Here is a 115,343-nt window from a genome sequence, read left to right as displayed (position 1 = left end):
GAGTAGTGAGTTTCGAGACGACATCTCCCTGGTATAATGGTCGTACGAAGTTTGAGGGTGTTCCAATGAACAAACTCATGGAGTATGTGGGTGCGAAGGGAACTAACGTTAATGTTATTGCGCTCAATGATTACTCTACCGTGATCCCTCTCAGTGACTTTAAAAAATACAACGCCATACTTGCCTTAAAGGTCAATGGCGAATATATGCGCATCCGCGATAAAGGCCCATCGTTCATTGTATACCCCTATGACAGTCTTCCTGAGTTGAATAATCAGATTTATTACTCACGATCAGCATGGCAGGTTAGCAAAATGAAGATTGAGTAGTCGTTCAGGAGAACATAATGAACAGGATACTGGTTGGTATCATTTTTTCTCTTTTTATCACGACAGGATATATTGCATTTCTTGTTTACGATCGACAGCAGGAATTGCAAAAACTGACTCAATACACTGAGTCCTGGTCCGTGGCACAACTGGTATCAGAGTATTACCGTTTTGAATCATGGCTTGGTCTATACGCAACCGATACCGATGACGTTACGATAGACCAGGTCCGCATGCGTCTTGAAATTATGCTAAGCCAGAGCGATTTAATGAAAGGGGGTGATTTAGGTCGCTATATTGACAGTGATAAAGCTCATCAGGAGCTCGCTTTTCGCTTAGAGAAAATACTGGCCTATCTGGATAGCCATCTTGAAAAAATGAGCCACCCAGAGCTACAGGCATACCTGACAAATATGCATGACCTTGATGCGCCGCTGAGCCAGCTTTCAGCAACGGCATTGACGAAAGATATTAACACGGTTAATGAATCCAACCATAAAATACAGATTCTTTATTATATTTATTCGGTACTTTCATTATTACTGGTGATATTAAGCTTTATTCTGGGTTTCTTAATGATCTACCAGAATAAAAACATTCTCAAAGCGCACATGCAGGTTAAAAGCCTTGCTGACGAGCTTCAGATATCAAAAGAAACGCTGCAAATTCAGAACTCGAAGCTGGAATATGATGTTTATCATGACTCCCTCACCGGCATGAAAAACCGCCTTTTCTTCTGGGACGATCTCAACAAAATTAATCTTCAGGCAGATAAAAACCACATCCCCGTCACGGTGATGTTATTTGATTTAGACCGCTTCAAAGAGGTCAACGATACCTATGGCCATGATGCAGGAGATTTGCTGTTGAATCAGGTATCCAGACGCCTCACCTCAATGAGCAGCGCCACTGATACCTTTTACCGTTTGGGCGGAGACGAGTTTGCCCTGCTTTCCAGTGGCCTCACTGAAGCAGCCGCCGTTTCGCGCGCCAAAGAAATCAGCGAACATATCAGCCAGCCCTATACGATTAATAACCAGCTGATAAAAATTGCTACCTGTGTGGGGATCGTTTTATCTGATAATGAACGGCGTTCTGACTACCTTTATAAATTTGCCGATCTGGCGCTCTACGAAGCCAAAAAAGAGGGTTCACAGCAGATAAAAGTTTTCCGTCAGTGGATGCTGCAAAAGTTACAGGAAAGCCGAACCCTCGAACATGATATGGCACTGGCGATCGATAACCATGAATTCGTTGTTTATTACCAGCCTATTGTCGATTCATTCAGCAATGAAATTTACGGCTATGAAGCGCTTATTCGCTGGATACACCCCGTGAAGGGGATACTGTCACCCGATTACTTTATTTCCGTCGCTGAGAAAACGGGGATGATCAACCAAATCGGCAAAACCGTGCTGGAGCTTGCCTGCCGGGAAGCGGTTTCCTGGGCGGTTCCGGCAAGGATCTCTGTGAACGTCTCACCCGTTCAGCTGGGCACGAAATCCTTTACGGCAATGGTACAGTCCATCCTGAAGGAGACAGGACTTCCGGCGAACCGTCTTGAATTAGAGGTTACGGAGTCATCGCTCTTCAGCGACAGCAACACGCCGATCACTATTCTCAAAAAGCTGAGAACGCTGGGTGTAAGAATTTCAATCGATGATTTCGGGACGGGTTATTCGTCGCTCTCACGGCTGAGTGAACTAAATTTTGATAAAATTAAAATCGACAAATCCTTTGTGAACCCGATATCCACGCAGGATGATGCCCTTAATATCGTTAAATTGATAACCGGCATGGCGAAGAGCCTCAATATGAGGGTCATTGCAGAAGGTGTTGAAACCGAAGCGCAGCTTGAACGTCTTCAGGCGCTTGGCTGCGATCTCGTGCAGGGATATCTGTTCGGAAAACCACAGGCTGAGATTGACAGGAAGATTAGATACGGTTGAAATGGTTGCGCGGCTTTTTCTGGCCTAAAACCCTTTAGTCGATTGATAATCAAAGGTTAAACAATGAAAAAAACAGCCCCGGAATATACGCCTGTTGATTTATCTCGTTGGGCCAGGAAGGAGCATTTTGAAGTATTCCAGTCATTTGCTGAGTGTACAATTAACCAAACGGTTCTGATCGACATCACCGCGCTGCGAAAACATATCAAAAAGGTCGGCTGGAAGTTTTACCCGACGATTATTTTCCTCCTCTCTAAAATCATGAACCGGCATCCGGAATTCCGTATGGCCATGAAGGATAATGAGCTTGTCATATGGAATGAAATTCATCCGAGCTATACCATTTTCCACCCTGAAACAGAGACCTTTTCATCATTGTGGAGCCACTTCGACGGCAATATTCAGCACTTCCAGAATACGTATGCGGAAGACGTTGCCCGCTATGGCAATAACCTTTCTTACTGGCCGAAGGAAGAGTCCCGGGAAAATGTCTTTTTCGTATCGTCTATTCCCTGGGTAACGTTTACGAACTTTACGATGAACATTGCGCACATGAAGAACTTCTTTTCTCCTATGTTCACGTTTGGAAAATACTACGAGCAGGATGGGAAAGTGCTGTTGCCGCTCGCGGTGCAGGTCCATCATTCGGTGTGCGATGGTTTCCATGTGGCAAGGATGTTTAATGAGTTGCAGGAGATGTGTGATGGTTTGCCGGAGTTGTCGGAGGGACTAAATAGCTGATACGCCGAAGGCGGTTTTAAAAGATGGTGCGATAATAGGAACAACACAAACCCTCAAGATATTGATATTAAAGAATTTATTTTCAACAACAGATTAACATGCCCCCAAAAATGCCCCCACATCAAAAAAATGATGAATGCGTAGTGCCAAGGTAGGTGGATATTATGAAGAAGGTCAATCTACTCATTAAATCTTGAATGATATGGCTGTGAAACATTTGATCACAGCCGACTATAGAACCTAACTTAAAAGAAACTGTTTAATGGTCAAATAATCTCTTACCCTACCATCCCAGTGAGATTTAGAATTTTTCATCGATTCAATGAGGTCCTCGAATAAATAATCTCTAGTTTTAACAATTATTTCTCTATCTGGAATGCCTTCAGGATAAATTTTGTGAATATGCATCATCACATTGAATTTTTGAGTACTACTTGAGGAGTCATCTTTACTGCACGCATCAATTATAGAGGTTATATTTATTTTTTTTAAACGACAAACCTCTACCATGAATTCGAATTCATCTATTGTCATATAATAAATCCTTTCTTTATTAATTGGTAATTCACCATTCTTTTCCTCAATCATCTTAAAAAATGAATTATCAAGCATATCCTCAATCGTTTTGCCTGTAGATATATAATGATCCATATGAGTGATTATGATTAAAGAATCTCTTTTGGATTTTTTATTACCATTGATTTTATTTATGGTTCGAGCGCAATCCAATCCCTGCAAAACTCCTTTGATAAAACTATTACCTAATCGCTGTTTAATTACAACAGCAGTGTTTGAATATTTAACCGTTTTATCGGGCTCAATTGCCTTTGAGTCTATATAAACATTCCCTTCATCTTCTTCGAGGATGAAATCGACGACCTTAGTTTTTTCAGAAACTTGATGTTTTCGATATAACTCTTTAATTTGCCTTTCTGTTTTAACTTTTGGAAAGACTTCAGTTAGGAGGGTTTCTATGTAATTCTCCATAGCCTTTCCGAACTTATCCTTGTAAGCCGACCCCAAATCTTTCTTAAGTAATGAAGGAACTAGGCCAGAGAGTGATGCTCTTAAAATATGTTTGCTCAACACTACCAAACCTTCGTCAATTTGTATGAAGGGTTTGGACAGCATTGGAGTATCAAGAAAATATTCTATGTCTTTTTGCTGTTCATCTCTGAACTGAACCATGAATGCTCTAAGCTCAGACCATTTCACCGAAACAAGATTTAGATAATTCTTAAGTGTCTCTGGGCTAAAATAAGGTATTAGGTGTATTATATAGACATTTGAAGCGATATATACAGATTCCTTATTATCTTCTACACAAGATAATAATGCAAAGTAAGCGCTTATTTTATAATATTCTTCAAGAGTTAGACCATACAACTTTTCGAAGTTGCGCTGAAAATAACCGCCACCATAATTAGCATACCAGTAGTATTGCCGTGCAAGTGTGTTAAGTTCCAATTTCATGGGAACTTGATACAATTTCTGATTTACGATCATTCGTCTTATGCTGAGTAAAATTTTATTATTGTCATAAAGTCCTTCAACTTCACTTTGCAAATTATAAATCCTATTGATAATATCAATAAAATCCTTCATTTCCATTTCAATGCATTTATGACGAATTGGCTCAGATAGCTTCCATTTCAAAGCAAGAAAGCAACACCAAGGGAAATTAGATACAATTCCTGTCTTTGGTTGTCGAATAGTTTGAAAGTGCATATACATATTTTTGAAAAAAGAGTCATCAGTAAAAGTATTTAATTTCTTTTTAATGGATGTGACTTTACCGCTGTAATTCTTTGCTGTTTGAATCTGTAGTGGAAATGTTACTTTCATTGTAGCCACCAATTTTCTTCTTATGAAATCTAGTAGTGACTCATCTTAAACCATTATTAACAAACGAAACAATCTATGCAAAAAATCTTTTAAAGACCAAAATCGCACTACACCGCACCCGCCTGCGGTTTTCAGATCGCAAAAATTTTTCAGTTGGTATTTTTTACAAATGATAGCGCCAGACCGCGCCACACCTGGGGATTTACAGCGAGCAGAGAACTGAAAAGAGTGAAAAGAATTTCAGCTTTTTTCAGTTTAGCTTTACTCCAAAATCGTAAGCACTTGAATTAAGCTATTGATAGTAAAGGGATATAAATTTTTAGGTGAGATTTTTCATGATAACTGACGGCACACTTAAAAGTTAAGCAGCTGATTCTTATAAACATTTTTGCTTAAGCAACTGAAATTTAACGAACCGAAGCCGGGAAAATTTTAGTTACTCCCGGCGAGCCGTTCACTGGCTCTCTTTGGCTGCCAACAGGAGTTCTAATGCTTTTTGTCGCTCGTCGGGTGGCAGGGCATCCATTAGCTCTTTAATCCGTCCCTGGCCGCTCAAAGCGCTGGGACTAATCGTGTGTGAGAAGGAAACGTTCATCACAAACGTATGCCCACACTCTACATTTGAGCAATAACAGTACACATCTGATAATTTGGGGTGCTTTCGGTTTGTTTTCCTCACCGTTGCCGCAGACATACACTCTGGGCAGTTAATTTTCATTACTCGCATAGCTAAACCTCTTTTGCCAGCCAGAATAAGGGATTTGAATCCCTACCTCTTGTTCTGAACGTGTAACACTGGTAACACGTGTAACATCGTTGATTTAATTGAATTTAATCTGTTACCAGTGAGCTAAATAAAGAGGTAACGCGTGGTAACACACTGATTTTTGTTACCACTGTTACCAGTGGATATTTCTGACTGGTAACAGTGGCAAGCCTCGTCATTACTGCCTGTTACCTCTGTTACCAGTGTTACCTCATAAAAATAAGACTCACGCGATAACTATTCGGGATCGGCGCTACCCAGTACTTGCGTATTAAACTGGTACACACGCTTAAGCCCTATTTCTGGCAGGCGAACGCTGTTTTGCGTTCTCCCGTCTTCCCCGGCTTTCAGCCAGCCCGCCTCAACACACAATCTGGCTACCTTTCGCGAATCGAACCCTTTACAAATTTCTTTCCAGCCAGATGGCAATACGTAGAAGGTCACAGTGGATTCTGTCACGTTGTCGCCCTTGTCCACTTTCCTGAACCCCATCATCGACAGTGGACGGTTCTTGTCGTCGTGCCAGTCAGCAAAGCGGCTGAACTGGTTACGTGTCATATAATCCCTGACCTGCTCCAGTGCGGTTTTATCCTCCTGGTTTGCGGTATGCCCTCGATCAGCCATCCATGAGGCCAGGCAACACTCAGCAGCCCTGAACGCCTCACCTTCAGGCCATCCGGTTATCCCGGCTTGTGTGGCAAGTTCTCCAGCCATAGCAACCAGCGCAAAACGGGTAACGGCACGCCCAACTTGGTTTCCTGCATCCGCTGGGGTCAGCCTGCGGGTGTAGTCCTTCAGCAGCGCTTTCGCCTGGCTGGTCAGTTCCTGGAGATCGGCTGTCAGACAATGCAGCCAGTCGCGGAAGGGTGAGCCATGATAATGAATAACGGCGTGTTCCAGATGCTCCGCCAGCGCTTTACCACCACTAAAGCCGTGCAGCTCCTCAAATACCCCATGCTTGCCCGAATCACTCGGGATCTGGATCATGCGTACTTCAACCCCGGCGTAAGTTCGCTCTCCGGCATTGGCGGCATGCTCGACCAGTGACAGCTCCCCCGTGGAAAGAAACAACAAATTCCAGCGGTTTGTTTCCCGTACCGAACCATCAGTTCGGGCGCGGGCTTTGCCCTGCCCGTTCGCCAGCATGTAGGCAATATTCCCCGCCTCTCTGCCATCCACCTCTCGGATTTCATCAAGCATCAGTGTGGCATCATTGCGGCGGCTGGCCGTTCCTTCCAGCGCGTTCCCGGTAGCACGCCATGTATGCCAGAAATCCGTACCACCACACACCGAAGCAGCCACTTTCATGGTCGTGGTTTTACCGTCTGTAGATTCACCTTTCAGGTGATAACCGCCGCCACCTATACCAACCAGCTTCAGAAGCGGCGCGGCGAATGCCAGGCTTACGGCAAAGGCCAGCCGGGCATTATTGACGCAATAGCGGCCTATATTTTCCCGCCATTCTTCCGTGGTGCCCGTAACACGAAAATCACGCCCCTGAACGCTGGAAGTCTGGAGAATGACAGACTGTGACTCTCTGCCGATCACTTCATCCTGAAGAACATAAACGCCGCCATGCCAGCCTGTTTTATTCACGCAGGTCACTTTTCTGTCGGGCTTGCACAGGGAGATGTATTCCATCAGGTGCGCTCTGGCCATCCCGTTGATATTGATATAAGAAAGCCCATTGACCAGCAGCACGCGCCGCAGTTCCTCTCCGCTACCACCCAGCATTTCCATCGGCATTGCCCATTTTCGGCTAATGCCGTTGGTGTCCTCCCATTCCAGCAGACGGCCATAATTACTGCCGTCAGCATCGCTGGTGATAGCAGTCACACGCAGCGGACTGCAAATCTTGATATTACGGATCTCAGTATCACCATCTGATTTATTCACCAGCTTGTCATACCACAAATATTCTTTCGTGAGCCTGAACCCCTGCGGTAATCTGGTTTGCCCTTTTCCGTGCAACGTCATTTCCTCCCGGAAGGCTTCACGCGCCCTTTCCTTCCCGGTTTCCTGACGATAATCATCCCAGTCGGCTTTATGACGTACCGGAGGAAGCGTTACCCAACCATCTACGGCTTTCGCGGCTTTTTCAGCCCATACCCGGCCAGTGTTCTCTTTCCCGTCAACAAGATCGTTATCTCCAGCCAGGATAATCCGGGTGTCCGGCCATCGAATGCGGATTTGCTCCGCAACCTTCACCAAATTTGTGGCCGCAATGGCAGCAACGATCCAGCCGTCAGCCAGGAGGCTGACCGTCAACGCAGTGGCATATCCTTCAGTGATAATGACCTGTTCCGGAGCATCAGACGGAACATCAGCCACGGCAATAAACGCGCCTGACAGCTGACTGCCGGGTAAAAGACTTTTATCACCATCAGAGTTAATAAGCTGACCGCCTGTAACATTCCCGGTGATGTCAGTTAAAGGCAGCAGCAGCGACCCGGCTGGAAAAGTCATCCCCGCCAGATTGATGGCAGCAGTAAGAAGCGGTAAAGAGTAACCCTGCAATCCCTTTCCGGTCAGATAGGCTGATTCACCGTTTTGAGACAACTTTTTAAGTTTCTGATAGCGGTCTGCTCCGGTCTCTTTTCCCGCCACCTTTTTCCTGGCTGGCATAGCGAGTTTATCCTGTACTTCAGGTAATGCCAGAACCTCAGAGACCATTCCCGCGACCTCCTTCACTGAGCGCCCTGTCACCAGACGGACTAAATCAAGGCCATCGCCATTGCCGCACTGATTACAGAACCATGTTCCGCGCCCCTCTTTGTCATCAAGACGGAAGCGATCTTTTCCGCCGCAGGCCGGACAGGCACCGTGGCGTCGGGCGGAAGGAACATTAATCCCTAACGCGGAAAGGATGTGTGGCCATCGCCCGTTTGCTGCCCCCGAAACCGCAGATACAGACTGAACTTTCATAACAGTACCTCCCCGACTCCCGCAGTGGTAATGCTGAAACCAGGAGGTACTTCTCCATCGGGCGCACCGAAAACGATGTCCCGGTACACTTCGCGTAGCTCAGAAACACCAAATGCGGAAAGGCGAATATTTTCAGCCATGTAACCGGGTGACAGCATTCGCTCCAGAACGTCACACGCCAGGCGATGCCCCTCTTCCTGGCCGAATTCGTTAATCCAGGGTGCTTCAATGTGATAAAGAATATTCATGGCCACACGATCAGGTGTCAGCTCGATACGCTCGCCATCCTCGATATACACAGCTTCTCCATTAATCCGCTGCATCAGGGAAATATAGGCATCAGCAATGCAGGAACGCAGAAATGCCGCCCGAAACTCAGGTGAATGGACTACGAGATTAGCGTTCATGCTTTTCTCCTTTAATGGTACTGGTTTCTCTCACCACACCCTCCAGCTGTTCTGCAATACAGGCCATGATTGCTGCGGCTCCCTCAGCAGAAACTGTTCTCTGCCCACTCATCGCAGGAAATGACAGAACTTCGGCCAGGAACTCGCTCGCCAGCGCAGCCCGTAAAAGACGGTTCTCGCCTGCTTCAGTCAAGGTGCAACCGTGGTTAGGGATGGGTAAATGACTCATGCGCTCACCTCCCCGAGATTGTTCATCGGAATACGTGCGGCGAAGCTCAGTACAAAATCGGCAACGAGTTTCATGCGGGCAGCACGCTCGCAGGTTGCAACAGTACGCACAGCGAATGGACGCGCGGCATAATCAGTACGGCGCACTGCGAGAAAAACAAAGGTAAATTCTGGATGTGACAATGTAGGGATCGAAGCCATGGCGGCAATCTCCTTCAGATAGCGGTTAACGCTACCACCGGAGTTTCCACGCCCACTGGTGGTAGCCCAGACGGGGGTGGAAATACCGGCTCTGAAGGATACCGGCCTGACCGAAGTCAGCCCCGCCTGAGCCACCATTACTCGATAGCTACAACGGCAAAGAAACCGCTGTAAAAGCAATAGGTGTGCAAAGACACGGACACAAAAAAAGACGCGTGGCGCGTCTGGTGTCGCCTTCAGATTACACGGGTTTCCACGCCCGGTTGCCGATTTTGCGGCAACGGTGCGAATATAGCCCGAGCAATTGGCAAGGCGCAAGAAATTTATAACCGAATTTAGTTTATTGAACATCCATCTAAATCCTGACATGCTTAAGCCTCAGTTTGAAGTTGAGTTTTTCATTTTTCCTACGCTGTGAAACAGACCCGCTTATTAGCGGGTCTTTTTATTTCTTCAGCATCAGTCGGAGAAAGTTACAGCGCTCTCATCCACAGCGGCATAAAGCTCAGGCTCCCCCAGCGCATAGCCTTCATTGCGAAGATAAGAATTAACGTATTCACTTTTCTCATCATCAAACTCAGCCCGGAATGATCGGGTTCGGGACTGGGTATAAATGTGCAGATTATCCAGCGTAGTGACCGCAAGACGTTTTCCCGGCATGAACGGCGGGATAAAAGCAAACCGTCCGGCAACCGAACTGACTGCCATTTGCGCAGCATCCACATCAGCCGGGCGATCAGCCGCGTTGAAGAGCTTAAGTCGCTGTTTAGCAGCAAGCTCGGCACCCACGAGAACCACCAAGCGTGGATCTTCACGATAAGGTTCGGCAATCAGCTCTGTAATGAGGTGATTAGCAAGCAGGTCGAGATTCTTCCATTCCCCGGTTTCACCGAGGGTTACAGGAGTAGTTAAGACTTGTTGACCACCCTGATAGTTTTTTGCCAGCGCATGCCACCCGATATTTACGTCCTCACCTTTTTTATTGATCTCAGGATCAGTCGTATCGGCAATTGACTCTCCATTAAAACCAACCCGCAACATATCAAGTGCATAAGCCTGACTAAAAAACGCACTGACCGATTTATCAAATTCGCCCTGGGCACCTGTATGATAAATATGTGACATATCTAAATAGCTGATTCGTGCACACGTGTCAGTTTCGGACAGAAAAAATTCAGTGCCATTTATCGCTAACATCTTACGGAATCTTCCACCGTGAACTCGTCCTGTATGTAACTCGCTGGCTCCAATATTAATGGCATTACCTGAAACAGCATTAACGTCACGCAAAGTGATATTATTGATTAACCAACCAGACTCAAGAATTGAGCTTCGCAAAATATTTTCTGTTGGTTTACTTAATGAAAATCTTCTGTTTGAAGACTCTTGGTAATTTGTGCCAGATACGAATTTACTGTGATAACGGCGTGCAGCGTCCGGCCTTTCGGCTTTGAATGCGTACATGATTTATCCTTTTATTATTTACGAAATATTTTTTTCTTGTATTGAGAGATCTGATTATATTTTACAGCATGCTCTACATACTCACGATCGCTTACTACGGAGCGAAGAATGGCATTTTCAGCACGGTAGTACTCCCGATAGGCCATAGTTCGAATTATCCCACCTCTTTCCAGTTCGTAACGGTCATTTGGATATGCACAACATTTAAGAATGTGCTCAACTGCATTATCCAGTGCACATAGAGCATCCAAGATAAATCTCACATCCCGAACTAAAGTCGCATCGTTTAAAACGTTAATAAACTCAGCGGGAGAAATTAACGGTCTGGAAAACGAGTTAAGATTTTTTTTACTAACGTTCTTTCCGATATGTTCAGCCTCTTCAAGTAACAAACTTCCGAATCCTCTGAAGAGACTTACCCGGGTTTGCTGCTCTTTCTGTCGTAAAAATGCAGAATGGTACTGTCTTTCATAGGCATCACGCGCCCCTTTCACGGCATTTTTGTTTTTTACTTCAGAAACTGTTCTGGCGTTAACATTCAACCCTGCATTTTTTAATGCGTACTCGGCAGAGCTAACATCCTTTTGTCGGAAGGATAACTCTTCTTCTTCACGCTGACATAGCACCTCAAGTCGACTCATTAAGAGATTGATTTCATCGGCAGTCGCTTCCGTATCGGGGATTGTTAGCCCTGTTAAAGAACGTAATTCCTCTCCTTTATGACGCAGTTTATTTAACATAAAGATCTCGATGATTCTTATTATACATGCAGAATCACCATATCCTTCATTGAAGATACTGACCTTATAAGTATCTAATACCGTTACTTGTTCGCATTTAAGAGAAGGATAAAAGGATTTACCCTCCATTGGGAGTTTAATAGATGTCATATTAGTCATATTGGTCCTATTCTTAACAATTTTAATTAGATGTGTGACTATCTCTCCAGGCATAATAATCACCAGCACGCCACCTTGACATACGTCCTAACTTAATCGGCTTCGGGAATTTACCAAGAGAGATCAGCTTATAAATCCACTTATCAGTAAACAAGCAATCAGAGGTGATATACTTCATATCAATTAGTGAGTCTGCACTAGGGCGAGTATCAGTGAGCGCCATGATTCGTTCCTCTCAATTCATCAATTCGTGTCAACGGAGAGGATTAAAGCACTTGGTTTGGATGTAAAAAAGGCGAGTAAGTAAAAAAAACTTACTCGCCAATAATGTTAATTATTTGTGAAAACAGGTTTTTTGAAAATACTTGAAATCAACTTACTAATTACTGCGAAAGACAACGGAGGTTCTTTCTTATCAGGCCAAAATTCATCGGCTCGGGTGAAGATAAGCTCTGTTAACGCTGTAGCGTTGTCTTTTTTAACATTCGAATTTTCTTTATAAAGATAAATGGCCACACTCAAAACTTGATTTCTTTTTGCTGCATGTCGCTCTTGTTGAGCAATTGATAGCGTTTTATATACATCAGCAGGCGATGACTCATTATTAATGATGTTATGAAGCTTTCGAACGTCCTCGCTTTCAAGATACCCATCATGCTCCAAAAAAAAGCCATCCGAATTTTTCCAGTCCATCTGGATAAATTTAACATCATTTGAAAACACTTTCCCAGCTGGAACGAGAAGTGAAGGGTAATCTGGAAATTGACCACTAAAAAAGATAAAGTCTTTTTGGACTTTTGGCGGATATTTAAAATAACCTTTAATACGTGCAATAACTAAATTTTTATCATTTTTTACTTCATATATTTTTATGAGGCTATATTGACTAATATAACTATAACCCTCATCATCCTTATCCAATGAATCAATATGATTAATAAATTCACTTATATTTCTTACTCGATGCTTTGAGAAGTTACCCTCCCTGCCTACATAGGCTGAGAACAAAAAATCGTTCTCCCCGGCCAGATACAAAATATCTTCTTCTTCACAACTTAGTATCTTAGCAACTTCAGCCACTTTATAATGTGTGCGAAATAATTTTAAAGGAGTAGATTTATTTGCCATTAAGATTAATTCCCTCAATAAAATCCGCATACCATTGCATCATATTCCTGCGCCCTTCTAAATATTGAGCATGGTTGTAAATCCCACGAATAGAATTTTTATCCAAATGTGCAAGCTGGGTTTCAATCCAAGCACTGTTAAAACCTTTCTCGTGTAGAATCGTACTCATCGTATGCCTGAAACCATGCCCCGTCACACGACCAGCATATCCAATACGTTTAAAAACTTGGTTGATGCTGGCTTCACTCATGCACTTACTGGGATCGTTGCGTCCAGGAAACATGAGCGGATAGTTGCCTGTCAGTTCTTTCAATCGCCCGAGATGAGCTAATGCTTGTCTTGATAGCGGTACAATATGAGCCCTACGCATTTTCATGCGTTCTTTAGGGATTTCCCACAGTGCGTTCTCAAAATCCACCTCACGCCATTCCGCTGCTCGTAACTCTCCAGTTCTGAGACCTGTTAAGATGAGCAAATATGCACCCAGTAATACAATCGGACTTCCTGAATAAGCGTTAAGAGCAGTAAAGAACTCCGGCAGCTCGTTAGCTTTCAGGAATGGATAGTGAACTGCTTCGTGCCCTTGCATTGCACTGGCAAGATCCGGTGCCGGGTTGTAGATCGCTCGACCTGTTACGATGGCATAGCGGAATACTTCACCGCATCGTTGACGGACTTTCTTCGCTTTTTCCATTGCTCCTCTGGCTTCTATTAATCTCAGAACTTCAAGCAGCTCTAGGGGCTTAATATCAGCAATGGGTCGATGGCCAATCTGCGGGAAGATGTCTTTCTCAAATGCCTCAATGATGTCTGAAGCGTAGCCTTCAGACCATTTAGGTGACTTCATTTTGTGCCACTCTAACGCCACTTCTTTGAATGGATTGAGTATCTCTGTAGCAGCGGTTAAAGCATGTTTTTTGGCTTTCTTCACTTCACCAGGGTCTTCACCGGCTGCGAGCAATTTCTTTGCGTCTTCACGCTTTTGCCTGGCATCAGCCAAAGAAACCGTTGGATAGACACCAAAAGATAAACGCTTCTCTTTGCCAGCAAAACGGTACTTCATACGCCAGTAACGTGAGCCATTGGGTTCTACTTGAAGATACAGACCACCTCCATCAGACAGCTTGTAGCTCTTCTCTTTTCCTTTCGCGGCTTCAACCTTTCGGGCATTCAGCATCATTGGGGGCACATTTCCTAGACCGAACAGAACATGCCCCTGATTGTGCCCCCAAAGGCATGTTGATTTCAATAGATAGAGGTTGACGTCAAATGACTGAAAACAACGTAAAACCTATGTTTTAAAAGGATTTTATTGATGTGAGTTGACTTGAGAAAACTAGGGGATGGTGCCGATAATAGGAGTCGAACCTACGACCTTCGATTCCAATGACGTGTTTCACAAGTCATTGATTCTTCGAACCGAATGCGCTGCTCCTGAAAGGCAAAACTGACACAACTGATCACAGTTGCCCCTGAATATTAGATCGGGGGAAAGATGAAATACAAGCCTAATGCGTACCTTGTTAAAGAAAACTCTTCGGTGTACTCAGTAAAAGTCACCATCCCGCCTTATATGCGTTCCCTGTTTGGGAATCGAACAGCATTCATGCGTACAACTGGCACGGCAGATATCAGGGAAGCCCGAATCATTCGTGACAAAGTCATGCACGAATTTTTTGCTATCAGAGACCGGCTCAAGCCAAAACCCCAACGTAACAGTGTTGATCGCGTCCTGGTGGAACTGCGCTCTATCAACCAGTATGTAAATCAGAATGCGGGGATCGACTTCGCAACGGCTCGTGTTTGCCCTTCCCTTGTCCAGTTACGTGATGAATTTATCGTTCAGCACAATGACAGGCGCAAGCTGTCCACGCTCAGCAAGTACATTAAAGCGGTTGAAGTCTTTACTGCTTACTTCAAATGCAAGGATTTCCGCTTGCACGATATCAACAGGACGATGGTTACTGATTGGCTCGACAAGGCAAAACAGGAGAAAGCTAGCCAGACGCTGGCTAATTATCTTGGTTGCCTGTCCCAGCTTGTGGCACTGGCTCAGAACCGCTATCACGACGCGCCGAAAGAGAATGTTTTTACAGGTCATAAGCTGGATGTACGCCATGATCGAGAAAGCTACGAACCCTTTAGCAGTGATGAACTGGAGAAGGTGTATGCGGTGCTTGATGAAGAGATGAAAGCCGTTGCGATGGTGGGAATGTATAGCGGTATGCGCCTTAACGAAATCTGCTCTCTGCAAATCAGCAATATCAAAACCGTTGAGGGGGTATGGTGTTTCGAGGTGACGGAGGGTAAGACACGCAATGCGGCGCGGTTGGTTCCCATTCATAGTAAGCTGGTCGCTCTCGTCAAACAGCTTATCCAGGATAACCACAATGGCTTCTTATTCTACCATGCCAGCATCACAGAACGTGCAGACGGTAAGCGCTCAACGTGGCATACACAGCGATTCACACGAGCTAAACGTAAGGTGTTGGGAGAGAAAGGCACGGAGCGGAAGGTTTTTCACAGCCTGCGGGGGATGTTCATAAGCCAGCTTGATCGGCATGGTGTACCAGAGGACAGGATCGCTTTAATAGTGGGCCATGAGCGCGGGAAAACGGAGAGTTTCAGAACCTACAGCAAAGGCGCGGGGATGAAGGAACTATCGGAGTATGTCGAGTTGATCCCCACTCTTTTTTAATAGATTGTTTTTAAAGAAAAAATAGGGTAAAAAAAATACTTTCACATAGGAGATAAATATGTCTAGCAGTGTCTTTGTCTTAGGTGCATTCCGTGAACTACACGATATCAACGTCTCAACAAATCAAGGCAGGATGTTTATAATAAATATATTTAAAGAGAATAATGGATTCTCAGGTGATATAGCAATATTAGATAAATTATCTAACAATAGCTCATACTATGTGATATCTAATTTACTGCCTAGTGCTTCTGATATTTTCTCCTCGGGAATTGATGCAGTGCTAACTTACTTATCACAATATAATGACAAAATCAACGATATACACAACCCTTGCAATACCCCATTTATAAATTCCCAAGCCCAAAATACAATCATTCAGAATAAAGGCCTCAACCTGACAGTCAGGGTTAATTAAAATATAGCCGGGATTAACCCGGCTCTTAAGTTTTCAGTTTTCGTTGTCGCTGTAGGTTGAGGTAATGCTTGATAGCAGAATCGAACCCGTAGGCCTGAATGCGGTCAAGTAGGCTGGAGCGACTACACTCAAGCCGACGCGCTAACGCTGACATGTTGATGATCGCATCATCGCCTTTACCGTCCAGAATCCACTGCATCAGCGGCATGTTGCCAGTACCGATCAAAGCTAATTTCATATGTATCTCCTCTTCTTTGCCTCGCCAGCAGCGGGGGCAATGCGCCCCCAAAATCTGCTGTCTTACGCCGCGTCATCCATCGTAATTTTCAAAACGAAGTCCGGACGCATTGGGATCTGAATTTGTGATAGCTCGCTGACCACCTCATAATTCATGAACTTATCACGCAGAACGTAATGGTAAGACGGATAAACCGGACCATTAGCAACTTCTGCGTGGCGTGAGGCTGGCGTGCAGTAGGTCATATAAGGTGAAAGGTCGCCTTCAACAACATTGGAGAACGTCGCCAGCATGTAGCCTTCACCATCTGCAATGCCGTACAGAGGATCGTCAACCTGCACCACAGTTACACGCCCGATGTTATATCGATCATATGCACCCAAAGTGTCAGGGAAAATGATGTCACGGGACGTAGCACCAAACAGAGCCGCCTGATATGCGGTTGGGTTGCCTTGAATGGCGGTGAAAAGACTCGGACTCGCCAGCAGATAAACCTGCTTGATGCTGGAAGACCAGCCGCCTAGGTTTTTCTTCAGCAGAGTGACAGCGTTCTGCATCTCAGTAATGACGTTGGCACTGGTGCCAGTTTTCACCACAGCAGACGGCTGGTTAATACCCCAGAACTGGTCCCAGTGAATGGTTGGGCCTTCGCGTAGGTGTGTCGCCTCTACAGTATTGTGAAGCAGACTCTGCGCCATTGCATATTCAACATCACGGCGGGTTTGCAGGTAGTGCTTCAGGGTATGATTAGCAACTACATCTTCAGCGGTCATCTGGCGATTTGTTCCCGGCTGACGTTTCCCCTGCCAATCCTGGCTGGTGATGGTTGAACTATATACATGTAACGGCGCGGTGACAGTCACGTTGGCTGCACGGGGAAATGAAAGCCCCGACATTTCAGAACCATAACGGGCAACAGATTTGGTCACTTCACGCTGCACATCTTCCAGTGTGTCGAGCGCGATGATTTGCGTGTCACTTGGACGGCTGGTAAAGATCCCCAAGCTGGACAGAAGGAACCCCTCGCCGCTTGGCTTCACGAACTGACCGGAAAGGTTAGTAAAATCACTTAATTTCATATGGTTATCTCTCCTTGATTAGATTGCGGTGTTTGCGTCAGCAATGCGGTTGCCTTGCTTAACAAGGGCGGCGTAAGCAGCATCTTTTGCAGCACCCGCTACAACCAGACCTGATGGATTGAACACACAGCCACGGTCTGAAATGACCAGGCTACGGGCATCACCAGCGATTTGATTTTGCAGAGCTACAGCACAGTTATCAGCATCGGCTGCAACGTATGCCGCGCCAGTGGTCGGGTTAATCACATCACCACAAATCACGTCAGCAGCCAGATCAAGGATCACGGTGCGCTTATGAAAGATCGGTGAATCGGTATAAACCAATACATCCTGTGGGGTTTTGCTTTCGTATTCGAATGCCATATTTTGTATCTCCATCCATACAGTTTTTATAATCCGGCGAATATGCCGGGTAGAGTTGAAAAAATACCGTCCATCGGACGGCATTCTTTTATTCGTGTTCCAACAGAAAAAGACCAAGGCGAGAATATCCCGCCTGGTGTAGGTCAGTAGTTTTCTGATGGAGAGATTTGGAAAGCATGAGTGTGTTCACGCTTCAGGAATAAGGAGGCGGCAACGCTCCAAAGAATGGGTAAGGAGACCCAAAAACGTTGCCACCTGATGCCGTTAGTGTCCGGCTGACAGCCTTCCGAGGATGAAAGGGCTTTGGCAAATCTCCGATCCAAGGTCGGAGAAAATTCTTTTCTGATACAGCCAGCGGCTATGGCTTCACCTTCCCGTGAGAGAGTGCGGATTATTGGCTGTATGAGAAAAGGCCCGCACGGTATTCACACAGGCACTTTATATTTCGTAAGGAGAAGGAATGACAACGGCTGTTGTACGCACATACAATTTAAATCATCACCCTATGCAATTATTTTAACACGAATGATTATCATTTGCAACAACAAAAACAATAACATGGCGAATTTAACGGCCCTCTCTCGTGTGGGCCAATTTACTACGTCATTTTTGACGGAACGATGATTTTAGTCCGCAATCCCAAGGATGAGGTTATTCTGCGCCTGGTTGTTTTCCCTTATCTTGGTATCAACCAGCCCTGCGATCTTATCGTCATGGACAAACACATCCATCTGCTGATTAATGTTCGCTTGCCCGGTAACACTGACAGGAATCGGCTGTCGCTGCGTCATGCTATCAATTGTCGGAACCGTGAATGTTGGTTTCTGGGGTGTCAGAGAGTTCAGGCCAGGAACATTCAACGCTAGCGCTGGATCGTTATACGCCGTGCCTGAGCCGATATTGCTTGGTGCTGAACTATCCAGCCACGGATAAATCTGCTTAAGCGTTTGACCGATGCTACGAGGATCAAAGCCTGTCTTCTGCTTAATCCAATCGGCGGTGCTATTTGCAGAGTCATCCACAACGGTGTTGTAGACTGCATCCGGCAGTGTCGAGCCTTTCTTGAGTTCTTCACCAACTCGACCAGCGAAGGAGAGAATGTTGGTGGTTAGCTCACCAAGGGCAACGCCGAGGGCATCGGAAATTGGGATCAGTCCAGTCATATTCTGACGTAGAGTGTCAGTATTGGCAGCGTACTGCCCCAGGCCTTCAACAAACGAGGCTGAGAAATGATCTGCAAGGCTGGTTTGCACTCGGTTGTACTCAGCACCTAATGCCGCTAGCTTATCAAGGTTGGCCTGCTGTGCATCAGATAGGGTCCATCCTTCAGAAGCGAGCTGATGCATACGCTGGATAAGTCCCTGCCCCTCATCATTGAACACTTCGAGGAAGACCGAACCATCATTCACAGCCTCAGCCAGGTGCCGGGTCTGGTTGTCTGTCCATTTGAAAGTTTTCTGCAACTGTTTCAGGTAAGTGATGAAGGTCGGAAAATCCAGCTTTTGCAGTTCTCCGATCACCTTCTGTGCTACCTTCTGGTTGCCGTTGGTGGAGGTCAGCACATTGTTGATGATATCTGCGAACTCGCCACCGCCGCTGAAATTCACCTGTCCAGTTTTCTTGTTACGTTTGAAAGAGCCGGTGTTCAGCAATTCCCCGGCCTTTTCGGTTGTGTCCTTGTTGAGGTCAGCCAGCTTGTCAGCACTCAGTGAGTAACCAACACGGCTCATTGATAGATCCTGAAGTGCAGCGAACTCAAGGTTGCTGATCCCGTACTGCTGGAGTTTTTTCACATCGCGAGAACGCTCAAGGCTTCCCTGGAGGGTCTGACCGACACGAGAAACGCCCATACTACCTACTAACGCCGCACCACCAATAACTCCAGCGGCAGCAAGACTGGCATTCCCGCCCTCTGTGCGTACACGACCAGCACGAACACCTGCGGCTTTCTGCTCACGGGTAATACGTTGTTGCAAACGAGCCTGCTTGCGTAATTCTGTGGTGATACGAGCCATTTCGAAGCGGGTCTCTTCAACCGTATAGCGCTCTTCTTTCTGGGCTTTAAGTGCCTCTTTTGCTGCACTAATGGCTTTATAACGGGTTGCAACGTCAGCGCCGTTCACGTTTGCCAGAGTCAGAGCGCTACGGCGCAAACTGTTGTAATAAGTCACCTCGCGCTTAAGGCCTGCCTCTTTCTCACGCTGGCGCTTCTCTTCCAGGGCCATCGCCTTTTTGGTGGCTGCGATGTCAGCAGCAACAGCGCCGTGACCACGGTTCATTGCGTCAGTCTGACGTGCCACCAGAGATGGATCGGAGTGAACTCCAGGCATATTGGGATTGTAGGTCATAGCCCGGTGCTGGCTTGCTGCTCTCACTTTTGCTGATATCGCTGCTAAACGAGCATTCTGACGTGCGGCCTGTTCCTGTTGGGAGAACTGGCGAGCCTGTAATGAGGTCATTTTATTGGCGTGGGAGACTGCATCCCGTTCCATTTTGGCTTGAATCTGAGCTTGCTTCTGTTGCTGTTTTGATAATTGTTCAGCCTGTCGAAGCCTTGCAGTCTGGGCTTTCGCTGCGGCTAGTGCAGCCTTACCTTCTGAGGCTTGCACTTTCTTCTGTGCCTTCTCAAGCGCTTTAGCAGGCTTCTCGTGAGCAGCCTTAAGAGAAATTATCTTCTTTTTGGCTTTTTGATATGAGGCATCGTCTGTGATCCACGAGATTTCATTAACTGTGCTGGTAACAATCTTATTTGTGCCAGACATCACACCCCCTGATTGATAACGTAGCCCAAACGCTCAAGCGCAGCGCGTTGTTCAGGCGTTAGCTCATCAAGGCTTGCCTTCATCATGAGACTGACCGGACGCAGATTAGCGCTATAACCTTGACTCTCGTGGCAGAGCGCGATCCCCTTCTCTTTGATAGTCTTGCCACTTTTTGGGGCTGGCTCGCTGGCTGTTGCAGTCGAAGCGGTCAGATATCCCTCGATAGCATCAGCCAACACCTGATCGGCGCTTTTATTCAGATCTCCGCTCTCCGGTTCGGCAGCGGCCTGCATTGCGGCGAGAATATCGGCGCGGATGTCGTTTACGTTTTTCATTATTATGTTTCCTGTAGAGGTCCAGGCCGTCACGCAGCCATAGGAAAACGGCTACCGATAACGGCAGGTAAGATAAATATTCAAATAGGGTCATAATCCCTGGCAGGGGTTGGGTCAGTGCATCGCAAGGCGATTAACAGCAATTGCTGTTAACCCTTTCAGGGTGTTAGTAATGCAGGCGTGGTGCTCGGCGTTGGGGCGCTGCCTGCTTGCGTGAAATAGTCTTCCGGTACTCAATGAACAACGGATCGTCACTAACAGGCAATCGGGATGCCATTTCCTGATCGCTCACTCCGTCACGTTGAAGAAACGTGATCACAGAAAATAGAGGTAACTGGAGGTCAGCACAGATTTTTTCGAGCATTGCACCTGAGTCAAAATACTGGCGTACAGTTCGCTTAGTTGCGTACTGACTGGTGTATTTCACCTTTCGAAACTTGGGATTCCATGCCTTAGCCAGTTCAGCTACAAACTCAGGATCAAGACGTAATAACAAGGCAACTTTGCCGGGGGTCATGCCATGCACAAGGAGTGCCTTAGCGGTTTTAACAATATCCTCATCACGGCGGCGCTTTTTAAAAAGACGCTCTAAATCTGGTTTTTTCTGGTCAGCCAGAGAATGGCTGTTGCCAGTTACGTTCTCACACAATTATTCCTCCGATTGCTAAAACGGTTTTTCATCATCAAATTCAAGCTGCTCATCCTCTTGCTGCTGCGGGGCTTTAGTAGCCTGTTTCGCTTCGGTTGCTCTTCGCGCCTGCTGCTGTTTGTAATAAGCATCAGGACCGGATGAAGTATCGTTAGCGGCAGACCTCGATCCTTTGTATCCATCGCTCTGGATGATTCTGATATGGCTCTTTATCAGATCTGTTATCGCACCAGGTTTTTCTATCCCCCACGTCGCACCATAGGCCATAAATCCTTCATCGTCGTAGCCTTCTACCCAGTTGTTGAGGGTATCGATATCTGCCATCTGGGGCTGGTCTGGGCTTTTGACTGTTGGGAATTGGATTGCATTTCCACCATTCACCGCATCATCACCACCGGATAGATCAGCATCGACAGGAACACCCACAGGAGGTACGCCGTCTCGCTTTCCAGCACCGCCCTGATCAGATTCGCCATCACCTTTTTTCTCCTCGTTTTTTGGCTGTTGACTAGATTTTCCTAAGCGTTTCTCATGGTCATACATTGGTTCTCCGGCCCACTCTGGGTAGGAAAATTCAAGATTTCCAGCGACCTTATCAACATCGATCACTTTGTAAATATTGCAACGCCCGATCTTTCCAGTGATTTCAACCAGACCAAGAGCGATCAGCTTATCGATCTGAGGCTTTGTTTTCTTCTTGGCGTCACCGATTCGGGCAACGGTCCCTAGACGCTCCTGCGACTCAGCAAACGGCTGTTTCAAGCCTTTCCAATAACGGTACTGGTTAAGCATATAAGCGTATAATTTTTCTAGTGAATTGCTAATCTCAACCACTTCACCAGTGGATTTATTTGTAACCGTGTCTGCATGGAAAAGGCGATTCTCGCTCTTGTAAAAACGCTCATTGGTGTTTCCGTTCTGGCTCATGTTGTTCTCCCTGTGGGTTCGTCAGTGGTTGTTCATTGCGTTTCTGAATGTGTTTCGCCAGGTTCTGGCACATGTTCCGGATCATCCTAGGAACCGGCATCCCGAGGCGGTCAGATTCCTCGCGTAAAATTGCATATGTTTCATCGTCTAAAGATAGTTTCATCTCAAGTTTCCCCCGAATGCATAAAGGTTATCGCCCCTGCGATCGTGGCATTGATCAGGGGTAAGGAGCCGTTTTACGGCGGTTTAGTTTGATGGCTTGCGCCAGCGGGTAATGCTAAGGCGGGATTAAGCTGATGTTGTTAAGTCTGGAATAGTTTTTCCGGCAATGCCTTCAAGTTCACCGCCAGACTCAATCATCTTAAGCAGAAGGATCTGCTCATTCATCAGGCCGATGCCATGAGAAGCGTAATAGACACGCCAGGCAGACAGCACAGGTTCGATGATCTCCATTAGATCCCTTCCCTTTGCTAACTCTGCTGAGTAAGGCTTCAGGATATCCCGGATGATTTTTGCATTCTTAGCCTGCTGGCGCAGACTTTTGATGATATTCATGGCTTCACGAGTTGCCGGGTATAGTTTGTCTGCTTTCCTGGAGCCGCCAACGCGGGTTCTGAAACTGCGAAGATTTACTAAAGAAGTGATTTTGTTGTCGATTGCAGAAACAATCTCTGAGGCGGTGGCGTTCGAAAAGTCGAACAGGACTGGTTTTGTCATCTAATCTCCTATGTTGTTTTAATGTTTCCTTTTCTCAAGGTATGAATATATTATGTCATAAATCACACTTTTTGTCAAATTTTTTGTTGCATCATAGATAAAAGCGTGCTAGCACCCTTTTGGGTTGGGCCGCATAATTCCATAAAGCAACATACAATGTCATTAGCAATTCGTGCTGAATTTAATTATATGTGTTGCATTCTTATTTTAGGTGGGAAATAATTCAGGGTTACACAAATCGCCTATGACGCGTTCTAAGCGATTCCAAGCCGTAGGCAGTACCTATGGGTTACCTCTACCGTTTAAATGCCGTGTAGCGTGTCTGATGCGCTCTGTGAGCCTCCTGTTATCTAGTCTTGATTGTCCGTTGTCAATCAACGGTCACAACAATCAAGATGAATCGGGGATTCACCGCATAGCGGCTTTGTGAAGTCTGAGGGGGGGGAGCGCCGCCCCTCCAAGGGGGGGAGTTACGTCGCGTTTAAAGCTCCTGACTGCATCGCAGTCGTTCACATTGGACTGACGCGCTTGCGCTTGTCTTCCACACATATCTGAAGTGGCATAGCCATTCAGAGCGATAAGACATTACTCCTTAACACCAACAATTGAACGCATGTTCAACCAGTCTTTGACCTGTCTTTAGATCTTGATCTTGACCTTAAGTCTTACATGGTTTTAAAAGTCTTTATGGGTTTTCTCAGTCTTAAAAAAAGAGTCTTTTTAGTTGGGTGTTTTTACCCCCATTGCAGGCACTCTATAGGGGTATATTTACCCCCACACCAAAATTCAATAGGGGTGTATTTACCTACATTCAAATTCCTATAGGGGTATATTTACCCCCATATCAGTAACACTCTCTCCGACGACTCGCCATCGCAACGTTTGGAATTAATAGCCTGAAATACGCCTTTAAAGGACCATATGTCACTGTTAATACAATCTCGTTTCACTGGCTCGTCAGTGGGATTTGGTGATCGTTATATCGAGATGTACACAACGAACCCGCGCCAGTGCTGGATGCGTTAAATCTGTCACTCGTGGTGTGGATCAAGCAACGAACGTCATCCGCTCTTCAGACCTAAAATAATAATTTCTTCTGCAAAATCAACGAAAAATCGTCCACTCCTGGGCCTGTGAGAGCCTCTCAGCGAAGTGCTGCGCTATCGGTGAGTCAGTTCACGATTGTGTGGAGATAACGCCGCTACGGGCTTCTGGTGAAGCATACGGGACTATTGGTGGGACTGCTTGCGCTGGTGTGGGAAAAGACACGAAGCGGTGACGGCCTGGCTCGGTGAATATCACCCGTTGGTGGCTGACGTAGTGGCCTGCTGGCAGGTATAAGAACTCACCTCTAACTTACACAATGTACATGTGTAATTTAGCAAGCTATTGAATCTTATGAATTGTGTTGTGGATGAACACCGAAGGGGTTGTCTTATGCAGAATTTATGCAGAATCAGGCAAGGATTATTCACTGGCAGAGCCAGCATGTGTGGTGTGCAATGGACTACCCTTAGATATTTCAAAAAGATGTTTCATTTTTATTGAACCATCATGGAGAGACGGTCCAGCAAATCAGCCCATGCGCAGGGATATTTTCCGACTCTGGAACCTGAAGAGTAACTCTAATTTTTGTTTCACCACGGGCGGGAGTGGTGTCAATAACATATAAAAAACCCTTTACAATGATCATATTATGATCAATATTTGCTTTGTAACTTACTTAATGAGATAGCAATGGGGGAATTGTATGAAGAAGGTCGAACCAGTCAGAGACAAAGAGAAGATCGCAGAGGTTGAAAGACTGTTACGCCAGCATAACAGCAGCCCGATCTATGGCGACTTGTGGGTGTTCCTGAACCAGACGGCGGCGCGAGTTGGTGACGCTCTCAAGTTGCGTTATACCGACTTTGATCACATCGAAGGGAACGTGTTGAACCTGAAGGAACAGAAGACAGGGAAAACCCGCTCGATCATGCTTACTGCCAAAGCGCTTGAACTGGTAGCTCAACGCCGTGCTGATAATCCCGGTCATGTTTATCTGTTCGAAGTGGACAGCAATCGGGCCAAGGGTAAGCCGATCAGCCGAGTGACTGTTTCAGCCAAATTCAAAGAAGCCGGGGATATGCTCAATCTTCACATTGCGGCGCACAGCCCACGCAAGAACCTTGGTTATCACGCTATAAAACGTGGGGTAAGTCTGCCAACGCTCACAAAGCTGTACGGGCATTCATCGCAGGCGGTAACGCTGGCGTATTGTGGGATCATGGATAAGGATGTCGAAGACGTGTTCCAGACTATAGATTATTGAGTGAAAATAATGCTGAGTTGAATCATATCGTGGTTAATTAATGTAAAATGAAGGCAGGAATAAGTTCCCACCTTCACAATAAGTAGTTATATTATTCAAGTCGAGATTTATTTTTATTGACATATGGATGGAATTCGCCATGAGTCAGCCTTGCTTTTCCAAGAGATGACTTGAGCTCTGTCCCCATCGTTCTTAAGGTACTTCTATTGGAAGCAGTTTCTCTTTTATTTACTTTCTTAGCGTGATAGTTCATTTCATGATCTTCAGAAAAATTCACATACTCATGATCACTGATTGCCATTGTTTAGCTCCTCGCTAGTCCAATTAGACAGAAACAGAACCTCTATAAGAAACATCTTAAACATACTGTAACATTTTTTAGAAGTATGCAATTTGCATAGTTATGAATGCACACAATGAACTTATTTGATAACAAAATTGTGATCTTACGCAAAGTTTAATACGTCACATATCCTACTTTCATTCCTAGTTTTATAGATGATGCTCATCAGTAAAGCATTTGGTAGAACCATCTTTTCGACGAGCCTCATCGCGATACACTCGGCTTAATCAATAATACAAACAGCGGTAGCTGTGCCCTATCTGCATCCCAATATGGATACGGTTTATTGCTATTTATTAAAGATTTGATGTATCGTCTCTGACCTTATTGTTTGGAATATAGCGAACAACTGTCTGGGCCATGATTCCGGAAATAACCATTTTGCTTAGCTCAACAGTTGTGTCTTGTAACCTCCATGTTACTTTATCAGCATCCGTAAACTCAGGTTTACCGTACTTCTGAGTTAACAACTGGTTCAGCGTGCTAAACTGCATAGCCACGATACCTTCATTTTTCTTCTCATTGCTGGCTACGTTCGTTTGGACAAGACGATCAGAGCTGTCGAACAAGAATGTCACTGTATACAGACCGCTACCAATCGTTACATTATCAATCCGTACTTTCCCAAAGTTATCCTTATACTTTTCAGGTGAGATCAGATGTGCGCCATTGCCCTGAGCAGCAACAACTTCCGACGGATTCATGTTCCATGAAGTATTACCATAACCAATGCCCTTAGCGAATGAGAGCAGAGGTAAAGTTAGAATCATTAGAGCCATTATTAATTTTTTCATTTCATCCCCACGAATTGTGCTTATCTATTATGATCCAATCTGCAACGATCCCATTGCTCAGTGCTTCTTGCGATACGGTCACTGATTGCGAAGTTCATCAACGACGAATCATAAGCGTAAACTTTGCTTTTATCATCTGCCATCATTAACTTACCGTTAGATTTCAACTTTGGCGAGAGCAGGTATGTCCCGTTTAAACGGTTTGCTTTGAAACTATCAACATACAACGTTACCTCAGCATTACCCAGCACACGCAGTGCACCTATTCTTCCATTCTGTATCGCTGCAATAGCATACTGACAGAGATAAGTTTTAGCAGTTGAAGACGTATTTTTTCCGTCAACCTTAGCTGATGAGGAAGGGGAAGAGGATTTAGGGATTGAACTATGAAGAGAAGATGACGGGTAAGAGTATGAATAATTTTTATACGCAGAAGAGGCACCTGAACCAATCCGGCACGTTTTTCCAACCGCAATGCACGAATTACCGCATGGAATACCCTTCTTGCAGTTCTTAGCGTGTGCAGAGAACGACAACCCAGCGAATAGAAATATACAAATAATTAGCCTAACCAACGAAGACCAGCACATAAACCACCCTTCTTTTAAGATTTCCCCTAGATGATATCATACTCAAATCAAGGCAATAGCAGCCAATAAGCCCCGTTAGTGGTACAAGCAACAAGCGGAGCGTAGCAACTTCATCAGATTGTCAGAGGGATCACACCTTATCAGGGTGCTCGTGTACCTTTCGGAGCGTGAGCGAAGCGCTGGCAGAGCCTGCATGTCGTGTGCAGGTACGTTTACCACTATTCACCTGTTTACGTGGCTCATACGGCCACACATCGGGCTTAAATGCGTGTGATCAATCTGTTTCGGGAGGATTTAGAGACGTTGGCAGCGTCATCAGCTTCGAGTTGATAGCGGTTCGTGTGGACTGTTCACGCTTTGTACCTGTTCGAGCTTTACAACTACAGGCCGCTACGTGCTAACATCCCTCAATAGCCACTGTTAACCATAGCGGCAACTGTTGGTCATAGAATCCCTTAAAAAAAGATTGTATCTTGAGAACGATAAACGCCTTAAGATATTGTTTTTAAAGGATTTTGTTGTGTGAGTGCCGATAATAGGAGTCGAACCTACGACCTTCGCATTACGAATGCGCTGCTCTACCAACTGAGCTATATCGGCCCTGAGAGGCCGGTTACGAGCGTAACCACGGGGCAAAAGGTTAGATCTAACCGGGTGATGCGTCAATGCCCTTTTGAATCAAACGGCTATTTTTGCATCACCCGTGATTATTTACGCACGAATCGTATCGTCGCCGAAGCCGATCCACTTGTACGTGGTCAACGCTTCCAGCCCCATCGGGCCGCGCGCGTGCAGTTTCTGCGTGCTGACCGCCACCTCAGCGCCGAGGCCGAACTGGCCGCCGTCGGTGAAGCGGGTGGAGGCATTCACATATACTGCTGAAGAATCCACTTCGTTCACGAAGCGATCGGCATTGCGCAGGGTACGCGTCAGGATCGCGTCAGAATGCTGCGTGCCGTGTTCACGAATGTGCGCAATGGCGTCGTCGAGATCGGCAACGATTTTCACGTTCAGATCCAGTGACAGGAACTCGTCGTCGTACTGCTCCGCTTTTACGGGAACAACGTCAGCCGGGCCATCCTGAAGCAGTGCGAGCGCGCTGGCGTCAGCATGCAACGTCACGCCGCTCTCTGCCATCTGTTTGCTCAGGGCCGGCAGGAAGGTGTTCGCAATACCCTGATGCACCAGCAGCGTTTCTACGGTGTTACAGGTGCTTGGACGCTGGGTTTTCGCGTTAACGATTATCTTCAACGCCGGTTCAATCTCAGCGCTGTCGTCAACAACGATATGGCACACGCCGATACCGCCGGTGATAACCGGGATCGTCGACTGCTCGCGGCACAGCTTGTGCAGGCCCGCGCCGCCGCGTGGGATCAGCATGTCGATGTATTTGTCCATGCGCAGCATTTCGTTGACCAGCGCGCGGTCCGGGCTCTCGATCGCCTGTACGGCACCCGCCGGTAAGCCACACTCTTCCAGAGCCTGCTGAATGACTTTCACCGTGGCGGCGTTGGTGCGCCAGGTCTCTTTCCCACCGCGCAGAATAGCGGCGTTACCGGTTTTCAGGCACAGGGAGGCAACATCAACCGTCACGTTTGGACGAGCTTCATAAATAACGCCAATGACGCCGAGCGGCACGCGGCGGCGCTCCAGGCGTAAACCGCTGTCGAGCAGCCCGCCGTCGATCACCTGCCCTACCGGGTCGGCCAGATTGCAGACCTGACGCACATCGTCGGCGATGCCTTTCAGGCGTGCCGGATTCAGCGCCAGACGGTCGAGCATCGCTTCGCTCAAGCCGTTACGACGCGCTTCCAGTAAATCCTGCTCGTTGGCGAGCAAAATTTCCTGAGACTGGGATTCCAGATAATCAGCGATTTTTTCCAGCACGCGGTTTTTCTCGCGGCTGGAAAGGAGCGCCAGTTTGTAAGAGGCAGCCTTCGCGGCAGCGCCCATTTGTTCCAGCATGTTCTGGCTCCTTAACGAATAATCATGTCATCGCGATGCACGGCAACCGGGCCATATTCATAGCCCAGAATGGCGTCGATCTGCTGCGAGTGGTGACCCGCGATGCGGCGCAGCGCGTCGCTGTTGTAACGGCTTACGCCGTGGGCGATGTCGCGGCCTTCGAGGTTACGGATACGGATCACTTCACCACGGGAGAAGTTACCTGTCACGCTTTTAATTCCTTTAGGAAGTAATGAACTTCCTCGTTCCAGAATCGCGGCGGTTGCCCCTTCATCGACGACGAGTTCGCCAGCAGGAGGCGCGCCAAATATCCAGCGCTTGCGGTTTTCCAGCGGGGATTCCTGGGCGTGGAAGCGTGTGCCGACGGAGATGCCTTCCATCACGTCGCCAATCACGCCGGGGCGGCTGCCCGCTGCAATGATGGTGTCGATACCGGCGCGGCATGCGACGTCAGCGGCCTGCAGCTTAGTTCCCATACCGCCCGTTCCGAGGCCTGAAACGCTGTCACCGGCGATGGCGCGCAGCGCATCGTCGATACCGTGAACGTCGGTAATCAGCTCGGCTTCCGGGTTGGAGCGCGGATCGGCGGTGAACAGCCCCTGCTGATCGGTCAGAAGCAGTAATTTATCGGCACCGGCCAGAATCGCGGCCAGCGCCGAGAGGTTATCGTTATCACCCACTTTGATTTCAGCGGTAGCAACGGCATCGTTCTCGTTGATGACCGGAACAATGTTGTTGTCCAGCAGCGCGCGCAGAGTATCGCGGGCGTTCAGGAAGCGCTCTCTGTCTTCCATATCCGCACGCGTCAGCAGCATTTGCCCGACGTGAATACCATAGATGGAGAACAGCTGTTCCCAGAGTTGAATGAGTCGGCTTTGCCCCACGGCGGCCAGCAGCTGTTTGGAAGCGATCGTCGCGGGGAGTTCGGGGTAACCCAGGTGTTCACGCCCGGCGGCAATCGCCCCGGAGGTCACAATCACAATACGATGCCCTGCGGCATGTAGCTGAGCGCACTGACGTACAAGCTCAACAATGTGGGCGCGATTTAGGCGGCGCGATCCGCCTGTTAAAACACTGGTACCGAGTTTTACCACCAGCGTCTGGCTGTCACTCATGATTCTCTGCCGTTCAACGATAAGGGAAAGTAATGTCGAACGAACGTTTTAACAGGAGTCAGCCCCGTTGCCAACTGCCTTAGCACATCGCGAAACACTTTGTTGCGCGGGATCAGGAAGCCTAGCGGGAAATTTTGACAATTTTATTACCGAAATAATAAATCACAGTTTTTTAAAATTATTCTTAGTTTGTCATAAAAGTTTCATTCCAGAACGATAAAACCCTTCCTGTTTTTTCACGGGACTTAAGCATGAGCTTATCGTCCAGCGAATTTTTTAGCGCGTTTATAAGACAGGATCGAAAATGAAAAAGAGCACTCTGGCATTAATGGTTATGGGCGTAGTGGCTTCTGCATCCGTTCACGCAGCTGAAGTTTATAATAAAGATGGTAATAAACTGGACGTGTACGGCAAAGTGAAAGCCATGCACTACATCAGTGATGATGCCACCAAAGATGGCGATCAGACTTACGTTCGTTTCGGTTTTAAAGGCGAGACGCAGATTAACGATCAGCTGACGGGCTATGGCCGTTGGGAATCTGAATTTGCAGGTAACAAAGCCGAGAGCGACTCTACTCAGAAAACGCGTCTGGCGTTTGCGGGCCTGAAGCTGAAAAACTTTGGTTCACTGGATTACGGTCGTAACCTGGGTGCCCTGTATGACGTCGAAGCATGGACCGATATGTTCCCTGAGTTCGGCGGCGACTCTTCCGCGCAGACCGATAACTTCATGACCAAGCGCGCTACCGGCCTGGCCACCTACCGTAACACCGATTTCTTCGGCGCGGTTGACGGTCTGGACATGACGCTGCAGTACCAGGGCAAAAACGAAAACCGTGACGCCAAAAAACAGAACGGTGACGGTTTTGGTACCTCTCTGACCTATGACTTCGGCGGCAGCGATTTCGCCGTCAGCGGCGCCTACACCAACTCTGACCGCACCAATGCTCAGAACCTGCTGGCGCGTGGCCAGGGTCAGAAAGCAGAAGCCTGGGCAACCGGTCTGAAATATGATGCGAACGATATTTATCTGGCTGCAATGTATTCTGAAACCCGCAATATGACGCCAATTTCCGGCGGGTTTGCAAATAAAGCGCAGAACTTTGAAGTTGTCGCACAATATCAGTTCGACTTTGGTCTGCGCCCGTCCCTGGGCTATGTCCAGTCTAAAGGCAAAGATATCGAAGGTATTGGCGACGAAGATCTGGTGAAATATATTGACGTTGGCGCGACCTATTACTTCAACAAAAATATGTCCACCTTTGTTGATTATAAAATCAACCAGATTGACGACAAAAATAAACTGGGCGTGAGCAGCGATGACATCGTTGCTGTAGGTATGACCTACCAGTTCTGATGATGTGAAATAAAAAAACCGGCTTGATGCCGGTTTTTTTATTGTCGGGGATTCATGCGGTCTGGTGCCCTCTCCCACGGTGAGAGGGAGAATTTGTAGGCCGGGTAAGGCGAAGCCGCCACCCGGCGCTGTGACACCATCAGGCAGTCAGCTTCACCGCTTCGCTGGAAAAGTCATCCGCAGGTTCGAACTTGAGATCCAGGGTAGCCAGCAGTGCGCGTGCCTTATCGTGAAACTCTTTTAGCGTATATTCCAGGCGGTCAATCACTTCCTGATCTTTAATCGTTGTGGCCTGCCAGTTGCCGTCTTTATTAAACAGGCCAAACTGGTAGCTATACGTAAAGCGTTTTTCCTCTGCTTCCATTTCCATCCACCAGCCCCAGAATTCACGTTTTTCGGGTGCAGGCTTCACGTTGACGCATACAGCCAGGCAGTCGAAAAAAAAGCGATTCTCTTCACACTGCTCTTCTCGAATATACGGGCCGAGAGCCATAAACTTCTTAATCAGTCTACTTTTCGGGTGTCCACTCGGTAACGTCATTGCGATCTCCTTTTGTGAAGCCACTGTTTTACCAAACCAGCGAAATTTAGCAATCTATTAACACAATCTCTGAGCGATCCAGCGCGTAATCTCTTTCAGTGATTTGTCGAAATTCTGATAGACCGGGCTGAACGGCACCTCAAGCAATTTGCCATCCGCAGATGACGAAGTGATTAATCGCGACTCTTCTTCCGGGCTGAACGGATCGTTTTTCCAGAACCCTGACAGCATTGGTGTTGGGCAGCGACGTCCCAGCAACCCCTGCGTTTTTAACGAGTAACGATTGAGCTCAACGCGCAGCGCTTCGTCTGATGCATCATGCATGCCAAGACGGCTGGCCAGCACATCAAGGTACATTTCAGGTACGCTCCCCTGGCGTGCAGGATCGCTGAGCAGAGCGTGTACGACCGGGCCGAGGCAGGCGACAGCTTTCAGACGAGAAGATTCAAGATAAGCCAGACGCACCGCGACGTTCGCGCCGAAACGGAAGCCGAATGCCGCCACGCGCGTGTGGTCAACCCACGGAATGTTTTCCAGCGCTTTGAGCGCATGCTGGTGCAGCAGGCTCGAATCCTGAGTCAGTTTCCATTTGGATGAGAAACCAATTGAAGGCATATCCAGCGTCAGCATCGCGATCCCTTTTGGTGCGAAGTAACGCTCATACAGGCTGTAATAATCAATTTGCAGCGAATCCAGCCCGCCGCACATGAGGACGGTCGGGAACGGACCTTCACCTTCAGGCATATGCAGGAATCCGGTAACGGACGCGCCCCCTGAAATGGTGAACTCAAGTTCACGCATCCGGCCCGGCAGACGTTGAGCCGCCTCCTGATAGGCGCGATTCGCCAGCGCCTGAGCCTGCTCCGCCAGTTCATCCCCTTTTAAATGGGGGTAAGCGGCAATGCCGTAAAGATTAGCAGCGTGCAGCCAGTGCTTGCCGCTGCGCGTGGCATCCTCTTCCTGGCTGGCTTTTTGCTGCCAGAGCATCGCCTGTTTAGACCACTCGTAGATCCAGTTTCCGCCACGGTAGCCCACCACCGTATCGTAGAGTTCGCTGTCGGTACGTTCGGCTTCACTCATCACGATACGTGCCTGCACATCGAGGATTTCACGGGGGTCGATACCGCGCCAGATCCACATCAGGCGGTTAATCATGCGATACCAGTGAGGCACGTTTTTTCCGTCTAACGCGGACTGGACGGCAGGCTGGGTACCCGGATTGAAGCGACGCACCAGCGTCGACGTTTCAGGGTGTTTGAAACGGGGTTTGAAGAGAGTCTCGGTGAGATTCGCCTGCGTCATTGCGTTGCCTCCATGAATACGTCGTATAGAGACTATTGTAACGCGTGGCAGGCCAAAAAGAACAACGCCCGACATCGTCGGGCGTGTAAAGTTACGTACTGGTATTAACGGCCTGAAATAGGCGGTACGAAGACCACGCCCATATCCCATGGCTGTTCAATCCAGGTGTCCTGCGGGATATCAATCACGTAATCGTCAACCAGCGGGCGGCCAGCAGGCTTCGCGAAGATAGTGACGAAATGTGCTTTCGGATACATTTCGCGGATAGCGACCGCAGTACCGCCGGTATCCACCAGGTCATCAATAACGATGAAACCTTCGCCGTCGCCTTCCGCACGTTTCAGCACGGTCAGCTCACGCTGGTTGTCATGGTCATAGCTGGAGATGCAAACGGTATCGACATGACGAATACCCAGCTCACGTGCCAGCAGCGCCCCCGGTACCAGACCGCCACGGCTGACGGCAATAATGCCTTTCCACTGTTCGGAAGGCATCAGACGCGCAGCCAGTTTGCGTGCGTGAATCTGCAACATGTCCCAGGTGACGACGTATTTTTCGCTCATGTGAAGTGTCCCAGCCTGTTTTTATACGGCTTAAAAAGTGTTCGAGGGGGAAATAGGTTGCGCGAGATTATAGAGATCTGACGCACTAAAAACCAGTGTTTAGCGCCCTCTGCCTGAGTTTTTACATGCTTTATGCTACCAGCCAGCAGAGAAAGTGGTATTCTCAGTTTCATCTCGCAAGCCTGACTTGTGGTAACTATTAACCTGCTAACCCTGTGACCTGCAACCCTGTTTGCAGCGCCTCGACAAGGAGACTTATCGTGTCTGAACTGTCTCAATTATCTCCGCAGCCGCTGTGGGATATTTTTGCGAAAATCTGCTCCATTCCACACCCTTCCTACCATGAAGAACAGCTTGCCGAACATATTATGGGCTGGGCGAAGGAAAAAGGTCTGCATGCTGAACGTGACCAGGTTGGCAACATTCTGATCCGCAAACCGGCTACCGCAGGCATGGAAAACCGCAAACCGGTTGTGCTGCAGGCGCACCTGGACATGGTGCCACAGAAGAACAACGACACCGTTCACGACTTCACCAAAGACCCGATTCAACCGTACATCGACGGCGACTGGGTGAAAGCACGCGGCACCACGCTGGGCGCGGATAACGGCATCGGTATGGCCTCTGCGCTGGCCGTGCTGGCCGACGACAGCGTTGAACACGGTCCGCTGGAAGTGCTGCTGACCATGACCGAAGAAGCGGGCATGGACGGCGCGTTCGGTCTGCAGGCGAACTGGCTGCAGGCGGACATCCTGATCAACACCGACTCTGAAGAAGAAGGCGAGATCTACATGGGCTGCGCGGGCGGGATTGATTTCATCTCTACCCTGCCGCTGAAGCGCGAAGCGATTCCTGCTGGCTTCCAGACCTTCAAGCTGACGCTGAAAGGGCTGAAAGGCGGCCACTCCGGCGGTGATATTCACCTGGGTCTGGGTAACGCCAACAAGCTGCTGGCGCGCTTCCTGGCAGGCCATGCGGCCGAGCTGGATCTGCGTCTGGTAGACTTCAACGGCGGTACACTGCGTAACGCGATTCCGCGCGAAGCGTTCGCCACCGTAGCGGTTCCAGCGGCAAAAGCGGACGAGCTGAAAAAACTCTCCACCATATACCTGGATATCCTGAAGAACGAACTGTCGGCGAAAGAGAAAAACCTGACCGTGGTGCTGGAATCCGTATCTACGGATAAAGACGCGCTGACCGCGCAGTCTCGTAACACCTTCGTTCAGCTGCTGAACGCGACGCCAAACGGCGTGATCCGCAACTCTGACGTGGCGAAAGGCGTGGTGGAAACCTCGCTGAACGTGGGCGTGGTGACCATGAGCGACGACAGCGCGGAAATCATCTGCCTGATCCGCTCCCTTATCGACAGCGGTAAAGAGTACGTGGTGAGCATGCTGGAATCACTGGGCACGCTGGCGGGCGCAAAAACGTCTGCCAAAGGCAGCTACCCGGGCTGGCAGCCGGATGCAAGTTCTCCGGTGATGGCGCTGGTGCGTGAAACCTATCAGCGTCTGTTCAACAGCACGCCGAACATTCAGGTGATCCACGCCGGTCTGGAATGTGGTCTGTTCAAGAAACCGTATCCGGATATGGACATGGTGTCCATCGGGCCAACCATTACCGGTCCGCACTCGCCGGATGAGCAGGTCCATATCGAAAGCGTCGGTCACTACTGGACGCTGCTGACTGAGCTGCTGAAAGCGATCCCAGTTAAGTAATACCCTCGCCCCAACCCTCTCCCACAGGGAGAGGGTGAAAAACGTAGGCCCGGTAAGCGTAGCGCCACCGGGCTTTTTTACAATCCCAGAACCAGCTGGCGCTCTAGCTGCGGATCCAGCAGCGTGACGTGTAATCCCACCAGCCTCACCCCTCGCCCGCCCCGGCGCTCTTCCCATGCCTTTTTCGCCGTCGCGATAAGATCGTCTTTATTCAGACGCGGCCAGACGTGTTCCTGCGTGGTCTGCTGGAAGTCGTTGAATTTAAGCTTGATGCCCTGACGGGCGATGAGCAGATCCGGCTTCACCTTGCTTAAGCGTCGTTCCAGCTCAGGGTAAAGCTGTTCCGTGATAATGGTTTCGCATTCGGACCAGTCATGAATATCTTCAATGAGGGTGCGCTCAACGCCGACGGATTTCCGCAGCCGCTCGCTGTTCACATCGCGATCGTCAATTCCCTGGCTGCGCTCCCACAGCACGCGGCCAAACTTTCCAAAGCGCTTGAGCAGCATGGCGAGATCGCTTCGCTGCACGTCTTCGCAGGTCCGTAGCCCCATGCTTTCCAGCTTTGCGGCGGAGACTTTTCCCACGCCGGGGATTTTGCCGAGCGGCAGCGTTTTCAAAAACGCCGGCACCTCGTCAGGCGTGATGACGTATTGACCGTTGGGCTTATTTAAATCGGAGGCGATTTTGGCGAGGAATTTAACGGGCGCGACGCCCGCCGATGCCGTCAGATTCAGCTCGTTGAAAATCGTCTGGCGGATCTCCTGCGCCATCAGCGTGGCGGAGCCGTGGCAGTGCACGCTGTCGGTCACATCCAGATAGGCTTCGTCCAGCGACAGCGGCTCTATCAGAGAGGTATAGCGGGAGAAGATTTCCCGAATATGGAGGGAAGCCTCTTTATAGGCTTCAAAACGGCCTGGCAGAAGCGTGAGATGAGGGCAAAGCTTTAAGGCCATCGCCGTCGGCATCGCGCTGCGCACGCCAAATTTGCGCGCAGGATAGTTGGCGGTGCTGATGACACCACGCTGAACGCGGCTGCCGCCAATGGCGATGGGAATATCCCGCAGCGCCGGGTTGTCACGCATCTCCACTGCGGCAAAAAAGCAGTCCATATCGACATGGATTATTTTGCGCATAGTAAGCCCTCACTCATTACTGGATAAGTATACAGTAAACAAATGAGGATTGAGAAGCAGATGTGAGAACGCCGGGTGGCGGCTTTGCCTTACCCGGCCTACAAAAAAATTAAATAATGCGCTGCTGTTCGCGGGCCATCCTTTTCTTCCGCGCATCGCACGGTTCCGGGCAGTCGCAAACCTTTTCCATCCCAATAGAGGAAATACCGCCGCAGCTGCCCTGAATGCTTTTCCGCTTAACGATCCAGCCTAACGACATGCCGAAGATGACAAGCACAAAAACCACAAAGGTTGCCAGAAACGTCAGCATCATCAACCTCCAAAGTCATCGAGCATGATGTTCTCATCTTCGACACCGAGATCTTTCAGCATCTTAATCACGGCGGCGTTCATCATCGGCGGACCACACATATAGAACTCGCAGTCCTCAGGCGCCGGGTGCTGTTTGAGGTAGTTTTCATACAGCACGTTGTGGATGAACCCCGTATAGCCCGTCCAGTTATCTTCCGGCTGCGGATCGGAAAGCGCCACATGGAAGGTAAAGTTCGGGTTTTCACGCGCCAGCTGTTCAAACTCATCTTCATAGAACATCTCGCGCAGCGAGCGCGCCCCGTACCAGAAGCTGATCTTACGCTGGCTCCCCAGCCGCTTGAGCTGGTCAAAGATGTGCGAGCGCATCGGGGCCATACCGGCACCGCCGCCGATAAAGACCATTTCCGCATCGGTATCTTTCGCGAAGAACTCCCCGAACGGGCCGGAGATCGTCACCTTATCGCCAGGCTTCAGCGACCAGATGTATGACGACATGACGCCCGGCGGTGCATCCGGCACATTCGGTGGCGGCGTGGCGATACGCACGTTGAGCATGATAATGCCCTTCTCTTCCGGATAGTTGGCCATCGAGTAGGCGCGCAGCGTCGGCTCTTTCACCTCAGATACAAAGCGGAAGAGATTGAATTTGTCCCAGTCGGCGCGGTACTCATGCGGCACGTCAAAGTCCGCATAGGCCACAGCGTGCTCCGGGCACTCGATCTGAATGTAGCCTCCGGCGCGGAACGGGACATGCTCGCCTTCCGGCACCCGCAGCTTCAGCTCTTTTATAAAGGTGGCTTTGTTATCATTAGAGATAACCTCGCACTCCCATTTTTTGACGCCGAAGATCTCTTCCGGCAGCTCAATCTTCATGTTCTGGCGCACCGCGACCTGGCAGGCCAGACGACAGCCCTCTTTTGCCTCACGCTTTGTGATATGCGCCAGTTCGGTTGGCAGAATATCGCCGCCGCCCTCTTTTACCGTCACGCGGCACTGCCCGCAGGAACCGCCGCCGCCGCAGGCTGAGGAGACAAAAATGCCGTTACCGGAGAGCGTGTTGAGCAGCTTGTCTCCCGCCGGCGTGCGGATCTGATTCTGCGGCTCGTCGTTAATATCAATGACCACGTCGCCGGAATTCACCAGCTTCGCGCGCGCCGCCAGAATAAGCCCTGACAGCACCAGTACAATCAGCGTGAACATCACCACGCCAAGGATAATTTCCATCTGTTTGCCCTTATAGCTGCACACCGGAGAAGGACATAAAGCCCAGCGCCATCAGCCCGGTGGTGATAAAGGTGATCCCCAGGCCACGCAGACCCGCAGGCACGTTGGCATATTTCATTTTCTCGCGGATCCCCGCCATGGTGACAATCGCCAGCATCCAGCCGATGCCGGAACCAAAACCGTACACCACGGATTCGCTGAAGTTGTAATCACGCTGAACCATAAACGAGACGCCGCCAAAGATGGCGCAGTTCACCGCGATCAGCGGCAGGAAGATCCCCAGCGCGTTGTAGAGCGACGGGAAATACTTATCGAGGATCATCTCGAGGATTTGCACCAGCGCCGCGATCACCCCGATAAAGGTGATGAAGTTCAGGAAGCTGAGATCAACCCCTTCAACCAGCGCGCCGTCCCGCAGCACAAAGTTGTACACCAGATTGTTGATCGGTACAGATAAGCCGAGCACCACGGTGACCGCGATACCGAGACCAAATGCCGTCGACACTTTTTTGGAAACCGCAAGGAACGTACACATGCCGAGGAAAAACGCGAGCGCCATGTTTTCAACAAACACCGCCCGCACAAACAAACTCAGGTAATGAGCCATCGTCGGTTACTCCTTTTCCTGCTGTTCTGGCTTCAGCGTACGAATCAGCCAGATCAACAAACCGATAATGAAAAATGCGCTAGGGGCCAGCAGGAACAGGCCGTTTGGCAGATACCAGCCGCCGTTCTGCACCGTGTCCAGCACCGTGATGCCAAACAGCTTGCCGCTGCCAATCAGCTCGCGCAGGAACCCCACGGTCAGCAGGATCACGCCGTAGCCCAGGCCGTTGCCGATGCCGTCCATAAAGCTCGCCAGCGGCGGCATTTTCATGGCGTAGGCTTCCGCACGCCCCATGACGATACAGTTGGTGATAATCAGCCCGACAAATACCGAGAGCTGTTTGGAGGTTTCATAGGCAAAGGCGCGCAGCAGCTGATCGACCACGATCACCAGCGAGGCGATGATCGCCATCTGTACGATGATCCTCACGCTGTTGGGGATATGGTGGCGGATCATCGAGATAAACATGCTGGAGAACGCCGTGACCAGCGTGACCGCCAGCGTCATCACGACTGCCGTTTCCAGCTTGGTCGTCACCGCCAGAGCAGAACAGACACCCAGCACCTGGAGCGTGATCGGGTTATTGGCTAACAGTGGGCCAATGAGCACCTTTTTAACTTCTTTCAGTTCACCGGTATCAGCCATTGTTCAGCGCTCCTTCACGTACGTTTTTCAGGAAAGGACCAAAGCCCAGCTCGCCCATCCAGAAATCAAAACTGTGCTGCACGCCTTTTGATGTGAGCGTAGCGCCGGAAAGCCCGTCAACGGCGTAGTCGTCACCGGGACGTGCCGCCCCTTTCATCACCTTCAGCGCAGGCAGGCCGTTATCGTCGAGCACTTTTTTGCCGACAAACTGTGCCCGCCAGTTAGGGTTTTCAACTTCGCCACCCAGCCCCGGCGTTTCACCCTGGTCGTAATACGTAATGCCTTTGACCGTGCGCCCATCGGTATCAAGGGCCACAAACGCGTACATCATTGACCACAGACCGTTACCGTAAACAGGCAGTACCACTTCCTGAATGCGTTTTTGGGGATCGCGAACCAGATAGATTTCGGCCAGGTTGCTGCGACGCTTAATCCCGGCGGGATCTTGCGATGCCTCCAGCGTCAGGCTCATCTGCGGATCTTTAAGCGCCAGCGCCTGGTTGAATTTTGCCGGGTCTTTATCCAGCAGTTCACCCGTTTTTAAATCCACCAGACGCGCCGAAATACGTTCAGCAAAGACGGCCGAAACGTCGTCCGCGCTCATTCCTTCCTGCATCAGCCCGGCGACGGCCAGGATGTTGCGCTGTTTATCCAGCGCACGTTGCTCCTGCTGCAGGGGTTTTAACCCCACGGCAGAGCCGGCCACGACAATAGAACAGACCAGACAGAGCACCAGCACCACCAGCAGCGTTTTGCTGATGCTGTCGTTATTTTTAACCTCAGCCACGCGCCTTCCTCCGCTTAATGTTGGCCCGCACCACCAGGTAATCGAAGAGCGGTGCAAACAGGTTGGCAAACAGAATGGCCAACATCATCCCTTCCGGATACGCCGGGTTGACCACGCGGATCAGAACGCACATCGCGCCAATGAGCACGCCATAGCTCCATTTACCTTTGTCTGTAAACGAGGCAGAGACGGGGTCCGTCGCCATGAACATCATGCCGAACGCGAAGCCACCCAGCACCAGATGCCAGTACCACGGCATGGAGAACATCGGATTGGTGGTCGAACCGATAACGTTGAACAGGGTGGCGGTCAGCACCATGCCGATCATCACGCCCGCAACGATCCGCCAGGAGGCCACGCGACCAAAAAGAATGATCGCGCCGCCAAGCAAAATCATCAGCGTGGAGACTTCTCCGATGGAGCCCGGAATGTTGCCAATAAAGGCATCAAACCAGGTGACTGGCTGACCCGTCGCGTTGTTAACCAGCGTTTCGCCGCCGTGTGCCGCCCACTGTGAAAGCGGCGTCGCGCCGGAAAAACCGTCTGCCGCCGTCCACACGAGATCGCCCGAGATTTGCGCCGGATAAGCAAAGAACAGAAACGCGCGTCCCGCCAGCGCCGGGTTGAGGAAGTTCCGCCCGGTGCCGCCGAAGATCTCTTTGGCAATCACCACGCCGAAGCTGATGCCAAGCGCCGCCTGCCAGAGCGGTAGCGTCGGGGGAACAATCAGGGCAAACAGAATAGAGGTCACGAAGAAGCCTTCATTGATCTCATGTTTACGGATGATGGCAAACAGCACTTCCCAGAAGCCGCCCACGACAAATACCGTGATGTAAATCGGCAGGAAGAACACCGCGCCCAGCGTCATCATGCTCAGCCAGCCCGCGTCTGCGGCGAAGCTCACCCCTAACGACTGGGCCAGACGGTAGTGCCAGTCGGACTGGATCACCTGCGCCAGCTGCTGTGCATCGTACATGTGGTGCAGCGCCGGAATGGTCTGCAGGCCAACGTTGTACATGCCCCAGAACATGGCCGGGAAGACCGCAAACCACACCAGGATCATCATGCGTTTCAGGTCGATGGCATCGCGAACGTGCGCCGCCCCTTTCGTCACCAGCCCCGGCGTGTAGAAAATGGTCGTCGTTGCTTCATACAGCGGGTAGTACTTTTTGAGCTTTCCTTCGGTAAAGTGCGGCTCAATTTTTTCAAAGAGGTGTTTTAAGCCCATCGGTTATCCTTCCTGCTCAATGCGGGTTAACACCTCGCGCAATACCGGTCCATACTCATATTTGCCCGGACAGACATAGGTACAGAGCGCCAGATCTTCCTCGTCAAGCTCCAGACAGCCCAGAGCCTGCGCGCCGTCGGTATCGCCAGCAAGCAGATCGCGCAGCAGCACGGTGGGCAGAATATCCAGCGGCATGACGCGCTCGTAGTTGCCAATCGGGACCATGGCGCGCTCGCCGCCGTGGGTACTGGTTGAGAAGCTAAACAGCTTATTACGCAGGAAGTGGCCCAGCGTGGTTCGGGTGACGGAGTATTTTTCTGCGCCTGGCAGAACCCAGCCAAACAGCTCTTTTTCACGCCCTTCCTGCACAATGCTGACCTGCAAATGGAAGCGTCCCAGGTACGCGTGCGCATTGGCCGCATGGCGGCCGCTGAGGACCGAGCCGGAAATCAGGCGGTTTTCGCCCTCTTTCGTTTCCCCCACCAGCAGTTCGTTGATGTCAGCACCCAGCAGCGTCTTCACCAGGCGCGGATTTGCAGCCTGCGGTCCGCCGATGGCGATTATCCGTTCAGCGCAGAGCTCACCCGTAGTAAAGAGCTTACCGATGGCGATGACGTCCTGATAGTTAAGGTGCCAGACCTGTTTCGCCAGGCTGACTGGCTCAAGGAAATGGATGTGCGTCCCGACCAGCCCCGCCGGATGCGGGCCAGAAAATTCATTAAACGTGACCTGCCCCAGCGGATGCCCGCCAGGCTTGCCGCCGCCGGCCTGGCAAACGTGCACTTTTCCGGATGTGAGGCGGGTTAAAACGGTTAGACCAGCATCAAAAGCTTTTCGCTGCGCCAGGATAATCGGTTCCGGGTCCACGCTGAGCGGGTTGGTGTCGATGGCCGTGACGAAAATCGCGGCCGGTTCCGTGCCCGGAACAGGGGATTTGCTGAAGGGGCGCGTACGAAGCGCGGTCCATAAACCGGATGCCAGGAGCTGATCCTGAACGGCGTCGCGGTTCAGCGACGCGAGTTCTGCGGTGTCGTAATGGGCAAACTCACGCTTTTCATCGCCCTCAATGCGGATAACCACCGACTGCAGAACGCGCCGTTCGCCACGGTTGATGGCCACAACGGTGCCGCTCGCGGGGGCCGTGAACATCACGCCGGGATTTTTTTTGTCCTCAAAGAGCGGCTGTCCTTTGATAACGCGATCGCCCTCCTGTACCAGCATTGAAGGACGCATACCCAGGTAGTCTTCGCCCAAAATGGCGACATGACGGACACTTGCGCCTGTCGAAACGTGCTGCGCTGGCACGCCTGCAATCGGCAGATCAAGTCCTTTTTTAATTTTAAACATGTGGTTAGCAGGTTTCCATGAACAACAATCCAGTGGGCGCAAAGTGTAACATTTTCCCCTTCACGCGGGCAGGGAATCCGCCGTCACGCGCGCCAAATTGCGAGCTAATGCGCAAAGTTCCTGGAGCCATCGCAATTTTGATGGTTTATAAAGTAAAACTAATTTGTAAACTCACCGCCCGGCTCTTGCGAAAATCTATAGCGGTGCTAATGTGAGCGCTCCTAACAGAATAATCTGATTTCGGGTCTCTTTTGCCGTCCTGGCAAGTTGGTCATGGTTTTATCAAGGAACTAGTAGTATGCGTAAAATCGCATTGTTCATTGCGATGCTTCTGATGCCGTGCATGTCGTTTGCCGGACTGCTCAGCAGTAATAGCTCAACGACGCCGGTCAGCAAGGAATATAAACAGCAGTTAATGGGATCGCCGGTTTATATTCAGATCTTCAAGGAAGAGCGCACTCTCGATCTGTTTGTCAAAATGGGCGAGACATATCAGCTGCTTGATAGTTACAAAATTTGTAACTACTCCGGCGGACTGGGGCCAAAACAGCGTCAGGGCGACTTCAAAAGTCCGGAAGGGTTCTACAACGTTCAGCGCAGCCAGCTCAAGCCTGACAGCCGCTTCTATAAAGCCATTAACATCGGCTTCCCGAATGCCTATGACCGTGCACACGGTTATGAAGGTAAATATCTGATGATCCACGGCGCCTGCGTGTCTATCGGCTGTTATGCGATGACCGACTCCGGCATTGATGAGATTTTCCAGTTCGTGACGGGCGCGCTGGTCTTTGGGCAGCCTAACGTACAGGTCAGCATCTATCCGTTCCGCATGACGGACGCCAACATGACGCGTCACAAGTACTCATACTACGCGGATTTCTGGAAACAGCTGAAGCCGGGTTACGACTACTTTGAGCAGACCCACAAGCCACCAGTGGTCTCTATCGTCGATGGCCGTTACGTGGTCAGCAAACCGCTGAGCCACGAAGTCGTCCATCCACAGCTGGCGTCAAATTACACGGTCCCCGAGACAAAATAGCACCCACTCGCCTGGCATAATCTTTTGCCAGGTTTCGTTGCCCGTCAGCGGCTGCGTTGCGATAACAGTGACCACATCGTTCGGTGTGGTCTCCTTCTGAAAGTCTATCTCCACATCCTGATCGAGCAGCGTCGCAACGCCAAACGGCGCACGGCGGGTGATCCAGAACAGATTCGTCGAGCAGAACGCCATCACATAGCGGCCATCAGAGAGCAGCATGTTGAACACGCCTTTTTCACGCAGTTCAGATGCCAGCGTCGCGATGTATTTGAACACGGCAGTCATGTTGCCGGGCGTGCGGGGATAGCGCTCCGTCAGCTTGTGCAGCAGCCAGCAGAAGGCTTTTTCGCTGTCCGTCTCGCCGACCGGGCGGAAATTGCCCGTCTCCAGCGACTTATAGCCCGTGAGCTGCCCGTTGTGTGCATAGGTCCAGTTACGGCCCCACAGCTCGCGGGTAAACGGATGGGTATTTTCCAGCGCTACTTCGCCACGGTTAGCCTGACGGATGTGGGCGATCACCGAGCGGGACTTGATGGGATAGTCCTGCACCAGTTTGGCAATCGGTGAGTTAAAGCTGGGCTGTGGATCTTTGAACGTGCGACACCCTTTGCCTTCGTAAAAGGTGATGCCCCAGCCGTCTTTATGCGGCCCGGTTCCTCCACCGCGCTGAACCAGCCCGGTGAAGCTAAAACAGATATCGGTTGGCACATTGGCGCTCATCCCGAGCAGTTCGCACATAACAACACCTCCACAACAGCGGGGGGCACCGGAGCCCCCCAGCGAAGTCTTACTTAACCATCTCTTTTTCGATCAGCTGGATCAGGATGTGGATCACTTTGATGTGAATTTCCTGAATACGGTCAGCATAACCGAAGTGCGGAACGCGAATTTCGACATCCGCCGTACCGTCCATCTTACCGCCATCTTTACCGGTCAGGGTGATGACCTTCATCCCTTTTTCACGCGCGGCGGCGATCGCTTTGATCACGTTGCCGGAGTTACCAGAGGTAGAGATCCCCAGCAGCACGTCGCCTTCACGGCCTACCGCTTCAACGTAGCGGGAGAAGATGTGGTCGTAACCGAAGTCGTTGCCTACGCAGGAGATGTGGCTTACGTCTGAAATCGCAATCGCCGGGTAGCCCGGGCGGTTTTCGCGATAGCGTCCGGTCAGCTCTTCTGCGAAGTGCATAGCGTCACAGTGGGAGCCGCCGTTACCGCAGGAAAGCACTTTGCCACCGGCTTTGAAGCTGTCGGCCAGCAGGACCGCTGCGCGCTGAATAGCGTGAATATTGGCATCATCTTTCAGAAAGTTCGCCAGCGTTTCCGCCGCTTCGTTCAGTTCGTTACGAATAAGATCCTGGTACATGAGGATAATCCTTCAGTATTGATGAAATAACACAGTGGAGTGTACCGGATAGCGGGAAAAGCGAGAAGCTAAAGCCATGCGAATCGTCCGGCGTTTTGATTTTTTGTGCCGGCTAAAACGCGAACAATGTGAACCAGGTTGTAATTATTTTGTAAACACATTGCTAAAGGAAATAACATCAACTACAACCATATCATCACAAGTGGTCAGACCTCCTACAAGCAAGGGAGCTTTTCTTTATGATGATTTTGAGCATTCTCGCAACCGTTGTTCTGCTCGGTGTGTTGTTCTATCACCGCGTAAGTTTATTCCTGAGCAGCCTGATTCTTCTGGCCTGGACGGCTGCGCTTGGCGTCGCAGGTCTCTGGAATATCTGGCTTTTAGTCCCTCTTGCCATCATCCTTTTGCCGTTTAACCTGGCCCCGATGCGTAAATCAATGATCTCTGCGCCGGTGTTCAAGGGCTTTCGCAAAGTGATGCCGCCCATGTCGCGTACTGAAAAAGAAGCGATTGACGCGGGCACCACCTGGTGGGAAGGCGATCTGTTCCAGGGCAACCCGGACTGGAAAAAGCTGCATAACTATCCGCAGCCGCGTCTGACCGCTGAAGAGCAGGCCTTTATTGACGGCCCGGTGGAAGAAGCGTGCCGCATGGCAAACGACTTTGCCATCACCCATGAAATGGCCGATCTGCCGCCGGAGCTGTGGGCGTATCTGAAAGAACATCGCTTCTTCGCGATGATCATCAAGAAAGAGTACGGCGGTCTGGAATTCTCCGCTTACGCTCAGGCTCGCGTCCTGCAAAAGCTGGCGGGCGTCTCCGGGATCCTGGCGATTACCGTTGGCGTGCCTAACTCCTTAGGCCCGGGCGAACTGCTGCAGCATTACGGTACGGAAGAGCAGAAAGATCACTACCTGCCGCGTCTGGCACGCGGTCAGGAAATCCCTTGCTTCGCGCTGACCAGCCCGGAAGCGGGTTCCGATGCAGGCGCGATCCCGGATACCGGCGTGGTCTGCATGGGTGAGTGGCAGGGCGAGCAGGTGCTGGGCATGCGCCTGACCTGGAACAAGCGTTATATCACCCTGGCGCCAATCGCCACCGTGCTGGGTCTGGCCTTTAAGCTCTCTGACCCGGAAAAACTGCTGGGCGGCGAAGAAGATCTGGGCATTACCTGTGCGCTGATCCCAACCTCTACCCCAGGCGTTGAAATTGGTCGCCGTCACTTCCCGCTGAACGTGCCGTTCCAGAACGGTCCGACCCGCGGTCAGGACATCTTTGTGCCGATTGACTACATCATCGGCGGTCCGAAAATGGCCGGTCAGGGCTGGCGTATGCTGGTGGAATGTCTGTCTGTGGGCCGCGGCATTACCCTGCCGTCGAACTCAACCGGCGGTCTGAAGTCGGTCGCGATGGGGATTGGCGCTTACGCCCACATCCGCCGTCAGTTCAAAATCTCCATCGGCAAGATGGAAGGTATCGAAGAGCCGTTGGCGCGTATCGCGGGCAACGCCTACGTGATGGATGCCGCGGCTTCTCTGATTACCTACGGCATTATGCTGGGCGAAAAACCGGCCGTGCTGTCCGCGATTGTGAAGTACCACTGTACCCACCGCGCGCAGCAGTCGATCATTGACGCGATGGATATCGCGGGCGGTAAAGGCATTATGCTCGGCGAAGGCAACTTCCTGGCGCGCGGCTATCAGGGCGCACCGATTGCCATCACCGTGGAAGGGGCAAACATCCTGACCCGCAGCATGATGATCTTCGGTCAGGGCGCAATTCGCTGCCATCCGTACGTGCTGGAAGAGATGGCTGCCGCGCAGAACAACGACGTGGATGCCTTCGATAAGCTGCTGTTCAAACATATCGGTCACGTGGGCAGCAACAAGGTGCGCAGCTTCTGGCTGGGCCTGACGCGCGGTCTTACCAGCGCGACGCCGACCGGCGATGCGACCAAACGTTACTACCAGCATCTGAACCGTCTGAGCGCCAACCTGGCTCTGCTGTCTGACGTCTCCATGGCGGTGCTGGGCGGTAGCCTGAAGCGTCGCGAGCGTATCTCTGCCCGTCTGGGGGATGTACTGAGCCAGATCTTCCTGGCCTCTGCGGTCCTGAAGCGCTACGACGACGAAGGCCGTCAGGAAGCGGATCTGCCGCTGGTGCACTGGGGCGTTCAGGATGCGATGTATCAGGCTGAACAGGCGATTGACGACCTGCTGGCGAACTTCCCGAACCGCTTCGTGGCGGGAGCCCTGCGCGCGGTGATCTTCCCGACCGGACGTCACCACCTTGCGCCGTCCGACAAGCTGGACCACAAGGTAGCGAAGATCCTACAGGTACCGAGCGCAACCCGCTCCCGTATCGGTCGTGGTCAGTATCTGACGCCGACGCCGCATAACCCGGTGGGACTGCTGGAAGAGGCGCTGCTGGACGTGATGGCTGCCGATCCGATTCACCAGAAGATCTGTAAACAGCTGGGCAAAAACCTGCCGTTTACCCGTCTGGACGAACTGGCAAAACAGGCGCTGGCCGGCGGCATTATCAATAAAGATGAAGCCGCTCTGCTGGTGAAAGCCGAAGAGAGCCGTCTGCGCAGCATTAACGTGGATGATTTCGAGCCGGACGAGCTGGCGACGCAGCCGGTAAAGCTCCCGGAGAAGCACCGCAAACCTGAAGCGGCGTAACGCGTTTCGCTTATACAAACCCCGCCTCGCGCGGGGTTTTTTATTGCCACATTTTCTCGTAATGACGTGCTACAGTGTCAAAAAGCGGTCTTTTGAGGAGTCTGTATCGTGCCTGGTTTGAAGATTTCTATTTTGCAGCAACCTTTAGTGTGGATGGATGGCCCCGCCAACCTGCGCCACTTTGATCGTCAACTGGAAGAGATTACCGGGCGTGATGTGATTGTCCTGCCGGAGATGTTCACCACCGGCTTCGCCATGGAAGCGGCACAACAATCAATGCCGCAGGATGAGGTGGTGGCCTGGATGCATGCCAAAGCGCAGCAGACCAACGCGCTGATCGCCGGGAGCGCCGCCCTGCAAACGGATCGCGGGCCGGTGAACCGCTTCCTGCTGGTGGAGCCGGAAGGGAAAGTGCATTTTTACGATAAACGCCACCTGTTCCGCATGGCGGATGAGCATCATCACTATGAAGCGGGTCACGAGCGCGTGGTGTTCGAGTGGCGCGGCTGGCGTATTTTGCCGCTGGTCTGCTACGACCTGCGCTTCCCGGTGTGGTCGCGCAACCGCAACGATTACGACCTGGCGCTGTATGTTGCCAACTGGCCTGCACCGCGCTCCCTCCACTGGCAGTCGCTGCTGGTAGCGCGCGCGATTGAGAACCAGGCGTACGTGGTGGGCTGTAACCGCGTGGGAACCGACGGCAACGGGCATCACTACCGCGGCGACAGCCGGGTGGTGAATCCGCAGGGCGAGATCATTGCCACCGCCGAGCCGCATCAGGCGACGCGCATTGATGCCGAGCTGTCGTTGACGGCGCTGCAGGAGTATCGCGAGAAGTTTCCGGCCTGGCAGGATGCGGATCCGTTTAGCATTGGCTGAAATTTTCCCCTCACCCCGCCCCTCTCCCAACGGGAGAGGGAGGATAAAACATTAACTCACCAGCGCCTGCCCGTCTTTGCGGCTTTCCGTCGCGGCCACGTAGTGTCCTTCCGGCAGGCGATAAATCACCTGCGCCCCGCCGAAGTTGTAATCCTGAAGCGGATCTTCCACCACGATCTGATGACCCCGCTCGCGCAGCGCGGCGATGGTATTGCGATCGAAGGTCGATTCAACGATCACCTCCCTGCCCTGCACCACGCGCCAGCGCGGGGCATCGATTGCCGCCTGTGGGTTTTGCCCGTGCAGCATAATGCGCAGCGCCATCTGCATGTGCCCCTGCGCCTGCATCGGCCCACCCATCACGCCGAAAGACATCAGCGGCTGGCCGCTGCCGTCCATCGCAAAGCCCGGAATGATGGTGTGGAACGGTCGCTTGCTGCCCGCCAGCGCGTTCGGGTGATTGGGATCCAGCACAAACCCGCAGCCCCGGTTTTGCAGGCTGATCCCCGTATCCGGCACCACAATGCCTGAACCAAAGCCCATGTAGTTGGACTGAATAAACGAAACCATCATCCCGCTGGCGTCGGCGGTGCTGATGTAGACCGTGCCGCTCTGCGTCGGGGAACCGTAAACGAAATCAGAGGCGTGCTCGTGATTGATAAGCGCCGCGCGCGACTTCAGATAATGGTCGCTCAGCAGCTCTTTCGCCGCGAACGCCATATGGTCTTCATCCGCCACGTAGCGGTCGAGATCCGCCAGCGCCAGCTTCACCGCCTCAATGGACAGGTGCAGGGACTGCACGGAATCCGGATGATGCTTCTCAATGCCGCACTGCTCCAGAATGCCGAGCGCAATCAGCGTGGCGATCCCCTGGCCGTTTGGGGGCAGTTCCTGCACCGAACCGCCCGCGAAGTCGCGCGACAGCAGCTCTACCCAGTCCACACGATGGTTTGCCAGATCTTCAGCCGTCAGGTGCGCGCCGTGTTCTTTGGCAAAAGCGGCAATTTTCTGAGCCAGCTCGCCGCGATAAAAGGCTTCACCGTTGGTGCGGGCAATCAGCTCCAGCGAGTTCGCCTGCGCCGGGTTACGGAAGATTTCCCCCACGCGCGGGGCGCGGCCTTCCGGCGCGAAGCAGGCGCTGAAGCCCGGCTGATCTTTCAGCTTGCTATAGCCGCGCTGCCAGAGATGGCCGATCAGCGGGGAGACCGGGAAACCGTTGCGCGCGTAGTCAATGGCAGGCTGCGCCAGCGTGGTCAGCGGCAGCGTGCCGAAGCGTTCCGCCAGCGCGACCCAGCCGGATACCGCACCCGGCACGGTCACCGCGTCCCAGCCAATTTCCGGCACCGCGGTTTTTCCGGCAAACAAATCCGCATGCCAGCTCGCAGGTGAACGACCGGACGCGTTGAGGCCGTGCAGCTTTTCACCGTCCCAGACGATGGCAAAGGCGTCGCTGCCGATCCCGTTGCCGGTCGGCTCAACCACCGTCAGCGCCATCGCGGTGGCAATCGCCGCATCCACGGCGTTGCCCCCCAGCTGCAGCATTTTCATTCCCGCCTGCGCCGCCAGCGGCTGCGACGTGGCGACGGCGTTACGGCCCATCATCGGCGGGCGGCGTGAAGCGTAACCGGATGTAAAATCAAGCGCTTTGGTCATCATGACTCCTTAGTCGTGGCGCGGATCGAGCGCGTCGCGCAGCCCGTCACCGAGTAAATTAAAGCCCTGCACGGCAAGGAAAATCGCCACGCCGGGGAAAACGGACATCCACGGCGCCTGCTCCAGAAACCCTTTCGCGGTGTTGAGCATAGAGCCCCAGGACGGATTGGGCGGCTGCTGCCCCAACCCCAAAAACGACAGGCTGGCTTCGGCGATAATTGCCGAGGCGATGGCCAGCGTGGCCTGTACGAGGATCGGCGACATCACGTTCGGCAGGACGTATTTGATGATGATCCAGCGGTCCGGCAGGCCAATCGCCCGCGCGCCGTCGATGTACTCTTCGTTGCGAATGGCGATCACCTGCCCGCGCGTCAGGCGGGCGAAGATCGGCATCGCCGAAAGACCGATGGCGATCATCGCGTTGGTCAGGCTCGGCCCCAAAAACGCCCCCAGCGCGATCGCCATGATCAGGAACGGACAGGCCAGCAGCGCCTCGATAAACCGCGAGATCACGCCGTCCCACATCTTCTGGAAGTAACCCGCCACCAGCCCCAGCGGCACGCCGATGACCACGGCAATCACCACAGACATACAGCCTGCCATCAGCGAGGTGCGAGCCCCCCAGATAATGCGGGATAAAATGTCGCGCCCCAGCTCGTCGGTGCCGAACCAGTACATCGCCGACGGCGCTTTGCGCACCGCCAGGAAGTTGGCTTTGACCGGGTCGAACGGGGCAATCCACGGCGCCAGCAGCGCCACCAGCACAAAGAATCCCACCACCACCGCGCCAATCACCGCACTTTTGTTGGCAAGGAATTTCTTCAGCACCCGGTTCTGCGCGCGCGGCAGCGCGGGCGTAACGGTTTGCGTCGTCAGTTCCGCCATGGTTAACCTCGCATTTTCGGGTTGATAAGGACGTAGAGCACGTCGGCCAGCAGGTTGAGCATCAGGAAGCCGATCGCCACGATCAGCACCACGCCCTGCACCACCGCGTAGTCACGGTTAAATACCGAGTCGACGATCATCTTGCCGAAGCCCGGAATGGTGAAGACCTGCTCGGTCAGCACCGCGCCGCCCAGCAGCTCGCCGAACAGCAGCGTGGTGAGGGTGATGACCGGTACCAGCGCGTTGCGAAACGCGTGCTTCAGGATCACCGCCTTTGGCAGCAGCCCCTTAGCGCGCGCGGTGCGGATGTAATCCGCCTTCAGGACCGCAATCATCGAGGCGCGGGTATGGCGCATCAGCGTCGCCGCAAGGCCCGTTCCGAGCACGGACGCGGGCAGCAGCAGCGTGCGCAGGTTCTGGAGCGGATCTTCACTGAACGGCACGTAGCCGGACGCGGGCAGCCACTGCAGGTTCACCGAAAAGACCAGAATCAGCAGGATCCCCAGCCAGAAGTGCGGGATCGAGATCCCCGAGATCGCCACGAAGTTCGCCCCGTGATCGACCCAGCTGTTTTTGTTCACCGCCGCGAGGATCCCCATGCTGATGCCAAACACCAGCGCGATAATCATCGCCAGCAGGGACAGCTCCAGCGTAACCGGCAGCTTGCTGGCGATCAGCTGCGTCACCGGTTCGTGCGTGCGTAAGGAGACGCCCAGATCGCCCTGCAGCGCCCGCGTCAGCCAGTGGAAATACTGCACGGGGATTGGCGCATCGAGGTTCAGCTCCGCGCGCAGCTGGGCGATGACCGCCGGATCGCGCTCCTCCCCGGCCATGGCGATTAGCGGGTCGCCGGGCAGCAGCTTTTGCAGCCCGAACACCATCATGCTCACCAGCAGCAGGGTTGGTATAGCCAGCAGCAGACGTTTGCAAATCAGTTCCAGCATGGGTTCTCCTCGGGACCTTTATTTCGCCAGCGTCAAACCCGCCAGACGCACGATGCCGTCCGGGTACGGCTTAAAGCCCTGCACGCTTTTGTTCAGCCCGAAAATGCGCGGCTCGAAGTAGAGGTAGGCAATCGGCATGTCGGTTTGCAGCTGCTTCACCACCTTGTCGTACAGCGGCTGGCGTGCGGCCTGGTCGGTGCTCTGGCGCGCCTGGGTCAGCCACTCATCGACCTGCGCGTTGCTGTAGCGGCCGTCGTTGAGCGTGCCTTTGCTGTTGATAAAGCCGTAGATGCTGCCGTCCGGATCCGGGCGTCCCGACCAGCCGGAGAAGCTCAGCTGATAGTCGCCGCTCTGCTGGCGGTCGAGCAGCGTGGCGAATTCGGTCATCTGCAGGTTCAGGTTAAATCCGGCCTCGGCGACCATCGCCTGCAGCACCTGGCCCACCTGCTGCGAGGTTGGGTTGTTCGGCACCAGCAGGTTGACGGTCAGCGGCGCGGTGACGCCTGCCGCCTTCAGCAGCGCTTTGGCTTTGTCAACGTCACGCGGCGGGACCGGCAGGTTAACGTGATACGGGCTGACCGGGGAAAACGCCTGGTTTGCCGGGGTGTAAAGCCCTTCGAAGACCACCTGGTTTAACGCATCGCGGTCGATGGCCTGAGAAAACGCCTCGCGCACGCGGGCGTCCTTGAACGGATCGTTGGCCGGCACCTTGCCGTTGTTGATGTTGAAGGTAATGCCCTGATAGCCGAGACCGGTTACCTTCGCCAGCGCCAGCTTGCTGTCGGCTTCGACCGTTTTAACGTCGCTGGCGGCGATGCCTTCGGTCAGGTCGAGATCGCCCGCGCGCAGGTTCGCGAGGCGCACGGAGGCGTCCGGGATCGGCAGATAGATAATTTTGTCGAAGTGGTAGGCGTCTTTGTTCCAGTAGTTGTCGAAGCGGGTCAGCACGATGCGGTCCTGGGACACGCGGCTGTCAAACTTGTACGGGCCGGAACAGACCGGATGGGCGGCAAAGTCAGGCTTTTTCGCCGCCTCGGGGGCCATCATCGCGCCCGCACGGTCGGTGAGCTGCATCAGCAGCGCGGCATCGGGGGTCTTCAGGTGCAGCGCAATCTGCATCGGGCCGGTGACCTCGACCGATTCAACGGAGGAGATCTCGCTCTTACGCAGGGATCCTTTCAGGCTCAGGGCGCGGTCGAGGTTGTATTTTGCCGCGGCGGCATCGAATTTCTCACCGTCGTGGAAGGTGACGCCTTCGCGCAGATTGAGCGTCAGGGTTTTACCGTCATCACTCCACGCCCAGTCTTTAGCCAGGCCGGGGACGACCTTCAGATTTTCATCCACGTCCACCAGCCTGTCGCACAGGGAGGCAAAGACGAAGCGGCCATAGTAGGTGCGCGCCAGATGCGGGTCGAGCATGTCCGGGTCAGCGCCCAGGCCGATTCGCAGCACGCTTTCAGAATGGGCGGGCAGCGCCGCGCCAAGCAACATAACACTTCCCAGTACGGTCAAAAGAGAATTACGCATTGTCATTATCATGAGTTCCTTGAAGGAAGGGACGAGTGAGTGGCCGCGTGTTCAAACAGCGCGCGGCGGCGCAGAAAGGCGGCGGATGGCGGTGCGATCTGAATAACGCTGCGATCGCGGTTGATCTCCTGCCAGCGGTGGCAGGCAACCTGACGTCCGCCGTCGAGCACCTGATTGATCGGCTCAACCTGGCGGCATTCATCGGTGACGTACGGGCAGCGGGTGTGGAAACGGCAGCCGGACGGCGGGCTGGCCGGGTTGGGCAGATCCCCCTGCAGCAGCGGCGCATCTCGCTCAACGCCCGGCTGCATCTGCGGTGCCGAGGCAATCAGCGCCTGGGTGTAGGGGTGCAGCGGCGCGTCAAAAATCTCGTCGACGGTGGCAAGCTCGACGATTTGCCCGAGATACATGACCGCCACGCGGTCGCTCATATGGCGGATCACCGCCAGACCGTGGGCGACAATCACCATCGTCAGCCCCAGCTGGTGCTTCAGGCTCTCCAGCAGATTAACCACCTGCGCCTGGACGGACACATCCAGCGCGGATACCGGCTCATCGCCCAGCAGCAGCTTCGGCCCGGAAGCCAGCGCACGCGCAATGCCGATACGCTGGCGCTGCCCGCCGGAAAACTCGTGCGGATAGCGCCCGGCCCAGGCGGCAGGCAGGCCCACGGTTTTAAGCAGCTCGGCAACGCGGTACTGGCGATCCGCTTTTTTCATGTTCTGATGCAGCCACAGCGGCTCCCCGACGATTTGCTCCACCGTCATGCGCGGGTTGAGCGAGGCGAAGGGATCCTGAAAGATGATTTGCAGCTCGCGCCGGAGCTGGTTCAGGCGGGCACCGGAGGCGTCGGTGATCTCCTCCCCCTGATAAAACACGCGCCCTTCGCTGGCGGCCAGCAGGCGCAGCAGCAGACGACCGAGCGTAGATTTCCCGGAGCCGGACTCGCCGACGATCGCCAGCGTTTCGCCCGGCATCACGGCAAGCGAAACGCGATCGACCGCCGTGACAAACCGTGCCGGAGTAAAGAGCTTTTTGGGGCCGGGGAAAAGCTTGCTGAGGTCACGGGCTTCAAGAATGGGCGTGGTCATGCGATTTCTCCCAGGGCAATGTGCTGTTCGAGCGGTACGCGGAAGCAGGCGACCTGATGGCCCGCGCCGAGCGCGGTGAGCGGCGGTTTTTCAGCATGGCAGCGCGACTGCGCAAACGGGCAGCGGGTGGCAAAACGGCAGCCTTTCGGCATGGATTCCGGGAGCGGGACCGCGCCGGGAATGGTGGAGAGCTGGCCCTTGCGTGCGCCCAGCGAGGGGATCGACCCCATCAGGCCGATGGTGTACGGGTGCTGCGGGTCGGCGAATATTGCCTCCACGCTCCCCTGCTCCACCACCTGCCCGGCATACATCACCGCGACCTGCTGGGCGACTTCTGCCACAACGCCTAAATCGTGGGTGATCATCAGCACCGCCGTGCCGGTTTCCTCTTTTAAGGCGTTGAGCAAGGCGAGGATTTGCGCCTGGATGGTGACGTCGAGCGCTGTGGTCGGCTCGTCGGCAATCAGCAGTTTGGGGTGGTTAATCAACGCCATCGCAATCATCACGCGCTGGCGCATGCCGCCGGAAAGCTGGTGGGGATATGCTTTCAGGCGCATCTCTGCCGCCGGGATCTGCACCTTCTCGAGGATCTGCAGCGCGACCTTCATCGCCTCTGCGCGCGAGACGTTCTGGTGTCGCATAACCGCCTCGCTCAGCTGATCCCCCAGCGTGAACGCCGGATTGAGCGAGGTCATCGGCTCCTGAAAAATCATCGCCAGCTCGCTGCCGCGCAGATCGGCATACTCCCGCGGTGAGAGCTTTCGCAGATTGTGGCGGCGAAACTGCATCTCACCGCTGACAATCTGCGCGCTGGCGGGCAGTAATCCCATCAGCGCCAGGGAGGTGATACTTTTCCCGCAACCTGACTCCCCCACCAGCGCCAGCGTTTCGCCCGCCCTGACGGTCAGCGAGATACCATCAAGCACGCTAACCGGCGAGCCAGCAAACGTAACGTTGAGGTTTTGCACTCGCAATACGGGTGTGGCGTCCTTAAAGGGTATTGTCGTCATGGCGTGAAGTCGTCCTCAAGGTGGATCGCCTGAATCAGGGCGGTTTGCAGGCTGAGCAAGTGTTCGCGCATGGCGGCCGCGGCTTCATTAGGCTGGCGATGGATAATCGCAGACATGATCTTATGGTGGTGGTCGTTATAGCTGTCGACGCGTTCGGGGGTGCGTGCCAGCTCGCGCAGATGCTGCCAGCCCGGTTCGCGCCGAACGGCATCAATGGCATCAAACAGGCCGAGCATCAGACGGTTGCCCGCCGCCTCGGCAATCGCCCGGTGAAAGGCGCTGTCCCAGAGTTCGTTGAGATCGCGGTCGTCCGGACTGACCTTGTCGATGCGTTCCAGCATGCGCTGCATGAGCGCGAGGTTTTCCCTGGTGGCACGCAGTGCCGCAAGCCGGGCTAAGCCGGGTTCGAGCTGCAGACGAGCTTCCATCACTTCCAGAAGGTTGGTTTGCTGAACCAATCCCTGAAGGGCCAGCGGTTCAACAGGTGCCGCCGGGCCAATAAAGGTCCCTTTGCCCTGCTTACGCCAGATGCGCCCCTCTTCTTCCAGCACGTCTAGCGCACGACGTACTTCACGTCGTCCTACGCCGAGAGTGTCCGACAGCTCACGTTCCGTGGGCAGCGGTATGCCTGGTGTTGACTCATGCTGGTTGATAAGCCCGCGCAACTGCTCAAGCGCGGTGCTGGAATTGGCCAGAAACCGTGACGGTTTTTCCATATTGGTTCGCTCGCTTTCATCATGACTTTATTTTTATTAACGATAAGTTATTGATATGGAATGAAGCTTATCGTGCTAATGATTAAGCAATAACCAAACCAATACGAAATTGGTTCGGTATATTTTTGGAAAGCAGGAGATAACCAGATGATTCTGCGTGAATTATTTTTACAGAAAGAAACATTCTGAATGAGGTGCGAAGAGAGAAGTGATGGAGAAATGCACAATTACAGTGCAAATAATGCACCATATCCGTGCAATTGTTAATAAATTGCACTATGAGTATTAACTTTTTGTTAACGATAAGGGGGGAGAATGAGATTACTGAAGGCTGAAACGACGAAAGCCTGAATCATTTCTGATTCAGGCTTTCTGAATAGTGGCGGAACGGACGGGACTCGAACCCGCGACCCCCTGCGTGACAGGCAGGTATTCTAACCGACTGAACTACCGCTCCACTGTTCCCGTTTGGGGAACGAGGCGCATATTACGGTGCGCCTCCGATCTCGTCAACGCTTTTTCTCACGTTTTGAATCGTTTGCTGCAAAAATCGCCCAAACGATGATTTTACAGGCATTAAGGCGTTTTTTCAGGCGCGCCACAAACAGCTGCCGCCCTTCTTCTGGACCAGATCAAGCCGGGATTCGTGGTTAAGAAGCTCTTCGTCACTGGCTAAAATAACCCGCAACCGACTGGCCTGACGGACAACACGCTGAATGCCCGCTTCGCCTTGCGTCTGCTGGGATTCATTTTCCATACTGAACTTCATTGACGTCTGCCCGCCGGTCATCGTCAGATAGACATCGGCCAGGATCTGGGCATCGAGCAACGCTCCGTGGAGCGTTCGCTTGGTATTGTCTATCTCGTAGCGCGAGCAGAGTGCATCCAGGCTGTTACGCTTGCCGGGGAACATCTTCCTTGCCAGCGCCAGGCTGTCCGTCACCTTACAGAAGGTGTTCGTCTTCGGAATATCACGATTAAGCTTGCTGAATTCATAATCCATAAAGCCGATATCGAACGATGCGTTATGGATGACAAGCTCGGCACCCTTGATGTATTCCAGGAACTCGTCAGCGACATCCGCAAAAGTCGGCTTATCCAGCAAGAACTCATCGGCAATCCCGTGAACGCCGAATGCTTCCGGATCCACCAGCCGATCGGGTTTGAGGTAGACGTGGAAGTTGTTCCCCGTAAGACGACGGTTCACCACTTCAACGGCACCGATCTCGATGATCTTATGCCCTTCGTAGTGCGCGCCGATCTGGTTCATACCGGTGGTTTCGGTATCGAGGACAATCTGGCGAGTAATTGCAGTGCTCATAGCGGTCATTTATGTCAGACTTATCGTTTAACTGAACGTTTCGAATACAGGAAGTCTACCAGAGATGCGTAAACAGGTAGAAATTTTCACCGATGGATCTTGTCTCGGTAACCCAGGACCCGGCGGCTACGGCGCGATTATGCGCTATCGCCAGCACGAAAAAACCTTTAGCGAAGGCTATTTTCTGACCACCAACAACCGGATGGAGTTGATGGCGGCCATCGTGGCGCTGGAGGCGTTAAAAGAACATTGTGACGTGGTGCTAAGCACCGACAGTCAGTACGTGCGTCAGGGGATCACCCAGTGGATCCATAACTGGAAAAAACGCGGCTGGAAAACCGCCGATAAGAAGCCGGTCAAGAACGTCGATCTCTGGAAACGTCTTGATGCTGCGCTGGGCCAGCACCAGATTAAGTGGGAGTGGGTTAAAGGCCACGCAGGCCACCCGGAAAACGAACGCTGCGACGAACTGGCGCGTGCTGCGGCATCCAATCCCGCACATGAAGATGCGGGCTATCAGCCCGACGTCTAATCGGTTTTTTTGTACTGCCGCGTGGCGCCCACGGTCTGGCGGATGGGCGTTTTCGACTTGCTCTGCTTCATGGGGTTAAGCGTAAGGGGAATGGTTCGCTTACGCGCAACGATAAACTGCAAACAGCCCAACGCGGGGAGATGGGTGCTCAGTACCACGCCCCCCTGCCGCGCCCAGGGCAGCACCTGAAAACCACCGTAGCAGAGCACTTCAAAATTCAGCAGTGAAAGCCAGTCGAGCTGACGCATCATCGTGAACATCCGGCTGTTGTAAGGTGGAGTCCGGCGTAGCACCGGTACTAGCTTACGCAGGCCCATCAGGCTTAGCGGATTGAATCCGCTAAGTACCAGCCAGCCGTCATCAATCAGCACGCGATCGGCTTCGCGAAGCAGACGATGCGGATCGCTGCACCAGGGTAGCGTATGAGCGAGCAAACATGCATCGACGGATTTTTCCGCAAACGGCAGATGCAACGGGTCTGCTTTCACCTGAACCGGCGATCCGCCGAGAGAGACGTTAACCTGATGCGAGATAGCGCAGCTTTCGGTATTGATTTCCGCGCTGAGATTGCCAATCTTAAGCAGGTGAAAGCCATACATTTTCGCGAGCCAGGGCTTCAGCTGCTGTTCTAACGCTTCGCGATAGTATTCACCCCAGGGCAATTCCGCCCAACGTTCCGGTGCTGCGACAGTCTGAGGTATCCTTGCCGGTTTCATCAAAACACCCGCCACGCTCTAAGAGGTAATGTATGAATCTTATCAGTATTCCAGCGTTTCAGGACAATTACATCTGGGTTTTGGTTGACGACGATCGCCGCTGCGTCATTGTCGATCCCGGAGAATCCGCCCCTGTACTGCACGCCATAAAAGAGAACGGCTGGCAGCCAGAAGCCATTCTGTTGACGCATCATCATAACGATCACACTGGCGGCGTGCCTGAACTGCGCGCTCATTTTCCGCATCTTGTGGTTTACGGACCGGCAGAGGCACAAGATAAGGGAATCACGCATGTAGCCGAAGAAGGCGAAAATATCCTCATACGCGAGTGGGAGTTTTCCGTATTTGCCACACCAGGTCACACTTTGGGACATCTGTGTTTCTACAGTAAGCCTTATCTTTTTTGCGGCGATACGCTGTTCTCCGGAGGCTGCGGAAGACTGTTTGAAGGCACGCCAGCTCAAATGTATCAGTCTTTACAGAAGATTAACGCGCTACCCGATGAGACGCTCATTTGTTGCGCCCATGAGTATACATTAGGAAATATGAAGTTTGCAGTGAGCCTCTTACCCGAGGATCGAGCGATTCAGGATTATTATCACAAAGTGAAGGAGTTACGTGCAAAAAACCAAAAAACACTCCCCGTAATTCTGAAAAATGAGCGCCAAATTAATTTATTTTTACGCACAGATGATATTGATTTAATTAATAAAATTAACCAAGAAACAAATTTGCAACAACCAGAACAACGATTTGCATGGTTAAGGTCAAAGAAAGATAACTTCAGATAATTGCGGGTTGCCTTTTCAAAATTTCGCCGTTATCATCGCTCGTCTTTTAAGCAACTATTGACACACACATGAAGGCAAAAGCGATATTACTCGCCTCTGTCCTGCTTGTAGGTTGCCAGTCGCAAAACGGCAGCAACGTACAACAGCACGCACAGAGCCTTTCTGCAGCTGGTCAAGGGGAAGCAGGGAAGTTTGCAAGTTCGGCGCGCTGGATGGACGATGGAACATCTTACGCGCAGGATCAAGACTTGTGGACCTCTATTGGCGACGAGCTAAAGATGGGAATTCCGGAAAATCCCCGGATTCGCGAACAGAAACAGAAGTATTTAAGTAATAAGAGCTATCTCCACGATGTAACGTTACGGGCAGAGCCGTATATGTACTGGATAGCCGGGCAAGTTAAGAAACGTAACATGCCTATGGAGCTGGTACTCCTACCCATAGTGGAGAGCGCTTTTGACCCACACGCGACGTCTGGCGCCAATGCCGCAGGCATTTGGCAGATCATTCCGAGCACCGGGCGAAACTATGGTCTGAAACAGACCCGCAACTATGATGCGCGTCGCGATGTTGTCGCTTCAACGACAGCCGCTCTCGACATGATGCAACGTCTGAACAAGATGTTTGACGGCGACTGGCTGTTAACGGTCGCAGCGTATAATAGTGGCGAAGGTCGTGTACTGAAGGCAATGAAAGCGAATAAAGCACGGGGTAAATCCACCGATTTTTGGTCGCTCTCACTGCCACAGGAAACAAAGATTTACGTACCGAAAATGCTGGCATTGAGCGATATTCTCAAGAACAGCAAGCGTTACGGTGTACAACTGCCAACACCAGACGAAAGTCGTGCACTGGCGCGTGTTCGCCTCAGCAATCCAGTTGATATTCAACAGGTTGCTGATATGACGGGTATGTCGGTAAGTAAATTGAAAACCTTTAATGCTGGCGTTAAAGGCTCAACCCTGGGGGCAAGTGGCCCGCAGTATGTAATGGTTCCGCAGAAACATGCCGAGCAGTTACGTGAGTCTTTAGCTTCTGGTGAAATCGCCGCCGTTCAGTCAACGCTGATCGCGGATGCATCATCAGTTAACAGCCGCAGCTATAAGGTTCGTTCAGGTGATACGCTTTCGGGCATCGCGTCACGTCTTGGCGTGAATGCGAAAGATCTGCAGCAGTGGAATAATCTGCGCAGTTCCGGCCTGAAAGTGGGTCAGACTCTGACGGTAGGTGCAGGTAGCAGCGCACAGCGTCTCGCCAGCAACAGCGATAGCATTACCTATCGCGTGCGCAAGGGCGATTCACTGTCCAGTATCGCAAAACGGCACGGCGTGAACATCAAGGATGTGATGCGCTGGAACAATGATACTGACAATCTGAAACCTGGCGACCAGCTGACGCTGTTTGTGAAGAACAGCGCGACGCCAGACTCCTGATAGCACGATCGAAAGATAAAAAGGCACCGATTCCCCTCGGTGCCTTTTTTGTTTATTCCGCTTTTTGCGCTTCAGCCATGATGGTATCGCTGGTAAACGAGCCATCGTCCTGCAGTTCAAAGTACGCCTTTACCTCCGCGGACGCACTCTCCTGATACAGTCTGATCGCCTGGCTCAATGCTTCCGGGGTGCGCATACGCGCGATCCAGGAGCTGAACTCCAGCGGTAAACGATCGGTAATCAACGCGCGCGCGATCAGCCCCGCTTCAGTGATAAGCGACAACCACTCTCCGCTGGCGTAATTTTGCACGTGCGAGGTATCGCGCAGCGCTTCTACCGTCTGCAGCCAGATATTGCGCACCGGGTGTCCGGGAGACATCACATCCATAATGATGAAGGTGCCGCCCGGCTTCAGAACACGTTTGACCTCGCGCAATGCCTGGCCGACATCGTGCCAGTGGTGCGCGGAATAACGGCTGATCACCACCTCAAACGATGCATCATCGAACGGTAAGGATTCGGCATAGCCCTGGCGCGTATCGATGTTGTTCAGCCCTTTCGCTTTTGCCGCCCCGGCAACGACGTCCAGCATCTGGCTGGATAAGTCATACGCGGTAACGTGCGCGACCCGCTGCGCAGCCGTAAAGCTGGCATGCCCTGCCCCGCAGCCTAAATCCAGCACGTGCGCCTGCGGGAACGCCGCCAGACGTTCACCGAGACGCACCAGATCGCGGCCAGAAGCATGCACGGCACTGCTCAGATAGGCACTTGCCTGAGAACCAAACTGTTTTTCTACGTTGTCATGATGGGAGCGTGTTGTTGTCATCGTACTGTCCTTTGTGAGTGAAAAATAAAGGGCAGCACCCGCACAGGCCTGCCCCACGGCAGACCTGACACACCATTATTTATCAGGTTTGCCGGGACTGAATTCGACTAGTAGAGGGTTATGATCCGAGGCGCGCGTCACCAGGACCGAGGCATCATGCACGCTCAAACCACGATAGAAGACAAAATCGAGAGGACGACCAAAGGCTTTTTTGCGCTGGTCATCGCTAAAACGAACTTCACGCAGCGACATTTCGCGCGCAAAGCGATACAGCGCATTCATGCGCGGACGGCTCCAGGCATTGAAATCGCCGGCCATAATGATGGGCCCGCTGTGATGGGCAATCTGATCGCCGATCGGAAGTAACTGCTTACTGTAGACATCCACGCCCAAGCTGAAGTTTACCGCGTGGATATTCACGACCATCAGCATTCGGGTATCCGGCAGCGGATAGACCGTCACCAGCGCCGATTTTGCCAGACGCAGGATAGGTTCACGTTCGCGCAGTGGACAGCAATAGACCGGATGTGCTGCTGAAAGCGTCATCACACCTGAGGGGTGTTGTGGCAGGACAAACGCAGGCACCTGGTCGGCGGCAAGATAGTTCGTGGTGGCAAAGCGTACCAGTTCAGGGGTGGTTTGTGCCTCCTGGAGCAGAACCAGGTGGGCATCTTTTCCAAAATTCTTGAGCACCGATAACCATTCGGCACGCTGCTGCTTAAAGATATTCCACACCAGTACACGGATTTTCTCATCACTGCTTAACGGTGTGCCGGCGGGTAATGCCTGGCTTATGCTCGCAAATGACCCCGGAGGCAAGATCCTCTCCGCGGGCATTCCGGCAACATAACGCATGGCATAGGTATTTTTTCGCACTTTTGGAAACAGCCTCTGTAACATGAACCAGCCCGGAAAACGGACTGGTTCTAATGTTATAGGGACTTTAGGTCATACTTTCAACGCAATTTCTGAGAAACCGCTTTCCAGTTTTGTAAGCAAGCACTTACTGATGTTACCCCAGCGCGACCCGGGCTGGCTTATCGAGACGTCCACTCAGGCCAATCAGCAGGAAGGCGACCAGGACAATCACCGCGCCAATCCACGGAGTCTGGGCTAATCCAATATGCGCTACGGTTTGTCCGCCAATGATGGAGCCCAGCGCAATGCCGATATTAAATGCGGCAATGTTCAGACCGGACGCCACATCCACGGCATTTGGCGTATAGAGCTCGGCTTTCTGGACAACGTAAACCTGAAGCCCGGGGACATTACCAAAGGCAAAGATCCCCATGACCAGCACAGTGACCAGCGCGGCGTAGTGTACCGAAGCCGTGAACTGGAAAATCATCAGCAGAACCGCCAGGGCGGCGAAGATGAATTTCAGAGCCGATACCGCACCATGCTTATCTGCAAGCTTGCCGCCCCAGATATTGCCAACGGCAACGGAAATACCGTATCCCAGCAAAATCCAGCTCACGGCATTGGGTGAAAAGCCTGCCAGGTCCTGCATCATCGGCGCCAGGAAGGTGAAAGCCGTGAATACGCCGCCATAGCCCAATGCAGTTACCGCGTAGATAATCAGCAAACGCGGATGCGTGAGCACCTTCAGCTGATCGCGCAGGCTGGCGCTCGCCCGGCCTGGGATATTCGACGGTACCAGCAGCAGGCTGGTCACCAGGGCGATGGCACCCAGTAAGGAGACGGCAAGGAACGTTTCACGCCAGCCGAAGTGTTGTCCGATAAACGTTCCCAGCGGTACGCCCGTAACGAGTGCAACGGTCAGTCCACCAAACATGATCGCAATCGCTGAAGCCGCTTTCTCTTTGGGCACCAGGCTGGTTGCAATGGTGGAACCAATCGAGAAGAACACGCCGTGTGCAAGGCCGGTTAACAGACGCGCAATCACCAGCGTGGTGTAGTCCGGCGCCTGCCAGGCCAGAATGTTGCCAGCGGTGAACAGCACCATCAGCGCGACTAACAGCTGCTTACGCGGAAAACGTCCGGTCAGGGCCGTCAGCACTGGCGCACCGACGGCGACGCCCAGGGCGTAGATAGACACCAGCAATCCGGCGGAAGGCAACGAGATCGCAAGCTGGTTAGCAATAGTGGGAACCAGACCCACGATAACAAATTCGGTCGTGCCAATTGCGAAGGCACTGATCGTCAGGGCAAGTAGCGCCAGTGGCATAAAATACTCCGTATCATCAGGATTAAGATGACAGGCAGTATGCGCCAGTGCTTAAATAACAAAAATGGTCAAAATCTCAATAGAATTTTGCAGGTGGTGCAAAAATGAAAGCAACATCGGAAGAGCTGACAATCTTTGTCGCCGTCGTTGAAAGCGGCAGCTTTAGCCGCGCGGCCGAACAGCTGGGTCAGGCTAACTCAGCCATCAGCCGTTCGGTAAAAAAACTGGAGATGAAGCTTGGAGTGAGTCTGCTTAACCGAACGACGCGGCAGCTGAGCCTGACGGAAGAAGGAGAGCGTTACTTCCGCCGCGTGCAGTCGGTACTGCAGGAGATGGCTGCAGCAGAGACGGAGATTATGGAGACCCGCAGCACGCCGCGTGGATTGCTGCGCATTGATGCGGCCACGCCGGTGGTGCTTCACTTTCTGATGCCGCTGATCAAACCTTTCCGCGAACGCTATCCGGAGATGACGCTATCGCTGGTCTCCTCAGAGACGTTTATCAACCTCATCGAGCGGAAAGTGGATGTGGCTATCCGGGCGGGAACCCTGACAGATTCAAGCTTGCGTGCCCGCCCTCTGTTTGCCAGCTACCGCAAAATTATCGCATCGCCAGAGTATATTGCCGAACATGGGAAACCGGAGACGGTTGAAGATTTGAAGCAGCATCTGTGCCTTGGCTTTACGGAGCCGGTGTCGCTGAACACCTGGCCTGTCGCCTGTCATGATGGTCAACTTCATGAAATTACCTGCGGATTATCCTCAAACAGCGGGGAAACGCTGAAGCAGCTGTGTCTCGAAGGAAATGGTATCGCCTGCTTGTCAGACTATATGATTGACAAGGAGATAGCCCGGGGTGAACTGGTGGAATTGATGGCCGATAAACGCCTGCCGGTCGAAATGCCTTTTAGCGCGGTGTATTACAGTGACAGAGCGGTGAGTACGCGCATTCGTGCCTTTATTGACTTCCTGAGTGAACATATAAAAACAGCTCCCGGAGGAGCTGTATGAGGGTTCAGGTTACAGAGGGCGGGTCAAACTTAATCCCAGTCAGGAGCTAAACCTTCCGGGCTTACCAGGCGATCGTTGCACTCCAGCGCTGCGATCGCTTTTTTATCGTCTGCATCCAGATGAAGATCCGCTGCTAACAGGTTGCTGGCCAGGTTTTCACGCTTAGTCGATGATGGGATCACGGCATAACCTTCACCCATTGCCCATGCCAGAATGACCTGCGCAGCAGTCGCGTTATGTTTCTCTGCGATACGCGTAATCACTTCATCTTTCAGCGCCTTACCGTAGGCCAGCGTCATGTAGGAGGTGATGTGGATCCCGTGCTGTTTTGCCCAGTCCACGACTTTGCGGTTTTGCAGGTATGGCGACAGCTCAATCTGGTTAGTCGCAATATTTTCTGCGCCAACAGCAGCAATGGCTTTTTCCATCAGCGGAATGGTGAAGTTGGAGATCCCAATTTCGCGGGTTAAGCCCTGCTCTTTCGCCTCCAGCAGCGCCTGCATGAATTCTTCTACTGAGACGGCATCATTCGGTGAAGGCCAGTGGATAAGGGTCAGATCTACGTAGTCAGTACGCAGTTTTTTCAGACTCTCTTTCAGGCTAGGGATCAGCTTATCTTTGCTGAGATTCTCAATCCAGATTTTCGTGGTGATAAACAGTTCGTTACGCGGTACACCACTCTCTTCGAGAGCTTGTCCAACGGCAGCTTCGTTTTCATAGATCTGTGCCGTATCAACTGCACGATAGCCCAGTTCGAGTGCGGTTTTAACCGATGCGATAACAACGTCGTCTTTCAGGCGGAAAGTGCCCAGACCAAATGCAGGGAGAGTCATACTATTCCTCAATCATTATGTTCGTAAACTGAGGAAGATTATCGCTGGCGTTGTTATAGAGAAAAAGATCGCAAAACGCAGAGGATTTTTGCTAATTTCGCAATAATTAAAGGTCAGATAAGAAAAAAGCCCTGAGCGTAAGCTCAGGGCTTTTAATAAGTGGCGGAACGGACGGGACTCGAACCCGCGACCCCCTGCGTGACAGGCAGGTATTCTAACCGACTGAACTACCGCTCCACCGAAGACTGCTGTAACCACCGGATTTATGCACCGGCTTACTACTTAATTTGATGCCTGGCAGTTCCCTACTCTCACATGGGGAGACCCCACACTACCATCGGCGCTACGGCGTTTCACTTCTGAGTTCGGCATGGGGTCAGGTGGGACCACCGCGCTAAAGCCGCCAGGCAAATTCTGTTAATCTGTATCAGGCTGAAAATCGTGTCTGTCTCATCCGCCGAAACAGCTTCGGCGTTGTAAGGTTAAGCCTCACGGTTCATTAGTATCGGTTAGCTCAACGCATCGCTGCGCTTACACACCCGACCTATCAACGTCGTAGTCTTCAACGTTCCTTCAGGACCCTTAAAGGGTCAGGGAGAACTCATCTCGGGGCAAGTTTCGTGCTTAGATGCTTTCAGCACTTATCTTTTCCGCATTTAGCTACCGGGCAGTGCCATTGGCATGACAACCCGAACACCAGTGATGCGTCCACTCCGGTCCTCTCGTACTAGGAGCAGCCCCCCTCAATTCTCCAGCGCCCACGGCAGATAGGGACCGAACTGTCTCACGACGTTCTAAACCCAGCTCGCGTACCACTTTAAATGGCGAACAGCCATACCCTTGGGACCTACTTCAGCCCCAGGATGTGATGAGCCGACATCGAGGTGCCAAACACCGCCGTCGATATGAACTCTTGGGCGGTATCAGCCTGTTATCCCCGGAGTACCTTTTATCCGTTGAGCGATGGCCCTTCCATTCAGAACCACCGGATCACTATGACCTGCTTTCGCACCTGCTCGAGCCGTCACTCTCGCAGTCAAGCTAGCTTATGCCATTGCACTAACCTCCTGATGTCCGACCAGGATTAGCTAACCTTCGTGCTCCTCCGTTACTCTTTGGGAGGAGACCGCCCCAGTCAAACTACCCACCAGACACTGTCCGCAACCCGGATCACGGGTCTACGTTAGAACACCAGCCATTAAAGGGTGGTATTTCAAGGTCGGCTCCACGCAGACTGGCGTCCACGCTTCAAAGCCTCCCACCTATCCTACACATCAAGGACCAGTGTTCAGTGTCAAGCTATAGTAAAGGTTCACGGGGTCTTTCCGTCTTGCCGCGGGTACACTGCATCTTCACAGCGAGTTCAATTTCACTGAGTCTCGGGTGGAGACAGCCTGGCCATCATTACGCCATTCGTGCAGGTCGGAACTTACCCGACAAGGAATTTCGCTACCTTAGGACCGTTATAGTTACGGCCGCCGTTTACCGGGGCTTCGATCAAGAGCTTCGCGTTGCCGCTAACCCCATCAATTAACCTTCCGGCACCGGGCAGGCGTCACACCGTATACGTCCACTTTCGTGTTTGCACAGTGCTGTGTTTTTAATAAACAGTTGCAGCCAGCTGGTATCTTCGACTGATTTCAGCTCCACCCGCAGGGGCTTCACCTACATATCAGCGTGCCTTCTCCCGAAGTTACGGCACCATTTTGCCTAGTTCCTTCACCCGAGTTCTCTCAAGCGCCTTGGTATTCTCTACCTGACCACCTGTGTCGGTTTGGGGTACGATTTCGTGTTACCTGATGCTTAGAGGCTTTTCCTGGAAGCAGGGCATTTGTTACTTCAGCACCGTAGTGCCTCGTCATCACACCTCAGCGTTAATAAGGTACCGGATTTACCTGGAACCTCCGCCTACATGCTTAAACCGGGACAACCGTCGCCCGGCTAACATAGCCTTCTCCGTCCCCCCTTCGCAGTAACACCAAGTACAGGAATATTAACCTGTTTCCCATCGACTACGCCTTTCGGCCTCGCCTTAGGGGTCGACTCACCCTGCCCCGATTAACGTTGGACAGGAACCCTTGGTCTTCCGGCGAGCGGGCTTTTCACCCGCTTTATCGTTACTTATGTCAGCATTCGCACTTCTGATACCTCCAGCATGCCTCACAGCACACCTTCAACGGCTTACAGAACGCTCCCCTACCCAACAACGCATAAGCGTCGCTGCCGCAGCTTCGGTGCATGGTTTAGCCCCGTTACATCTTCCGCGCAGGCCGACTCGACCAGTGAGCTATTACGCTTTCTTTAAATGATGGCTGCTTCTAAGCCAACATCCTGGCTGTCTGTGCCTTCCCACATCGTTTCCCACTTAACCATGACTTTGGGACCTTAGCTGGCGGTCTGGGTTGTTTCCCTCTTCACGACGGACGTTAGCACCCGCCGTGTGTCTCCCGTGATAACATTCTTCGGTATTCGTAGTTTGCATCGGGTTGGTAAGCCGGGATGGCCCCCTAGCCGAAACAGTGCTCTACCCCCGAAGATGAGTTCACGAGGCGCTACCTAAATAGCTTTCGGGGAGAACCAGCTATCTCCCGGTTTGATTGGCCTTTCACCCCCAGCCACAAGTCATCCGCTAATTTTTCAACATTAGTCGGTTCGGTCCTCCAGTTAGTGTTACCCAACCTTCAACCTGCCCATGGCTAGATCACCGGGTTTCGGGTCTATACCCTGCAACTTAACGCCCAGTTAAGACTCGGTTTCCCTTCGGCTCCCCTATACGGTTAACCTTGCTACAGAATATAAGTCGCTGACCCATTATACAAAAGGTACGCAGTCACACCACGAAGGTGCTCCCACTGCTTGTACGTACACGGTTTCAGGTTCTTTTTCACTCCCCTCGCCGGGGTTCTTTTCGCCTTTCCCTCACGGTACTGGTTCACTATCGGTCAGTCAGGAGTATTTAGCCTTGGAGGATGGTCCCCCCATATTCAGACAGGATACCACGTGTCCCGCCCTACTCTTCGAGTTCACAACCTGTGTGCTTTCGTGTACGGGACTGTCACCCTGTACCGTGCGACTTTCCAGACGCTTCCACTAACACACAAGCTGATTCAGACTCTGGGCTGCTCCCCGTTCGCTCGCCGCTACTGGGGGAATCTCGGTTGATTTCTTTTCCTCGGGGTACTTAGATGTTTCAGTTCCCCCGGTTCGCCTCGTTAACCTATGTATTCAGTTAACGATAGTGTGACGGATCACACTGGGTTTCCCCATTCGGACATCGCCGGGTCAAAGGTTCATATCACCTCGCCGGCGCTTTTCGCAGATTAGCACGTCCTTCATCGCCTCTGACTGCCAGGGCATCCACCGTGTACGCTTAGTCGCTTAACCTCACAACCCGAAGATGTTTCACTTCATGATTGCGAAAATTTGAGAGACTCGAACACACCATTAAAGATGTGTCGTTTCAATTTTCAGCTTGATCCAGATTTTTAAAGAGCAAAACTTCGCAGTGCACCTTTTCAGGTTCACTCTGAAGTTTTCTTGTGTTCGCAGTAAAAGATGGTGGAGCTATGCGGGATCGAACCGCAGACCTCCTGCGTGCAAAGCAGGCGCTCTCCCAGCTGAGCTATAGCCCCATCGTTTGCAATCTCTGTACCGCTCATCCTTTAAAAGGAGTTTGGTAGGCCTGAGTGGACTTGAACCACCGACCTCACCCTTATCAGGGGTGCGCTCTAACCACCTGAGCTACAAGCCTGCAGAGATTTTTACTGCTGTTTTTTCATCAGACAATCTGTGTGAGCACTACAAAGGCAGGTTCTTTAAGGTAAGGAGGTGATCCAACCGCAGGTTCCCCTACGGTTACCTTGTTACGACTTCACCCCAGTCATGAATCACAAAGTGGTAAGCGCCCTCCCGAAGGTTAAGCTACCTACTTCTTTTGCAACCCACTCCCATGGTGTGACGGGCGGTGTGTACAAGGCCCGGGAACGTATTCACCGTAGCATTCTGATCTACGATTACTAGCGATTCCGACTTCATGGAGTCGAGTTGCAGACTCCAATCCGGACTACGACGCACTTTATGAGGTCCGCTTGCTCTCGCGAGGTCGCTTCTCTTTGTATGCGCCATTGTAGCACGTGTGTAGCCCTACTCGTAAGGGCCATGATGACTTGACGTCATCCCCACCTTCCTCCAGTTTATCACTGGCAGTCTCCTTTGAGTTCCCGGCCGAACCGCTGGCAACAAAGGATAAGGGTTGCGCTCGTTGCGGGACTTAACCCAACATTTCACAACACGAGCTGACGACAGCCATGCAGCACCTGTCTCAGAGTTCCCGAAGGCACCAATCCATCTCTGGAAAGTTCTCTGGATGTCAAGAGTAGGTAAGGTTCTTCGCGTTGCATCGAATTAAACCACATGCTCCACCGCTTGTGCGGGCCCCCGTCAATTCATTTGAGTTTTAACCTTGCGGCCGTACTCCCCAGGCGGTCGACTTAACGCGTTAGCTCCGGAAGCCACGCCTCAAGGGCACAACCTCCAAGTCGACATCGTTTACGGCGTGGACTACCAGGGTATCTAATCCTGTTTGCTCCCCACGCTTTCGCACCTGAGCGTCAGTCTTTGTCCAGGGGGCCGCCTTCGCCACCGGTATTCCTCCAGATCTCTACGCATTTCACCGCTACACCTGGAATTCTACCCCCCTCTACAAGACTCTAGCCTGCCAGTTTCGAATGCAGTTCCCAGGTTGAGCCCGGGGATTTCACATCCGACTTGACAGACCGCCTGCGTGCGCTTTACGCCCAGTAATTCCGATTAACGCTTGCACCCTCCGTATTACCGCGGCTGCTGGCACGGAGTTAGCCGGTGCTTCTTCTGCGGGTAACGTCAATCGACAAGGTTATTAGCCTTATCGCCTTCCTCCCCGCTGAAAGTACTTTACAACCCGAAGGCCTTCTTCATACACGCGGCATGGCTGCATCAGGCTTGCGCCCATTGTGCAATATTCCCCACTGCTGCCTCCCGTAGGAGTCTGGACCGTGTCTCAGTTCCAGTGTGGCTGGTCATCCTCTCAGACCAGCTAGGGATCGTCGCCTAGGTGAGCCGTTACCCCACCTACTAGCTAATCCCATCTGGGCACATCTGATGGCAAGAGGCCCGAAGGTCCCCCTCTTTGGTCTTGCGACGTTATGCGGTATTAGCTACCGTTTCCAGTAGTTATCCCCCTCCATCAGGCAGTTTCCCAGACATTACTCACCCGTCCGCCGCTCGTCACCCGAGAGCAAGCTCTCTGTGCTACCGCTCGACTTGCATGTGTTAGGCCTGCCGCCAGCGTTCAATCTGAGCCATGATCAAACTCTTCAATTTAAGTTTGATGCTCGTGAATTAAACTTCGTAATGAATTACGTATGTTCACTCAGAGACTTGGTATTCATTTTTCGTCCTAGGACGTTAAGAATCCATGTCACTTTGAGTGCCCACACAGATTGTCTGATAAATTGTTAAAGAGCAGTGCAACGCGGCTTTCGCTCACCGTTGCGAGGTGGCGTATATTACGCTTTCCTCTTTCAGAGTCAACCCGTTATTTCAGGATTTTTCTCTTCAACCGACCGCGTTGTCTGTGAAGTGATTCACATCCGCCGTGTCGATGGAGGCGCATTATAGGGGGCCGCCGAGGAATGACAAGCGGAAAAATGCATTTTTATTTCAACCGCTCATCTTTTCGCCAAAAAGGCTATTTTTGGTGCTTTCTAATCTCTTTTGGCAGTTCGGCCAGACTATTAATCACCCAATCCGCTGCATTTTCTGCTTCTGGCGTCACTGGCTTACCGGTGCGAACTAATATTTTGGTTCCTACACCCGCTGCTGCTGCTGCCTGCATATCTTCCAGTTTATCGCCGACCATATAAGAAGCAGACATATCAATGTGCAGGAACTCCTGTGCAGAGATGAACATCCCGGGATGCGGCTTACGGCAGTCGCAGGTCTGACGATACGCATCAATGGTTCCCTGCGGGTGGTGCGGACAATAGTAGATGCCGTCGAGATCCACACCGCGGTCGGCTAGCGACCAGTCCATCCATTCCGTCAGCGTCTCGAACTGCGCCTCGGTGAATTTACCGCGTGCAATACCGGACTGGTTCGTCACAACCACCAGCGCATAACCCATCTCTTTCAGCTGGCGCATGGCATCTATTACGCCCTCGATAAACTCGAACTCATCAATCTCATGAACATAACCGTGATCCACATTAATAGTGCCATCACGATCGAGAAAAATTGCGGGTACTGATTTTGCCACCGGTTTGCTCCTGAAAAAGGCATGTTCGACTAGTATCTCATGAATCGCAGCGCAATAAAGTGCTCATCGTACAGAGTTGGATTGATTTAGACGTCTGGATGCCTTAACATCCGTTTTGTTTACGGTCATCACCCGTATCTGGCAGAAGAAAATGCCACGGCTAACTTACATACGATAAAAATAATCTAATGATTAAACTTTCCAATATCACCAAAGTGTTCCAGCAGGGGAACCGAACCATTCAGGCGCTGAACAACGTCAGCCTGCATGTTCCTGCTGGTCAAATTTATGGCGTCATTGGCGCATCGGGTGCAGGTAAAAGCACGCTGATTCGTTGTGTTAACCTGCTTGAGCGCCCAACCCAGGGCAGCGTAGAAGTTGGCGGCCAGGAACTTACCGCCCTCTCAGAGAAAGAACTCACCAAAGCGCGTCGTCAGATTGGCATGATCTTCCAGCACTTTAACCTGCTGGCTTCCCGCACCGTGTTCGGCAACGTTGCCCTGCCGCTTGAGCTGGATAATACGCCAAAAGAAGAAGTGAAGCGTCGCGTCACCGAACTGCTCGACCTCGTGGGTCTGGGCGACAAGCATGATAGCTACCCGGCAAATCTGTCCGGTGGGCAAAAGCAGCGTGTGGCCATTGCCCGCGCGCTGGCAAGTAATCCTAAGGTACTGCTGTGCGATGAAGCCACCAGCGCACTGGATCCGGCAACCACGCGTTCGATTCTGGAACTGCTGAAAGACATTAACCGTCGCCTGGGCCTGACGATCCTCCTTATTACGCATGAGATGGACGTGGTGAAACGCATCTGCGACTGCGTGGCGGTCATCAGCAACGGTGAACTGATCGAGCAGGACACGGTAAGTGAAGTCTTCTCGCATCCGAAGACGCCGCTGGCACAGCAGTTCATCCAGTCCACGCTGCATCTGGATATTCCGGAAGATTATCTGGAGCGTTTGAAAACCGAACCCGCAGCAGACAGCGTCCCGATGCTGCGCATGGAGTTCACCGGTCAGTCCGTTGACGCACCCCTGCTTTCCGAAACCGCGCGTCGCTTTAACGTGAACAACAACATCATCAGCGCGCAGATGGATTACGCCGGTGGCGTGAAGTTCGGCATCATGCTGACAGAAATGCACGGCACACAAGAAGAAACCCAGGCCGCGATTGCCTGGCTGCAAGAACACCACGTAAAAGTAGAGGTACTGGGTTATGTCTGAGCCGATGATGTGGCTGCTGGTTCGCGGCGTTTGGGAAACGCTGGCAATGACCTTTGTCTCTGGCTTCTTTGGTTTTGTGATTGGCCTGCCCGTCGGCGTACTGCTGTACGTGACGCGTCCGGGTCAAATCATTGAGAACGCGAAACTGTACCGTACGCTCTCTGCGCTGGTGAACATCTTCCGTTCTATTCCCTTCATTATTCTGCTGGTGTGGATGATTCCGTTTACCCGCGTGATCGTCGGAACGTCTATCGGTCTGCAGGCGGCCATTGTTCCGCTGACCGTGGGGGCTGCGCCGTTTATCGCCCGTATGGTGGAAAACGCCCTGCTGGAGATCCCAACCGGTTTGATCGAAGCCTCACGCGCGATGGGCGCAACGCCGATGCAGATCGTCCGCAAAGTCCTGCTCCCGGAAGCACTGCCAGGCCTGGTGAACGCGGCAACCATCACGCTCATCACGCTGGTCGGTTATTCCGCAATGGGTGGCGCAGTTGGCGCTGGCGGTTTAGGCCAGATTGGTTACCAGTACGGCTATATTGGATATAACGCTACCGTGATGAATACCGTTCTGGTATTGCTGGTTGTTCTGGTTTATTTAATCCAGTTCTCCGGCGATCGCATCGTCCGGACCGTTACTCACAAATAACGTTACACACAACACAAACTCTACGAGTTAAGGATAAAACATGGCGTTTAAATTAAAGACCTTTGCAGCAGTAGGCGCGCTGATCGGCTCTCTGGCACTGGTGGGTTGCGGTCAGGACGAAAAAGATCCAAACCACATTAAAGTGGGCGTTATCGTGGGTGCAGAACAACAGGTTGCTGAAGTTGCTCAGAAAGTGGCGAAAGAGAAGTATGGCCTGGACGTTGAGCTGGTGACCTTCAACGATTACGTTCTGCCGAACGAAGCGCTGAGCAAAGGCGATATCGACGCTAACGCCTTCCAGCATAAGCCATACCTGGATCAGCAGATCAAAGATCGTGGCTATAAACTGGTGGGTGTTGGTAACACCTTCGTTTATCCAATTGCCGGTTACTCTAAGAAAATTAAATCGCTGGACGAGCTGCAGCCGGGCTCTCAGGTTGCCGTGCCTAACGACCCAACCAACCTTGGCCGTTCCCTGCTGCTGCTGCAGAAAGTGGGCCTGATCAAACTGAAAGACGGTGTTGGCCTGCTGCCAACCGTTCTGGATGTCACCGAGAACCCGAAAAATCTGAAAATTGTTGAACTGGAAGCACCGCAGCTGCCACGTTCTTTGGACGATGCGCAGATTGCCCTGGCCGTGATCAACACCACCTATGCCAGCCAGATTGGCCTGACGCCGGCTAAAGACGGTATCTTCGTTGAAGATAAAGACTCCCCGTACGTTAACCTGATCGTGACTCGCGAAGACAACAAGGACGCGGAAAACGTGAAGAAATTCGTTCAGGCTTATCAGTCTGATGAAGTTTACCAGGAAGCCAACAAAGTGTTTAACGGCGGCGCTGTTAAAGGCTGGTAATCTCACCTCAGTGTAATATCATCAGGACGGGCTTATGCCCGTCTTGTCATTTGTGCAGTCAACTGATTCAATATCTGACGTTTTGATTATCCATTGAGGAACTATTATGCGTGCTTTACCGATCTGTCTTTTAGCACTCATGCTGAGCGGCTGTTCTATGCTAAGCAGATCTCCCGTTGAACCTGTTCAAAGCACGGCAACCCCGCCAAAAACAGAGCCTGCAAAACCGAAAGTGGTTCGCCCTGCGCCGGTTCGCATTATCACGAAAGCAGACGAACTCGTCGGTAAACCGTTCCGTGAATTGGGCGAAGTGAGCGGCGAATCCTGTCAGGCTACCAATCAGGACTCACCACCGAATATTCCGACAGCGCGTAAACGTATGCAGATTAATGCCGCAAAAATGAAAGCCAACGCGGTTCTGCTGCACAGCTGCGAAGTCACCAGCGGCACGCCGGGCTGCTACCGTCAGGCGGTTTGCATCGGTTCTGCGCTGAACATCACGGCGAAATGAGTGCATTTCAGTTCGAGCAGATAGGCGTTATCCACTCTCCTTATAAAGAGAAGTTCGCCGTCCCCCGCCAGCCCGGTCTGGTCACCAGCGGAAGCGGTGAGCTTCACCTGATTGCGCCTTACAATCAGGCCGATGCGGTACGCGGGCTTGAGGCTTTCAGCCATTTATGGGTGGTGTTCGTATTTCACCAGACGATGGAAGGCGGCTGGCGTCCGACCGTGCGCCCTCCTCGTCTCGGCGGAAATGCGAGAATGGGCGTGTTTGCAACTCGCTCGACCTTCCGCCCAAACCCGATTGGAATGTCGCTGGTTGAACTGAAAGGCATACGCTGCCAGAAAGATCGGGTGATACTGGAGTTAGGTAGCCTGGACCTGGTAGACGGCACGCCGGTAATCGACATCAAACCCTATTTGCCCTTCGCCGAAGCGCTCCCGGACGCGCGTGCAAGTTATGCTCAGGACGCACCGCAGGCGGACATGCCTGTTTATTTTACGCCAGAGATAACCGCGCAGATCGGCCAGCTGGAGAAACGCTATCCTCGCTTACGGGATTTCATCACTGAAGTTCTGGCACAGGACCCTCGTCCGGCCTACCGTAAAGAAGAGGAAGAAGGAAAAACGTACGCCGTCTGGCTGCTCGATTTCAACGTTCGCTGGCGCGTCACCGGGGCAGGTTTTGAAGTGTTTGCCCTTGAACCCAGGTAATTTTGTTCTCCTCTCTTTTGGCATCTTTGCCACACTGGTAAACTAAACCACTTTTTTTGTGTCAGGCTGGTGTTTCAGCCTGTTCCAATCGTCGAAATGGAACCGTAACAACATGCGTACTAGCCAATATCTGCTCTCCACTCTGAAGGAGACGCCTGCCGACGCCGAAGTGATCAGCCATCAGCTGATGCTGCGCGCCGGGATGATCCGCAAGCTGGCCTCCGGGTTATACACCTGGCTGCCGACCGGCGTGCGCGTCCTGAAAAAAGTCGAAAACATCGTGCGTGAAGAGATGAATAACGCCGGTGCTATCGAGGTGTCCATGCCTGTGGTTCAGCCCGCTGACCTGTGGCAGGAGAGCGGTCGTTGGGAGCAATATGGTCCTGAACTGCTGCGCTTTGTCGATCGCGGCGAGCGTCCGTTCGTTCTCGGCCCAACGCATGAAGAAGTCATTACCGACCTGATTCGTAACGAGCTGAGCTCTTACAAACAGCTGCCGCTGAACTTCTTCCAGATCCAGACCAAGTTCCGTGACGAAGTTCGCCCGCGTTTCGGCGTTATGCGCTCTCGCGAATTCCTGATGAAAGATGCTTACTCTTTCCATACCTCTCAGGAATCACTGCAAGAGACCTACGACGCAATGTACGCGGCGTACAGCAAAATCTTCTCCCGCATGGGTCTGGATTTCCGTGCTGTGCAGGCTGATACCGGCTCCATCGGCGGTAGCGCATCCCATGAGTTCCAGGTACTGGCGCAGAGCGGTGAAGACGATGTGATCTTCTCTGACTCTTCAGATTACGCGGCGAATATCGAATTTGCAGAAGCGCTGGCGCCAAAAGAACCACGCGGGGCGGCAACGCAAGAGATGACGCTGGTTGATACGCCAAACGCTAAAACCATTGCCGAGCTGGTTGAGCAGTTCAATCTGCCTGTCGAAAAAACCGTGAAAACGCTGCTGGTGAAATCCACCGAAGGCAGCGCTTACCCGCTGGTTGCCCTACTGGTGCGTGGCGATCACGAGCTGAACGAAGTGAAAGCCGAGAAGCTGCCGCAGGTAGCCAGCCCGCTGACCTTCGCAACGGAAGCGGAAATCCGCGCCGTGGTGAATGCGGGTCCAGGTTCACTGGGTCCAGTCAATCTGCCGGTGCCGGTTGTCATTGACCGCACGGTTGCTGCAATGAGCGACTTCTCTGCAGGTGCGAACATCGACGGTAAACATTACTTCGGCATCAACTGGGATCGCGACGTGGCGACGCCGGAAGTGGCTGACATCCGTAACGTGGTTGCAGGCGATCCAAGCCCGGACGGTCAGGGTACCCTGATGATTAAGCGCGGCATCGAAGTGGGTCACATCTTCCAGCTGGGCGATAAATACTCTCGCGCGCTGAACGCGGCGGTTCAGGGTGAAGATGGCCGTAACCAGATCCTGACCATGGGTTGCTACGGTATCGGGGTGACGCGCGTGGTGGCTGCGGCGATTGAGCAGAACTACGACGAACGCGGCATCGTCTGGCCGGACAATATTGCGCCGTTCCAGGTGGCCATTCTGCCAATGAACATGCACAAGTCTTACCGCGTGCAGGAGCTGGCCGAGAAGCTGTATGCCGAGCTGCGCGCTCAGGGTATCGAAGTGCTGATGGATGACCGTAAAGAGCGTCCAGGCGTGATGTTTGCCGATATGGAACTGATCGGTATCCCGCACACCGTCGTCATCGGCGACCGTAACCTCGACAGCGATGAGATTGAATACAAATACCGTCGCAGCGGCGAGAAACAGATGATCAAGACCGGCGACATTCTTGATTACCTGGTGAAAGCCATCAAAGGCTAAACAAAAACCCCGCTCAGGCGGGGTTTTTTAATGGCTCAGCGTCGGCTTATTTACTGTTACAGTCTTTACCCGCAACAAACTTCGCGTCTTTATCTGCCACCAGCGTTTTCACCATCTCCCCGCTATCCGGGTTTGGCTCCAGCGTAAAGTGACCGTCAACCGTCAGCAGTACCGGCTTACTGTCATTGCCGCGTGCCACAGCGTAATCACGTTCAAGCTGCGCATTGTTTGCCACGCTGACCTTCCTGCCGGTTGCGCAGTCGGTAAAGATCGCCGCATCCGCCATATAGAAGTACATCCCCCGCATTGCCATCGGCGTGGCAGGCAGAGCCGCTTTTACCGGCGCCAGCGTGTAGTTGAGCTGGGATTCAATCGGGTTGCCTTCGCGGTCGAGCATCTCCATCCCCTCGCCTTTGGCGCGGAAAAAGGTTTTCTCACCGGAGGTATCCGTCAGGACCAGCTTCTCTGCCGTACGCGCCCATGTTCCATAAGTGGCAAAAGAAGAAGGCTCTTTAGCGCCCTGATAGCGCTGATTCATCACCCAGGTGCCATCTTTTTGCAGGAACAGAGACGTTTCAATGCCTTCACAGTCCGCGCAAGGCAATACGCCGCGCCAGCTTTGCTGCATCGGTTTTAATTCTTCCGTTTGCGTGGCTTGTAAAACCTGCGTTTCGGAGCGGTTGTTACACCCAAAAAGCGCAAACAGCGTACTCACTGCCAGCGCTGACCATAATGCTTTTTTCACAATGAATTCCTTATGAAAAGTGTGTTCCCTTTCGTCACTCTGTCGGGCGACGAACTTTACCGCGTAGTGCTTTCACTGTGGATTTTTGGGCCTTCGAGGACAACCGACGCTCTTTCGATGCGCGGGTCGGCCGCGTTGCCCGGCGGCTTTTTTGTACTGCCGTTAGCTCTTTGATGACCGCCACCAGCCTGGCTACCGCCGCTTCCCGGTTGAGCTCCTGGCTGCGGTACTCCTGGGCTTTGATCACAATCACGCCATCGCTGGTGATCAGGTGATGGCTGGCGGCAAGCAGGCTTTCTTTATAATACTCTGGCAGGCTTGAGGCCCGAATGTCAAAACGCAAATGGATAGCCGTCGACGCCTTGTTGACGTGCTGCCCGCCTGCTCCCTGCGCACGGATGGCGGTGATCTCCAGCTCGCTGTCAGGAATGCTGACGTTTCGGGACAAGACGATCATGACGCGGGTTGCCACGCTGCTAAATGAATTTCCAGATTATTCTGAGAATCAGAGAGCCAGATGGCGCCATCCTGAATCGTCGCCTGCAAAACCATGGTCCGGCCGGCGAACTCGCTCAACTGCGCCAGCTGCTCATCATCCAGATACCAGACCGTGAGATTTTTAAACTGTCCGCACTTGCTCTTGTTTTGCTGCCACCAGATCTCCGCCGCGCGCTGATTATACGCGAATAAGGCCACTTCAGCGGACTGGGTGCAGGCCTTCTTAATTCTGCGCTCGTCAGGCAGGCCGAGTTCGATCCATAAGTCGATACCCAGATGATCGTTGCGCAACCAGGCTTCAGGCTCGTCTTCTGCGCTTAACCCACGGGAAAACTGCAGGCGCTCGTCGGCATACTTAATCCACGCCAGCAGGCGCAGCATCATGCGCTCCTGGGTTTCGGAGGGGTGGCGTGCCAGCGTAAGCGACGCATCGAGGAACTGGTTGCGATCCAGATCGGCCACATTGACCACAGCTTTATAAATTGTCGCTTTCAGCGCCATGAGAGAACTCCATTCGAATCAGGCGCACATTGTAGCGAAAACCGCGGCAAAAGGCTGTTACAGGGTGTTAAATACACCGCTATCAAGGCTCTGATATTGCTTAAATGAGTATGGTATAGTCACCTTGCTAAACCGAGTTTATCTTCGTAGGCTTAATGATATCTCACAGTAAGTCAGTGCGCTGGCGGGAGGGGATGTGAATAATTATTGTGAGTTAATTCGCAAACGGTATGCGGAAATCGCCAGCGGAGATCTGGGGTATGTCCCGGACGCGTTGGGCTGTGTATTGAAGGTGCTTAATGAAGTGGCCTCTGATGAGAGCCTTTCAGAGTCGGTCAGGGAAAAAGCAGCGTATGCTGCGGCGAATTTACTGGTGAGCGATTATGTCGATGAATGATACTTATCAACCCATCAATTGTGATGACTATGACAACCTCGAACTCGCCTGCCAGCATCATTTATTACTGACGCTGGAGCTAAAAGATGGCGAAGTGTTGAAGGCGAAAGCCAGCGATCTGGTTTCACGAAAGAATGTGGAATACCTGATAGTGGAAGACGCCGGTGCGACGCGTGAGCTGCGTCTGGACAAAATAGCCAGCTTCAGCCACCCGCAAATCGGCACCGTCGTGGTGAGCGAATCCTGATGACACTAACGGGCAGCCTGGCTGCCCGTTACGCTTTCTGCCACTCAAAACGAACGCCCTCTTCTGACCACCCCTCTTCCGTGATGAACACCCCTGCCGCAGCGATAAGCGTTTCACCGTAGAACAGTAGCGGCGTGGTGTCGCGCAGCCACGGCGGCACGTTACACTCCTGCCATATTTTCTTCAGCTTCCGTCCCCCGTTGCGCCCGACGATATGCAGCAGGCCGCCAGCCTTAAAACGCACGGTGACAGGTTCATCGGGCTTCGGCAGCCGCACATGACCAGACGACAGAAGAGAAACGCGTCCTGCCTCACAGGGCAATATCAGGGGCGCGTCAGGAGAAAGCCAGTCGAGCACCACATCGGTCAGAGAGAGCATGGATTTTATCCACCAGAGCTCCCCTTTATAACGTCTAACCTCAAAACCGTTCAGGTGGACGCACGGAGAAGCATCATCCCGCGCCAGTGCGACTTCGTCCCAGATACGGCTCAGCATTGTCCTCGACGGCATCGCGGCGCGATGAAAGGCCAGCCAGCGCCGTAACAGCGCGGCGCGACGTACCGGGCTCATCGCTTTCATCGGTGCGATCGCCAACGCCCCGTCGGCAGAAATGAGTGCAGCCAGCTCGTCGCTCAACAGTTCATCCAGCAACGATTCCTGTTCGGCGCACAGCATGGCGCTTCTTGCCGTCGCGTCGGCGAAATGCGGCCAGCGCTCGCCTAAAAGCGGGAGGACGCGCAGACGCAGGAAGTTACGGTCATAGCCGTCATCCTGGTTACTCTCATCTTCGATCCAGTTCAGCTGATGTTCTCGCGCCCAGGCTTCCAGCGAGGCACGCGTCTCGCCAAGCAGCGGACGCAGTAACGTTGTGCCGGCAAATTCAGAACGCGTCGGCATGGCAGAAAGTCCCGCCGGGCCGCTGCCCCGCTTAAGGGCCAGCAGAAAGGTTTCACACTGATCGTCCAGATGCTGGGCCGTGACCAGCGCTTCTCCAGGACGTAATGCCCCGGCAAATGCGGCATAGCGGGCTTTCCGCGCCTGCGCTTCGATGCCCAGCCCCTCCTCCGCAAGCGTGACGCGCTCAACGATGAGCGGGATCGCCCAGGCCGCACACAAGGCTTCACAGTGCACCACCCACGCCTCTGCGTGAGGACTTAATCCGTGGTGAATATGCATCGCCCGAAGCTGGACGTCAGGTTCCCGATCGCGCCAAAGCTTAAGGCGATGCAGCAACACGGTAGAATCCAGGCCACCGCTAAACCCCACCAGCAGCTGGCGGTACGGTGAAACGGCTTGTGCGATAGCGGGTAAGGTCATAGGAGATTACACATAAAAAATGCCCGAACTGAGCGGGCATTATCACACAGGACAACCATTACTGCTGATAAAGCTCCAGCGGCAGGCCGTCCGGATCGTTGAAAAAGGTAAAGCGCTTGTCGGTGAACGGATCGACGCGTATCGCTTCGCACGTCACGCCGTGCGCTTCCAGATGCTTAACTGCGCTATCCAGGTCATCGACGCTGAAGGCAAGATGACGCAGGCCGCAGGCTTCCGGGCGGGAGGGACGCGCAGGCGGAAAAGGAAAAGAGAACAGCTCAATCACATATTGCCCGTTTAACGCCAGATCGCCCTTCCAGGAGTCACGTTCCTCGCGGTAGGCCTCGCTCATGAGCGTAAAGCCCAGGATGTCGCAGTAGAAGGCCTTACTTTTCGCGTAATCGGTCGCAATGATCGCAATATGATGAACAGCTTTTAAACCCAGCATAGCTTCTCCTTTTTATGATGCCTGAACGTTACAACCGAAAACCCGCGCCTGGCAAGCGGTCACCCTTATTTTAGGACTCGCACCCAGTAAACGCCGCTCTCGTCGCGCTTCGCACCGTGGATATCCGTCTCAAAACCGGGATAGTGCCGCCCTACCGAACAGAGCATCAGCAGGAAATCAAGCACCGCCCGACTCTCTTCGGTAATCATCTCTCCCGGCATCAGGAGCGGAACGCCCGGCGGGTAAGGCAGGATCATGTTAGCCGATACGCGGCCGACCAGGTTTTCCAGCTCGACGGTTTCGACCTCCCCTTTCACCTGGCGCTGCCATGCCTTGTGCGGGGTAAACTTCATCTCCGGTAAGACATCGAACGCCTGAAGCATCAGACGCGGCAGATCGTGCTGACGGATCAGCCTGTGGATCCCCTGGGCCAGATCCTGAATGCGCATATTTCGATAGAAGTCGGGATCCTCCGCGTAGAGATCCGGCAGCATGTTCTTTACCCGCAGGTTAAGATCGTAGGCCCGCTTAAACTCCATCAGGCCGCGCAACAACCCCATCGCCCGGGTTTTGTCGATCCCGATGCTGAACAGGAACAGCAGGTTATAGGGACCGGTTTTCTCCACCACCACGCCACGTTCATCAAGGAATTTCGCGACCAGCGCGGCCGGAATACCTTCATCGCTCATCTTGCCCTGCTCATCCATGCCCGGCGTCAGGATCGTCACTTTTACCGGGTCGAGGAACATATGGTCGCTATCGGCATCCCGGAAGCCATGCCAGTCTTCGCCGGGCGAGACGGGCCAGCATTCGGCTTCATCAATCTCTTCCGGCTGCCAGATATCAAAGAACCAGCCGTCGGCTTCATCTTTAAGCCGCTGAACCTCTTTGCGGAAATGCAGCGCGCGTTCCACCGAACGATTGATGAGACGCTTACCGGGATTGCCGCGCAGCATCGCCGCGGCCGTTTCAATAGAGGCCACCAGCGGGTAGCTCGGCGAGGTGGTGGTGTGCATCATAAAGGCTTCGTTGAACGTGTCTTCGTCGTACTCGCCTTTGATGTGAATAAGCGAAGCCTGGGAAAACGCCGCCAGCATTTTATGCGTCGACTGCGTTTCGAAGAACACTTTCTCCGGCACCCGTTCACCGCTCATGCCGCTTTTGCCTGCGTAAATCGGATGGAAATTAGTGTAAGGCACCCATGCGGAATCGAAGTGGATCGACGGCACGTCCAGCGTCTGTTTGATCCAGTTCGTGTTGTACAGCAAACCGTCGTAGGTGGAATTGGTGATCACCGCATGGACAGGCCAGCTTGCGCCAGGAATTGCCGCGACCTTACTTTCAATGGCTTCGTGGGTGAACTCCCGGCGCGGAATGCCGCCAAGAATACCGAGCGCGTTACGCGTGGGCGAGAGCCAGAGCGGTACGACGTCGCTCATCATCAGCAGGTGTGCCAGCGATTTATGGCAGTTACGGTCAATCAGCAAGGTGCTACCAGCAGGCGCAGCGTACATCCCGACAATTTTGTTCGAGGTCGAGGTGCCGTTGGTCACCATATAGCTCTGCTCGGCGCCAAAGGTGCGGGCGATATACTCTTCGGCTTCAAGATGCGGGCCGGTGTGATCCAGCAGAGAGCCTAGTTCGGTGACTGAAATAGACACGTCCGCTTTTAGGGTGTTGCCACCGAAGAAATCATAGAACAGGCAGCCCACCGGGCTTTTTTGATAGGCCGTTCCCGCCATATGACCTGGCGTACAGAAGGTATATTTCCCCTCCTTCACGTAGGTGAAGAGCGCACGGGTAAAGGGCGGAGTGATGTTATCGAGATATTCATTCGTGTATTGCTGAATGCGGGTCGCAATATCTTCCGCCACGCCGAGGGAATATTCAAAGAACCACAGCGCCATACGCATATCATTGGCGCTGACGTCCATGGTTGAGTGGGTATTGATAAACGCGTACAGCGGGAGGTATTCGTTCAGCTTGTTGATGTCGCTGCACAGTTCGAGATCGTATTCGTCCCAGTCGAAGATCACGCCGCAGATACGCGGGTTATGCTCGATGAACTTCAGCAGATCGGCGCTGTTGTGCGGCCAGATTAGCTGATACCCGCGCGACTGCAGGGATTGCTCCAGCTCCTTAATCGGCTCATCTTTATAAAAGACGCCGTGTGGCCCCATAATGGCAATGATATTCATGGGCTTCCTCCTTAAAAAACATTAGCTAAGCATAGTCCGGCTAAACCGCAGGTATAAAAAAAGCCGCAACATTGTGCGGCTTTTCAGATAATTGTGAAGCTTACGCGTAACCGTAGGTCATCAGACGCTGGTAACGGCGGTTGAGCAGATCGTCTTTGCTCAGCACGTCCAGATCTGCCAGGTCAGCCAGCAGCTGCGCTTTCAGAGAAGCCGCCATTACTTCCGGCTTACGATGCGCACCACCCAGCGGTTCCGGAATGATGGAGTCGATCAGCTTCAGCTCTTTCAGGCGTGGCGCAATGATGCCCATTGCTTCTGCAGCCAGCGGCGCTTTGTCGGCGCTTTTCCACAGAATGGACGCACAGCCTTCCGGGGAGATAACGGAATAGGTGCTGTACTGCAGCATATTCACTTTATCGCCCACGCCAATCGCCAGCGCACCGCCGGAACCACCCTCACCGATAACGGTACAGATGACCGGCACCTTCAGACGAGACATCTCGCGCAGGTTGCGCGCGATAGCTTCAGACTGACCGCGCTCTTCCGCGCCCACGCCAGGGTATGCACCCGGGGTGTCGATGAAGGTGATGATTGGCATGTTGAAACGCTCAGCCATCTCCATCAGACGCAGGGCTTTACGGTAGCCTTCTGGTGCTGGCATACCGAAGTTACGACGGATTTTCTCTTTGGTTTCACGACCTTTCTGATGACCAATGATCATCACCGGGCGTCCGTCCAGACGCGCGATACCGCCAACGATAGCTTTATCGTCAGCGTATGCGCGATCGCCTGCCAGTTCGTCAAATTCGTCAAACGCCAGGCGGACATAATCCAGGGTGTACGGACGCTGTGGATGGCGAGCCAGCTGGGCCACCTGCCATGCGCCGAGATCGGCAAAGATTTTGCGCGTCAGCTCTACGCTTTTCTCGCGCAGACGATGCACTTCTTCGTCGATGTTAATATCCAGTTTTTCATCCTGACGGCTAACCGCTGTCAGAGAATCGATTTTCGCTTCCAGCTCAGCAATCGGCTGTTCGAAATCAAGGAAATTCAGACTCATAGTATTCCTGTATTAGTCAAACTCCAGTTCCACCTGCTCCGAACCAATGAGGCCACGGAGATCGTTCAGTAAACGATCGCTCGGAGAGACACGCCACGTTGCACCAAAGCGCAACCGCGCACGTGCATCCGCCCTCTGATAGTAGAGATGTACTGGAATTGTCCCCGAGCGGTGGGGTTCCAGAGACTGACGGAGTCGGTTTAAAAGCTGGTCATCAATTTGCCTGTCCGTCAGCGAGATAGCAAGCCCGCGAGCATATTTTTCCCGGGCTTCGTCAATGTCCATCACTTCGCGGGCGGTCATTTTAAGCCCCCCACTGAAGTCATCAAAGCTGACCTGTCCGCTGACGATAAGTATGCGGTCTTTTTCCAGCAATTGCTGGTATTTATCCAGCGCGTCGGTGAACAACATCACCTCCAGACGCCCGGAACGGTCATCCAACGTACAGATGCCGATACGATTACCGCGCTTGGTGACCATAACCCTTGCGGCAATCACGAGCCCCGCAGCCGTGGTGATTTTACCACGTTCTGTCGGATGCATGTCTTTAAGCCTGTGGCCGCCGACATAGCGCTCAATTTCTTTGATGTACTGGTTGATCGGGTGCCCCGTCAGGTACAAGCCTAACGTCTCACGCTCCCCATCCAGTACCACCTGTTCTGGCCACGGCTGGCAGTTGGAATAAGATTGCTCGATCTGCTCTGGCTCTTCCGCCAGCACGCCGAACATATCCGCCTGACCAATGGCTTCCGCTTTTGCGTGCTGATCCGCCGCTTTCAGGGCGTCGCCGAGGGAATTCATCAGCGCGGCGCGGTGCGGCCCCAGCCTGTCAAACGCGCCGGACATGATCAGTTTTTCCAGCACGCGACGGTTCAGTTTTTTGGTGTCGGTACGGGCGCAAAGATCGAACAGCTCGCGGAAATACCCGCCGTTGTTACGCGCTTCGATGATCGCCTCGATCGGACCTTCGCCCACGCCTTTGATCGCGCCGATCCCATAAACGATCTCTCCATCGTCGTTGACGTGGAAGTGGTAGAGCCCTGAGTTAATATCCGGCGGCAGGATCTTAAGCCCCATGCGCCAGCACTCGTCCACCAGGCCAACCACCTTCTCGGTGTTGTCCATATCGGCCGTCATTACCGCCGCCATAAATTCAGCAGGATAGTGCGCTTTCAGCCACAGCGTTTGATACGACACCAAAGCATAGGCGGCGGAGTGAGATTTGTTAAATCCGTACCCGGCGAATTTCTCCACCAGGTCGAAGATTTTCATCGCCAGCTCGCCGTCAACGCCGTTTTTCTTCGCCCCGTCTTCAAAGATGGAGCGCTGCTTGGCCATCTCTTCCGGCTTTTTCTTACCCATCGCACGACGCAGCATGTCCGCGCCGCCGAGCGTATAGCCGGAAAGCACCTGAGCAATCTGCATGACCTGTTCCTGATACAGGATAATGCCGTAGGTTGGCTCCAGCACCGGCTTCAGGCTTTCATGCTGCCACTGAACGTCCGGGTAAGAAATCTCTTCGCGACCGTGCTTACGGTCGATAAAGTTATCTACCATCCCTGACTGCAGTGGGCCCGGACGGAACAGGGCGACCAGTGCGATCATATCTTCGAAGCAGTCGGGCTGCAGGCGTTTAATCAGATCTTTCATGCCGCGGGATTCAAGCTGGAAGACGGCCGTCGTCTCCGAGCGCTGCAGCATGTCGAAACTTTTCTTGTCATCCAGCGGGATGGCGGCAATGTCTATCGGCTCAAGGCCCTGCTTTTCCCGGCGCGGGTTGATCATCTTCAGCGCCCAGTCGATGATCGTCAGCGTACGCAGGCCGAGGAAGTCAAACTTCACCAGCCCGGCGTATTCTACGTCGTTCTTATCAAACTGAGTAACCGGGTGCTCACCCGCTTCATCGCAGTAGAGCGGCGCGAAGTCGGTAATTTTGGTCGGGGCGATAACCACGCCCCCCGCATGCTTACCGGCGTTACGCGTGACGCCTTCCAGCTTGCGCGCCATGTCAATCAGCGCTTTCACTTCTTCGTCAGCTTCGTAGATTTCCGGCAGCTGAGGTTCGGCTTCAAACGCTTTTGCCAGCGTCATGCCCGGATCGGGCGGCACCAGCTTAGAAATGCGATCGACAAACCCGTACGGGTGGCCCAGCACGCGGCCGACGTCGCGGATAACCGCTTTCGCCGCCATCGTACCGAACGTAATAATCTGCGATACCGCATCACGGCCGTACATATCGGCAACGTGCTCGATCACCTGGTCGCGTTTCTCCATGCAGAAGTCGACGTCAAAGTCGGGCATGGAAACACGTTCCGGGTTAAGGAAACGTTCGAACAGCAGGTCGAATTCCAGCGGATCGAGGTCGGTAATTTTAAGCGCATAGGCCACAAGCGATCCCGCACCGGAGCCACGTCCCGGTCCAACCGGTACGCCGTTATCCTTCGACCACTGGATAAACTCCATTACGATCAGGAAGTAGCCCGGGAAGCCCATCTGGTTGATGACCTGGAGTTCAATATCCAGGCGTTCATCGTACGGCGGCCGCTTCTCTTTGCGAACGGCCTCATCCGGGAACAGGAATTCCAGACGCTCTTCCAGACCTTCTTTTGATTTCACGACCAGGAAATCTTCCGTGGTCATGTCACCCGTCGGGAACTGCGGCAGGAAGTATTCGCCGAGGCGGACGGTAACGTTACAGCGCCTGGCGATCTCTACGCTGTTTTCCAGCGCTTCGGGGATATCGGAGAAGAGTTCACACATCTCCTCCTCGCTGCGCATGTACTGTTGAGCGGAGTAATTACGCGGCCGTTTCGGATCGTCGAGCGTGAAGCCATCGTGGATCGCCACGCGAATTTCGTGAGCGTCAAAATCTCCCGGCTCGAGGAAGCGTACATCGTTTGTCGCGACGACGGGCAGCCCGCGTTCTTCCGCAAGTGCGACCGCCGCATGGAGATAGCTCTCTTCGTCCTGGCGACCGGTGCGGATCAACTCCAGATAATAACGATCCGGGAAATACTCCTCATAGAACGAGACGCATTGATCCACCAGCGCGCTATTGCCGCGCAGCAGACATTTACCGACATCGCCCATACGGCCGCCAGAGATCAGCAGCAGCCCTTCGTTCAGCTCAGCCAGCCAGTCCCTGTCGATCCACGGGCCCAGCGCACCATATCCGCGCTGATAGGCTTTTGAGATAAGCAGAGTGAGGTTTTGATAGCCCGTGTTGTTCATCGCCAGCACGGAGATTTGCGTCATTTCATCGCCGACGAGATCGCTCTGGACATGAAAATCTGCGCCGACGATAGGCTTCATTCCCGCACCGTGCGCCGTTCCGTAGAACTTCACCAGGCCACACAGGTTGGTAAAATCGGTGATCGCCAGCGCGGGCATGCCAAGGGAGGCCGCCTTTTTTACCAGCGGCCCGGTCTTCGCCAGCCCATCGATCATGGAGTAGTCGCTATGCACCCGCAGGTGTACGAAACGTGGTTCAGCCATCTTCAGATTCCGCGTTACTTAATTGCTTGCGTATTGATTCAGGACACCCGTCCCAGCGCGCGTTTCACCGGGCCAAAACTGCGCCGGTGATGTTCGGTTGCGCCATGTTCAGCCAGCCTTTCCAGATGGAAAGGTGTGGGATACCCCTTATGCTGGGCGAAACCATACTGAGGATAAGTGAGGTCCAGCGCGGCCATTTCGGCGTCGCGCGTCACTTTGGCAATGATAGAAGCGGCGCTAATTTCTGCGACCCGACTATCGCCTTTGACGACCGCCATTGAAGGCATGGGCAATGCCGGACAGCGGTTGCCGTCAATCAGGACATATTCCGGGGAAATTTTCAGACCTGCTACCGCACGCTGCATCGCCAGCATCGTGGCATGCAAAATATTCAGCTCGTCTATTTCATGCGGTTCAGCGCGCCCCAGGCTCCAGGCCAGCGCCTTCTCCTGAATCTCACTGAACAGCGCCAGACGGCGTTTTTCAGACAATTTTTTTGAGTCGTTCAGCCCGATAATCGGGCGAGCCGGATCGAGGATCACCGCGGCAGTCACCACAGCCCCGACCAACGGGCCACGACCCACTTCGTCCACGCCCGCCACAAGGCGAGTGTGAGGATAAACAAATTCCATCATTTTGCTAACTCCAGCACCGCATCAGCCGCTTGCTCATCAGCATTACAGCGGATCAGTTGATGCAGTTCGCGGAAGGTATCGTGCATCTGGTGGCTGGTCTTGCCGTTCGCGAGCAGCGGCAGTAGTGCATCGGCAAGCGCCTGCGGCTGGCACTCATCCTGCAGCAGCTCTTTCACCAGCTCGCGCCCGGCAAGCAGGTTTGGCAGGGAGACATAATCCGTTTTAACCAGACGTTTTGCCAGCCAGAAAGTGAACGGCTTCATGCGATAACCGACCACCATCGGGCATTTCGCCAGCATGCATTCCAGCGCCGCCGTGCCGGAGGCCAGCAGCGCGGCATCGCTCGCATACATCGCTTCCCGCCCTTTCCCGTCCAGAAGACGGACGTGAAGATCCGGGGCGACTTCCGCTTTGATTCGCTCAAACTGCTCACGGCGTTTCGCATTTACCAGCGGAACAACCACTTCAAGATCCGGATAGGTCTGGCGAAGAATTTGCGCAGTTTTGAGGAAATCGGCGCTCAGCATCTCAACTTCTGCACCACGGCTGCCCGGTAGCAATGCCAGACAGTGCACATCGTGCGGGATGCCCAGCGCGTCGCGCGCCGCGTTTTTATCCGGATCCAATGGCATCGCATCCGCCATGGTATGACCGATAAAACGGCACGGAACATTAAATCTGTCGTAAAACGCTTTTTCGAAAGGCAGGAAAGCCAGCACCAGGTTGGTGGACCGTCCGATTTTGAAAACGCGTTTCTGTCGCCACGCCCAGACGGACGGACTGACGTAGTGAATTGTTTTGATACCCTGCTTTTTCAGATTCCCTTCGAGGGTAATGTTGAAATCAGGCGCATCGATACCGACAAACACATCGGGTTTGAGTTCAGTAAAACGGCGGGTGAGATCGGCGCGGATGTGCAGCAAACGGCGTAGCCGTCCCAGCACCTCAACGATGCCCATCACGGCGAGTTCTTCCATTTCATACCAGGCTTCACAGCCTTCGGCCTGCATCAGCGGGCCAGCAACGCCGACAAAGCGAGCATTGGGTACACGCGCCTTAAGCGCGCGGATGAGACCGGCACCAAGAATATCGCCGGAGGTTTCTCCGGCGACCAGGGCTATCGTAAGCGGACGACTGTCGACCATTAACGAATCAGACCCCTTGTTGAACGGTCAAAGAATTCCATGAACGCGTTCACTTCCGGGTGCTTATTCGCCAGCTCGGCAATTTCCGGCTTCGCCTCTTCCAGCGTTTTACCGCTACGGTACAGCAGTTTGTACGCGTTGCGGATGGCAGTAATCGCTTCGCGACTAAAACCACGACGCTTGAGGCCTTCGATGTTCACGCCAAACGGCGTGGCATGGTTGCCCTGCGCAATCACATACGGTGGGACGTCCTGCGCCACACCGGAGCATCCGCCAACCATCACGTGCGCACCAATGATGCAGAACTGATGGACTGCGGTCATGCCGCCAATAATTGCGAAGTCATCAACCGATACGTGTCCTGCCAGCGTTGCGTTGTTGGCAAGAATACAGCGGTCACCCACGGTACAGTCGTGCGCGATATGCGCATTAACCATAAACAGGTTATCGCTGCCCACCTTCGTCAACCCACCACCCTGTACTGTTCCACGATGAATAGTGACGCTTTCGCGAATACGGTTACGATCGCCAATTTCCAGACGGGTCGACTCACCAGCATATTTCAGATCCTGGTTAACTTCGCCGATGGAAGCGAACTGATAGATCTCGTTATTGCAGCCAATGGTCGTGTGACCATTCACGACAACATGAGATTTCAGTACTGTACCCTCACCAATTTCGACATGGGGTCCAACAATACAAAACGGGCCAATGTGGACGTTAGCGCCAATGATGGCACCGGTTTCCACAATAGCGGTAGGATGAATAAAGGCTGATTTATCAATCACGTATCAGGACTCCCGGCTACGAGCACACATCATCGTCGCTTCGCAAACAACTTTGCCGTCAACCAGCGCTACGCCTTTGAAGCGAGTCAGGCCACGACGCGTTTTTTCAAAAGTGACTTCCATGATCATCTGATCACCAGGCACGACAGGGCGCTTAAAGCGCGCTTCATCAATACCCGCGAAGTAATACAGCTCACCTGGCTCCAGTTTGCCAACGCTTTTAAACGCCAGAATACCGGTAGCCTGAGCCATCGCTTCCAGAATCAACACACCCGGGAAGATAGGCTTACCAGGGAAGTGTCCCTGGAAAAACGGCTCGTTCACGGAAACATTTTTCACTGCGCGCAGAAAACGACCTTCTTCAAAATCCAGCACACGGTCTACCAGCAGAAACGGGTAGCGGTGCGGCAGAAGTTCTAAAATCTCTTCAATATGCAGAGTATGAGTGTCAGTAGTCAAAATACTCTTCCTGTCAAAATGTACTGATAACAATAATAACACGGCCTGCCGGTTTATTAGAAAGCCGACAGGCCGGGAAAAATAGCGTTAAACGGATGACGCTTAATCTTGTTGATCGATCTTACGCTCAAGGGACTTGAGGCGCTTGCTCATATCATCAATGTTCATCACCAGAGCTGCTGTTTTACGCCATACCTTGTTGGGTTGTAGCGGAATACCTGAGGAATAGACGCCAGGTTCAGTGATAGGACGCATTACCATGCCCATTCCCGTCACAGTCACCTTGTCGCATATTTCCATATGGCCATTAATCACGCTCGCGCCGCCAATCATGCAATAACGGCCAATTTTCAGGCTGCCTGCCATGATGACGCCACCCGCAACCGCGGTATTGTCGCCAATCACAACGTTATGCGCAATCTGGCACTGGTTATCGATGATAACACCATTGCCAATGATCGTGTCGTCAAGCGCGCCACGGTCAATGGTGGTACAGGCGCCGATCTCTACGCGATCGCCAATAATAACGCGACCAAGCTGCGGGATCTTAACCCAGTTACCACGATCGTTAGCGTAACCAAAGCCATCAGAACCAATAACGGTGCTGGACTGGACGAGGCAATTTTCGCCAATTTCAACATCATGATAAACGGACACATTGGCCCATAAACGGGTTCCGGCGCCGATTTTCGTATTTTTCCCAACGAAGCAGCCCGGGCCAATGACGACGTTATCGCCCAGCACAACGCCGGATTCGATAACTGCATTCGCGCCAACGGCGACGTTGTTACCAAGCCTGGCCGTCGCATCAATCGCTGCACTGGCCGCAATGTTCTGGGCCGGCTGCGGCGTGGTATCAAGAATTTGAGCCATGCGTGCATACGTCAGGTAGGGGTTTTTCACTACCAGCGCGCTTACAGTGGCAAATGGAAGATCGTCCTGCGTCAGTACAACAGCTGACGCCTGGCATTGAGCCAGTTGCTCACGGTACTTAGGGCTTACCATGAAGGTAATCGTGCCAGCTTTAGCAGATTGCATGGACGCAACAGCGGTGATGACGATATCGCCATCACCGTGTAATTCTGCATCCAACTGCTGAGCTAAATCAGCCAGTCGAATTGAAGGCATTACTTATTTAACCTGTTTCAGAACATCAGCAGTGATGTCTTTAACATCTTTGCTGTTATAAGCAACGGCGTTCGCATCTACAACCAGATCGATACTCTGATCGGCAGCCACTGCTTTAACAGCAGTCTGAATGCGAGTTACCAGCTTGCCGCGTTCTTCGTTAGAACGACGCTGACGATCCTGCTCGAAAGCCTGCGCTTTCTGGGAGAACGTCTGGCGCTGAGCCATTACGTCTTTTTCCAGCTTGCTGCGATCGCTTGCTTTCATGGTAGAACCATCACGCTGCAGACGCTGCATTTTGGACTGAAGATCGTTTTCCATACCCTGCAGTTCGCTTGCACGGCCTTTGAATTCGTTTTCCAGAGTCGCAGAAACACCCGTTTTCTGTGCAACCTGCTGGAACAAATTACCCATGTTGACGATTGCAATTTTGTCTGCTGCCTGAGCAGAAGTTGCCATCGCTAAACCGAGACCTGCAGCTAATAACCACTTTTTCACAATTAACTCCTTACCATCCCATTGGCACCAGAAGGTACCGTTCTTTGCGTGGCAAGGCGACCGTGTAACCGATCGCCAGTTGTCAGCGCTACACTGCCAACGCATTCCTTTGCAGCGGATTATTACCAGGTTTTACCAATGTTAAACTGGAATTGCTCCGCTTTGTCTCCATCATATTTCTTAAACGGCTGGGCGTAGGAGAAGACCAACGGCCCCAGCGGTGACATCCATTGTAATGCGATACCGGCAGACATGCGAATATTGCTCGGATCGCTGTAGTCAGGAATGCCTTCTGCGCGCATCTGGGCAGTATTCTGCCAGTTGGTATCCCACACGGTACCGGCATCCCAGAAGAAGGACGTACGGACCGAGTTCGCATATTTATCACTGATAAACGGCGTTGGCGTGATGAACTCCAGGCTGGCAACGGCCATGGCGTTACCGCCCACCGCGTCATTGGAGCTACAGACTTCTGACGAGGAAGACTTATCACAGTTATCTTTGTCGTTTCCGCCGTAGTAAACCGCTTTCGGACCAATGTTGTTGGACTGGAAACCACGAACGGTGCTGGAGCCACCCGCATAGAAGTTTTCATAGAACGGCAGTTCTTTGCTACCCAGACCATCTCCATAGCCCCAACGGGTACGACCCAGAACCACCCACTTATGGTCGTCATCGATCGGGAAGTAGGACGCGGTATCCAGCGTGACCTTATAGAACTCGTTATCGGAACCCGGCACGGTAACTTTACCGTTCAGGTTGACGCGAGAACCTTCCGTTGGGAAGTAACCACGGTCGAGACGGTTATAGGTCCAGCCGTAGTTAAAGGTGAAGTCATCCGCCGCGAAGCCATTGTCATTACCATTTTTACTGGTTGACTGGCCGATAGAGTCCAGATAACGCCACATCGCCACCTGCGGTTGCATGTTGGACAGGTCGTTATGCACGTAACCCAAGCCTGCACGCAGGGTGTTGTATTCGTTAACCGGGAAGCCAAGCGTACCGTCTACACCGTAACTCTTGTTGGTGTATGAAGACAGGTCCGCGTCATCTGCTTTAAAGTCGTTATAGAAGATACGACCGCCCAGGCTCACACCGTCTACGGTGAAGTATGGGTTAGTCACAGAGAACTCAGAGTAGGTCTGGTAGTCGTTTTTGGTGCCGTTAATACCGACAGAGTAACCCGTACCCAGCCAGTTATCCTGCTGTACGCCGACCTGGAAGCTGACGCCGCTTTCAGTACCGTAGCCCACACCGAAGTTGAAGCTACCGGTGTTGCGCTCTTTCACTTTATATACGACATCAACCTGATCCGGGCTGCCCGGTACGCGCTGGGTATCGGTATCCACCGTTTCAAAATAGCCCAGACGGTTCAGACGCTCTTTACCCTGATCAACGAGGTCGCTTCCCAACCATGCGCCTTCCATCTGACGCATTTCGCGACGCAGAACGGAATCTTTGGAGGTGTCGTTACCGACGAAGCGGATCTTACGCACGTAGAAACGGTTGCCCGCATCAACATTCACGTGCAGCTTAACGGTTTTATCCGCGTCATTGATTTCCGGCTGAGTCTGTACGCGCGGATAGGCATAACCGTAGCGGCCGAGCAGCTTCTTAATGCTGTCTTCCATTTTGGTTACCTTGGAACCGCTATACAGATCGCCCGGCTGAATTTTGGTCAGCGATTCGATTTCAGCAGAATGCCCCGCCAGGTTACCACTCACTTCAACACCAGAAAGCTTGTACTGCTCGCCTTCAGTGATGTTAACCGTAATGTAGATACCTTTCTTGTCCGGAGTCAGACTGACCTGAGTCGAGTCGATGTTGAAACGCGCATAGCCACGATCGAGATAGTAGCTGCGCAGGGTTTCGAGGTCGCCCGCCAGTTTCTGTTTCTGGTATTTGCGATCGCCCACCACGTTCCACCATGGCACTTCATCGCGCAGCTGGAAGGTGGAGATCAGTTCGTCGGTGCTGAACGCGTGGTTGCCGACAATGTTGATCTGCTGGATCTTCGCAGAAACACCTTCCTGGAAGACCAGCTTCAGGTCAACACGGTTACGTGGCAGCGGAGTGACAACCGCTTTCACGCTGGCGCTGTATTTACCGACGCTGTAGTAGAAGTCTTCCAGACCTTTTTCAATGTCTGAAAGGGTTGTGCGGTCCAGGGACTCACCCACACGAACACCAGATGCTTCAAGGTTCTGCTTGAGCATGTCATCTTTCACCGACTTGTTACCGGAGAAAGTGATACTGGCGATCGTCGGACGTTCTTTTACCTGTACCAGCAGCGTATCACCATCGCGCAGGACGCGGACGTCCTCAAAGTTGCCGGTGGCAAACAGAGCACGGATGGTGTTACTGATATCATCATCATTAACCGTATCGCCGGGGCGTACAGGCATACTGAGGAGGGCCGCACCAACGGCGACACGCTGGAGGCCTTCGAAATGAATGTCTTTCACTACGAACCCGTCAGCACCGTATACGGTGGCGCTGCTAAACAGCAGCGACGCTATGAGCAACTTTTTCATCGCCATCGTTATTATGCGTTCTTCCTAACACTCTCTTACAACCGAGAGAAATCATTGAAAAGTGCAAGCCCCATTAACAGCACCAGCAAAATCGAGCCAATGCGATAACTAAAGTCTTGAACTCGCTCGGATACCGGTCCGCCTTTTAGCTTTTCAATCGCCAAAAACAGCAGATGACCCCCGTCTAAAACGGGAAGCGGGAACAGGTTGATTATCCCAAGGTTCACGCTAATGAGCGCGAGGAACATGAGATAGTAAATCACCCCGAATTCCGCTGACATCCCAGCCCCCTGAGCAATCGAAATTGGCCCACTGAGGTTGTTCAGTTTCACATCACCGGTTATCAATTTCCCCAACATGTTGACCGTCAGCTTCATCAGTTGCCATGTTTTATCCGTGGCTTCAAGGATGGCGCTGAACGGCCCATACTGGCGTATTGTCTTGTACTCATCTGGCAGCGGGATCACTTTTGGCACAACGCCTGCAAACCCTTCTGCCTTTTTGCCGACCGACTTCGTATCCGGGATCAGCGTCAGCGAAAGCGGACTGCCCTGCCTTTCAACTTCCAGCGCGAGAGACGTTCCCGGATTATCGCGCACCAGAGTAACAAAGGTCATCCACTCTGTTAATGGTTGACCATCGACTTTAACGATCCTGTCGCCCGCTTGCAAACCCGCTTTGCTCGCCGCCGAATTTGCCTGTACTTCGGCTAATACCGGCTCAATCTGCGCGCCGCGTGGACGAATGCCCAGCGCAGCGACGGGATCCTCTTTGTCTGGCTCGAAACGCCAGTGACGTAAATCGAGTACTTTGTCCTGACGCGTATCTGAACCAAACGGCGATACGCTGATGGTGGTCTGCGGATCGCCGATTTTGGCTACCAGCTGCAGTCGCACGGCATCCCAATCAGGGGTTTCGATGCCATCAATCGCTTTAAGTTCCATCCCGGATGTAATTTGCGCACTCGCCGCGATGGAATTGGGGGCAATTTCACCCACCACCGGACGTACGCCAGGGACGCCGATGATAAACACCAGCCAGTAAGCGAAAATCGCAAAGATGAAGTTGGCTACCGGTCCGGCAGCAATGATGGCGGCGCGTTGTCCAACGGTTTTATTGTTGAATGCGCTGTGTCGCAGCTCAGGAGCGACAGGCTCGACGCGTTCGTCGAGCATTTTGACGTAGCCGCCCAGCGGGATAAGGGCGATGACAAATTCCGTGCCGTGGCGGTCGGTGCGCGTCCAGAGTGATTTACCAAAACCGATGGAAAATCGCTCTACGCGCACGCCACAGCGGCGAGCAACCCAGAAATGGCCAAATTCATGCACGGTAATCAGTACACCCAGTGCAACAATGAACGCCGCCAGATTCCAGAGAATGCTCAGCATAAAACCTTCCGTTAAATCGTCCCGAATACCAGTAAAAGCAAACACGCAAACACTGGAACAGCCGCTGTCAGGCTATCAATGCGATCCAGTATACCGCCATGCCCTGGAATCAGGTGTCCGCTGTCCTTAATCCCTGCTTCACGCTTAAACATACTTTCGGTTAAATCACCGAGCACGGAGGCAAGCGCAGCAAAAATCGAGCACACCAGCAGTATTGACGGTGCCACTTCAAGATTCGCCCAGACGCCGTAGCCCCAGGAGATGATCGCTGCCGTAAACAGGCCGCCGATGAATCCTTGCCAGGTTTTGCCCGGAGAAACCTTCGGTGCCAGCTTATGTTTGCCAAACAGTTTACCAAACATATAGGCCCCGGAGTCAGCCCCCCAGACCAGAATCATCACATAAAGCAGCCAGATCGCACCGCTGTAGTGGTTTTCGTCGTAGTGCCAGGCTCGCAGCGCAACCATACCCCAGAAAAAAGGAATAATTGTGAGCAAGCCAAAAATCAGTCGCAGCACTTTTGAATTACGCCACAATGCCGCGGAACCCGGATAAAAAAGAACCAGCAACAGCGCGGCAACCCACCAGGCCAGCGATATCCACAAGGAACCGGCAACCAGGGGCTGATGAATATCATGGTGATATTCAGGTAACGTAAACAGCATTATGGCCAGGATAAAGCCACAAAGTACCGCAAGCCATACTCGCTGAGTGCGCGAGGTAAAGCCGCTAAACTGTCCCCATTCCCACGCGGCGAGCATGCACACCACCAGCGTGACAATAGCGAATCCCACCGGGGGCAGTAAAAACAGCGCCGCAATGACAATGGGTATTAATACAAAAGCGGAAATCAGGCGATACTTCAGCAAAAGCTACCCCCATCAGGCTTTGTCGCCACCAGGCTCGGTGCCGCCGAAACGACGCTCTCGATTGGCAAAGGCATGCAGCGCACCTTCAAAGTCTTGTTCATCAAAATCGGGCCAAAGAACATCCGTAAAGTAAAGTTCGGCATAGGCAATTTGCCATATCAAAAAGTTACTTATGCGATGTTCCCCCCCTGTCCTAATTACCAAATCCACAGGTGCCTGTTCATTCATGCAGATTTGCTTGCTCAGCGCCTCTTCATCAATTTGGTCGGGTCTCAACAGCCCTTCCTGAACCTGTTCGGCCAGATGCCGAACGCCCTGGATAATATCCCAGCGTCCGCCGTAATTCGCCGCAATATTCAGCGTCAAACCGGTATTATTTTCCGTCAGCGCTTCAGCTTTGCGGATCCGTTCCTGCAAACGTGAGTTAAAACGACTGGTATCGCCAATGATACGCAGGCGGACGTTGTGGCGGTGCAGGCTTTTTACTTCGCTGTCTAGCGCCCACACAAACAATTCCATCAACGCAGTCACTTCCTGCAGAGGTCGATTCCAGTTTTCACTGCTAAAAGCATAGAGCGTTAACGCATCAATGCCGTTGTTGGCGGCAAAAGAAACGGCGCGACGAACGGATTTCGCCCCCGCTTTATGCCCAAAGGCTCGTATCTTCCCTTGTCTTTTCGCCCAGCGGCCATTGCCATCCATAATGATTGCTACATGACGGCAGCCATGAGCTGGCAAATTTTCGCTTATTGGTTGATTCGCAGACAACATAACGCGTTTTTTGTCCCTGAAAAGGATTTAACGGTACTCAGGAATACTGAAGCCTATACATAAAAAAGCCGTGTCAAACCACGGCTCACCTGACCACATTAAGTCAAATACCTGCGATCAGGTGGCGCAGACTATATCACTGAAGCCCAACGCTAACAAATAGCACGACGACTAGTGCTTGCTTTATCACCAGCTTGCGAGACGTGTCACCTGTTGGCGCGCAATATTACGCGCAGCTGCATCCACCGCCAGCACCTCTTCCACGCTTTGTGGTTCGCGCAAATCCATCATCTCCAGTACCGATAAATTTAACGACGCGATATCGGTAAAACGAATTTGCTGATTCAGAAATGCCTCAACGGTAATTTCATTAGCTGCATTAAGTGCCGTCGTCGCCGCCTGCCCCTGGTCAAAGGCATTCATCGCAAGCTTCAGACAAGGATAGCGGTCGTAGTCTGGTTCACTGAACGTCAGGGAACTTAGCTTGCAGAAATCAAGCGGCTTCGCGCCGGATTTCACTCGATTTGGCCACGCCATTGAATGGGCAATCGGCGTACGCATGTCCGGCTCGCCCAGCTGTGCCAGCACGCTGCCATCCTGATAACGCACCATCGAGTGAATCACCGATTGCGGGTGAATCAGTACTTCCATCTGTTTCGCTGACGCATTAAACAGCCAGCGCGCTTCAATGTATTCCAGACCTTTGTTCATCATGGTGGCAGAATCAACGGAGATTTTACGCCCCATCGACCAGTTCGGATGACGGCACGCCTGATCCGGTGTCATCGCACGCAGTTCAGACAGTGGCGTTTCACGGAATGGGCCACCAGACCCGGTAAGTAGAATAGACACTACGCCACTCTGCTCCAGGTCAGCGTACCCCAGGTTCTGTTGAAAAGGTTGCGGTAAACTCTGAAAAATCGCGTTGTGTTCGCTGTCGACCGGCAGAAGACGCGCGCCGCGCTGCTTCACCGCATCCATAAACAGGCGTCCGCAGGTGACCAGCGACTCTTTATTGGCCAGCAAAACATCCTTACCGGCATCAATCGCAGCAAGCGTGGGCAGCAGCCCTGCCGCGCCGACAATGGCCGCCATGACCTGATCTACCTCATCCAGCGCCGCCATCTCGCAGGCCGCCTGCTGGCCGCTCAGCACCTCGGTTCGACTGCCCTTTTCACGCAGCTGTGCTTTCAGCAGACGCGCGCTCTCTTCGTCATCCATCACCGCATAGCGGGGCGCAAACTCCAGGCACTGTTCGACCATTCGCTGCACATTCTTACCGGCCACCAGCGCTGTCACGGTGTAAAGTTCAGGATTATGGCGAACGACGTCGAGAGTGCTGCAACCGATAGAGCCGGTTGAGCCGAGGAGTGTTAAATGCTTCATGAGATGCCCGAAAAAAGTTAGACCAGATAAAAGCAAAACGCCGCCAGCAAGACCCGAAGTCCTTCTGAACGGCGTTTATCAGTGTACGACAGAAATCAGAACTGCATCAGTTCCGCTTCTTTTTCTGCCAGCGCCGCATCAATTTTCTTGATGGCCGCGTCGGTCATTTTCTGAATGTCGTCCTGAGAACGACGATCGTCATCTTCGCTGATCTCTTTTTCTTTCAGCAGTGCTTTCACTTTATCGTTCGCGTCACGACGGACGTTACGCACGGATACACGACCCTGCTCAGCTTCGCCACGAACCACTTTGATAAGATCTTTACGACGTTCTTCCGTCAGCGGAGGCAGTGGAACTCGGATATCTGCGCCCGCAGAGCTTGGGTTCAGTCCGAGGTCAGAGGCCATAATCGCTTTCTCAACGGCCGGGCTCATAGAGCGGTCGAAGACGTTGATTTTCAGCGTACGGGTATCTTCAACCGTCACGCTCGCCAGCTGGCGCAGAGGGGTTGGCGTACCGTAATATTCTACGATGATGCCATCCAGCAGGCTTGGGGAAGCACGGCCAGTACGGATTTTGCTGATTTGGTTTTTGAACGCTTCTACGCATTTGTCCATGCGTACTTCAGCATCTTTTCTGATGTCGTTAATCACGTTACGAATCCTTGAAAACTTGTCTCAGGCAGACTATCCGCCAGCACAGCGCTACAGGTGTGCTAAGTATAGTCGCGTTTAATTCATGACAACGCCAAAGGCGCGCCCGGGTAAAGATACCACTACAAAATAAAGCGGAATCTTACCTGTATTTATCGTCAACGGAAATTATTCCGTGATCAAAGTGCCTTCTTTTTCGCCCATGACCACGCGACGCAGTGCGCCAGGCTTGTTCATGTTGAAGACACGGATCGGCAGTTTGTGGTCGCGAGCCAGCGTGAAGGCGGCAAGATCCATCACTTTCAGCTCTTTATCCAGCACTTCGCTGTAGCTCAGCTGATCGTACATGGTGGCAGAAGGATCTTTTGCCGGGTCGGCAGTAAACACGCCGTCTACTTTGGTCGCTTTCAGTACCACATCGGCTTCGATCTCGATACCGCGCAGGCAGGCAGCGGAATCGGTCGTAAAGAACGGGTTACCCGTACCGGCGGAGAGGATCACCACGCGGTTATTGCGCAGCAGGCTGATGGCTTCTGCCCAGCTGTAATTATCGCAAACGCCATTCAGCGGAATCGCGGACATCAGGCGGGCATTCACATAGGCGCGGTGCAGGGCATCACGCATCGCCAGGCCATTCATGACGGTTGCCAGCATACCCATGTGGTCGCCCACAACGCGGTTCATCCCCGCTTTCGCCAGACCAGCACCACGGAAAAGGTTGCCACCGCCAATGACCACGCCAACCTGGATACCCAGTTCGACCAGTTCTTTGATTTCCTGTGCCATGCGATCAAGGATGCTTGCGTCAATACCGAAGCCTTCTGATCCCTGCAGCGCTTCGCCACTCAGCTTAAGCAGAATGCGTTTGTACACGGGTTTTGCATTGGTAGCCATGTTTCTTTCCTGAGACTGTCAACGATTAAGATGGGGGTTAATTCTGGCGACATGATATGCCGCAAATCAGCACAGCGATACTGGAGCCTGTCTGATTTCCTGTGACGGGTGACAAAAAGAAGCCGCCCTCAGGCGGCTCCTTTTCAATCATTAAGACTGCTTGGACATTGCAGCAACTTCTGCTGCGAAGTCAGTCTCAACTTTCTCGATGCCTTCGCCCACTTCGAAGCGGATGAAGCCAGTTACGTCAGCGTTGTGCTCTTTCAGCAGCTGAGCAACAGACTTGCTTGGGTCCATTACGAATGGCTGGCCAGTCAGAGAAACTTCGCCGGTGAATTTCTTCATGCGGCCTTCAACCATTTTCTCTGCGATTTCTTTTGGCTTACCAGACTGCATCGCGATGTCCAGCTGAACCTGGTACTCTTTCTCTACCACTTCAGCAGACACGTCTTCTGGCTTAACGAATTCTGGTTTGCTTGCAGCGATGTGCATAGCCAGCTGTTTAACCAGCTCTTCGTCAGCGCCTTTAGCCGCAACCAGAACACCGATACGTGCACCGTGCTGGTAAGAGCCCAGAACGTCGCCTTCCAGAGAAGATACGCGACGGATGTTGATGTTCTCACCGATTTTAGCAACCAGCGCAACACGTTCTTCTTCGAACTGTGCTTTCAGAACTTCAACGTCAGTGATTTTACCAGCAACAGCTGCGTCCAGAACTTTGTTAGCAAATGCCTGGAAACCGCCATCTTTAGCAACGAAGTCAGTCTGGCAGTTAACTTCCAGAATGATGCCGTAGTTGCCGTCGATCTTAGTGATGATCACGCCGTCAGCAGCAACGTTGCCTGCTTTTTTAGCTGCTTTGATCGCACCGGATTTACGCATGTTTTCGATTGCCAGCTCGATGTCGCCGTTCGCTTCAGTCAGCGCTTTTTTGCAATCCATCATGCCTGCGCCAGTACGCTCGCGCAGCTCTTTTACCAGGGATGCGGTAATTTCAGCCATTCTTAAATCCTCGGGAGATGTGAACTGCCCGGCCGGGGGCCAAACAGTGTAAATTGAAAAAAGGGGCCGGTAATGGGCCCCTATTCATACACGGTACTAATAAGGGGTAAAACCTTATTATTCAGCTTCTACGAAGCTTTCTTCCGCCTGAGAAGCCAGATCCTGGGAACGGCCTTCACGAACGGTAGCAGCTACAGCGCTCAGGTACAGGCTAACAGCACGGATTGCGTCGTCGTTACCCGGGATAACGAAGTCAACACCGTCCGGATCGGAGTTGGTATCAACGATAGCGAATACCGGGATACCCAGGTTGTTAGCTTCTTTGATTGCGATGTGCTCGTGGTCTGCATCGATTACGAACAGCGCGTCTGGCAGGCCGCCCATATCTTTGATACCGCCCAGGCTGTTTTCCAGCTTGTCCAGTTCACGAGTGCGCATCAGCGCTTCTTTCTTAGTCAGCTTGTCGAAAGTACCGTCCTGAGACTGGGTTTCCAGATCTTTCAGGCGTTTGATGGACTGACGAACAGTTTTCCAGTTGGTCAGCATGCCGCCCAACCAGCGATGGTTCACGAAGAACTGGTCGCAGCTGTTAGCAGCATCTTTCACAGCTTCGCTTGCAGCGCGCTTAGTACCAACGAACAGAATCTTACCTTTACGGGAAGAGATCTTGTTCAGCTCAGCCAGGGCTTCGTTGAACATTGGTACAGTTTTCTCAAGGTTGATGATGTGAACTTTGTTACGCGCGCCGAAGATGAAAGGCTTCATTTTCGGGTTCCAGTAACGGGTCTGGTGACCGAAGTGAACACCAGCCTTGAGCATGTCGCGCATGGAAACAGTTGCCATGTTTAAAACCTCTATATTGAAAGTTGGGGTTATGCCTCCACGTATCCCATATTACCGACCCCGAAGGGCACCCCGGAATATGTGCCGATACGTGTGTGTTGTTACACAAAGTGAGATTTGTCGCTTCCGTCCAGCCTGTGTATCTGAGATGGATCGGAAGTCCGGCGCGCTTTATACCACAAAACACGACCAGAAACCAACAGTTGTTGGCGGAGTGTGCTGTTAATGATTCTCAATTTGGCACGGAGCGTGCCTGACTGATACCATTGACGACACTTAGACTAGTATTGTCGAAAAAATCGACACCGATGGACAGATTACATGGCTATCTCTATTAAGACACCTGAAGAAATTGAAAAGATGCGCATCGCCGGTCGTCTGGCCGCGGAAGTGCTGGAAATGATCGAGCCGTTCGTGAAGCCGGGCGTCAGCACCGGTGAACTGGACCGTATCTGTAACGACTATATCGTGAACGAGCAGCACGCGGTTTCCGCCTGCCTCGGCTACCACGGTTTCCCGAAATCCGTCTGCATCTCTATTAATGAAGTGGTGTGTCACGGCATTCCGGATGACGAAAAACTGCTGAAAGATGGCGACATCGTCAACATCGACGTGACCGTCATTAAAGACGAGTACCACGGGGACACCTCAAAAATGTTCATCGTTGGCAAGCCGACCATCCTGGGCGAGCGCCTGTGCAAAGTCACCCAGGACAGCCTCTATCTGGCGCTGAAAATGGTTAAACCGGGTATTCGCCTGCGTACCCTCGGTGCGGCAATCCAGAAGTTTGTGGAAGCAGAAGGTTTCTCCGTGGTGCGCGAGTACTGCGGTCACGGCATTGGTCGCGTCTTCCATGAAGAACCGCAGGTCCTGCACTATGATGCAGATGACGGCGGCGTGGTGCTGCAAAAAGGCATGACCTTTACCATTGAGCCGATGGTCAACGCGGGTGATTACCGCATCCGCACCATGAAAGACGGCTGGACGGTGAAAACCAAAGACAGAAGCTTGTCTGCGCAGTACGAGCATACTATTGTGGTAACAGACAACGGCTGCGAAATTATGACGTTGCGCAAGGATGACACCATCCCGGCGATACTGACGCACGATGAATGATAAAAAAGCCGGCAAATGCCGGCTTTTTTAATGGCTATAGCTTTTTCTTATGGGTGGCGCACGATGAGCAATCTTTTACCCGAACAGTATGCTAACACAGCACTTCCCACCCTCCCCGACCAGCCCGATAACCCGGGCGTCTGGCCGTCGCACGAGCTGACCTGCGCGCATATTAAAGCCCATATGGATGTTTTCCATCGCTGGCTGGGCAGCGCGTTCGACGCAGGCGTGTCGGCCGAGCAGCTCATTGAAGCGCGCACCGAATTTATCGACCAGCTGCTGCAGCGCCTGTGGATCGATTACGGGTTTGGGCAAATCAGTGATGTTGCGCTGGTTGCCGTCGGGGGCTATGGCCGCGGTGAGCTGCATCCGCTTTCCGATATCGATCTGCTGATCTTAAGCCGCAAAAAGCTGCCGGACGAACAGGCGCAAAAAATTGGCGAACTGCTGACGCTGCTCTGGGACGTAAAGCTGGAAGTCGGCCACAGCGTGCGTACCCTGGAAGAGTGTCTGCTGGAAGGGTTATCGGACCTGACCGTCGCCACCAACCTGATTGAAACCCGCCTGCTGATTGGTGACGTCGCCCTGTTCCTGGAGCTGCAAAAACACATCTTCAGCGACGGCTTCTGGCCGTCAGAAAAGTTCTTCGCCGCGAAGGTCGAGGAGCAAAACCAGCGCCACCAGCGCTACCACGGCACCAGCTATAATCTTGAACCCGATATTAAAAGCAGCCCCGGCGGCCTGCGCGACATCCACACCCTGCAGTGGGTCGCCCGCCGCCATTTTGGTGCCACCTCGATGGACGAGATGGTCGGCTTCGGCTTTTTAACCGAGGCCGAGCGTAACGAGCTGAACGAGTGCCTGCACCTGCTGTGGCGCATCCGGTTTGCCCTGCATCTGGAAGTCACCCGCTACGATAACCGCCTGCTGTTTGACCGTCAGCTCAGCGTGGCTCAGCGCCTGAATTATCAGGGCGAAGGCAACGAGCCGGTTGAGCACATGATGAAGGATTTCTTCCGCGTCACCCGCCGGGTGAGCGAGCTGAACCAGATGCTGTTGCAGCTGTTCGACGAGGCCATTCTGGCCCTGACGGCGGACGAAAAACCGCGCCCGATTGATGACGAATTCCAGCTGCGCGGCACGCTTATCGACCTGCGCGACGAAACGCTGTTCATCCGCGAGCCGGAAGCGATTCTGCGGATGTTCTATACCATGGTGCGCAACAGCACCATCACCGGAATCTACTCCACCACTCTGCGCCATCTGCGCCACGCGCGCCGTCATCTGACGCAGCCGCTGTGCTATATCCCGGAAGCGCGTTCGCTGTTCCTGAGCATGCTCCGCCACCCGGGCGCCGTCAGCCGCGGCCTGCTGCCGATGCACCGCCACAGCGTGCTGTGGGCCTATATGCCGCAGTGGTCGCACATTGTCGGGCAAATGCAGTTCGATCTGTTCCACGCCTACACGGTGGATGAACACACGATCCGCGTGATGCTAAAGCTGGAAAGCTTTGCGAGAGAAGAGACGCGCTCCCGCCACCCGCTCTGCGTCGAACTGTGGCCGCGCCTGACCCATCCGGAACTGATCCTGATTGCCGCCCTGTTCCACGATATCGCCAAAGGTCGCGGCGGTGACCATTCGGTGCTGGGCGCGCAGGACGTGCTGAAATTTGCCGAACTGCACGGCCTGAACTCGCGTGAAACGCAGCTGGTGGCCTGGCTGGTGCGCCATCACCTGCTGATGTCGGTCACCGCGCAGCGTCGTGACATTCAGGATCCGGAAGTGATCAAGCAGTTCGCGGAAGAGGTTCAGACGGAAAATCGTCTGCGCTATCTGGTCTGCCTGACGGTGGCCGATATCTGCGCCACCAACGAGACCCTGTGGAACAGCTGGAAGCAGAGCCTGCTGCGCGAGCTGTACTTCGCCACCGAAAAACAGCTGCGTCGCGGGATGCAAAACACCCCGGACATGCGCGAGCGCGTGCGCCATCACCAGCTGCAGGCGCTGGCGCTGCTGCGGATGGATAATATTGATGAAGAGGCACTGCATCAGATTTGGGCCCGCTGCCGCGCCAACTATTTTGTCCGCCATAGCCCAAACCAGCTTGCGTGGCACGCGCGGCATCTGCTGAAGCACGACCTGTCCCAGCCGATGATCCTGCTGAGCCCGCAGGCTACCCGCGGCGGGACGGAGATTTTCATCTGGAGCCCGGACCGACCTTATCTGTTTGCTGCGGTCTGCGCCGAACTGGACAGGCGTAACCTGAGCGTTCACGACGCGCAGATTTTCACCACCCGCGACGGCATGGCGATGGACACCTTTATCGTGCTTGAGCCGGACGGCAGCCCGCTCTCGTCAGACAGGCATGAAGGGATACGTTTTGGTCTGGAACAGGCGATTACCCAGCGCAGCTGGCAGCCCCCGCAGCCGCGTCGCCAGCCGGCGAAATTGCGCCACTTTACCGTCGATACCGAGGTCAATTTCCTGCCGACCCACACCGACCGTAAATCGTTCCTGGAGCTGATCGCGCTCGACCAGCCAGGGCTGCTTGCCCGCGTCGGCCAGGTTTTTGCCGATCTGGGAATTTCGCTCCACGGCGCCCGAATTACAACGATTGGCGAGCGAGTAGAAGATTTATTTATAATCGCAACAGCGGACCGGCGTGCCCTTAATAATGACCTGCAGCTTGAAGTGCAACAACGGTTGACAGCAGCCCTCAATCCAAACGATAAAGGGTGATATGTTTTTTAGTGAAATGGAAAGAGTAAACAATGCAGCAGTTACAGAACGTTATTGAGTCCGCTTTTGAGCGTCGCGCCGAGATTACCCCGGCAAATGTGGATACCGTGACCCGTGAAGCGGTAAACCAGGTGATTTCCCTTCTGGATTCCGGCGCGCTGCGCGTGGCAGAAAAAATCGACGGTCAGTGGGTCACTCATCAATGGCTGAAGAAAGCCGTGCTGCTCTCTTTCCGTATCAACGATAACCAGGTTATCGACGGAGCAGAAAGCCGCTACTTCGATAAAGTGCCAATGAAATTCGCTGACTACGACGAAGCGCGTTTCCAGAAAGAAGGCTTCCGCGTGGTACCGCCTGCGGCGGTTCGTCAGGGCGCGTTTATCGCACGCAACACCGTGCTGATGCCATCCTACGTGAACATCGGTGCCTACGTTGACGAAGGCACCATGGTTGATACCTGGGCGACCGTCGGTTCCTGCGCGCAAATCGGTAAAAACGTTCACCTTTCCGGCGGCGTGGGCATCGGTGGTGTTCTGGAGCCACTGCAGGCTAACCCGACCATCATCGAAGACAACTGCTTCATCGGCGCGCGCTCTGAAGTGGTTGAAGGCGTGATCGTTGAAGAAGGTTCCGTGATCTCCATGGGCGTTTACATCGGTCAGAGCACCCGTATTTACGACCGTGAAACCGGTGAAGTTCACTACGGTCGCGTTCCGGCAGGCTCCGTGGTGGTTTCCGGCAACCTGCCGTCAAAAGATGGCAAATACAGCCTGTACTGTGCGGTTATCGTGAAGAAAGTGGATGCGAAAACGCGCGGTAAAGTGGGCATCAACGAATTGCTGCGCACCATCGATTAATCGGGTATAACAAAAAGCGGGGGCAACCCCGCTTTTTTTATATCGGAGGGTGGCGAAAATAGATTTTTTCGTTAATTATTCAAAGGTTATGTTGAGATCAAGGGTACCGCTATGTACGATAATCTGAAAAGTCTGGGCATTACCAATCCTGATGAAATTGATCGTTACAGCCTCCGTCAGGAAGCCAATAACGATATTCTGAAAATCTATTTTCACAAGGACAAAGGAGAGTTTTTCGCCAAAAGCGTGAAGTTTAAATATCCACGCCAGCGTAAGACCGTTGTGGCTGACGGTGTAGGACAGGGCTACAAAGAAGTACAGGAAATCAGCCCTAACCTGCGCTATGTGATCGATGAACTCGATCAGATCTGCCAGCGCGACCGCACCGAAGTCGATCTCAAGCGTAAGATCCTTGACGATCTGCGTCACCTTGAAAGCGTTGTGACGAATAAGATCAGCGAGATTGAAGCGGATCTTGAGAAATTAACGCGGAAATAAAAGCAAAACGGCAATCCTTGATTGCCGTTTTTAGTGTTTGCGCCCTCTCCCCGTGGGAGAGGGATGGGGTGAGGGCACCAGACCGCATACAGCATCATCTCTGTTCGTCCAGCTGCAGCGCCACATACAGCAGCAGCCTGTCGTCAAAATTTCCCAGATCTAGCCCCGTCAGCTCCGAAATCCGGTTTAACCGATACTCAAGCGTATTGCGGTGAATAAACAGCGCCTTCGAGGTCGCCAGCGGCTGCACGTTATGCCGGAACCACGCCTGCAGCGTCCGGCGCAGCAGGCCGTTGTTGTCCATGGCTTTCAGACGCGCCAATGGCCGCGCCAGCTCATTGGCCTGCCAGCCCCCGCGCAGGCTGTCGAGCAGCACCGGCAGCATCAGATCCTGATAGAAATAGCTGCGGCTCTCCGGCATCCGCTGCTTGCCCACCATCATGGTGGTGCGCGCGGTACGCCAGGAGCGGGCGATACTGCCCGGCCCGGTAAAGTAGTTGCCCAGCGCAACGCGAAAACGCAGCTGGCCGTTCTCCTCCATCCGGGAGATCAGCTGCTCCACGCGACGACGATGATCGTCGGCATCCCAGCGGCCGAACGCATTGAGCGCCGGTTTGAGGACCACCATTTCCGTCAGAGAAACGATCGCCACCAGGTTATCGCGCTCCGGCGTCGCCAGCGCATTTTGCAGCTGCTGCAGTTCGGCCATCGCGCTGTCCACGCCAAGCTGGCCGCTATCGACCTCAATGACCGCCACCACGCGCGGCTGATTTAAATCGATCCCCAGACGCTGCGCCCATTCGCTGAGCGCAGGCGTATGCTCTTCCGCCTGAATAAGGTTCATTACCAGCTCTTCACGCAGGCGGCTGTCCTGAGCGAGCAGGTGCATCAGGCGCGACTGCTCCAGCATCATCTCTGCCGTCATACAGACCAGCTCACCGTATTTTCGCAGTGACTCGGGCTCGCCGGTGAGGCCGATTACCCCCACAATTTCGCCTTCAAGACGCAGCGGTAAATTGATGCCCTGACGTACGCCGTGCAGGTGTTTCGCTACCGCATCGTCGATATCCACGACCCGCCCCTGAGAAAGCACCAGCAGCGCACCTTCGTGCAATTCCCCAATACGCTCGCGATCGCCGCTGCCAATAATGCGCCCGCGGGCATCCATTACGTTGATATTGGTATCAATAATGCGCATGGTGCGCGCCACGATATCCTGCGCCATTTTGGTATCAAGATGCCAGCCAGCCATGTAACCCTCCCGTGAGCAGAGCTCAAGCATAGGGAAGTTCAGCGACGGCTGCATTGTGCGAATGCACAAAGAGAGAGGGAGAAGTATGGAGTTGTGGCAAGAATCACAAAAACGAGAAAGCCCCTGCGAACAGGGGCTTCAGAGGATTACTGCATCAGCAGATAAAGAGAGGTATCACCACGCTGGATATTCAGCGCCAGCACGGAAGGCTTGCTGTCGAGAATTTTGCGCAGTTCAGCGATGTTTTTCACCGGCTGCTGGTTAGCACCCATGATCACATCGCCTTTTTTCAGGCCGATACGGGCTGCCGGTGAATTCGCTTTCACGTTGTTCACCACCACGCCTTTGTCTGCGCCTTTATTGCTCATCTCGGCACCTTCAATACCGCTGAAGATGGTGCTGGAATCCACCTGATTCTGGCTGCTCTGCTGCAGCTCCAGGCTCACGTTAACCGGCTTACCGTCGCGCAGCAGGCCGAGGGTCACTTTACTGCCAATCGGCATCGAGCCCACTTCGGCACGCAGGGCGGCAAAGCTGCTGATCGGTTTACCGTTCAGGGAGGTGATTACATCCCCCGCTTTAATGCCCGCTTTCGCCGCAGAAGAATTTGGCATCACCTGGCTGACGAATGCCCCGCGCTGAGCGTCAACTTTCATCGCCTTAGCCAGTTCGGAGTTCAGCTCCGTACCGAGGATACCCAGCTCGCCGCGTTTCACCTGGCCATACTGCACCATCTGCGCGGTCAGGTTTTTCACCATGTTACTTGGGATAGCAAAACCGATCCCGATGTTGCCGCCGTCCGGTGCCAGGATAGCGGTGTTGATACCGATCAGCTCACCGTTCAGGTTCACCAGCGCACCGCCGGAGTTACCGCGGTTGATCGCCGCATCCGTCTGGATGAAGTTTTCGTAGTTCTCAGCGTTGAGGCCGCTACGGCCCAGCGCTGAGACGATACCGGATGTCACGGTTTCACCCAGACCGAACGGGTTACCGATCGCCACGGTATAGTCGCCCACGCGCAGCGCATCGGAGTCGGCAATTTTAATCGCCGTCAGGTTTTTCGGATCCTGAATCTGGATCAGCGCAATGTCGGAGCGCGGGTCTTTACCCACTACTTTGGCGTCGAACTTACGGCCATCGCTCAGCTGAACCTTAATGCTGTTCGCGTTATCGACAACGTGGTTGTTAGTGACGACGTAGCCTTTCGCCGCATCAATAATTACCCCCGAGCCAAGCGCCATGAATTTCTGCTGCTGGCCGCCGCCCTGGCTGTCATCCCCGGCACCGCCGCCCTGACAGAACGGAGAGCTCTGGAATGGCGAACCGTCCTGGCAGAACGGCGAGTTGTCGCCGAAGAACTGCTGGAAGTTACGCGGCATACGCGGCGTATTGACGGTCGTGCTGCCCTCAACGTTAATACTCACCACCGATGGCATCACTTTTTCGAGCATCGGTGCCAGGCTTGGCATCTGCTGCGCGGTTGCTGCCGACGACGCGGTCTCGGCTGCAGTAGCAGTCAGAGGAGACAGCGCTAAACCTAAACTCAGAGCCAGTGCACTCATTGCTAATGTGGTTTTTTTCATATTTCTCAATCTCGATTTACAGGTAACGCAAAATTGCTGTGTAACTCAGATTCATTTTATACCGCTTAGTTCCGGCGATAAGTTTATGGAAAAGGTAAAAATTTATTGGCCGTCTTTACAAAACTCCGGAATTATTCCACCGCCATGAGCTTGCGGTATTCATCCCAGGCATACAAATCCGTCATGCCGCTGATATAGTCCTGGATAAGACGGCAGCGATAATAATATTCCATCACCGGCCATTGGGGAGAGTTGCGTTCCAGCTTGCCAATCGCTTCGACATACGCCAGACGATGCCGGGTAGAAAGTTTCTGATAAAGCCGCGATTCGATGGGTATTCTGCGCACGCGCTCGTGTTCCACCAGTTCGCTGAATTCATCGACCGACAGCTGAAGCAACGGGGAATAAATTTCCAGTAACCCACTGATTACCCGATAGCCCTGCAGCTCTAGCTGCTCGACATCCGGATGGCTGAATACATGCCGCATCGCCACATGTTTATAAAGCTCAAGGAGTTGACTGAAACTACTGTCATCTTCCAGCAGCGCGTGGTTGAATTCCCCGCTGAAAATGAGCGGCAAATTATCAATAAAACGCGACGCCGCATACGGCACCAGTTTATTTAATGTATTGACCCGCAAATACATAAAGAACTGGTCTTCCGTACTGCGGCTTAATGTATTTGAGCGCGATTTTTCCCAGGCATTTTCGACAACCTGCGCAAACAGCGAACTTTTTTCATGGGTACCCCAGGACGCATAAAGATGTTGATAAAGCTCCTCGACGCTGAAGATTCTTTTCTCCACGGCATCTTCCAGATCGGCCACGCAATAGGAAATATCATCGGCGGCTTCCATAATCCACGTCAATGGAAAGCGGCCGTTTGGCGTCAATGAAAGTTCTTTACGTAACCGTTCAATATAGGCCTCTTCGGAAAGGTAATAGCCCGGTTTTTTCATTAAATAGCTGTGGGACGCGGGCGTATCCCCCATCCACCACGCGGGGCGCGTATATTTCAGAATGCAGCCGACCTGTGCCCAGGTCAGGTTCATGCGCATCAGGGAATGGACCAGCCGGATCCCCTGCGCGTTGCCCTCGAAGTGACACAAATCCTGGCGCACTTTACGGCGCAGATCGTTCAGCCCCTCTTCACCTTCACGCAGGCGTAAATCGCGTACGATGCAGCGGTCATCGCTGAGGGGCTGGCTTACCGCATCCGAAGGATAAAGCCGCTGCTTAAACCAGTCATTGATCGCCGCCTCACCAAAGTGGCCGAAAGGCGGGTTGCCGATGTCATGCATCAGGCAGGCCATCTCAACGATGCTCTCGAAGGGCCCCGTCAGCTCGTCCAGACCATAGGCTTCCAGTAAACGCTGCTCTTTGAGACGGCTCAAAATCTCTTTGGCAATGTAGCGCCCGACCTGCTGCACTTCCATCGAGTGGGTTAAGCGCGTGCGCACCGCGGCGTTACGCTCCAGCGGGAACACCTGAGTTTTTTGCTGCAGACGGCGGATGGCAGGCGAGTTAACGATCCGCCCGCGATCGCTCTCGAATATACGCAGGATCTCATGTTCGCTCTTGTCGCCCTGCGGCGAACGGAAACGTCGGTGCCAGTTTATTTTGGTGCGAAAATCGATTGGTGACATGTGCTCCCCCGCGTGAGAATGCGTTTCCCCTTAACCGCATGATAGACTATGCATCTTAACAAGGCACATCGCGAGTAAATCTATGAAAATCGGCATTATTGGTGCAATGGAAGAAGAAGTTACGCTGCTGCGTGACAAAATTGAGAACCGTCAGACCCTCTCTCTGGGAGGTTGTGAGATCTATACCGGCCAGCTGAACGGTGTTGACGTGGCTCTGCTGAAATCAGGCATCGGTAAAGTGGCTGCTGCGCTGGGTGCAACCCTGCTGCTTGAGCGCTGCAAGCCGGACGTGATCGTGAATACCGGCTCTGCGGGCGGCCTGGCGCCGACGCTGAAAGTGGGCGATATCGTTGTTTCCGACGAAGCGCGTTACCACGATGCCGACGTCACCGCGTTCGGTTACGAGTACGGCCAGCTCCCGGGCTGCCCTGCTGGTTTTAAAGCTGACGACAAACTGATTGCGGCGGCAGAGACCTGCATCGCAGAACTCAACCTCAACGCGGTGCGCGGTCTGATTGTCAGCGGTGATGCCTTCATCAACGGCTCCGTTGGGCTGGCGAAAATCCGTCATAACTTCCCTCAGGCGGTTGCCGTTGAGATGGAAGCGACCGCGATCGCTCACGTTTGCCATAACTTCAGCGTACCGTTCGTGGTGGTTCGCGCCATCTCTGACGTGGCAGACCAGCAGTCCCACATCAGCTTCGACGAGTTCCTGACCGTTGCGGCAAAACAGTCCACCGTGATGGTGGAGCGCCTGGTGCAGAATCTGGCACGTGGCTAAACATACTGTCAGGGCGCTGGCCGCCCTGCTTCTTCTCGCACCGCTGTGGCTCTATGCGTTACCGCGCGTGATTACCCTCTCTCCCGCAAATACGGAACTGGCGTTTGCCGCCGGGATCACGCCCGTTGGCGTGAGTAGCTTTTCGGATTACCCACCGCAAGCCGCGGGTATTGAACAGGTGGCAACCTGGCAGGGGATGAACCTTGAGCGCATCGTGGCGCTTAAACCGGATCTCGTGCTGGCCTGGCGCGGCGGCAACGCCGAGCGGCAGGTTAACCAACTCACCTCGCTTGGCATAAAGGTGATGTGGATTGATGCCGTCAGCATTGAGCAGGTCGCTCAGGCGCTACGCGCTCTGGCACCCTATAGCCCGACGCCCAAAAAAGCCGAGGCTGCGGCGAAACAGATGCTGAGCGACTATGCCGCGCTGAAATCCCGATACGATACCCCTGTTAAAAAGCGCATCTTCCTGCAGTTTGGCAGCCAGCCGCTGTTCACCACTGGTAAAGGG

At 52.9% G+C, this 115,343-nt stretch carries 105 protein-coding genes, 5 tRNA genes and 3 rRNA genes (2 of these 113 running past the window's edge); 29 read left to right on the top strand and 84 right to left on the bottom strand.

Annotated elements, in window-relative coordinates; translation table 11 throughout:
* From NWV12_RS04285 to catA, 3 genes are all read left to right on the top strand, one after another.
* Positions 1 to 329, top strand: partial view of a molybdopterin-dependent oxidoreductase gene (locus NWV12_RS04285; protein ID WP_039263874.1) — the 3' portion only. It extends 166 nt beyond the left edge of the window; 329 of the gene's 495 nt are visible here — the last part of the coding sequence; its start codon lies beyond the left edge, outside the window; its stop codon occupies positions 327 to 329.
* Between the two features lie 17 nt (positions 330 to 346).
* Positions 347 to 2,278, top strand: a complete 1,932-nt coding sequence (locus tag NWV12_RS04280; protein ID WP_048979325.1) for a bifunctional diguanylate cyclase/phosphodiesterase — start codon at positions 347 to 349, stop codon at positions 2,276 to 2,278.
* Between the two features lie 63 nt (positions 2,279 to 2,341).
* Positions 2,342 to 3,019 (top strand): type A chloramphenicol O-acetyltransferase, encoded by a 678-nt coding sequence (gene catA / locus NWV12_RS04275; RefSeq protein ID WP_048979324.1) that lies wholly within the window; start codon positions 2,342 to 2,344, stop codon positions 3,017 to 3,019.
* A gap of 240 nt (positions 3,020 to 3,259) precedes the next feature.
* Here the strand turns inward: catA and NWV12_RS04270 are convergent, their stop codons facing one another.
* The 11 genes from NWV12_RS04270 to NWV12_RS04220 form a co-directional block, all read right to left on the bottom strand.
* A complete protein-coding gene (locus NWV12_RS04270) occupies positions 3,260 to 4,873 on the bottom strand; it encodes a hypothetical protein (RefSeq protein WP_233788482.1) in 1,614 nt (537 codons plus the stop codon).
* A 445-nt stretch (positions 4,874 to 5,318) separates the two neighbouring features.
* On the bottom strand, positions 5,319 to 5,591 hold the full coding sequence (locus tag NWV12_RS04265) for an ogr/Delta-like zinc finger family protein (protein WP_101744440.1): 273 nt from the start codon (positions 5,589 to 5,591) through the stop codon (positions 5,319 to 5,321).
* A gap of 276 nt (positions 5,592 to 5,867) precedes the next feature.
* Positions 5,868 to 8,555, bottom strand: a complete 2,688-nt coding sequence (locus tag NWV12_RS04260) for a DUF927 domain-containing protein (RefSeq protein WP_101744439.1) — start codon at positions 8,553 to 8,555, stop codon at positions 5,868 to 5,870.
* Entirely contained in the window at positions 8,552 to 8,962 is a 411-nt protein-coding gene (locus NWV12_RS04255) for a hypothetical protein (protein WP_063137331.1), read from the bottom strand. Before NWV12_RS04255 ends, NWV12_RS04260 begins: the two co-directional genes overlap by 4 nt.
* Entirely contained in the window at positions 8,952 to 9,191 is a 240-nt protein-coding gene (locus tag NWV12_RS04250; protein ID WP_042713601.1) for a hypothetical protein, read from the bottom strand. The genes NWV12_RS04255 and NWV12_RS04250 overlap by 11 nt, the downstream gene beginning before the upstream one ends.
* Positions 9,188 to 9,742 carry a host cell division inhibitor Icd-like protein gene (locus tag NWV12_RS04245; protein WP_074136102.1) on the bottom strand — a complete coding sequence of 185 codons (555 nt, stop codon included), beginning with the start codon at positions 9,740 to 9,742 and terminating at the stop codon, positions 9,188 to 9,190. Before NWV12_RS04245 ends, NWV12_RS04250 begins: the two co-directional genes overlap by 4 nt.
* 108 nt (positions 9,743 to 9,850) lie before the next feature.
* Complete coding sequence (locus NWV12_RS04240; protein WP_101744438.1) at positions 9,851 to 10,855, bottom strand: P2 family phage major capsid protein; 1,005 nt, start codon at positions 10,853 to 10,855, stop codon at positions 9,851 to 9,853.
* 14 nt (positions 10,856 to 10,869) lie between these two features.
* Positions 10,870 to 11,808, bottom strand: coding sequence for a hypothetical protein (locus NWV12_RS04235; RefSeq protein ID WP_233788485.1), 939 nt, complete (start codon positions 11,806 to 11,808; stop codon positions 10,870 to 10,872).
* On the bottom strand, positions 11,777 to 11,977 hold the full coding sequence (locus NWV12_RS04230) for an AlpA family transcriptional regulator (RefSeq protein ID WP_045324665.1): 201 nt from the start codon (positions 11,975 to 11,977) through the stop codon (positions 11,777 to 11,779). The genes NWV12_RS04235 and NWV12_RS04230 overlap by 32 nt, the downstream gene beginning before the upstream one ends.
* A 107-nt stretch (positions 11,978 to 12,084) precedes the next feature.
* A complete protein-coding gene (locus NWV12_RS04225) occupies positions 12,085 to 12,882 on the bottom strand; it encodes a hypothetical protein (protein ID WP_101744437.1) in 798 nt (265 codons plus the stop codon).
* On the bottom strand, positions 12,872 to 14,062 hold the full coding sequence (locus NWV12_RS04220) for an integrase arm-type DNA-binding domain-containing protein (RefSeq protein ID WP_047642328.1): 1,191 nt from the start codon (positions 14,060 to 14,062) through the stop codon (positions 12,872 to 12,874). The genes NWV12_RS04225 and NWV12_RS04220 overlap by 11 nt, the downstream gene beginning before the upstream one ends.
* A gap of 315 nt (positions 14,063 to 14,377) precedes the next feature.
* On the opposite strand from NWV12_RS04220, the gene NWV12_RS04215 reads away from it, so the two are divergent.
* Together NWV12_RS04215 and NWV12_RS04210 are read left to right on the top strand one after the other, a co-directional pair.
* On the top strand, positions 14,378 to 15,580 hold the full coding sequence (locus NWV12_RS04215; protein ID WP_097427650.1) for a site-specific integrase: 1,203 nt from the start codon (positions 14,378 to 14,380) through the stop codon (positions 15,578 to 15,580).
* Between the two features lie 58 nt (positions 15,581 to 15,638).
* Positions 15,639 to 15,998 carry a hypothetical protein gene (locus NWV12_RS04210; protein WP_097427649.1) on the top strand — a complete coding sequence of 120 codons (360 nt, stop codon included), beginning with the start codon at positions 15,639 to 15,641 and terminating at the stop codon, positions 15,996 to 15,998.
* A gap of 25 nt (positions 15,999 to 16,023) precedes the next feature.
* Here the strand turns inward: NWV12_RS04210 and NWV12_RS04205 are convergent, their stop codons facing one another.
* The 8 genes from NWV12_RS04205 to NWV12_RS04170 all read right to left on the bottom strand — a co-directional run bounded on the left by NWV12_RS04205 (position 16,024) and on the right by NWV12_RS04170 (position 23,068).
* Positions 16,024 to 16,236 (bottom strand): hypothetical protein, encoded by a 213-nt coding sequence (locus NWV12_RS04205; protein WP_063199096.1) that lies wholly within the window; start codon positions 16,234 to 16,236, stop codon positions 16,024 to 16,026.
* Between the two features lie 62 nt (positions 16,237 to 16,298).
* Positions 16,299 to 17,315, bottom strand: a complete 1,017-nt coding sequence (locus NWV12_RS04200) for a major capsid protein (RefSeq protein ID WP_097427648.1) — start codon at positions 17,313 to 17,315, stop codon at positions 16,299 to 16,301.
* An 18-nt stretch (positions 17,316 to 17,333) separates the two neighbouring features.
* Positions 17,334 to 17,678 carry a hypothetical protein gene (locus tag NWV12_RS04195; RefSeq protein ID WP_097427647.1) on the bottom strand — a complete coding sequence of 115 codons (345 nt, stop codon included), beginning with the start codon at positions 17,676 to 17,678 and terminating at the stop codon, positions 17,334 to 17,336.
* A gap of 626 nt (positions 17,679 to 18,304) precedes the next feature.
* Positions 18,305 to 20,440: a chemotaxis protein gene (locus tag NWV12_RS04190; RefSeq protein ID WP_097427646.1), complete on the bottom strand. Its 2,136-nt coding sequence runs from the start codon at positions 20,438 to 20,440 to the stop codon at positions 18,305 to 18,307.
* On the bottom strand, positions 20,440 to 20,775 hold the full coding sequence (locus NWV12_RS04185; protein ID WP_097427645.1) for a hypothetical protein: 336 nt from the start codon (positions 20,773 to 20,775) through the stop codon (positions 20,440 to 20,442). Before NWV12_RS04185 ends, NWV12_RS04190 begins: the two co-directional genes overlap by 1 nt.
* Before the next feature lie 166 nt (positions 20,776 to 20,941).
* Positions 20,942 to 21,424, bottom strand: a complete 483-nt coding sequence (locus NWV12_RS04180) for a hypothetical protein (protein ID WP_097427644.1) — start codon at positions 21,422 to 21,424, stop codon at positions 20,942 to 20,944.
* Between the two features lie 15 nt (positions 21,425 to 21,439).
* The gene (locus NWV12_RS04175; RefSeq protein ID WP_097427643.1) at positions 21,440 to 22,351 is read right to left on the bottom strand and encodes a DUF6945 domain-containing protein; all 912 of its coding nucleotides are present in this window, start codon (positions 22,349 to 22,351) and stop codon (positions 21,440 to 21,442) included.
* A gap of 288 nt (positions 22,352 to 22,639) precedes the next feature.
* Entirely contained in the window at positions 22,640 to 23,068 is a 429-nt protein-coding gene (locus NWV12_RS04170; RefSeq protein WP_097427642.1) for a hypothetical protein, read from the bottom strand.
* A 1,750-nt stretch (positions 23,069 to 24,818) separates the two neighbouring features.
* On the opposite strand from NWV12_RS04170, the gene NWV12_RS04165 reads away from it, so the two are divergent.
* Positions 24,819 to 25,379, top strand: coding sequence for a tyrosine-type recombinase/integrase (locus NWV12_RS04165; protein ID WP_097427641.1), 561 nt, complete (start codon positions 24,819 to 24,821; stop codon positions 25,377 to 25,379).
* Between the two features lie 91 nt (positions 25,380 to 25,470).
* On the opposite strand, the gene NWV12_RS04160 is transcribed toward NWV12_RS04165, so the two are convergent.
* From NWV12_RS04160 to proB, 5 genes are all read right to left on the bottom strand, one after another.
* Complete coding sequence (locus tag NWV12_RS04160; protein ID WP_020882778.1) at positions 25,471 to 25,680, bottom strand: hypothetical protein; 210 nt, start codon at positions 25,678 to 25,680, stop codon at positions 25,471 to 25,473.
* A 338-nt stretch (positions 25,681 to 26,018) separates the two neighbouring features.
* Positions 26,019 to 26,516 carry a hypothetical protein gene (locus tag NWV12_RS04155; RefSeq protein ID WP_097427640.1) on the bottom strand — a complete coding sequence of 166 codons (498 nt, stop codon included), beginning with the start codon at positions 26,514 to 26,516 and terminating at the stop codon, positions 26,019 to 26,021.
* A 1,117-nt stretch (positions 26,517 to 27,633) separates the two neighbouring features.
* Positions 27,634 to 27,706 (bottom strand) — tRNA-Thr (locus NWV12_RS04150).
* Between the two features lie 111 nt (positions 27,707 to 27,817).
* A complete protein-coding gene (gene proA / locus NWV12_RS04145) occupies positions 27,818 to 29,071 on the bottom strand; it encodes a glutamate-5-semialdehyde dehydrogenase (RefSeq protein WP_048979303.1) in 1,254 nt (417 codons plus the stop codon).
* Between the two features lie 11 nt (positions 29,072 to 29,082).
* The gene (gene proB / locus NWV12_RS04140) at positions 29,083 to 30,186 is read right to left on the bottom strand and encodes a glutamate 5-kinase (RefSeq protein ID WP_008501877.1); all 1,104 of its coding nucleotides are present in this window, start codon (positions 30,184 to 30,186) and stop codon (positions 29,083 to 29,085) included.
* Between the two features lie 304 nt (positions 30,187 to 30,490).
* On the opposite strand from proB, the gene phoE reads away from it, so the two are divergent.
* The gene (phoE, locus tag NWV12_RS04135; RefSeq protein WP_033144705.1) at positions 30,491 to 31,543 is read left to right on the top strand and encodes a phosphoporin PhoE; all 1,053 of its coding nucleotides are present in this window, start codon (positions 30,491 to 30,493) and stop codon (positions 31,541 to 31,543) included.
* Positions 31,544 to 31,682: 139 nt separating this feature from the next.
* On the opposite strand, the gene crl is transcribed toward phoE, so the two are convergent.
* The 3 genes from crl to gpt form a co-directional block, all read right to left on the bottom strand.
* Entirely contained in the window at positions 31,683 to 32,084 is a 402-nt protein-coding gene (crl, locus tag NWV12_RS04130; RefSeq protein WP_023310506.1) for a sigma factor-binding protein Crl, read from the bottom strand.
* Between the two features lie 57 nt (positions 32,085 to 32,141).
* Positions 32,142 to 33,386: an esterase FrsA gene (gene frsA, locus NWV12_RS04125; RefSeq protein ID WP_039263866.1), complete on the bottom strand. Its 1,245-nt coding sequence runs from the start codon at positions 33,384 to 33,386 to the stop codon at positions 32,142 to 32,144.
* 104 nt (positions 33,387 to 33,490) lie between these two features.
* The gene (gpt, locus tag NWV12_RS04120; RefSeq protein ID WP_010427903.1) at positions 33,491 to 33,949 is read right to left on the bottom strand and encodes a xanthine phosphoribosyltransferase; all 459 of its coding nucleotides are present in this window, start codon (positions 33,947 to 33,949) and stop codon (positions 33,491 to 33,493) included.
* Positions 33,950 to 34,209: 260 nt separating this feature from the next.
* Here gpt and pepD point away from each other — a divergent pair, with 260 nt between their 5' ends.
* Positions 34,210 to 35,667: a cytosol nonspecific dipeptidase gene (gene pepD, locus NWV12_RS04115; RefSeq protein WP_048979302.1), complete on the top strand. Its 1,458-nt coding sequence runs from the start codon at positions 34,210 to 34,212 to the stop codon at positions 35,665 to 35,667.
* Positions 35,668 to 35,744: 77 nt separating this feature from the next.
* Here the strand turns inward: pepD and dinB are convergent, their stop codons facing one another.
* From dinB to NWV12_RS04075, 8 genes are all read right to left on the bottom strand, one after another.
* The gene (gene dinB / locus NWV12_RS04110) at positions 35,745 to 36,803 is read right to left on the bottom strand and encodes a DNA polymerase IV (protein ID WP_023334616.1); all 1,059 of its coding nucleotides are present in this window, start codon (positions 36,801 to 36,803) and stop codon (positions 35,745 to 35,747) included.
* Positions 36,804 to 36,912: 109 nt separating this feature from the next.
* Positions 36,913 to 37,116, bottom strand: coding sequence for a (Na+)-NQR maturation NqrM (gene nqrM, locus NWV12_RS04105; protein ID WP_023615899.1), 204 nt, complete (start codon positions 37,114 to 37,116; stop codon positions 36,913 to 36,915).
* A complete protein-coding gene (gene nqrF, locus NWV12_RS04100) occupies positions 37,116 to 38,339 on the bottom strand; it encodes an NADH:ubiquinone reductase (Na(+)-transporting) subunit F (protein WP_048979301.1) in 1,224 nt (407 codons plus the stop codon). Before nqrF ends, nqrM begins: the two co-directional genes overlap by 1 nt.
* 10 nt (positions 38,340 to 38,349) lie before the next feature.
* A complete protein-coding gene (nqrE, locus tag NWV12_RS04095; RefSeq protein WP_008500255.1) occupies positions 38,350 to 38,946 on the bottom strand; it encodes an NADH:ubiquinone reductase (Na(+)-transporting) subunit E in 597 nt (198 codons plus the stop codon).
* A gap of 6 nt (positions 38,947 to 38,952) precedes the next feature.
* On the bottom strand, positions 38,953 to 39,591 hold the full coding sequence (locus NWV12_RS04090; protein ID WP_014882676.1) for an NADH:ubiquinone reductase (Na(+)-transporting) subunit D: 639 nt from the start codon (positions 39,589 to 39,591) through the stop codon (positions 38,953 to 38,955).
* Positions 39,584 to 40,378, bottom strand: coding sequence for a Na(+)-translocating NADH-quinone reductase subunit C (locus NWV12_RS04085; protein WP_033144700.1), 795 nt, complete (start codon positions 40,376 to 40,378; stop codon positions 39,584 to 39,586). The genes NWV12_RS04090 and NWV12_RS04085 overlap by 8 nt, the downstream gene beginning before the upstream one ends.
* Positions 40,371 to 41,606, bottom strand: coding sequence for an NADH:ubiquinone reductase (Na(+)-transporting) subunit B (locus NWV12_RS04080; protein ID WP_029739701.1), 1,236 nt, complete (start codon positions 41,604 to 41,606; stop codon positions 40,371 to 40,373). Before NWV12_RS04080 ends, NWV12_RS04085 begins: the two co-directional genes overlap by 8 nt.
* Before the next feature lie 3 nt (positions 41,607 to 41,609).
* A complete protein-coding gene (locus tag NWV12_RS04075; protein WP_047061184.1) occupies positions 41,610 to 42,953 on the bottom strand; it encodes a Na(+)-translocating NADH-quinone reductase subunit A in 1,344 nt (447 codons plus the stop codon).
* Positions 42,954 to 43,251: 298 nt separating this feature from the next.
* On the opposite strand from NWV12_RS04075, the gene dpaA reads away from it, so the two are divergent.
* On the top strand, positions 43,252 to 43,992 hold the full coding sequence (gene dpaA, locus NWV12_RS04070) for a peptidoglycan meso-diaminopimelic acid protein amidase (protein ID WP_033144698.1): 741 nt from the start codon (positions 43,252 to 43,254) through the stop codon (positions 43,990 to 43,992).
* On the opposite strand, the gene NWV12_RS04065 is transcribed toward dpaA, so the two are convergent.
* Positions 43,963 to 44,730 carry a class II glutamine amidotransferase gene (locus NWV12_RS04065; RefSeq protein WP_023310496.1) on the bottom strand — a complete coding sequence of 256 codons (768 nt, stop codon included), beginning with the start codon at positions 44,728 to 44,730 and terminating at the stop codon, positions 43,963 to 43,965. The two genes, dpaA and NWV12_RS04065, sit on opposite strands and share 30 nt — an antisense overlap.
* 49 nt (positions 44,731 to 44,779) lie before the next feature.
* Complete coding sequence (lpcA, locus tag NWV12_RS04060) at positions 44,780 to 45,358, bottom strand: D-sedoheptulose 7-phosphate isomerase (protein ID WP_010427884.1); 579 nt, start codon at positions 45,356 to 45,358, stop codon at positions 44,780 to 44,782.
* Positions 45,359 to 45,597: 239 nt separating this feature from the next.
* On the opposite strand from lpcA, the gene fadE reads away from it, so the two are divergent.
* Complete coding sequence (gene fadE / locus NWV12_RS04055) at positions 45,598 to 48,042, top strand: acyl-CoA dehydrogenase FadE (protein ID WP_029739697.1); 2,445 nt, start codon at positions 45,598 to 45,600, stop codon at positions 48,040 to 48,042.
* A gap of 108 nt (positions 48,043 to 48,150) precedes the next feature.
* Entirely contained in the window at positions 48,151 to 48,921 is a 771-nt protein-coding gene (locus tag NWV12_RS04050; RefSeq protein ID WP_039263863.1) for an amidohydrolase, read from the top strand.
* Between the two features lie 51 nt (positions 48,922 to 48,972).
* Here the strand turns inward: NWV12_RS04050 and NWV12_RS04045 are convergent, their stop codons facing one another.
* The 9 genes from NWV12_RS04045 to dnaQ form a co-directional block, all read right to left on the bottom strand.
* Entirely contained in the window at positions 48,973 to 50,574 is a 1,602-nt protein-coding gene (locus tag NWV12_RS04045) for a gamma-glutamyltransferase family protein (RefSeq protein ID WP_048979300.1), read from the bottom strand.
* A gap of 9 nt (positions 50,575 to 50,583) precedes the next feature.
* Complete coding sequence (locus tag NWV12_RS04040; RefSeq protein WP_029739694.1) at positions 50,584 to 51,459, bottom strand: ABC transporter permease; 876 nt, start codon at positions 51,457 to 51,459, stop codon at positions 50,584 to 50,586.
* 2 nt (positions 51,460 to 51,461) lie between these two features.
* Entirely contained in the window at positions 51,462 to 52,403 is a 942-nt protein-coding gene (locus NWV12_RS04035; RefSeq protein WP_023310491.1) for an ABC transporter permease, read from the bottom strand.
* Between the two features lie 18 nt (positions 52,404 to 52,421).
* Entirely contained in the window at positions 52,422 to 53,936 is a 1,515-nt protein-coding gene (locus NWV12_RS04030; protein WP_075204836.1) for an ABC transporter substrate-binding protein, read from the bottom strand.
* Between the two features lie 2 nt (positions 53,937 to 53,938).
* Complete coding sequence (locus tag NWV12_RS04025) at positions 53,939 to 55,021, bottom strand: ABC transporter ATP-binding protein (protein WP_039263859.1); 1,083 nt, start codon at positions 55,019 to 55,021, stop codon at positions 53,939 to 53,941.
* Entirely contained in the window at positions 55,018 to 56,031 is a 1,014-nt protein-coding gene (locus NWV12_RS04020; protein ID WP_048979298.1) for an ABC transporter ATP-binding protein, read from the bottom strand. The genes NWV12_RS04025 and NWV12_RS04020 overlap by 4 nt, the downstream gene beginning before the upstream one ends.
* Positions 56,028 to 56,747, bottom strand: a complete 720-nt coding sequence (locus NWV12_RS04015; RefSeq protein WP_023334601.1) for a FadR/GntR family transcriptional regulator — start codon at positions 56,745 to 56,747, stop codon at positions 56,028 to 56,030. Before NWV12_RS04015 ends, NWV12_RS04020 begins: the two co-directional genes overlap by 4 nt.
* 380 nt (positions 56,748 to 57,127) lie before the next feature.
* Positions 57,128 to 57,204, bottom strand: a tRNA-Asp gene (locus NWV12_RS04010).
* Between the two features lie 132 nt (positions 57,205 to 57,336).
* On the bottom strand, positions 57,337 to 58,068 hold the full coding sequence (dnaQ, locus tag NWV12_RS04005) for a DNA polymerase III subunit epsilon (protein WP_055703371.1): 732 nt from the start codon (positions 58,066 to 58,068) through the stop codon (positions 57,337 to 57,339).
* Positions 58,069 to 58,132: 64 nt separating this feature from the next.
* On the opposite strand from dnaQ, the gene rnhA reads away from it, so the two are divergent.
* Positions 58,133 to 58,600, top strand: a complete 468-nt coding sequence (rnhA, locus tag NWV12_RS04000) for a ribonuclease HI (protein WP_023334599.1) — start codon at positions 58,133 to 58,135, stop codon at positions 58,598 to 58,600.
* Here the strand turns inward: rnhA and NWV12_RS03995 are convergent.
* Entirely contained in the window at positions 58,597 to 59,316 is a 720-nt protein-coding gene (locus NWV12_RS03995) for a class I SAM-dependent methyltransferase (RefSeq protein ID WP_023310484.1), read from the bottom strand. The genes rnhA and NWV12_RS03995 overlap by 4 nt on opposite strands.
* A gap of 32 nt (positions 59,317 to 59,348) precedes the next feature.
* On the opposite strand from NWV12_RS03995, the gene gloB reads away from it, so the two are divergent.
* Together gloB and mltD are read left to right on the top strand one after the other, a co-directional pair.
* On the top strand, positions 59,349 to 60,107 hold the full coding sequence (gene gloB / locus NWV12_RS03990; RefSeq protein ID WP_048980846.1) for a hydroxyacylglutathione hydrolase: 759 nt from the start codon (positions 59,349 to 59,351) through the stop codon (positions 60,105 to 60,107).
* Between the two features lie 68 nt (positions 60,108 to 60,175).
* Positions 60,176 to 61,540 carry a murein transglycosylase D gene (gene mltD, locus NWV12_RS03985; RefSeq protein ID WP_032661729.1) on the top strand — a complete coding sequence of 455 codons (1,365 nt, stop codon included), beginning with the start codon at positions 60,176 to 60,178 and terminating at the stop codon, positions 61,538 to 61,540.
* 52 nt (positions 61,541 to 61,592) lie between these two features.
* On the opposite strand, the gene NWV12_RS03980 is transcribed toward mltD, so the two are convergent.
* From NWV12_RS03980 to NWV12_RS03970, 3 genes are all read right to left on the bottom strand, one after another.
* Positions 61,593 to 62,366: a class I SAM-dependent methyltransferase gene (locus NWV12_RS03980; protein ID WP_048980843.1), complete on the bottom strand. Its 774-nt coding sequence runs from the start codon at positions 62,364 to 62,366 to the stop codon at positions 61,593 to 61,595.
* A 75-nt stretch (positions 62,367 to 62,441) separates the two neighbouring features.
* Positions 62,442 to 63,242, bottom strand: coding sequence for an endonuclease/exonuclease/phosphatase family protein (locus NWV12_RS03975; RefSeq protein WP_024909448.1), 801 nt, complete (start codon positions 63,240 to 63,242; stop codon positions 62,442 to 62,444).
* Positions 63,243 to 63,378: 136 nt separating this feature from the next.
* Entirely contained in the window at positions 63,379 to 64,554 is a 1,176-nt protein-coding gene (locus NWV12_RS03970; RefSeq protein ID WP_048980841.1) for an MFS transporter, read from the bottom strand.
* A gap of 104 nt (positions 64,555 to 64,658) precedes the next feature.
* Here NWV12_RS03970 and yafC point away from each other — a divergent pair, with 104 nt between their 5' ends.
* Positions 64,659 to 65,564 (top strand): DNA-binding transcriptional regulator YafC, encoded by a 906-nt coding sequence (yafC, locus tag NWV12_RS03965; RefSeq protein WP_047061177.1) that lies wholly within the window; start codon positions 64,659 to 64,661, stop codon positions 65,562 to 65,564.
* 29 nt (positions 65,565 to 65,593) lie between these two features.
* On the opposite strand, the gene dkgB is transcribed toward yafC, so the two are convergent.
* From dkgB to gmhB, 8 genes are all read right to left on the bottom strand, one after another.
* On the bottom strand, positions 65,594 to 66,397 hold the full coding sequence (gene dkgB, locus NWV12_RS03960; RefSeq protein ID WP_048980839.1) for a 2,5-didehydrogluconate reductase DkgB: 804 nt from the start codon (positions 66,395 to 66,397) through the stop codon (positions 65,594 to 65,596).
* Between the two features lie 160 nt (positions 66,398 to 66,557).
* Positions 66,558 to 66,634: transfer RNA gene (locus NWV12_RS03955), tRNA-Asp, on the bottom strand.
* A gap of 55 nt (positions 66,635 to 66,689) precedes the next feature.
* Positions 66,690 to 66,805: ribosomal RNA gene (gene rrf / locus NWV12_RS03950) — 5S ribosomal RNA — on the bottom strand.
* Between the two features lie 70 nt (positions 66,806 to 66,875).
* Positions 66,876 to 69,781 (bottom strand): 23S ribosomal RNA (locus tag NWV12_RS03945).
* Between the two features lie 172 nt (positions 69,782 to 69,953).
* Positions 69,954 to 70,029 (bottom strand) — tRNA-Ala (locus tag NWV12_RS03940).
* A 42-nt stretch (positions 70,030 to 70,071) separates the two neighbouring features.
* Positions 70,072 to 70,148: transfer RNA gene (locus NWV12_RS03935), tRNA-Ile, on the bottom strand.
* Between the two features lie 70 nt (positions 70,149 to 70,218).
* Positions 70,219 to 71,758: ribosomal RNA gene (locus NWV12_RS03930) — 16S ribosomal RNA — on the bottom strand.
* Together the 16S, 23S and 5S rRNA genes with 3 tRNA genes alongside form the textbook arrangement of a ribosomal RNA operon.
* 367 nt (positions 71,759 to 72,125) lie before the next feature.
* Positions 72,126 to 72,692: a D-glycero-beta-D-manno-heptose 1,7-bisphosphate 7-phosphatase gene (gene gmhB / locus NWV12_RS03925; RefSeq protein ID WP_048978979.1), complete on the bottom strand. Its 567-nt coding sequence runs from the start codon at positions 72,690 to 72,692 to the stop codon at positions 72,126 to 72,128.
* A gap of 188 nt (positions 72,693 to 72,880) precedes the next feature.
* Between gmhB and metN the strand changes: the two genes are divergently transcribed.
* The 6 genes from metN to proS all read left to right on the top strand — a co-directional run bounded on the left by metN (position 72,881) and on the right by proS (position 78,460).
* On the top strand, positions 72,881 to 73,912 hold the full coding sequence (metN, locus tag NWV12_RS03920) for a methionine ABC transporter ATP-binding protein MetN (protein ID WP_023310475.1): 1,032 nt from the start codon (positions 72,881 to 72,883) through the stop codon (positions 73,910 to 73,912).
* Positions 73,905 to 74,558 carry a methionine ABC transporter permease MetI gene (locus tag NWV12_RS03915; RefSeq protein ID WP_014168730.1) on the top strand — a complete coding sequence of 218 codons (654 nt, stop codon included), beginning with the start codon at positions 73,905 to 73,907 and terminating at the stop codon, positions 74,556 to 74,558. The genes metN and NWV12_RS03915 overlap by 8 nt, the downstream gene beginning before the upstream one ends.
* 40 nt (positions 74,559 to 74,598) lie before the next feature.
* Positions 74,599 to 75,414: a methionine ABC transporter substrate-binding lipoprotein MetQ gene (gene metQ, locus NWV12_RS03910; protein ID WP_014168729.1), complete on the top strand. Its 816-nt coding sequence runs from the start codon at positions 74,599 to 74,601 to the stop codon at positions 75,412 to 75,414.
* Positions 75,415 to 75,520: 106 nt separating this feature from the next.
* Entirely contained in the window at positions 75,521 to 75,925 is a 405-nt protein-coding gene (gene rcsF / locus NWV12_RS03905; RefSeq protein ID WP_008501883.1) for an Rcs stress response system protein RcsF, read from the top strand.
* The gene (tsaA, locus tag NWV12_RS03900; RefSeq protein WP_033144682.1) at positions 75,922 to 76,629 is read left to right on the top strand and encodes a tRNA (N6-threonylcarbamoyladenosine(37)-N6)-methyltransferase TrmO; all 708 of its coding nucleotides are present in this window, start codon (positions 75,922 to 75,924) and stop codon (positions 76,627 to 76,629) included. The genes rcsF and tsaA overlap by 4 nt, the downstream gene beginning before the upstream one ends.
* 112 nt (positions 76,630 to 76,741) lie before the next feature.
* Positions 76,742 to 78,460, top strand: a complete 1,719-nt coding sequence (proS, locus tag NWV12_RS03895; protein WP_033144681.1) for a proline--tRNA ligase — start codon at positions 76,742 to 76,744, stop codon at positions 78,458 to 78,460.
* A gap of 46 nt (positions 78,461 to 78,506) precedes the next feature.
* On the opposite strand, the gene nlpE is transcribed toward proS, so the two are convergent.
* From nlpE to NWV12_RS03880, 3 genes are read right to left on the bottom strand one after another with little or no spacing between them, the layout of a single operon-like run.
* Complete coding sequence (nlpE, locus tag NWV12_RS03890; protein WP_048978980.1) at positions 78,507 to 79,205, bottom strand: envelope stress response activation lipoprotein NlpE; 699 nt, start codon at positions 79,203 to 79,205, stop codon at positions 78,507 to 78,509.
* A gap of 34 nt (positions 79,206 to 79,239) precedes the next feature.
* Positions 79,240 to 79,662 carry an alternative ribosome rescue aminoacyl-tRNA hydrolase ArfB gene (gene arfB / locus NWV12_RS03885; RefSeq protein ID WP_048978981.1) on the bottom strand — a complete coding sequence of 141 codons (423 nt, stop codon included), beginning with the start codon at positions 79,660 to 79,662 and terminating at the stop codon, positions 79,240 to 79,242.
* Complete coding sequence (locus NWV12_RS03880; RefSeq protein WP_048978982.1) at positions 79,659 to 80,204, bottom strand: YaeQ family protein; 546 nt, start codon at positions 80,202 to 80,204, stop codon at positions 79,659 to 79,661. Before NWV12_RS03880 ends, arfB begins: the two co-directional genes overlap by 4 nt.
* A 196-nt stretch (positions 80,205 to 80,400) precedes the next feature.
* On the opposite strand from NWV12_RS03880, the gene NWV12_RS03875 reads away from it, so the two are divergent.
* On the top strand, positions 80,401 to 80,601 hold the full coding sequence (locus NWV12_RS03875) for a YaeP family protein (protein WP_008501889.1): 201 nt from the start codon (positions 80,401 to 80,403) through the stop codon (positions 80,599 to 80,601).
* Positions 80,588 to 80,848 (top strand): Rho-binding antiterminator, encoded by a 261-nt coding sequence (rof, locus tag NWV12_RS03870; RefSeq protein ID WP_008501890.1) that lies wholly within the window; start codon positions 80,588 to 80,590, stop codon positions 80,846 to 80,848. Before NWV12_RS03875 ends, rof begins: the two co-directional genes overlap by 14 nt.
* 28 nt (positions 80,849 to 80,876) lie before the next feature.
* Here rof and tilS read toward each other — a convergent pair whose 3' ends face one another.
* From tilS to rpsB, 20 genes are all read right to left on the bottom strand, one after another.
* Positions 80,877 to 82,166 (bottom strand): tRNA lysidine(34) synthetase TilS, encoded by a 1,290-nt coding sequence (tilS, locus tag NWV12_RS03865; protein ID WP_048978983.1) that lies wholly within the window; start codon positions 82,164 to 82,166, stop codon positions 80,877 to 80,879.
* Between the two features lie 58 nt (positions 82,167 to 82,224).
* Positions 82,225 to 82,614, bottom strand: a complete 390-nt coding sequence (locus tag NWV12_RS03860) for a VOC family protein (protein WP_023334583.1) — start codon at positions 82,612 to 82,614, stop codon at positions 82,225 to 82,227.
* A 65-nt stretch (positions 82,615 to 82,679) separates the two neighbouring features.
* Complete coding sequence (locus NWV12_RS03855) at positions 82,680 to 84,812, bottom strand: lysine decarboxylase LdcC (RefSeq protein ID WP_048978984.1); 2,133 nt, start codon at positions 84,810 to 84,812, stop codon at positions 82,680 to 82,682.
* Between the two features lie 100 nt (positions 84,813 to 84,912).
* Positions 84,913 to 85,872 carry an acetyl-CoA carboxylase carboxyl transferase subunit alpha gene (accA, locus tag NWV12_RS03850; protein WP_023310466.1) on the bottom strand — a complete coding sequence of 320 codons (960 nt, stop codon included), beginning with the start codon at positions 85,870 to 85,872 and terminating at the stop codon, positions 84,913 to 84,915.
* 12 nt (positions 85,873 to 85,884) lie between these two features.
* Complete coding sequence (dnaE, locus tag NWV12_RS03845) at positions 85,885 to 89,367, bottom strand: DNA polymerase III subunit alpha (protein WP_033144674.1); 3,483 nt, start codon at positions 89,365 to 89,367, stop codon at positions 85,885 to 85,887.
* Positions 89,368 to 89,405: 38 nt separating this feature from the next.
* The gene (gene rnhB / locus NWV12_RS03840; protein ID WP_024907528.1) at positions 89,406 to 90,002 is read right to left on the bottom strand and encodes a ribonuclease HII; all 597 of its coding nucleotides are present in this window, start codon (positions 90,000 to 90,002) and stop codon (positions 89,406 to 89,408) included.
* Positions 89,999 to 91,147 (bottom strand): lipid-A-disaccharide synthase, encoded by a 1,149-nt coding sequence (gene lpxB, locus NWV12_RS03835; protein WP_023334578.1) that lies wholly within the window; start codon positions 91,145 to 91,147, stop codon positions 89,999 to 90,001. The genes rnhB and lpxB overlap by 4 nt, the downstream gene beginning before the upstream one ends.
* On the bottom strand, positions 91,147 to 91,935 hold the full coding sequence (gene lpxA / locus NWV12_RS03830) for an acyl-ACP--UDP-N-acetylglucosamine O-acyltransferase (RefSeq protein ID WP_023310462.1): 789 nt from the start codon (positions 91,933 to 91,935) through the stop codon (positions 91,147 to 91,149). Before lpxA ends, lpxB begins: the two co-directional genes overlap by 1 nt.
* Positions 91,936 to 91,938: 3 nt before the next feature.
* Positions 91,939 to 92,394 carry a 3-hydroxyacyl-ACP dehydratase FabZ gene (gene fabZ, locus NWV12_RS03825; protein ID WP_010426706.1) on the bottom strand — a complete coding sequence of 152 codons (456 nt, stop codon included), beginning with the start codon at positions 92,392 to 92,394 and terminating at the stop codon, positions 91,939 to 91,941.
* Positions 92,395 to 92,496: 102 nt separating this feature from the next.
* On the bottom strand, positions 92,497 to 93,522 hold the full coding sequence (lpxD, locus tag NWV12_RS03820; RefSeq protein WP_032644136.1) for a UDP-3-O-(3-hydroxymyristoyl)glucosamine N-acyltransferase: 1,026 nt from the start codon (positions 93,520 to 93,522) through the stop codon (positions 92,497 to 92,499).
* Positions 93,523 to 93,525: 3 nt separating this feature from the next.
* Entirely contained in the window at positions 93,526 to 94,020 is a 495-nt protein-coding gene (skp, locus tag NWV12_RS03815) for a molecular chaperone Skp (protein ID WP_032644135.1), read from the bottom strand.
* 122 nt (positions 94,021 to 94,142) lie between these two features.
* On the bottom strand, positions 94,143 to 96,560 hold the full coding sequence (gene bamA, locus NWV12_RS03810) for an outer membrane protein assembly factor BamA (RefSeq protein WP_033144673.1): 2,418 nt from the start codon (positions 96,558 to 96,560) through the stop codon (positions 94,143 to 94,145).
* 29 nt (positions 96,561 to 96,589) lie between these two features.
* Positions 96,590 to 97,942: a sigma E protease regulator RseP gene (gene rseP / locus NWV12_RS03805; protein ID WP_023310458.1), complete on the bottom strand. Its 1,353-nt coding sequence runs from the start codon at positions 97,940 to 97,942 to the stop codon at positions 96,590 to 96,592.
* 11 nt (positions 97,943 to 97,953) lie between these two features.
* Entirely contained in the window at positions 97,954 to 98,811 is an 858-nt protein-coding gene (gene cdsA / locus NWV12_RS03800; RefSeq protein WP_023310457.1) for a phosphatidate cytidylyltransferase, read from the bottom strand.
* 12 nt (positions 98,812 to 98,823) lie between these two features.
* Positions 98,824 to 99,582, bottom strand: a complete 759-nt coding sequence (gene ispU / locus NWV12_RS03795) for a (2E,6E)-farnesyl-diphosphate-specific ditrans,polycis-undecaprenyl-diphosphate synthase (protein ID WP_024907522.1) — start codon at positions 99,580 to 99,582, stop codon at positions 98,824 to 98,826.
* A 186-nt stretch (positions 99,583 to 99,768) separates the two neighbouring features.
* Positions 99,769 to 100,968 carry a 1-deoxy-D-xylulose-5-phosphate reductoisomerase gene (gene ispC / locus NWV12_RS03790; protein ID WP_048978985.1) on the bottom strand — a complete coding sequence of 400 codons (1,200 nt, stop codon included), beginning with the start codon at positions 100,966 to 100,968 and terminating at the stop codon, positions 99,769 to 99,771.
* Between the two features lie 95 nt (positions 100,969 to 101,063).
* Positions 101,064 to 101,621, bottom strand: coding sequence for a ribosome recycling factor (gene frr / locus NWV12_RS03785; protein WP_003856180.1), 558 nt, complete (start codon positions 101,619 to 101,621; stop codon positions 101,064 to 101,066).
* A 168-nt stretch (positions 101,622 to 101,789) separates the two neighbouring features.
* Positions 101,790 to 102,515, bottom strand: coding sequence for a UMP kinase (pyrH, locus tag NWV12_RS03780; RefSeq protein ID WP_008501910.1), 726 nt, complete (start codon positions 102,513 to 102,515; stop codon positions 101,790 to 101,792).
* A 150-nt stretch (positions 102,516 to 102,665) separates the two neighbouring features.
* Positions 102,666 to 103,517 carry a translation elongation factor Ts gene (gene tsf, locus NWV12_RS03775; protein WP_014882627.1) on the bottom strand — a complete coding sequence of 284 codons (852 nt, stop codon included), beginning with the start codon at positions 103,515 to 103,517 and terminating at the stop codon, positions 102,666 to 102,668.
* Between the two features lie 117 nt (positions 103,518 to 103,634).
* A complete protein-coding gene (gene rpsB / locus NWV12_RS03770) occupies positions 103,635 to 104,360 on the bottom strand; it encodes a 30S ribosomal protein S2 (RefSeq protein WP_003856207.1) in 726 nt (241 codons plus the stop codon).
* Between the two features lie 321 nt (positions 104,361 to 104,681).
* Between rpsB and map the strand changes: the two genes are divergently transcribed.
* The 4 genes from map (at position 104,682) to NWV12_RS03750 (ending at position 109,570) form a co-directional block, all read left to right on the top strand.
* A complete protein-coding gene (gene map, locus NWV12_RS03765) occupies positions 104,682 to 105,476 on the top strand; it encodes a type I methionyl aminopeptidase (protein ID WP_048978986.1) in 795 nt (264 codons plus the stop codon).
* Positions 105,477 to 105,539: 63 nt separating this feature from the next.
* Entirely contained in the window at positions 105,540 to 108,215 is a 2,676-nt protein-coding gene (glnD, locus tag NWV12_RS03760; RefSeq protein WP_048978987.1) for a bifunctional uridylyltransferase/uridylyl-removing protein GlnD, read from the top strand.
* A gap of 32 nt (positions 108,216 to 108,247) precedes the next feature.
* Positions 108,248 to 109,072 (top strand): 2,3,4,5-tetrahydropyridine-2,6-dicarboxylate N-succinyltransferase, encoded by an 825-nt coding sequence (dapD, locus tag NWV12_RS03755; protein ID WP_008501915.1) that lies wholly within the window; start codon positions 108,248 to 108,250, stop codon positions 109,070 to 109,072.
* A gap of 111 nt (positions 109,073 to 109,183) precedes the next feature.
* A complete protein-coding gene (locus NWV12_RS03750) occupies positions 109,184 to 109,570 on the top strand; it encodes a DUF3461 family protein (protein WP_014168696.1) in 387 nt (128 codons plus the stop codon).
* Between the two features lie 94 nt (positions 109,571 to 109,664).
* Here NWV12_RS03750 and cdaR read toward each other — a convergent pair whose 3' ends face one another.
* The 3 genes from cdaR to dgt form a co-directional block, all read right to left on the bottom strand.
* On the bottom strand, positions 109,665 to 110,822 hold the full coding sequence (gene cdaR / locus NWV12_RS03745; protein ID WP_023310452.1) for a DNA-binding transcriptional regulator CdaR: 1,158 nt from the start codon (positions 110,820 to 110,822) through the stop codon (positions 109,665 to 109,667).
* Positions 110,823 to 110,968: 146 nt separating this feature from the next.
* Positions 110,969 to 112,405, bottom strand: a complete 1,437-nt coding sequence (gene degP, locus NWV12_RS03740) for a serine endoprotease DegP (RefSeq protein WP_024907518.1) — start codon at positions 112,403 to 112,405, stop codon at positions 110,969 to 110,971.
* A 131-nt stretch (positions 112,406 to 112,536) separates the two neighbouring features.
* The gene (gene dgt / locus NWV12_RS03735; protein WP_048978988.1) at positions 112,537 to 114,051 is read right to left on the bottom strand and encodes a dGTPase; all 1,515 of its coding nucleotides are present in this window, start codon (positions 114,049 to 114,051) and stop codon (positions 112,537 to 112,539) included.
* Between the two features lie 82 nt (positions 114,052 to 114,133).
* Here dgt and mtnN point away from each other — a divergent pair, with 82 nt between their 5' ends.
* Together mtnN and btuF are read left to right on the top strand one after the other, a co-directional pair.
* On the top strand, positions 114,134 to 114,832 hold the full coding sequence (gene mtnN, locus NWV12_RS03730) for a 5'-methylthioadenosine/S-adenosylhomocysteine nucleosidase (protein ID WP_014882620.1): 699 nt from the start codon (positions 114,134 to 114,136) through the stop codon (positions 114,830 to 114,832).
* Positions 114,825 to 115,343, top strand: partial view of a vitamin B12 ABC transporter substrate-binding protein BtuF gene (btuF, locus tag NWV12_RS03725; protein WP_047060090.1) — the 5' portion only. 282 nt of this gene lie beyond the right edge of the window; the window shows 519 of its 801 coding nt (coding positions 1-519); its start codon is at positions 114,825 to 114,827; its stop codon lies beyond the right edge, outside the window. Before mtnN ends, btuF begins: the two co-directional genes overlap by 8 nt.

Origin of the sequence: Enterobacter sp. Crenshaw, from assembly GCF_024734705.1 — a bacterium.
Classification (GTDB): Bacteria; Pseudomonadota; Gammaproteobacteria; order Enterobacterales; family Enterobacteriaceae; genus Enterobacter; species Enterobacter asburiae_B.
The sequence above is the reverse complement of the archived record's forward strand: the minus strand, read 5'-3'. Positions and strand labels throughout refer to the sequence as shown.

Coding starts and splice junctions, on each gene's coding strand:
- NWV12_RS04040 (WP_029739694.1), bottom strand. CDS start 51,459: ATGGCGGAACTGACGACGCAAACCGTTACGCCCGCGCTGCCGCGCGCG.
- NWV12_RS04225 (WP_101744437.1), bottom strand. CDS start 12,882: ATGGCAAATAAATCTACTCCTTTAAAATTATTTCGCACACATTATAAA.
- NWV12_RS04280 (WP_048979325.1), top strand. CDS start 347: ATGAACAGGATACTGGTTGGTATCATTTTTTCTCTTTTTATCACGACA.
- degP (WP_024907518.1), bottom strand. CDS start 112,405: ATGAAAAAAACCACATTAGCAATGAGTGCACTGGCTCTGAGTTTAGGT.
- frsA (WP_039263866.1), bottom strand. CDS start 33,386: ATGACGCAGGCGAATCTCACCGAGACTCTCTTCAAACCCCGTTTCAAA.
- bamA (WP_033144673.1), bottom strand. CDS start 96,560: ATGGCGATGAAAAAGTTGCTCATAGCGTCGCTGCTGTTTAGCAGCGCC.
- metN (WP_023310475.1), top strand. CDS start 72,881: ATGATTAAACTTTCCAATATCACCAAAGTGTTCCAGCAGGGGAACCGA.
- NWV12_RS04045 (WP_048979300.1), bottom strand. CDS start 50,574: ATGACCAAAGCGCTTGATTTTACATCCGGTTACGCTTCACGCCGCCCG.
- ispC (WP_048978985.1), bottom strand. CDS start 100,968: ATGAAGCATTTAACACTCCTCGGCTCAACCGGCTCTATCGGTTGCAGC.
- lpxD (WP_032644136.1), bottom strand. CDS start 93,522: ATGCCTTCAATTCGACTGGCTGATTTAGCTCAGCAGTTGGATGCAGAA.
- NWV12_RS04025 (WP_039263859.1), bottom strand. CDS start 55,021: ATGACCACGCCCATTCTTGAAGCCCGTGACCTCAGCAAGCTTTTCCCC.
- arfB (WP_048978981.1), bottom strand. CDS start 79,662: ATGATCGTCTTGTCCCGAAACGTCAGCATTCCTGACAGCGAGCTGGAG.
- NWV12_RS04245 (WP_074136102.1), bottom strand. CDS start 9,742: ATGTTCAATAAACTAAATTCGGTTATAAATTTCTTGCGCCTTGCCAAT.
- NWV12_RS04200 (WP_097427648.1), bottom strand. CDS start 17,315: ATGAAATTAAGTGATTTTACTAACCTTTCCGGTCAGTTCGTGAAGCCA.
- NWV12_RS03880 (WP_048978982.1), bottom strand. CDS start 80,204: ATGGCGCTGAAAGCGACAATTTATAAAGCTGTGGTCAATGTGGCCGAT.
- NWV12_RS03855 (WP_048978984.1), bottom strand. CDS start 84,812: ATGAATATCATTGCCATTATGGGGCCACACGGCGTCTTTTATAAAGAT.
- catA (WP_048979324.1), top strand. CDS start 2,342: ATGAAAAAAACAGCCCCGGAATATACGCCTGTTGATTTATCTCGTTGG.
- NWV12_RS03750 (WP_014168696.1), top strand. CDS start 109,184: ATGTACGATAATCTGAAAAGTCTGGGCATTACCAATCCTGATGAAATT.
- NWV12_RS04170 (WP_097427642.1), bottom strand. CDS start 23,068: ATGACAAAACCAGTCCTGTTCGACTTTTCGAACGCCACCGCCTCAGAG.
- dapD (WP_008501915.1), top strand. CDS start 108,248: ATGCAGCAGTTACAGAACGTTATTGAGTCCGCTTTTGAGCGTCGCGCC.
- tsf (WP_014882627.1), bottom strand. CDS start 103,517: ATGGCTGAAATTACCGCATCCCTGGTAAAAGAGCTGCGCGAGCGTACT.
- cdaR (WP_023310452.1), bottom strand. CDS start 110,822: ATGGCTGGCTGGCATCTTGATACCAAAATGGCGCAGGATATCGTGGCG.
- gloB (WP_048980846.1), top strand. CDS start 59,349: ATGAATCTTATCAGTATTCCAGCGTTTCAGGACAATTACATCTGGGTT.
- tilS (WP_048978983.1), bottom strand. CDS start 82,166: ATGACCTTACCCGCTATCGCACAAGCCGTTTCACCGTACCGCCAGCTG.
- NWV12_RS04255 (WP_063137331.1), bottom strand. CDS start 8,962: ATGAACGCTAATCTCGTAGTCCATTCACCTGAGTTTCGGGCGGCATTT.
- lpxB (WP_023334578.1), bottom strand. CDS start 91,147: ATGGTCGACAGTCGTCCGCTTACGATAGCCCTGGTCGCCGGAGAAACC.
- NWV12_RS04165 (WP_097427641.1), top strand. CDS start 24,819: ATGAAGAAGGTCGAACCAGTCAGAGACAAAGAGAAGATCGCAGAGGTT.
- NWV12_RS04030 (WP_075204836.1), bottom strand. CDS start 53,936: ATGACAATGCGTAATTCTCTTTTGACCGTACTGGGAAGTGTTATGTTG.
- rnhA (WP_023334599.1), top strand. CDS start 58,133: ATGCGTAAACAGGTAGAAATTTTCACCGATGGATCTTGTCTCGGTAAC.
- NWV12_RS03860 (WP_023334583.1), bottom strand. CDS start 82,614: ATGCTGGGTTTAAAAGCTGTTCATCATATTGCGATCATTGCGACCGAT.
- NWV12_RS04190 (WP_097427646.1), bottom strand. CDS start 20,440: ATGTCTGGCACAAATAAGATTGTTACCAGCACAGTTAATGAAATCTCG.
- NWV12_RS04155 (WP_097427640.1), bottom strand. CDS start 26,516: ATGAAAAAATTAATAATGGCTCTAATGATTCTAACTTTACCTCTGCTC.
- accA (WP_023310466.1), bottom strand. CDS start 85,872: ATGAGTCTGAATTTCCTTGATTTCGAACAGCCGATTGCTGAGCTGGAA.
- glnD (WP_048978987.1), top strand. CDS start 105,540: ATGAGCAATCTTTTACCCGAACAGTATGCTAACACAGCACTTCCCACC.
- dkgB (WP_048980839.1), bottom strand. CDS start 66,397: ATGACTCTCCCTGCATTTGGTCTGGGCACTTTCCGCCTGAAAGACGAC.
- lpcA (WP_010427884.1), bottom strand. CDS start 45,358: ATGTACCAGGATCTTATTCGTAACGAACTGAACGAAGCGGCGGAAACG.
- NWV12_RS04230 (WP_045324665.1), bottom strand. CDS start 11,977: ATGGCGCTCACTGATACTCGCCCTAGTGCAGACTCACTAATTGATATG.
- proS (WP_033144681.1), top strand. CDS start 76,742: ATGCGTACTAGCCAATATCTGCTCTCCACTCTGAAGGAGACGCCTGCC.
- NWV12_RS04020 (WP_048979298.1), bottom strand. CDS start 56,031: ATGACGACAATACCCTTTAAGGACGCCACACCCGTATTGCGAGTGCAA.
- NWV12_RS04205 (WP_063199096.1), bottom strand. CDS start 16,236: ATGAAATTAGCTTTGATCGGTACTGGCAACATGCCGCTGATGCAGTGG.
- crl (WP_023310506.1), bottom strand. CDS start 32,084: ATGACGTTACCGAGTGGACACCCGAAAAGTAGACTGATTAAGAAGTTT.
- NWV12_RS03980 (WP_048980843.1), bottom strand. CDS start 62,366: ATGACAACAACACGCTCCCATCATGACAACGTAGAAAAACAGTTTGGT.
- proB (WP_008501877.1), bottom strand. CDS start 30,186: ATGAGTGACAGCCAGACGCTGGTGGTAAAACTCGGTACCAGTGTTTTA.
- rof (WP_008501890.1), top strand. CDS start 80,588: ATGTCGATGAATGATACTTATCAACCCATCAATTGTGATGACTATGAC.
- nqrF (WP_048979301.1), bottom strand. CDS start 38,339: ATGGAAATTATCCTTGGCGTGGTGATGTTCACGCTGATTGTACTGGTG.
- rnhB (WP_024907528.1), bottom strand. CDS start 90,002: ATGATGGAATTTGTTTATCCTCACACTCGCCTTGTGGCGGGCGTGGAC.
- pyrH (WP_008501910.1), bottom strand. CDS start 102,515: ATGGCTACCAATGCAAAACCCGTGTACAAACGCATTCTGCTTAAGCTG.
- nqrM (WP_023615899.1), bottom strand. CDS start 37,116: ATGATGCTGACGTTTCTGGCAACCTTTGTGGTTTTTGTGCTTGTCATC.
- metQ (WP_014168729.1), top strand. CDS start 74,599: ATGGCGTTTAAATTAAAGACCTTTGCAGCAGTAGGCGCGCTGATCGGC.
- rpsB (WP_003856207.1), bottom strand. CDS start 104,360: ATGGCAACTGTTTCCATGCGCGACATGCTCAAGGCTGGTGTTCACTTC.
- dnaE (WP_033144674.1), bottom strand. CDS start 89,367: ATGGCTGAACCACGTTTCGTACACCTGCGGGTGCATAGCGACTACTCC.
- fadE (WP_029739697.1), top strand. CDS start 45,598: ATGATGATTTTGAGCATTCTCGCAACCGTTGTTCTGCTCGGTGTGTTG.
- mtnN (WP_014882620.1), top strand. CDS start 114,134: ATGAAAATCGGCATTATTGGTGCAATGGAAGAAGAAGTTACGCTGCTG.
- proA (WP_048979303.1), bottom strand. CDS start 29,071: ATGCTGGAACAAATGGGCGCTGCCGCGAAGGCTGCCTCTTACAAACTG.
- ispU (WP_024907522.1), bottom strand. CDS start 99,582: ATGTTGTCTGCGAATCAACCAATAAGCGAAAATTTGCCAGCTCATGGC.
- gpt (WP_010427903.1), bottom strand. CDS start 33,949: ATGAGCGAAAAATACGTCGTCACCTGGGACATGTTGCAGATTCACGCA.
- NWV12_RS03970 (WP_048980841.1), bottom strand. CDS start 64,554: ATGCCACTGGCGCTACTTGCCCTGACGATCAGTGCCTTCGCAATTGGC.
- NWV12_RS04065 (WP_023310496.1), bottom strand. CDS start 44,730: ATGTGCGAACTGCTCGGGATGAGCGCCAATGTGCCAACCGATATCTGT.
- NWV12_RS04240 (WP_101744438.1), bottom strand. CDS start 10,855: ATGTACGCATTCAAAGCCGAAAGGCCGGACGCTGCACGCCGTTATCAC.
- NWV12_RS04260 (WP_101744439.1), bottom strand. CDS start 8,555: ATGAAAGTTCAGTCTGTATCTGCGGTTTCGGGGGCAGCAAACGGGCGA.
- NWV12_RS04160 (WP_020882778.1), bottom strand. CDS start 25,680: ATGGCAATCAGTGATCATGAGTATGTGAATTTTTCTGAAGATCATGAA.
- NWV12_RS04080 (WP_029739701.1), bottom strand. CDS start 41,606: ATGGGCTTAAAACACCTCTTTGAAAAAATTGAGCCGCACTTTACCGAA.
- NWV12_RS04075 (WP_047061184.1), bottom strand. CDS start 42,953: ATGTTTAAAATTAAAAAAGGACTTGATCTGCCGATTGCAGGCGTGCCA.
- NWV12_RS04265 (WP_101744440.1), bottom strand. CDS start 5,591: ATGCGAGTAATGAAAATTAACTGCCCAGAGTGTATGTCTGCGGCAACG.
- rseP (WP_023310458.1), bottom strand. CDS start 97,942: ATGCTGAGCATTCTCTGGAATCTGGCGGCGTTCATTGTTGCACTGGGT.
- NWV12_RS04195 (WP_097427647.1), bottom strand. CDS start 17,678: ATGGCATTCGAATACGAAAGCAAAACCCCACAGGATGTATTGGTTTAT.
- yafC (WP_047061177.1), top strand. CDS start 64,659: ATGAAAGCAACATCGGAAGAGCTGACAATCTTTGTCGCCGTCGTTGAA.
- NWV12_RS04015 (WP_023334601.1), bottom strand. CDS start 56,747: ATGGAAAAACCGTCACGGTTTCTGGCCAATTCCAGCACCGCGCTTGAG.
- NWV12_RS03995 (WP_023310484.1), bottom strand. CDS start 59,316: ATGAAACCGGCAAGGATACCTCAGACTGTCGCAGCACCGGAACGTTGG.
- dpaA (WP_033144698.1), top strand. CDS start 43,252: ATGCGTAAAATCGCATTGTTCATTGCGATGCTTCTGATGCCGTGCATG.
- NWV12_RS03915 (WP_014168730.1), top strand. CDS start 73,905: ATGTCTGAGCCGATGATGTGGCTGCTGGTTCGCGGCGTTTGGGAAACG.
- mltD (WP_032661729.1), top strand. CDS start 60,176: ATGAAGGCAAAAGCGATATTACTCGCCTCTGTCCTGCTTGTAGGTTGC.
- dinB (WP_023334616.1), bottom strand. CDS start 36,803: ATGCGCAAAATAATCCATGTCGATATGGACTGCTTTTTTGCCGCAGTG.
- NWV12_RS04185 (WP_097427645.1), bottom strand. CDS start 20,775: ATGAAAAACGTAAACGACATCCGCGCCGATATTCTCGCCGCAATGCAG.
- NWV12_RS04215 (WP_097427650.1), top strand. CDS start 14,378: ATGAAATACAAGCCTAATGCGTACCTTGTTAAAGAAAACTCTTCGGTG.
- tsaA (WP_033144682.1), top strand. CDS start 75,922: ATGAGTGCATTTCAGTTCGAGCAGATAGGCGTTATCCACTCTCCTTAT.
- NWV12_RS04250 (WP_042713601.1), bottom strand. CDS start 9,191: ATGAGTCATTTACCCATCCCTAACCACGGTTGCACCTTGACTGAAGCA.
- phoE (WP_033144705.1), top strand. CDS start 30,491: ATGAAAAAGAGCACTCTGGCATTAATGGTTATGGGCGTAGTGGCTTCT.
- dgt (WP_048978988.1), bottom strand. CDS start 114,051: ATGTCACCAATCGATTTTCGCACCAAAATAAACTGGCACCGACGTTTC.
- NWV12_RS04175 (WP_097427643.1), bottom strand. CDS start 22,351: ATGAGCCAGAACGGAAACACCAATGAGCGTTTTTACAAGAGCGAGAAT.
- rcsF (WP_008501883.1), top strand. CDS start 75,521: ATGCGTGCTTTACCGATCTGTCTTTTAGCACTCATGCTGAGCGGCTGT.
- NWV12_RS04090 (WP_014882676.1), bottom strand. CDS start 39,591: ATGGCTGATACCGGTGAACTGAAAGAAGTTAAAAAGGTGCTCATTGGC.
- NWV12_RS04220 (WP_047642328.1), bottom strand. CDS start 14,062: ATGATGCTGAATGCCCGAAAGGTTGAAGCCGCGAAAGGAAAAGAGAAG.
- map (WP_048978986.1), top strand. CDS start 104,682: ATGGCTATCTCTATTAAGACACCTGAAGAAATTGAAAAGATGCGCATC.
- NWV12_RS04035 (WP_023310491.1), bottom strand. CDS start 52,403: ATGCTGGAACTGATTTGCAAACGTCTGCTGCTGGCTATACCAACCCTG.
- nqrE (WP_008500255.1), bottom strand. CDS start 38,946: ATGGCTCATTACCTGAGTTTGTTTGTGCGGGCGGTGTTTGTTGAAAAC.
- NWV12_RS04235 (WP_233788485.1), bottom strand. CDS start 11,808: ATGCCTGGAGAGATAGTCACACATCTAATTAAAATTGTTAAGAATAGG.
- dnaQ (WP_055703371.1), bottom strand. CDS start 58,068: ATGAGCACTGCAATTACTCGCCAGATTGTCCTCGATACCGAAACCACC.
- NWV12_RS04210 (WP_097427649.1), top strand. CDS start 15,639: ATGTCTAGCAGTGTCTTTGTCTTAGGTGCATTCCGTGAACTACACGAT.